Origin of the sequence: Pseudoxanthomonas sp. 3HH-4 (assembly GCF_006716465.1) — a bacterium.
Classification (GTDB): domain Bacteria; phylum Pseudomonadota; class Gammaproteobacteria; order Xanthomonadales; family Xanthomonadaceae; genus Pseudoxanthomonas_A.
This window is the reverse complement of record NZ_VFPB01000002.1, coordinates 450739-540365: the sequence shown is the minus strand read 5'-3', so window position 1 is coordinate 540365 and position 89627 is coordinate 450739. Positions and strand designations below refer to the sequence as shown.

At 66.3% G+C, this 89627-nt stretch carries 92 protein-coding genes (1 of these 92 running past the window's edge); 68 read left to right on the top strand and 24 right to left on the bottom strand.

Going from position 1 to position 89627, the window contains the following annotated elements:
* Positions 1–552: 552 nt before the first annotated feature.
* The 29 genes from rpsJ (at position 553) to FB548_RS09815 (ending at position 16828) form a co-directional block, all read left to right on the top strand.
* Complete coding sequence (rpsJ, locus tag FB548_RS09955) at positions 553–864, top strand: 30S ribosomal protein S10 (protein ID WP_027070119.1); 312 nt, start codon at positions 553–555, stop codon at positions 862–864.
* A gap of 10 nt (positions 865–874) precedes the next feature.
* On the top strand, positions 875–1528 hold the full coding sequence (gene rplC, locus FB548_RS09950) for a 50S ribosomal protein L3 (RefSeq protein WP_142124598.1): 654 nt from the start codon (positions 875–877) through the stop codon (positions 1526–1528).
* An 11-nt stretch (positions 1529–1539) separates the two neighbouring features.
* A complete protein-coding gene (gene rplD, locus FB548_RS09945; RefSeq protein WP_142124597.1) occupies positions 1540–2145 on the top strand; it encodes a 50S ribosomal protein L4 in 606 nt (201 codons plus the stop codon).
* Positions 2142–2441, top strand: a complete 300-nt coding sequence (rplW, locus tag FB548_RS09940; protein WP_055941273.1) for a 50S ribosomal protein L23 — start codon at positions 2142–2144, stop codon at positions 2439–2441. The genes rplD and rplW overlap by 4 nt, the downstream gene beginning before the upstream one ends.
* A gap of 11 nt (positions 2442–2452) precedes the next feature.
* Complete coding sequence (rplB, locus tag FB548_RS09935; protein ID WP_055941275.1) at positions 2453–3280, top strand: 50S ribosomal protein L2; 828 nt, start codon at positions 2453–2455, stop codon at positions 3278–3280.
* A 6-nt stretch (positions 3281–3286) separates the two neighbouring features.
* Positions 3287–3562 carry a 30S ribosomal protein S19 gene (gene rpsS, locus FB548_RS09930; RefSeq protein WP_055941277.1) on the top strand — a complete coding sequence of 92 codons (276 nt, stop codon included), beginning with the start codon at positions 3287–3289 and terminating at the stop codon, positions 3560–3562.
* Positions 3563–3574: 12 nt separating this feature from the next.
* Positions 3575–3910: a 50S ribosomal protein L22 gene (gene rplV / locus FB548_RS09925; RefSeq protein WP_055943295.1), complete on the top strand. Its 336-nt coding sequence runs from the start codon at positions 3575–3577 to the stop codon at positions 3908–3910.
* A 2-nt stretch (positions 3911–3912) separates the two neighbouring features.
* On the top strand, positions 3913–4632 hold the full coding sequence (gene rpsC / locus FB548_RS09920) for a 30S ribosomal protein S3 (protein ID WP_142124596.1): 720 nt from the start codon (positions 3913–3915) through the stop codon (positions 4630–4632).
* 6 nt (positions 4633–4638) lie between these two features.
* Positions 4639–5052: a 50S ribosomal protein L16 gene (gene rplP, locus FB548_RS09915; protein ID WP_055941282.1), complete on the top strand. Its 414-nt coding sequence runs from the start codon at positions 4639–4641 to the stop codon at positions 5050–5052.
* Complete coding sequence (gene rpmC / locus FB548_RS09910) at positions 5052–5237, top strand: 50S ribosomal protein L29 (RefSeq protein ID WP_142124595.1); 186 nt, start codon at positions 5052–5054, stop codon at positions 5235–5237. The genes rplP and rpmC overlap by 1 nt, the downstream gene beginning before the upstream one ends.
* A 12-nt stretch (positions 5238–5249) precedes the next feature.
* Positions 5250–5516 carry a 30S ribosomal protein S17 gene (rpsQ, locus tag FB548_RS09905; RefSeq protein WP_142124594.1) on the top strand — a complete coding sequence of 89 codons (267 nt, stop codon included), beginning with the start codon at positions 5250–5252 and terminating at the stop codon, positions 5514–5516.
* 15 nt (positions 5517–5531) lie between these two features.
* Positions 5532–5900 carry a 50S ribosomal protein L14 gene (gene rplN / locus FB548_RS09900; protein ID WP_013535986.1) on the top strand — a complete coding sequence of 123 codons (369 nt, stop codon included), beginning with the start codon at positions 5532–5534 and terminating at the stop codon, positions 5898–5900.
* A 15-nt stretch (positions 5901–5915) separates the two neighbouring features.
* Positions 5916–6233 carry a 50S ribosomal protein L24 gene (gene rplX / locus FB548_RS09895; protein WP_142124593.1) on the top strand — a complete coding sequence of 106 codons (318 nt, stop codon included), beginning with the start codon at positions 5916–5918 and terminating at the stop codon, positions 6231–6233.
* Between the two features lie 8 nt (positions 6234–6241).
* Positions 6242–6784 carry a 50S ribosomal protein L5 gene (gene rplE, locus FB548_RS09890; protein WP_055941290.1) on the top strand — a complete coding sequence of 181 codons (543 nt, stop codon included), beginning with the start codon at positions 6242–6244 and terminating at the stop codon, positions 6782–6784.
* Between the two features lie 20 nt (positions 6785–6804).
* Positions 6805–7110, top strand: a complete 306-nt coding sequence (gene rpsN / locus FB548_RS09885; protein WP_062352415.1) for a 30S ribosomal protein S14 — start codon at positions 6805–6807, stop codon at positions 7108–7110.
* A 204-nt stretch (positions 7111–7314) separates the two neighbouring features.
* Positions 7315–7713 (top strand): 30S ribosomal protein S8, encoded by a 399-nt coding sequence (gene rpsH / locus FB548_RS09880; protein ID WP_055941294.1) that lies wholly within the window; start codon positions 7315–7317, stop codon positions 7711–7713.
* Between the two features lie 16 nt (positions 7714–7729).
* Positions 7730–8257 carry a 50S ribosomal protein L6 gene (gene rplF / locus FB548_RS09875; RefSeq protein WP_142124592.1) on the top strand — a complete coding sequence of 176 codons (528 nt, stop codon included), beginning with the start codon at positions 7730–7732 and terminating at the stop codon, positions 8255–8257.
* A gap of 29 nt (positions 8258–8286) precedes the next feature.
* Positions 8287–8643, top strand: a complete 357-nt coding sequence (rplR, locus tag FB548_RS09870; protein WP_142124591.1) for a 50S ribosomal protein L18 — start codon at positions 8287–8289, stop codon at positions 8641–8643.
* A 156-nt stretch (positions 8644–8799) separates the two neighbouring features.
* A complete protein-coding gene (gene rpsE, locus FB548_RS09865) occupies positions 8800–9342 on the top strand; it encodes a 30S ribosomal protein S5 (protein WP_055941300.1) in 543 nt (180 codons plus the stop codon).
* Positions 9335–9526 carry a 50S ribosomal protein L30 gene (gene rpmD / locus FB548_RS09860; RefSeq protein WP_142124590.1) on the top strand — a complete coding sequence of 64 codons (192 nt, stop codon included), beginning with the start codon at positions 9335–9337 and terminating at the stop codon, positions 9524–9526. The genes rpsE and rpmD overlap by 8 nt, the downstream gene beginning before the upstream one ends.
* Positions 9526–9969: a 50S ribosomal protein L15 gene (gene rplO / locus FB548_RS09855; protein ID WP_185742067.1), complete on the top strand. Its 444-nt coding sequence runs from the start codon at positions 9526–9528 to the stop codon at positions 9967–9969. The genes rpmD and rplO overlap by 1 nt, the downstream gene beginning before the upstream one ends.
* A gap of 7 nt (positions 9970–9976) precedes the next feature.
* Positions 9977–11338 carry a preprotein translocase subunit SecY gene (gene secY, locus FB548_RS09850; protein WP_142124589.1) on the top strand — a complete coding sequence of 454 codons (1362 nt, stop codon included), beginning with the start codon at positions 9977–9979 and terminating at the stop codon, positions 11336–11338.
* Between the two features lie 342 nt (positions 11339–11680).
* Positions 11681–12037, top strand: coding sequence for a 30S ribosomal protein S13 (gene rpsM, locus FB548_RS09845; protein WP_062352394.1), 357 nt, complete (start codon positions 11681–11683; stop codon positions 12035–12037).
* Between the two features lie 12 nt (positions 12038–12049).
* Complete coding sequence (gene rpsK / locus FB548_RS09840) at positions 12050–12442, top strand: 30S ribosomal protein S11 (RefSeq protein ID WP_055941307.1); 393 nt, start codon at positions 12050–12052, stop codon at positions 12440–12442.
* A 14-nt stretch (positions 12443–12456) separates the two neighbouring features.
* Entirely contained in the window at positions 12457–13086 is a 630-nt protein-coding gene (gene rpsD / locus FB548_RS09835) for a 30S ribosomal protein S4 (RefSeq protein WP_055941309.1), read from the top strand.
* Between the two features lie 50 nt (positions 13087–13136).
* Positions 13137–14135 (top strand): DNA-directed RNA polymerase subunit alpha, encoded by a 999-nt coding sequence (rpoA, locus tag FB548_RS09830; RefSeq protein WP_142124588.1) that lies wholly within the window; start codon positions 13137–13139, stop codon positions 14133–14135.
* Positions 14136–14328: 193 nt separating this feature from the next.
* Positions 14329–14703, top strand: coding sequence for a 50S ribosomal protein L17 (gene rplQ / locus FB548_RS09825; protein ID WP_142124587.1), 375 nt, complete (start codon positions 14329–14331; stop codon positions 14701–14703).
* 160 nt (positions 14704–14863) lie between these two features.
* Positions 14864–15379 (top strand): disulfide bond formation protein B, encoded by a 516-nt coding sequence (locus FB548_RS09820; RefSeq protein WP_142124586.1) that lies wholly within the window; start codon positions 14864–14866, stop codon positions 15377–15379.
* Positions 15380–15430: 51 nt separating this feature from the next.
* Positions 15431–16828, top strand: coding sequence for a 3-deoxy-7-phosphoheptulonate synthase class II (locus FB548_RS09815; protein WP_142124585.1), 1398 nt, complete (start codon positions 15431–15433; stop codon positions 16826–16828).
* Positions 16829–16850: 22 nt separating this feature from the next.
* On the opposite strand, the gene FB548_RS09810 is transcribed toward FB548_RS09815, so the two are convergent.
* The 4 genes from FB548_RS09810 to typA form a co-directional block, all read right to left on the bottom strand.
* Positions 16851–20372, bottom strand: a complete 3522-nt coding sequence (locus tag FB548_RS09810) for an EAL domain-containing protein (protein ID WP_142124584.1) — start codon at positions 20370–20372, stop codon at positions 16851–16853.
* 102 nt (positions 20373–20474) lie between these two features.
* Positions 20475–22076, bottom strand: a complete 1602-nt coding sequence (locus FB548_RS09805) for an amidase (RefSeq protein ID WP_142124583.1) — start codon at positions 22074–22076, stop codon at positions 20475–20477.
* Positions 22077–22127: 51 nt separating this feature from the next.
* The gene (locus tag FB548_RS09800) at positions 22128–22598 is read right to left on the bottom strand and encodes a DUF2127 domain-containing protein (RefSeq protein ID WP_142124582.1); all 471 of its coding nucleotides are present in this window, start codon (positions 22596–22598) and stop codon (positions 22128–22130) included.
* A 15-nt stretch (positions 22599–22613) separates the two neighbouring features.
* Entirely contained in the window at positions 22614–24443 is a 1830-nt protein-coding gene (gene typA, locus FB548_RS09795; RefSeq protein WP_142124581.1) for a translational GTPase TypA, read from the bottom strand.
* Positions 24444–24787: 344 nt separating this feature from the next.
* Between typA and FB548_RS09790 the strand changes: the two genes are divergently transcribed.
* The 7 genes from FB548_RS09790 (at position 24788) to prpE (ending at position 33063) form a co-directional block, all read left to right on the top strand.
* Positions 24788–25285: a peptidylprolyl isomerase gene (locus FB548_RS09790; protein ID WP_056878840.1), complete on the top strand. Its 498-nt coding sequence runs from the start codon at positions 24788–24790 to the stop codon at positions 25283–25285.
* 53 nt (positions 25286–25338) lie between these two features.
* On the top strand, positions 25339–26121 hold the full coding sequence (locus FB548_RS09785) for a hypothetical protein (RefSeq protein ID WP_142124580.1): 783 nt from the start codon (positions 25339–25341) through the stop codon (positions 26119–26121).
* A 129-nt stretch (positions 26122–26250) separates the two neighbouring features.
* Positions 26251–27453, top strand: coding sequence for a pyridoxal phosphate-dependent aminotransferase (locus FB548_RS09780; protein ID WP_142124579.1), 1203 nt, complete (start codon positions 26251–26253; stop codon positions 27451–27453).
* 79 nt (positions 27454–27532) lie between these two features.
* Entirely contained in the window at positions 27533–28519 is a 987-nt protein-coding gene (locus FB548_RS09775; RefSeq protein ID WP_142124578.1) for a malate dehydrogenase, read from the top strand.
* Between the two features lie 91 nt (positions 28520–28610).
* Positions 28611–29591 (top strand): hypothetical protein, encoded by a 981-nt coding sequence (locus FB548_RS09770; protein WP_142124577.1) that lies wholly within the window; start codon positions 28611–28613, stop codon positions 29589–29591.
* A gap of 181 nt (positions 29592–29772) precedes the next feature.
* Positions 29773–31077: a hypothetical protein gene (locus FB548_RS09765; protein WP_142124576.1), complete on the top strand. Its 1305-nt coding sequence runs from the start codon at positions 29773–29775 to the stop codon at positions 31075–31077.
* 84 nt (positions 31078–31161) lie between these two features.
* Complete coding sequence (prpE, locus tag FB548_RS09760; protein WP_142124575.1) at positions 31162–33063, top strand: propionate--CoA ligase; 1902 nt, start codon at positions 31162–31164, stop codon at positions 33061–33063.
* A gap of 4 nt (positions 33064–33067) precedes the next feature.
* Here prpE and FB548_RS09755 read toward each other — a convergent pair whose 3' ends face one another.
* Both FB548_RS09755 and FB548_RS09750 read right to left on the bottom strand, forming a co-directional pair.
* On the bottom strand, positions 33068–34471 hold the full coding sequence (locus FB548_RS09755) for a M14 family zinc carboxypeptidase (RefSeq protein ID WP_142124574.1): 1404 nt from the start codon (positions 34469–34471) through the stop codon (positions 33068–33070).
* 87 nt (positions 34472–34558) lie between these two features.
* The gene (locus FB548_RS09750) at positions 34559–35785 is read right to left on the bottom strand and encodes a citrate synthase family protein (RefSeq protein WP_142124573.1); all 1227 of its coding nucleotides are present in this window, start codon (positions 35783–35785) and stop codon (positions 34559–34561) included.
* Positions 35786–35930: 145 nt separating this feature from the next.
* Here FB548_RS09750 and prpB point away from each other — a divergent pair, with 145 nt between their 5' ends.
* The 3 genes from prpB (at position 35931) to FB548_RS09735 (ending at position 38775) form a co-directional block, all read left to right on the top strand.
* A complete protein-coding gene (gene prpB / locus FB548_RS09745; RefSeq protein WP_142124572.1) occupies positions 35931–36815 on the top strand; it encodes a methylisocitrate lyase in 885 nt (294 codons plus the stop codon).
* A gap of 15 nt (positions 36816–36830) precedes the next feature.
* Complete coding sequence (gene prpC / locus FB548_RS09740; RefSeq protein ID WP_142124571.1) at positions 36831–37985, top strand: 2-methylcitrate synthase; 1155 nt, start codon at positions 36831–36833, stop codon at positions 37983–37985.
* Between the two features lie 292 nt (positions 37986–38277).
* Positions 38278–38775 carry a hypothetical protein gene (locus tag FB548_RS09735; protein WP_142124570.1) on the top strand — a complete coding sequence of 166 codons (498 nt, stop codon included), beginning with the start codon at positions 38278–38280 and terminating at the stop codon, positions 38773–38775.
* A gap of 19 nt (positions 38776–38794) precedes the next feature.
* On the opposite strand, the gene FB548_RS09730 is transcribed toward FB548_RS09735, so the two are convergent.
* The 3 genes from FB548_RS09730 to FB548_RS09720 form a co-directional block, all read right to left on the bottom strand.
* Positions 38795–39406, bottom strand: coding sequence for a glutathione S-transferase N-terminal domain-containing protein (locus FB548_RS09730; RefSeq protein WP_142124569.1), 612 nt, complete (start codon positions 39404–39406; stop codon positions 38795–38797).
* Positions 39407–39618: 212 nt separating this feature from the next.
* Positions 39619–40074, bottom strand: a complete 456-nt coding sequence (locus tag FB548_RS09725) for a cell wall hydrolase (protein WP_142124568.1) — start codon at positions 40072–40074, stop codon at positions 39619–39621.
* Positions 40075–40505: 431 nt separating this feature from the next.
* Positions 40506–42542: an NADPH-dependent 2,4-dienoyl-CoA reductase gene (locus FB548_RS09720; RefSeq protein ID WP_142124567.1), complete on the bottom strand. Its 2037-nt coding sequence runs from the start codon at positions 42540–42542 to the stop codon at positions 40506–40508.
* Between the two features lie 190 nt (positions 42543–42732).
* On the opposite strand from FB548_RS09720, the gene FB548_RS09715 reads away from it, so the two are divergent.
* The 3 genes from FB548_RS09715 to FB548_RS09705 are packed head-to-tail and all read left to right on the top strand — an operon-like array spanning position 42733 to position 47556.
* Positions 42733–44052 (top strand): hypothetical protein, encoded by a 1320-nt coding sequence (locus FB548_RS09715; protein WP_142124566.1) that lies wholly within the window; start codon positions 42733–42735, stop codon positions 44050–44052.
* The gene (locus tag FB548_RS09710; RefSeq protein WP_142124565.1) at positions 44049–44756 is read left to right on the top strand and encodes a hypothetical protein; all 708 of its coding nucleotides are present in this window, start codon (positions 44049–44051) and stop codon (positions 44754–44756) included. Before FB548_RS09715 ends, FB548_RS09710 begins: the two co-directional genes overlap by 4 nt.
* On the top strand, positions 44749–47556 hold the full coding sequence (locus FB548_RS09705) for an AAA family ATPase (RefSeq protein WP_142124564.1): 2808 nt from the start codon (positions 44749–44751) through the stop codon (positions 47554–47556). Before FB548_RS09710 ends, FB548_RS09705 begins: the two co-directional genes overlap by 8 nt.
* Positions 47557–47664: 108 nt before the next feature.
* Here the strand turns inward: FB548_RS09705 and FB548_RS09700 are convergent, their stop codons facing one another.
* The 3 genes from FB548_RS09700 to FB548_RS09690 are packed head-to-tail and all read right to left on the bottom strand — an operon-like array spanning position 47665 to position 50996.
* A complete protein-coding gene (locus tag FB548_RS09700) occupies positions 47665–48681 on the bottom strand; it encodes a zinc-binding alcohol dehydrogenase family protein (protein ID WP_142124563.1) in 1017 nt (338 codons plus the stop codon).
* Entirely contained in the window at positions 48678–49742 is a 1065-nt protein-coding gene (locus FB548_RS09695; RefSeq protein ID WP_142124562.1) for an aldo/keto reductase, read from the bottom strand. The genes FB548_RS09700 and FB548_RS09695 overlap by 4 nt, the downstream gene beginning before the upstream one ends.
* 30 nt (positions 49743–49772) lie before the next feature.
* Positions 49773–50996 carry an MFS transporter gene (locus FB548_RS09690; RefSeq protein ID WP_142124561.1) on the bottom strand — a complete coding sequence of 408 codons (1224 nt, stop codon included), beginning with the start codon at positions 50994–50996 and terminating at the stop codon, positions 49773–49775.
* Between the two features lie 98 nt (positions 50997–51094).
* On the opposite strand from FB548_RS09690, the gene FB548_RS09685 reads away from it, so the two are divergent.
* Positions 51095–52015 carry a LysR family transcriptional regulator gene (locus FB548_RS09685; RefSeq protein WP_142124560.1) on the top strand — a complete coding sequence of 307 codons (921 nt, stop codon included), beginning with the start codon at positions 51095–51097 and terminating at the stop codon, positions 52013–52015.
* On the opposite strand, the gene FB548_RS09680 is transcribed toward FB548_RS09685, so the two are convergent.
* Complete coding sequence (locus FB548_RS09680) at positions 52016–52819, bottom strand: class III extradiol ring-cleavage dioxygenase (RefSeq protein ID WP_142124559.1); 804 nt, start codon at positions 52817–52819, stop codon at positions 52016–52018.
* 332 nt (positions 52820–53151) lie between these two features.
* Here FB548_RS09680 and FB548_RS09675 point away from each other — a divergent pair, with 332 nt between their 5' ends.
* The 4 genes from FB548_RS09675 (at position 53152) to FB548_RS09660 (ending at position 56125) form a co-directional block, all read left to right on the top strand.
* Positions 53152–54225 (top strand): OmpA family protein, encoded by a 1074-nt coding sequence (locus FB548_RS09675; protein WP_142124558.1) that lies wholly within the window; start codon positions 53152–53154, stop codon positions 54223–54225.
* A 194-nt stretch (positions 54226–54419) separates the two neighbouring features.
* Positions 54420–54923, top strand: coding sequence for a hypothetical protein (locus FB548_RS09670; protein ID WP_142124557.1), 504 nt, complete (start codon positions 54420–54422; stop codon positions 54921–54923).
* Between the two features lie 47 nt (positions 54924–54970).
* Positions 54971–55762, top strand: coding sequence for a pseudouridine synthase (locus FB548_RS09665; RefSeq protein WP_142124556.1), 792 nt, complete (start codon positions 54971–54973; stop codon positions 55760–55762).
* 75 nt (positions 55763–55837) lie between these two features.
* Entirely contained in the window at positions 55838–56125 is a 288-nt protein-coding gene (locus tag FB548_RS09660) for a hypothetical protein (protein ID WP_142124555.1), read from the top strand.
* Positions 56126–56146: 21 nt separating this feature from the next.
* On the opposite strand, the gene kbl is transcribed toward FB548_RS09660, so the two are convergent.
* On the bottom strand, positions 56147–57346 hold the full coding sequence (gene kbl, locus FB548_RS09655; protein WP_142124554.1) for a glycine C-acetyltransferase: 1200 nt from the start codon (positions 57344–57346) through the stop codon (positions 56147–56149).
* A gap of 223 nt (positions 57347–57569) precedes the next feature.
* On the opposite strand from kbl, the gene FB548_RS09650 reads away from it, so the two are divergent.
* The 5 genes from FB548_RS09650 (at position 57570) to FB548_RS09630 (ending at position 62423) form a co-directional block, all read left to right on the top strand.
* On the top strand, positions 57570–58589 hold the full coding sequence (locus tag FB548_RS09650) for a sulfate ABC transporter substrate-binding protein (protein ID WP_142124553.1): 1020 nt from the start codon (positions 57570–57572) through the stop codon (positions 58587–58589).
* A 1-nt stretch (position 58590) separates the two neighbouring features.
* Entirely contained in the window at positions 58591–59451 is an 861-nt protein-coding gene (cysT, locus tag FB548_RS09645) for a sulfate ABC transporter permease subunit CysT (protein ID WP_142124552.1), read from the top strand.
* A 1-nt stretch (position 59452) separates the two neighbouring features.
* Entirely contained in the window at positions 59453–60412 is a 960-nt protein-coding gene (gene cysW, locus FB548_RS09640) for a sulfate ABC transporter permease subunit CysW (RefSeq protein ID WP_142124551.1), read from the top strand.
* A gap of 10 nt (positions 60413–60422) precedes the next feature.
* Complete coding sequence (locus tag FB548_RS09635; protein WP_142124641.1) at positions 60423–61472, top strand: sulfate/molybdate ABC transporter ATP-binding protein; 1050 nt, start codon at positions 60423–60425, stop codon at positions 61470–61472.
* 204 nt (positions 61473–61676) lie between these two features.
* Positions 61677–62423, top strand: a complete 747-nt coding sequence (locus FB548_RS09630; protein WP_142124550.1) for a TorF family putative porin — start codon at positions 61677–61679, stop codon at positions 62421–62423.
* Positions 62424–62483: 60 nt separating this feature from the next.
* On the opposite strand, the gene tdh is transcribed toward FB548_RS09630, so the two are convergent.
* Entirely contained in the window at positions 62484–63518 is a 1035-nt protein-coding gene (tdh, locus tag FB548_RS09625; RefSeq protein WP_185742058.1) for an L-threonine 3-dehydrogenase, read from the bottom strand.
* A 182-nt stretch (positions 63519–63700) separates the two neighbouring features.
* Here tdh and FB548_RS09620 point away from each other — a divergent pair, with 182 nt between their 5' ends.
* From FB548_RS09620 to FB548_RS09585, 8 genes are all read left to right on the top strand, one after another.
* A complete protein-coding gene (locus tag FB548_RS09620; protein WP_142124549.1) occupies positions 63701–65869 on the top strand; it encodes a S46 family peptidase in 2169 nt (722 codons plus the stop codon).
* 111 nt (positions 65870–65980) lie between these two features.
* Positions 65981–66625 (top strand): histidine phosphatase family protein, encoded by a 645-nt coding sequence (locus FB548_RS09615; protein WP_142124548.1) that lies wholly within the window; start codon positions 65981–65983, stop codon positions 66623–66625.
* A 100-nt stretch (positions 66626–66725) separates the two neighbouring features.
* Positions 66726–67523 (top strand): energy transducer TonB, encoded by a 798-nt coding sequence (locus FB548_RS09610; RefSeq protein ID WP_185742057.1) that lies wholly within the window; start codon positions 66726–66728, stop codon positions 67521–67523.
* Positions 67520–68794, top strand: a complete 1275-nt coding sequence (gene folC, locus FB548_RS09605) for a bifunctional tetrahydrofolate synthase/dihydrofolate synthase (protein ID WP_142124546.1) — start codon at positions 67520–67522, stop codon at positions 68792–68794. Before FB548_RS09610 ends, folC begins: the two co-directional genes overlap by 4 nt.
* 67 nt (positions 68795–68861) lie before the next feature.
* Complete coding sequence (locus FB548_RS09600) at positions 68862–69857, top strand: SPOR domain-containing protein (protein ID WP_142124545.1); 996 nt, start codon at positions 68862–68864, stop codon at positions 69855–69857.
* Between the two features lie 43 nt (positions 69858–69900).
* On the top strand, positions 69901–70512 hold the full coding sequence (locus FB548_RS09595) for a CvpA family protein (protein WP_142124544.1): 612 nt from the start codon (positions 69901–69903) through the stop codon (positions 70510–70512).
* A gap of 7 nt (positions 70513–70519) precedes the next feature.
* Positions 70520–71989 (top strand): amidophosphoribosyltransferase, encoded by a 1470-nt coding sequence (gene purF / locus FB548_RS09590; RefSeq protein ID WP_142124543.1) that lies wholly within the window; start codon positions 70520–70522, stop codon positions 71987–71989.
* Positions 71990–72004: 15 nt separating this feature from the next.
* Positions 72005–72802, top strand: a complete 798-nt coding sequence (locus FB548_RS09585; protein ID WP_142124542.1) for a ferritin-like domain-containing protein — start codon at positions 72005–72007, stop codon at positions 72800–72802.
* A gap of 129 nt (positions 72803–72931) precedes the next feature.
* Here the strand turns inward: FB548_RS09585 and lpxH are convergent, their stop codons facing one another.
* The gene (gene lpxH, locus FB548_RS09580; RefSeq protein ID WP_142124541.1) at positions 72932–73669 is read right to left on the bottom strand and encodes a UDP-2,3-diacylglucosamine diphosphatase; all 738 of its coding nucleotides are present in this window, start codon (positions 73667–73669) and stop codon (positions 72932–72934) included.
* 157 nt (positions 73670–73826) lie between these two features.
* On the opposite strand from lpxH, the gene gltX reads away from it, so the two are divergent.
* Positions 73827–75233: a glutamate--tRNA ligase gene (gltX, locus tag FB548_RS09575; protein WP_142124540.1), complete on the top strand. Its 1407-nt coding sequence runs from the start codon at positions 73827–73829 to the stop codon at positions 75231–75233.
* Between the two features lie 13 nt (positions 75234–75246).
* Entirely contained in the window at positions 75247–75735 is a 489-nt protein-coding gene (locus FB548_RS09570; protein WP_142124539.1) for a Fur family transcriptional regulator, read from the top strand.
* Between the two features lie 181 nt (positions 75736–75916).
* Here FB548_RS09570 and FB548_RS09565 read toward each other — a convergent pair whose 3' ends face one another.
* From FB548_RS09565 to FB548_RS09555, 3 genes are all read right to left on the bottom strand, one after another.
* A complete protein-coding gene (locus tag FB548_RS09565) occupies positions 75917–77119 on the bottom strand; it encodes an MFS transporter (RefSeq protein WP_142124639.1) in 1203 nt (400 codons plus the stop codon).
* A gap of 29 nt (positions 77120–77148) precedes the next feature.
* The gene (locus tag FB548_RS09560) at positions 77149–77604 is read right to left on the bottom strand and encodes a MarR family winged helix-turn-helix transcriptional regulator (protein ID WP_142124538.1); all 456 of its coding nucleotides are present in this window, start codon (positions 77602–77604) and stop codon (positions 77149–77151) included.
* Between the two features lie 117 nt (positions 77605–77721).
* Positions 77722–79893 (bottom strand): TonB-dependent receptor, encoded by a 2172-nt coding sequence (locus tag FB548_RS09555; RefSeq protein ID WP_142124537.1) that lies wholly within the window; start codon positions 79891–79893, stop codon positions 77722–77724.
* 91 nt (positions 79894–79984) lie between these two features.
* On the opposite strand from FB548_RS09555, the gene FB548_RS09550 reads away from it, so the two are divergent.
* On the top strand, positions 79985–80392 hold the full coding sequence (locus FB548_RS09550; RefSeq protein ID WP_142124536.1) for a MerC domain-containing protein: 408 nt from the start codon (positions 79985–79987) through the stop codon (positions 80390–80392).
* A gap of 143 nt (positions 80393–80535) precedes the next feature.
* Positions 80536–80712, top strand: coding sequence for a 30S ribosomal protein THX (locus FB548_RS09545; RefSeq protein WP_142124535.1), 177 nt, complete (start codon positions 80536–80538; stop codon positions 80710–80712).
* 66 nt (positions 80713–80778) lie between these two features.
* On the opposite strand, the gene hutI is transcribed toward FB548_RS09545, so the two are convergent.
* Both hutI and FB548_RS09535 read right to left on the bottom strand, forming a co-directional pair.
* Positions 80779–82005 carry an imidazolonepropionase gene (gene hutI / locus FB548_RS09540; protein ID WP_185742056.1) on the bottom strand — a complete coding sequence of 409 codons (1227 nt, stop codon included), beginning with the start codon at positions 82003–82005 and terminating at the stop codon, positions 80779–80781.
* Between the two features lie 4 nt (positions 82006–82009).
* Positions 82010–82240: a hypothetical protein gene (locus FB548_RS09535; protein ID WP_142124534.1), complete on the bottom strand. Its 231-nt coding sequence runs from the start codon at positions 82238–82240 to the stop codon at positions 82010–82012.
* On the opposite strand from FB548_RS09535, the gene FB548_RS09530 reads away from it, so the two are divergent.
* The 4 genes from FB548_RS09530 to FB548_RS09515 all read left to right on the top strand — a co-directional run bounded on the left by FB548_RS09530 (position 82239) and on the right by FB548_RS09515 (position 87259).
* Complete coding sequence (locus FB548_RS09530) at positions 82239–83495, top strand: formimidoylglutamate deiminase (RefSeq protein ID WP_142124533.1); 1257 nt, start codon at positions 82239–82241, stop codon at positions 83493–83495. The two genes, FB548_RS09535 and FB548_RS09530, sit on opposite strands and share 2 nt — an antisense overlap.
* A gap of 145 nt (positions 83496–83640) precedes the next feature.
* Positions 83641–85272 carry a serine hydrolase gene (locus FB548_RS09525; RefSeq protein ID WP_185742055.1) on the top strand — a complete coding sequence of 544 codons (1632 nt, stop codon included), beginning with the start codon at positions 83641–83643 and terminating at the stop codon, positions 85270–85272.
* 2 nt (positions 85273–85274) lie between these two features.
* The gene (locus FB548_RS09520) at positions 85275–86492 is read left to right on the top strand and encodes a histidine kinase (protein ID WP_142124531.1); all 1218 of its coding nucleotides are present in this window, start codon (positions 85275–85277) and stop codon (positions 86490–86492) included.
* Complete coding sequence (locus FB548_RS09515; protein WP_142124530.1) at positions 86489–87259, top strand: LytTR family DNA-binding domain-containing protein; 771 nt, start codon at positions 86489–86491, stop codon at positions 87257–87259. Before FB548_RS09520 ends, FB548_RS09515 begins: the two co-directional genes overlap by 4 nt.
* A 6-nt stretch (positions 87260–87265) precedes the next feature.
* Here the strand turns inward: FB548_RS09515 and FB548_RS09510 are convergent, their stop codons facing one another.
* The 3 genes from FB548_RS09510 to FB548_RS09500 all read right to left on the bottom strand — a co-directional run.
* A complete protein-coding gene (locus FB548_RS09510) occupies positions 87266–87763 on the bottom strand; it encodes a methylated-DNA--[protein]-cysteine S-methyltransferase (protein ID WP_142124529.1) in 498 nt (165 codons plus the stop codon).
* Between the two features lie 98 nt (positions 87764–87861).
* On the bottom strand, positions 87862–89364 hold the full coding sequence (locus FB548_RS09505) for a DNA-3-methyladenine glycosylase 2 (protein WP_142124528.1): 1503 nt from the start codon (positions 89362–89364) through the stop codon (positions 87862–87864).
* Positions 89365–89413: 49 nt separating this feature from the next.
* On the bottom strand, positions 89414–89627 hold the final stretch of the coding sequence (locus FB548_RS09500; RefSeq protein WP_142124527.1) for an ectonucleotide pyrophosphatase/phosphodiesterase. The gene runs 1040 nt beyond the window's last position; 214 of the gene's 1254 nt are visible here — the last part of the coding sequence; its start codon lies beyond the right edge, outside the window; its stop codon occupies positions 89414–89416.

Here is an 89627-nt window from a genome sequence, read left to right as displayed (position 1 = left end):
TGCCGGCGTGGTGGCCAAGATCATCAAGTAAGCCCCTGCGGTCCCGGCGAGGACTCGTCGGACAGCGACAAGGGCGGACCGGAACCTCGGTCCGCTTCTTGTTTGCAAAAATTCCATGGTTTCTTGCGATGGAATGCTGCAAAACAGCAAGACCTGCGTTATGATGCGCGCCCCCTGATAGCCGCTTGGTTTGACGGGAATCGCATGATCCGCCAGCGCCCCCTGGGAGGCCGCTGGTTCTACCGCGAAAAGAGGTGCAGGAAGCGCCTCGTGTTCGCCAGACACGGAGTGTCGCGTGCCTTCCTGCGGGCCCTCGGGTCGGGCAGGGTGCCCCGGTGGTTGACGGGGTTTGTTACGCGTCCTATACTTTCATGTCTGGGCGGGCCGGTTTACCGGCCTGCCTAGTTTTTCAGGAAGAATCCCCAGCCGATTCCGGCGCTGTCCGTCCGTGGAGTCCACGCGGCCGGTGGGGAGCTGGAACAGCTTGGACTAATCGGGGCAAGGCATCCCAGAGGCCGCGCCCGTCGCTCTTTAACGAAGGAAATTTCCGTCATGGCGGACCAAAAGATCCGAATCCGGCTCAAGGCGTACGATCATCGTCTGATCGACCGCTCGGCCAGCGAGATCGTCGAGACGGCCAAGCGGACCGGCGCGCAAGTGCGCGGCCCGATCCCGCTGCCGACCAAGATCGAGCGCTACACCATCCTGGTTTCCCCGCACGTCGACAAGGACGCGCGTGACCAGTACGAGACCCGCACGCACAAGCGCGTGCTCGACATCGTCGACCCCAACGACAAGACCGTGGACGCGCTGATGAAGCTCGAACTGGCTGCCGGCGTCGACGTCCAGATCAAGCTGACCTGAGGCACCGACCATGACCGCGAAGAAATATTCGTTGGGTCTCGTTGGCCGCAAGGCCGGCATGACCCGGGTGTTCACCGAAGATGGCAAATCCATTCCGGTGACGCTGATCGAAGCTACCCCGAACCGCATCACTCAGATCAAGACCCCGGAAGCCGACGGCTACAGCGCCGTGCAGGTTGCCGTGGGTACCCGTCGCGCCTCGCTGATCACCAAACCTGTCGCCGGTCACCTGGCCAAGGCCAAGGTCGAAGCCGGTCGTGGCCTGTGGGAGCTGCGCGTTGAAGCCGACAAGTTGGGCGACTTCGCCGTCGGCGGCGAGATCAAGGCTGACATCTTTGAAGTCGGCCAGATCGTCGACGTCCAGGGCGTCACCAAGGGCAAAGGCTTCCAGGGCACCATCAAGCGCTGGAACTTCCGCATGGGCGACGCTACCCACGGTAACTCGCTGTCGCATCGCGCGCCGGGTTCGCTGGGTCAGCGCCAGACGCCGGGCCGCGTGTTCCCGGGCAAGAAGATGTCCGGTCACATGGGCGCCGTGCAGCAGAGCACGCAGAACCTGGAAGTCGTCCGCGTGGACGCCGAGCGCGGCCTGATCGCCGTTCGCGGCGCCGTACCGGGTGCGCCGGGTGGTGACGTGATCGTGCGTCCGGCAAGCAAGGGTTGAGGAGAACGACCATGGAACTAGCCATTACAGGTAGCGCCAACAAGCTGTCGGTCTCCGACGACGTGTTCGGCCGTGAATTCAGCGAGGATCTGGTCCACCAGGTCGTCGTTGCCTACCGCAACGCCGGTCGTGCAGGCACCAAGGCGCAGAAGACGCGCGCCGAAGTCAACGGCACCACCAAGAAGTCCAAGAAGCAGAAGGGTGGCGGTGCTCGTCACGGTGCCCTGACCGCGCCGATCTTCGTCGGCGGCGGCGTGACCTTCGCAGCCAAGCCGCGCAGCTTCGCGCAGAAGGTCAACCGCAAGATGTATCGCGCGGCCATCAGCTCCATCCTGTCCGAGCTGAATCGCCAGAACCGCCTGAAGGTCGTGGAATCGTTCGATGTGGACGCCACCAAGACCAGTGCCCTGATCGAGAAGCTGAAGGGCCTGGACCTTGGTCGTCGCCCGCTGATCGTCACCGAAGAGGCTTCCGAGCATCTGTACCTGTCCGCCCGCAACCTTCCCTACGTGGAAGTGCGCGACGTGCAGGGCCTGGATCCGGCGGCGCTGGTTGGTGCCGACTCCGTGCTGATCACGGCCGACGCCGTCAAGAAGATCGAGGAGTGGCTGGCATGATCAGCAACGAAAAGATTTTTGCCGTGCTGCGTGCTCCGCGCGTCTCCGAAAAGACCGTGCGCCTGCAGGAACTCTCCAACCAATACGTCTTCGAAGTCTCGAACGATGCCACCAAGGCCGATGTCAAGGCCGCGGTCGAGCAGCTGTTCGACGTCAAGGTCGAGACGGTCAACGTGGTCAACGTGAAGGGCAAGAACAAGTCCTTCCGTAACCGCGCCGGCCGCCGCGGCGACTGGCGCAAGGCGTACGTGCGTCTGGCCGATGGCCAAGCCATCGACGTGTCGGCCAAGGCCTGAGGTAGACCCACATGCCATTGATGAAATTCAAACCCACCTCTCCCGGTCGCCGCTCGGCGGTCCGCGTGGTGACGCCTGACCTGCACAAGGGTGCCCCGCATGCTGCGCTGCTCGAGAAGCAGAGCAAGTCCGGCGGTCGCAACCACCACGGTCGCATCACCACCCGTCACATCGGCGGTGGCCACAAGCAGCATTACCGTCTCATCGACTTCAAGCGCGACAAGGAAGGCATCCCGGCGCGCGTGGAGCGGATCGAATACGATCCCAACCGCACCGCGCACATCGCGCTGCTGTGCTACGTCGATGGCGAGCGTCGCTACATCATCGCCCCCAAGGGCCTAAAGGCCGGTGACCAGGTCATCGCCGGTAGCGATGCGCCGATCAAGGCCGGCAACACGCTGCCGCTGCGCAACATCCCGGTCGGTACGACGATCCACGGCATTGAGCTGAAGCCGGGCAAGGGCGCGCAGATCGCCCGCGCCGCGGGTGCCGCCGTGCAGCTGGTCGCCCGCGAACAGGGTTTCGCCACGCTGCGCCTCCGCTCCGGCGAGATGCGCAAGGTGCAGGTCGAGTGCCGCGCTACGGTAGGCGAAGTCGGCAACGACGAGCACAGCTTGGAGAAGCTCGGCAAGGCCGGCGCCAAGCGCTGGCGCGGTATCAAGCCGACCGTCCGCGGTGCGGCCATGAACCCGGTCGACCACCCGCACGGTGGTGGTGAAGCCAAGGCCGGCCAGGGCAACCCGCATCCGGTCACCCCGTGGGGTGTGCCGACCAAGGGTTACAAGACGCGCAAGAACAAGCGCACGCAGCAATTCATCGTCCGCGATCGTAGGGGCTAATCGACCATGGCACGTTCACTCAAGAAGGGCCCGTTCGTCGATCACCACCTCGTCAAGAAGGTGGAGGCCGCGGGCGGCAGCAAGAAGCCGATCAAGACCTGGTCGCGCCGTTCGATGATCCTGCCGGAAATGGTGGGTTTCACGATCGCTATCCACAACGGCAAGAACCACGTTCCGGTGCTGGTCAACGAGAACATGGTCGGCCACAAGCTCGGCGAGTTTGCCGTCACCCGGACCTTCAAGGGTCACGGTGGCGACAAGAAAGCCGGCGGCAAGAAGTAAGGAGAGATGATCATGGAAGCGAAAGCCATCCTGCGCACCGCGCGCATCTCTCCCCAGAAGGCCCGTCTGGTCGCCGACCAGGTGCGTGGCCTGCCGGCCGAACGCGCCGTCAACCTGCTGAAGTTCTCGGACAAGAAAGCGGCCCACCTGATCAAGAAGGTCGTGGAGTCCGCCATCGCCAACGCCGAGAACAACCAGGGCGCCGACGTCGACGAGCTGAAGGTCAAGACCATCATGGTCGACGAAGGTCCGATGCTGAAGCGTTTCATGGCCCGTGCCAAAGGCCGTGGTACCCGCATTCTGAAGCGCACCAGCCACATCACCGTGGTCGTGGGCGAGGGTAAATAAACATGGGTCACAAAGTTCATCCGACCGGTATCCGCCTGGGCATCGCCAAGGACTGGAATTCCAAGTGGTTCGCCAACAAGCGTGACTACGCCGAGTACCTCGCCGCGGACCTGAAAGTGCGCGAGATGCTTCGCAAGAAGCTGGCGCAGGCAGGCATTTCCAAGATCCTGATCGAGCGTCCGGCCAAGACCGCCCGCGTGACCATCCACACTGCCCGCCCGGGCGTGGTGATCGGCAAGCGCGGTGAGGACATCGAAAAGCTGCGCAAGGAAGTGAGCGACCTGATGGGCGTCCCGGCGCACATCAACGTCACCGAGGTGCGCAAGCCCGAGCTGGACGCGCAGTTGGTGTCCGAGTCGATCGCGCAGCAGCTGGAACGCCGCATCATGTTCCGTCGCGCCATGAAGCGCGCTGTCGGCAACGCAATGCGCCTGGGTGCCCTGGGCATCAAGGTCAACGTGGCCGGCCGCTTGAACGGTGCGGAAATCGCCCGTTCCGAGTGGTACCGCGAAGGCCGCGTGCCGCTGCACACGCTGCGTGCCGACATCGATTACGGTTTTGCCGAGGCGAAGACCACCTACGGCATCATCGGCATCAAGGTGTGGGTCTACAAGGGCGAAATCTTCGATTTCAGCCAGGTGGGTCAGGAGAAGCAGGACGACGCGCGCCCCGAGCGCAGCGAACGTCCGTCGCGCCCGGCCCGTGACCGCGACGCGAGGTAATCAGTCATGTTGCAACCCAAGCGAACCAAATACCGCAAGATGCATAAGGGCCGTAACGAAGGCCTGAGCTGGAGCGGCAACCTCGTCAGTTTCGGCGAGTACGGCCTGAAGGCCACTGCGCACGGTCAGTTGACCGCGCGCCAGATCGAGGCAGCACGTCGCTCCATCAGCCGTTACGTGAAGCGTGGCGGCAAGATGTGGATCCGTGTGTTCCCCGACAAGCCCATCACCAAGAAGCCCATCGAAGTCCGCATGGGTTCCGGCAAGGGCAACGTCGAATACTGGGTCGCACAGATCCAGCCGGGTCGCATGATCTATGAAATCGAAGGCGTCAGCGAGGACATCGCGCGCGAGGCGTTCCGCCTGGCCGCGGCCAAGCTGTCCGTCACCACCACTTTCGTGACCCGGACGGTGCGCTAATGGAACTCAAGCAACTCCGCGAGAAGTCGGCTGACGAACTGAAGGCCCACCTGACCGATCTGCGCAAGGAGCAGTTCTCCCTGCGCATGCAGAAGGTCACCGGCCAGCTGCCGAAGACCCACGAAACCCGCCGTGTCCGCCGCGAGATCGCTCGCGTCAAGACGCTGCTCGGCAGCCAGAAGTAAGGAGCGCCCAAGATGAGCGATAACAAAGACAAAGCGCAACGCACCATCGAAGGCCGCGTCGTCAGCAACAAGATGGACAAGACGGTCACCATCCTGGTGGAGCGTCAGGTCAAGCACGCCCTGTACGGCAAGTACATCAAGCGTTCCACCAAGCTGCACGCGCATGACGCGGAGAACAGCTGCAAGGAAGGCGACGTGGTGCGCGTGACCGAGATCGCCCCGATGTCCAAGACCAAGAACTGGCGCGTGGTGGAAATCATCACCCGCGCGGCTGAATAAGAGGAGATCTGAATCATGATCCAGATGCAGAGCTACCTTGACGCGGCCGACAATTCCGGCGCCAAGGAACTGATGTGCATCAAGGTGCTGGGCGGCTCGAAGCGCCGTTACGCCGGCATCGGTGACATCATCAAGGTGACCGTCAAGGACGCCATTCCGCGTGGCAAGGTCAAGAAGGGCGAAGTCTACGACGCCGTGGTCGTGCGCACCCGCAAGGGCGTTCGCCGCCCCGACGGTTCGCTGATCCGCTTCGATGGCAACGCCGCCGTGCTGCTCAACAACAAGCAGGAACCGATCGGTACGCGCATCTTCGGGCCTGTGACCCGCGAGCTGCGTTCCGAGAAGTTCATGAAGATCGTTTCGCTCGCGCCTGAAGTGCTCTGAGCGGAGGACATAGAAATGGCAAACCGAATCAAGAAGGGCGACCAGGTAGTCGTCACCGCCGGCAAGGACAAGGGCAAGAAGGGCGACGTGGTGCGCGTGGATGGTGACCGTGTGGTCGTCTCCAACGTCAACGTCGTCAAGCGCCATACCAAGCCGAACCCCCAGGCCGGTGTGGCTGGTGGCGTGGTCGAGCGCGAAGCCTCGATCCACATTTCCAATGTCGCGCTGTTCAACCCGGCAACGGGCAAGGGCGAGCGTATCGGTTTCAAGGTGCTGGAGGATGGACGCAAACTGCGTGTGTTCCGCTCCAGCGGTGAGGCGCTCGACGCCTGAGGAATGACATGACCACCCGTCTCGAAAAAATCTACAAGGAAGAAGTGGCGCCGGCTCTGATGAAGAAGTTCGGCTACACCAATCCGATGGAAGTGCCGAAGATCACCAAGATCACCATCAACATGGGTGTGGGTGAAGCGGCGACCAACAAGAAGATCCTGGAAAACGCCGTGGCCGACCTGGCCAAGATCACCGGCCAGAAGCCGATCACGACCAAGTCCCGCGTGTCGGTGGCTTCGTTCAAGATCCGCGATGGCTGGCCGATCGGCTGCAAGGTCACGCTGCGTCGCGCCAAGATGTACGAGTTCCTGGATCGCCTGATCAGCATCTCGCTGCCGCGCGTCCGCGACTTCCGTGGCGTGTCCGGCCGTTCGTTCGACGGTCGCGGCAACTACAACATGGGCGTGAAGGAACAGATCATTTTCCCGGAAATCGACTTCGACGCCGTCGACGCGATCCGCGGCATGGATATCGCCATCACGACGACCGCCAAGAACGACGCCGAAGCAAAGGCGCTGCTCGAAGCGTTCAAGTTCCCGTTCCGCAACTGATTCGCTAGGAAACCGACATCATGGCAAAGACCTCGATGGTCAACCGCGACATCAAGCGGGAAAAGCTGGCCAAGCAGTACGCCGCCAAGCGCGATGCGCTGAAGAAGATCATCTCCAGCCAGAACGCTTCGTACGAAGAGAAGGCCGACGCGGTCGTCAAGCTGCAGAAGCTGCCGCGCGACTCCTCGCCGAGCCGCCAGCGCAACCGCTGCGAGCTGTCCGGTCGTTCGCGTGGCGTGTACCGCAAGTTCGGCCTGGGCCGCAACATGCTGCGCAAGGCCACCATGAACGGCGACGTGCCCGGCCTGCGCAAGGCCAGCTGGTAAGGACGCCGCGGGCGCCCGATCAGGGCGCCTTCGTGGTTTCAAGGACAAGTCCGGCACACGCCGGACTTGTTGTTGTACAATGTTCGGCTCCCGCGACCTGGTCGGGGGAGGGCTGGGGAACCGGCCGCCCGCCTGGGGGATTCCAGGGACAACACAAGATTTTCGCGAAAGCGGATATCGGTGCTACTCATAAGGCAGACTCTAATGAGCATGACTGATCCCATCGCCGACATGCTGGTGCGCATTCGCAATGCCGCCGCTGTGGGCAAGCCGACGGTGAAGATGCCGTCCTCCAAGATCAAGACCTCGATCGCCAACGTCCTCAAGGCGGAAGGCTATATCGGTGACGTCCGCGTGACGCCGACCGAGAACAACAAGGCCGAACTTGAGATCGTTCTGAAGTACTTCGAAGGCAAGCCGGTCATCGAGAAGCTGAGCCGCGTGTCCCGTTCGGGCCTGCGCCAGTACCGTGGCAAGGCTGAACTGCCCAAGGTCCTCGGTGGCCTCGGCGTCGCCATCATCTCCACTTCCAAGGGCATCATGACCGATGCGCAGGCCCGTGCGGCCGGCGTGGGTGGTGAAGTCCTGTGCTTCGTGGCCTAAGCGAAGGAGCCCAGACATGTCCCGCGTAGCCAAGAAGCCGATCAATCTCCCCAAGGGCGTCGAACTGAATGCCCAGGGTGAAACCCTCAACGTCAAGGGCCCGAAGGGCGCCCTGTCCATCGCCAAGCCGGCCGGCGTCGAACTCAATGTCGACAACGGTACGGTGAACCTGTCGCCGGCCACTCCGGCCGACGACGCCATCACCGGCACCATCCGCGCGATCCTGGCCAACATGGTCAAGGGCGTGTCGGACGGTTTCGAGCGCAAGCTCGAGCTGGTCGGCGTGGGTTACCGCGCCGCGATGCAGGGCAAGGACCTGAACCTGTCGCTGGGTTTCTCCCACCCGATCCTGTTCAAGACGCCGGAAGGCATCACCATCGCCACCCCGACACAGACCGAAATCCTGGTGCAGGGCGCAGACAAGCAGCGCGTTGGTGAAGTCGCCGCCAAGATCCGCGGTTTCCGTCCGCCGGAGCCCTACAAGGGCAAGGGCGTGAAGTACTCCGACGAAACCATCATCCGCAAGGAAGCGAAGAAGGCCTAATCCGGCTTTCGGCTTCGAGGAACCAGATCATGAGCATCAAGAACACCGCCCGCCTGCGTCGCGCCAAGTCGACCCGCGCGCACATCCGCGAGCTCGGCGTGCCGCGCCTGTCGGTGCTGCGTACCGGCCAGCACATCTACGCCCAGCTGTTCACCGCCGATGGCTCCAAGGTCATCGCGTCGGCCAACACGCTGCAGGCCGACGTGAAGGATGGCCTGAAGAACGGCAAGAACAGCGACGCCGCTGCCCGCGTGGGCAAGTTCATCGCCGAGCGCGCCAAGGCCGAGGGCATCGAGAAGGTTGCATTCGATCGTTCGGGCTACCGCTACCACGGCCGCATCAAGGCCCTGGCCGATGCGGCCCGCGAAGGCGGTCTGCAGTTCTAATCCTGAAGGGCATGGGGGCAGCCCCATGCCTTGACCTGCCGGCGCGGGTTGCGCCGGGCGCGGTCGTTCTTCTGCAGCGACCGTTGCGTCACCGCTCCACACCACAACCATAAGCGGCCAAGCCGTACATACCCTATCAACCAAGGAATTCAAGCAATGGCAGAAGAACGTCAGCCGCGGGGTCGTGATCGCGACCGCAACCGCGAAGAAAAAGTCGATGACGGCATGATCGAGAAGCTGGTCGCGGTCAACCGCGTCAGCAAGACCGTCAAGGGCGGTCGCCAGTTCACCTTCACCGCACTGACGGTGGTGGGTGACGGCAACGGCAAGATCGGTTTCGGTTACGGCAAGGCACGCGAAGTGCCGGTCGCCATCCAGAAGTCGATGGAATATGCCCGCAAGGGCATGCTGAACGTCGACCTGAACAACGGCACATTGTGGCACCCGGTCAAGGCCGGCCATGGTGCGGCGCGCGTGTTCATGCAGCCGGCCTCGGAAGGTACGGGCGTGATCGCCGGTGGCGCCATGCGCGCCGTGCTGGAAGCGGTGGGCGTGAAGAACGTGCTGGCCAAGGCCGTCGGTTCGCGCAACCCGATCAACCTGGTCCGTGCCACGCTGAAGGGCCTGAGTGACATGCAGTCGCCGACCCGCATCGCGGCCAAGCGCGGCAAGAAGGTGGAGGAACTCCTCAATGGCTAACGAGTCCAACAAGACCGTCAAGGTGCGCCTGGTGCGTGGCCTGCGTGGTTCCCGGGCCGTGCACCGCTTGTCGGTGAAGGCACTGGGCCTGAACAAGTTGAACGATGTGCGTGAACTGAAGGACAGCCCGCAGGTACGCGGCCTGATCAACAAGGTTCACTACCTCGTCAAGGTCGAGGAGTAATTCAGATGCGTCTCAATACATTGAAGCCCGCCGACGGCGCCCGCACCGAGCGCACCCGCGTGGGTCGCGGCATCGGTTCCGGCCTGGGCAAGACGGCCGGTCGCGGCCACAAGGGTTCTTTCGCTCGTTCGGGCAAGGGCAAGATCAAGGCCAAGTTCGAAGGCGGCCAGATGCCGCTGATCAAGCGTCTGCCGAAGGTCGGCTTCCGCTCCAAGCTGAAGCTGGATTGCGCCGAAGTGCTGTCGTACCAGTTGGAGAAGCTGGAAGCCGGTGAGATCGACTTCGCCGCGCTGCGTGCCGCCAAGCTGGTGCCCAGCACCGCCAAGCGCGCCAAGATCGTCAAGAAGGGCGAACTGACCAAGAAGTTCGTGCTGAAGGGCGTGGCCGCCACGGCCGGAGCCAAGGCCGCCATCGAGGCTGCCGGCGGCAGCGTGCAGGAGTAACGGACGCATGGCGCAGGGTAATGCCGCCGGTGCGCTGGCAGGCGCAGGCAAGTTCACCGAACTCCGCCAGCGCCTGCTGTTCGTGCTGGGTGCGCTGATCGTCTACCGGATCGGCTGTTTCATCCCGGTCCCGGGCGTCAATCCCGATGCCATGCTTGCGATGATGCAGGCGCAGGGTGGCGGCATCGTGGACATGTTCAACATGTTCTCGGGCGGCGCCCTGCACCGTTTCAGCATCTTCGCGCTGAACGTCATGCCCTACATCTCGGCGTCGATCGTGATGCAGCTGGGCGTGCACATCTTCCCCAGCCTCAAGGCGCTGCAGAAGGAAGGCGAATCCGGTCGCCGCAAGATCACCCAGTACTCGCGCATCGGCGCCGTGCTGCTGGCGGTCGTGCAGGGCGGCAGCATTGCCACTGCGCTGCAGAATCAGGTCGCCCCGGGTGGCATGCCGGTGGTGTACGCGCCGGGCATGGGCTTCGTGCTGACCGCCGTGGTCGCGTTGACGGCAGGCACCATCTTCCTGATGTGGCTGGGCGAGCAAGTGACCGAGCGCGGCATCGGCAACGGCGTTTCGCTGATCATCTTCGCGGGCATCGTGGCAGGCCTGCCGGGTGCGGTCATCCAGACCGTGGGCGCCTTCCGCGACGGCACGCTGAGCTTCATCTCGCTGCTGGTCATCGCGGTGGTGGTGCTGGGCTTCACGTTCCTGGTGGTGTTCGTGGAGCGTGGCCAGCGACGGATCACGGTGAATTACGCGCGCCGCCAAGGCGGTCGCAACGCGTACATGAACCAAACCTCGTTCCTGCCGCTGAAGCTCAACATGGCCGGTGTGATTCCGCCGATCTTCGCCTCCAGCATCCTGGCTTTCCCGGCCACGCTGGCGATGTGGTCCGGTCAGAACAGTGGGGCTACCACGTGGCTGCAGCGCATTTCCAACGCGCTGGCTCCGGGCGAGCCGCTGCACATGATCGTGTTCGCAGCGATGATCATCGGCTTCGCGTTCTTCTACACGGCGCTGGTGTTCAATTCGCAGGAGACGGCGGAGAATCTGAAGAAGTCGGGCGCGCTGATCCCGGGCATCCGTCCGGGCAAGGCGACGGCGGATTACGTCGACGGCGTGCTGACACGACTGACGGCGATCGGTTCGATGTACCTGGTGGCAGTCTGCCTGCTGCCGGAAGTGATGCGTACGCAGCTGGGCACCTCGTTCTACTTTGGCGGCACCTCGCTGCTGATCGTGGTGGTGGTGGTGATGGACTTCATCGCGCAGATCCAGGCGCACCTGATGTCGCACCAGTACGAGAGCCTGTTGAAGAAGGCCAATCTGAAAGGCGGCTCGCGGGGCGGTCTTGCCCCTCGCGGCTGAGGTATAATCGCGGGCTTCCCGCACCAGTCCGGTCCTCATGGCCGGCTGACTTAGATGGGCGGCCCCCGCAGCGATCCGGTGCGGGGGTGCGAACCAGCCAGTCCCTGCGCCAGAGTAGCGCGGGCGGGGCAGGGCAGGGGGAAACCCCCGTCCCGCACCAGGCAGGTTCCGGCGCCGGAGCATGGGCACACTCCCCATGCCGGTCCGTAGTCGGCTCAGCCGACACGGGCTTCCCGTAAACACCGGATCTTGTTACAATTTCCAGTTCACTCCGCCTGTCTGCGCAAATCCCGCAAGGGGTAGCCGTACACGGGCCAATACTCACAGTTGGAGAACCGCGTCATGGCGCGTATTGCAGGTGTCAACCTGCCTGCCCAGAAGCATGTCTGGGTCGGTTTGCAAAGCATTTTCGGCATTGGCCGTACCCGTTCCAAGAAGGTCTGCGAAGCCGCCGGCGTCGCCTCGACCACCAAGATCCGCGACCTGTCCGAGCCGGAAGTCGAGCGCCTGCGCGCCGAAGTCGGCAAGTACGTGGTCGAGGGCGACCTGCGCCGTGAAGTCGGCATCGCGATCAAGCGCCTGATGGACCTGGGTTGCTATCGCGGTCTGCGCCACCGTCGCGGCCTGCCGCTGCGTGGCCAGCGCACCCGCACCAATGCCCGCACCCGCAAGGGTCCGCGCAAAGCCATCAAGAAGTAAGGGGCGACCATCATGGCCAAGCCAGCTGCTGCCAAAGTCAAGAAGAAGATCAAGCGCGTCATCACCGACGGCGTCGCCCACGTCCACGCTTCTTTCAACAACACCATCGTCACCATCACCGACCGCCAGGGCAATGCGCTCTCGTGGGCGACCTCCGGTGGTGCCGGTTTCCGCGGTTCCCGCAAGTCCACGCCGTTCGCGGCGCAGGTCGCTGCCGAAAAGGCCGGCCGTGCAGCTCTGGACTACGGCGTGAAGTCGCTGGAAGTCCGCATCAAGGGCCCGGGTCCGGGTCGTGAGTCGGCCGTGCGTTCGTTGAACAACGTGGGCTACAAGATCACCAACATCATCGACGTGACGCCGATCCCGCACAACGGGTGCCGTCCGCCGAAAAAGCGTCGCGTCTAAGGGGGCGATAAGAAATGGCTCGTTATATCGGTCCTACCTGTAAGCTCGCGCGCCGTGAAGGCGCCGACCTGTCGCTCAAGAGCCCGGCCCGTGCGCTGGACTCCAAGTGCAAGCTGGAGCAGAAGCCCGGCCAGCACGGCGCGACCGCCCGCAAGGGCAAGCTGTCCGACTACGCCACCCAGCTGCGCGAGAAGCAGAAGGTCAAGCGTATCTACGGTCTGCTGGAGCGTCAGTTCCGCAACTACTACAAGAAGGCCTCGACCAAGAAGGGCAACACTGGCGAGAACCTGCTGCAGTTGCTCGAGACCCGTCTCGACAACGTCATCTACCGCATGGGCTTCGCGGTGACCCGTCCGGCCGCCCGCCAACTGGTCTCGCACCGTGGCGTGCTGGTCAACGGCAAGCCGGTCAACCTGCCTTCGTACCAGGTCAAGGCCGGTGACGCGATCGCGCTGTCGGAGAAGGCACAGAAGCAGCTCCGCGTGCAGGAGTCGCTGACGGTCGCCGAGCAGCTCGACCTGAACCCCTCGTGGGTCGAAGTCGATGCGAAGAAGTTCAGCGGCGTGTTCAAGGCAGTCCCGGCGCGTTCGGACCTGCCCGCCGACATCAACGAAGCGCTGATCGTCGAGTTGTACTCGAAGTAATTCATTCACGCACCCCCGGGCGACCGGGGGACCGCAGGAGACAAAGCAACATGACGGGTATTACTCAGCAAGTGCTGCGCCCCCGCGGCCCGCAGATCGAGCGCCTGAGCGGCAATCGTGCAAAAGTGGTCATCGAACCGCTGGAGCGTGGTTACGGTCATACGCTCGGCAATGCGTTGCGCCGCGTGCTGCTGTCGTCGATTCCCGGCTTCGCGATCACCGAAGTCGAGATTGATGGCGTGCTGCACGAATACAGCACCATCGAAGGCATGCAGGAAGACGTGCTGGAAGTGCTGTTGAACCTGAAGGATGTGGCCATCCGCATCCATAGCGGCGACTCCTCCACGCTGAGCCTGGCCAAGCAGGGCCCGGGCGTGGTGACCGCCGGCGATATCAAGACCGACCACAACGTCGAGATCCTCAATCCGGAACTGGTCATCTGCAACCTGACCAAGGACACGGCGCTGAACATGCGCCTGAAGATCGAGCGCGGTTTCGGCTACCAGCCGGCCGCCGCCCGTCGTCGTCCGGACGAGGAAACCCGTGCGATCGGTCGCCTGGTGCTGGACGCCTCGTTCTCGCCGGTCCGTCGCGTCGCGTACGCGGTGGAAGCCGCGCGCGTCGAGCAGCGCACCGACCTGGACAAGCTGGTCCTGGACATCGAGACCAACGGCACGATCGATGCCGAGGAAGCCGTGCGCACCGCCGCCGACATCCTCAGCGATCAGCTGTCGGTGTTCGGTGACTTCACGCACCGCGACCGCGGCGCGCCGAAGCAGGCTGCCAGCGGCGTGGATCCGGTGCTGCTGCGCCCGATCGACGACCTGGAGTTGACCGTGCGTTCGGCCAACTGCCTGAAGGCCGAGAGCATCTACTACATCGGCGACCTGATCCAGAAGACGGAAGTCGAACTGCTCAAGACCCCCAACCTCGGCAAGAAGTCCCTGACCGAGATCAAGGAAGTCCTGGCGCAGCGCGGCCTGTCCCTGGGCATGAAGCTGGAGAACTGGCCGCCGGCCGGCGTCGCCCAGCACGGCATGCTCGGCTGATGATGTGATACGGAACTCCCGCGTCCGCGCGGGAGTTCCCCCGCTTCAAATGCACCACCTTTGCCGACGGACCTGAAGGTCTGCGGCGCTCCGGTCAAGGATGTCCGGTTCGGACCACCCGCAGTCCACTGTTCCAACGCCTGGATGGCGACAGCGAAATCCAACGTCCCACCATTCATCAGGAATCCAACCCATGCGCCACCAGAAAGCCGGTCGCAAGTTCAACCGCACCAGCGCCCATCGCGAAGCGATGTTCCGCAACATGGCCGCCTCGCTCATCAAGCACGGCCTGATCAAGACCACCCTGCCGAAGGCCAAGGAACTGCGCCGCGTCGCGGAGCCGCTGATCACCCTCGGCAAGATCGATGGCGTCGCCAACCGCCGCCTCGCCTTCTCGCGCCTGCGCGACAAGGAAGCCGTCGGCACCCTGTTTACCACCCTCGGCCCGCGCTACCAGTCGCGTCCGGGCGGCTACCTGCGCATCCTGAAGTGCGGCTTCCGCGCCGGCGACAACGCGCCGATGGCGTATGTCGAGCTGGTCGACCGTCCGGAAGCGGCGGCTGAATAAGCATCGCGTTCTGCAGGACACCAGAAACCCCGGCCCGTGCCGGGGTTTTTGTTTAGAGGCGCTGTTTCGTGCCTGGCTCGGATGCGGCAGGACGTCGCAGGGTGACGTGCAGGGCGGCAGGCATGGATAATGCGGGCACGACCTCACGTCATGGGTGCCGATGAATCCTTTCCGCTGGAGTTTCCGCGCGCAGTGCTTCCTGGGTTTCGCGATCTGTGCGGGCCTGCTCGGCTATGCCTTGTACGTGCAGTTCGTCCATCAATTGGAACCCTGCCCGTTCTGTATCTTCCAGCGGCTCGCCTTTGCGGCGACCGGCGTACTGTTTCTGCTGGGCGCGCTGCATGGTCCTCGCCGTCCGACGGGACGTCGTGTCTACGGGCTCCTGGCTTTCCTTGGCGCTGCCACCGGCATCGGGATTGCGGGCAAGCACGTATGGGTGCAGCTCTATCCGCCGCTGATGCCGAGTTGCGGCCCCGGATGGGACTACATGATCGAGAACAACACTTGGCTGGGTGTCGTACAGAAAGTGCTCTCCGCCAAGGGCGACTGCAGCACCATCGACTGGAGCTTCCTCGGGCTGACCATGCCCATGTGGAGCTTGGTGTGGTTCGTTCTGCTTGCGATCTGGGCACTGTGGATCGGCTTCCGCGTTCGGAAAACCTCGACCTTCCGTTGAATTGACGCGGCGCACCATTCTGTCAACATGGTGGGCCGCAAGGAGCCCGCCATGAATCCCACCGACCGCAATCTTCGTGCCGTTCAGCTGCCTGCCCAGTGGGCGCCGGACAGCTGGCGCGCGCGGCCGGCCGTGCAGCTGCCGACCTATCCCGATACCGGGGCACTTGAGGCCGCGGTCGGCGAGTTGAAGCAGCTGCCGCCGCTGGTGACGTCATGGGAGATCTTCGCGCTGAAGAAGCAGCTGGCCGAAGCGCAGGAAGGCAAGCGCTTCCTGCTGCAGGGCGGCGACTGCGCGGAAAGCTTCAGTGACTGCGAATCCGGCCTGATCTCCAACCGGCTGAAGGTCCTGCTGCAGATGAGTCTGGTTCTGGTGCATGGCTTGCGCCTGCCGGTGGTGCGCGTGGGTCGCTTCGCGGGCCAGTACGCCAAGCCGCGTTCGGCAGACATGGAAACGCGCGATGGCGTCACACTGCCCAGCTACCGCGGAGATCTGGTGAACGCGCCGGAGTTCACTGCGGAAGCGCGGCTGCCGGATCCGCGCAGGATGATCAAGGCGCATGCGCGCTCTGCGATGACGATGAATTTCGTGCGCGCGCTCATCGATGGTGGCTTCGCCGACCTGCATCATCCGGAGTACTGGAATCTCAACTGGGTGGGCTATTCGCCGCTGGCCAATGAATACCAGCACATGGTCACCTCGATCGGTGATGCGGTGAGGTTCATGGAGACGCTGTCCGGCGCGGAAGTGCACAACCTCAATCGTATCGATTTCTACACCTCGCATGAGGCCTTGCTGCTGCCGTACGAAGAAGCATTGACGCGTGAGGTGCCGCGCCAGTGGGGCTGGTTCAATCTGAGTACGCACTATCCCTGGATCGGAATGCGGACGGCGGCGGTGGACGGCGCGCACGTGGAATTCCTGCGAGGTGTGCGCAATCCGATCGCGATCAAGGTCGGCCCATCGGTCACGCCCGACCAGTTGCTGCGCCTGATCGACGTACTGAACCCGGAAGATGAAGCAGGTCGTCTGACCTTCATCCATCGCATGGGTGCCGCGCAGGTCGCGGACAAGCTGCCGCCGCTGCTGGATGCCGTTCGCCGCGACGGACGCCGCGTGCTGTGGGTGTGCGATCCGATGCACGGCAATACCGAAAGCACCAGCAACGGGTTCAAGACACGTCGCTTCGACAACGTGCGTGGCGAGGTGGAACAGTCGTTCGACCTGCATGCGGCAGCCGGTACGCGCCTGGGCGGCGTGCATCTGGAACTGACCGGTGAGGATGTCACCGAATGCACCGGGGGTGCGCGGGAACTCACGGACCTGGATCTGGAGCGTGCCTATCGCTCCACCGTCGATCCACGCCTGAACTATGAGCAGTCGCTGGAGATCGCAATGTGCATCGTGCGCAAGCAGAACCAGGTGGCGGCGCCGCCGGCGGTGCGATAGGCACTGCTTCTGTTGCCCGTCGTCACGACCAGTGTGCGTGGATGGCGGGCGCGACCTGCGGGATGTGCCATGTCTTGCCGCGCGCGTACAGGCGTGCGAACTCCGCCGCGGGCACCGGCCTGCTGAAGTAGTTGCCCTGCAGTTCATCGCAACCGTTGGCTGCCAGCCATGCGGCTTGTTCCGGTGTTTCAACGCCCTCCGCAATCGTGCGGCACTGCAGCTGAGCGGCAAGGCTGATGATGGCGCGCGTGATCGCGGCCTGGTTGGGTTCCGCCACGTCGCGGACGAACGACTGATCGATCTTCAATACATTGAAGCCGTAGTTTCCCAGGTAGCTCAAACTTGAGAAGCCGGTGCCGAAGTCGTCGATGGCAATGCGCACGCCCAACGCCTTCAGCGCGCGCAACGTGCGGTCCGTCCGCTGAACATCGCGCATCAGCGTGGTTTCGGTGACCTCCAGTTCGAGGAATTCTGCAGCCAGGCCGCTATCCGTCAATGCGTCGACCACGGTATCGACGAGGTCATCGGTATCGAAATTGGCGGCCGCGATGTTGACCGACACCCGGATGGGCGGAAGACCGGACTGCTGCCAGATGCGGTTCTGCCTGCACGCGGCGCGGATGGCCCATTGGTCGATGTCGACGATCAGGTTGGTCTCTTCGGCGATCGGCAGGAATTCGCCGGGCATCATGAGGCGGTCGCCGCGTTGCCAGCGCGCCAGTCCCTCCACGCCCACGATGCGCCCGCTGATGCGGTCGATCTGTGGTTGGTAGTGCAGGGAAAGATCGCCATTGCGCAAGCTGCGGCGCAGGCTGTTTTCCAGTTCGATTCGCGCATCCACGCTGGATGCCAGCTCGCGCGTATAGAAGCGCGTGGCGTTGCGGCCGTTGCGCTTGGCCAGATACATGGCCGCATCGGCGCGCATCATCAGCGTGCCGGCGTCGTAACCATCTTCCGGGAACAGGCTGATGCCGATACTGAAGGCCTGGTGCAGTTCGTGCGAAGCCACGGTGTAGGGTGTGCCGCCAAGGGCGAGCAGGCGGTCGGCGACCTGCAGTACGTTGTCCCTGGCCGCTACATTGGGCAGCAGCACCACGAACTCGTCGCCACCGGTGCGATACACCGTGCCCAAGTTGCCGATATTGCGCTGGATGCGGCGGGCCACCTGCTGCAGCAGTTCATCGCCTGTGTGATGCCCGAGTGCGTCGTTGACATGCTTGAAGAGGTCTAGGTCGAGGAACAGCACGGCAATGCCGTTGCCGTGGTTGGTCGCATGCGTGATCGCCTGGTTCAGCCGTTCGTTGAGCTGCAGTCGGTTCGGCAGGCCGGTCAGTGCATCATGGTGGGCGAGGTAGGTCATGCGCGAACTCCACGCACGAGATTCGGTGATGTCGCGCAACACCATGACGGTGCCCACCAGCCGCTCGTCGCGGTCGCGGATGGCGGACAGCGAGCGTTCGACCAGCATGCGGCTGCCGTCCTGGCGCAGTACCTGCAGGTCACCGGGCTGTCCCGGCGGGTGCGGTCCTTCGTCGGGCGCATCCTGCGCTCCCACCAGCGCCAACGGAGCGATGCGTTCCAGTGGCTGCCCCAACGCCTGCTCCAGACCCCATGCGCAGAGGGATTCTGCCGCTGGATTCATGTAGGTCACCCGGTTCTCGACATCGACCGTGATGACGGCCTCGCTGATGGCGGTCAGCGTCACCTCGGCCAGTTCGTTTGCGTTGTGCAGCGCATGCTCGAGCCGCGCCTTCTCGGTGATGTCGATGGCCATGACGAAGAAGCCGCACACCTTGCCGGTGTCGTCGATGTCGGGCGTATAGAAGCTGTGCATGCTCCGCGTGCCGTCGACGGTGGCGAAACTGCTTTCGAACTCGCCATCGCGCCCGGCCAGCGCGGCATCGATCTGGGGCATCCGTCGCAGGTACGCATCCTCACCGAAGAGGTCCCGCATGTGCACGCCGGCCTGCGGGGGCATCCGCCAGCGGACCTGTTCGGCAAATGCAACGTTGCGGAAGACCAGGCGATGCTGCGTATCAAACTGCGCGATCAGCGCCGGCAGGCGATCGGTGACGCGCTTCAGGTGATCGCGCGCCATCGCCAACTCGCGGTGCGCCTGACGCTGCTCGCTGACGTCATTACCCATCAGGTACCAGCCGGCGATCTTCGAACCGGACTCGACGTCGGGTACTAGGTACAGGTGCACCGGACGCGGTGGTTGCCCCAGGTCGGCGTCCCATGCAATCCAGTGGTCCGGCGTGCAGCTCTGCATGGCGCGCATGAGCGAGGCGAGGAACTCGGGATCGGTCGCGTGCACGTCTTCCACGTGCCGTTCGCTCCACGCTCCCTGCGTCCCCGACCAGGCGCGGCATGCGCGATTTGCGAAGCCGTAGCGGCCGTCGCCATTGATGTAGGCGATCAGTGCAGGCAGGTGATCGGCGACCGCGTCCAGCAGCGCCCGGCTGCGGCGCTCGGTGCGCGCCAGATTGTGCAGCAGCAGGAAGAGCAGCAGGCCCAGGCCAATCCCGCACAAGGTCAGCAGCAGGATGGATGCCTGTCCGGGCAGCGCCTCGCGCAACGGCGGCGAATGCAGGACCAGGCGCCATTCGTTGCCCAGCAGATGGAGGTCGCGCTCGGCGGTGAAGGCGGGGTGCCACGCCTCACCGTAGCGTTCCCTCACTGCACGGGTCTGGAAGATCGGTTTGTCGCCATGGTCCAGAGCAAGGAGTTGCAGATCGAACTCGTCCCCGTCGGTTCGACCGATGGCGTCCTCCATGACCCGCTGCCAGCCGAAGCCGGCGGTGGCGAAGCCGCGCAGCAGGGTGCGGCGCGCCTCCACGCCGCCGCGTGCGGCGACGGAATCCGCATAGACCGGGGCATACAGCAGAAAGCCGGGCAGTCCGGTGTTGCCTTTCGAGGCGTCGCCCAGTGCAACCAGTGGGGCAGCCGCCAGTTCACCTGTGTCGCGCGCGGATTCGATGGCGCCACGGCGCACGGGTTCCGCCATCACGTCCTTGCCCAACAGGGGGCGCATGCCTGGCGTATCGGGGTACAGCAGGTCGATGACGACGTATTCGCTGCGATCGCCGGCGGGGTGGATCGCAAACGCGTCCCCATAGCGCGCCCGCTGACCTGCGACGTAGGCCTCGCGTTCTTCCATCCGCACGTGGCGTGCGAAGCCGAGTCCATGCACGCCCGATTGCCGCGTGGGCACCTGCAGCTTGTCGACGAAGGCATAGAAGCTGTCCTGCTCGATGTCCTGCCGCCCCTCCAGCACGGCAGCCGCCGCGCGCACGGTGTCTTCGTAGGCGTTCATATGGGTGGATACGGCGGTGGCGACAGCGTCTGCCCGCGCATCGAACCGGGCGTGCGCGTGGTCGCGTGCCTGTTGCCACGCTGTCGTCCCGGACCACAGCGAGAGCAGGCAGGCGATGACAAGCACGCCCCATGCCAGCGAATTCAGGTTGCGCTGCCGCCTGCGGGCCGTGGATCCCGATCCACTGAACGCCCGCAGCTCCGATACCCGGTCCGCGCCTGACTCCACGCGTGCAATCCCCGCCTGCTGGTTGATGGCTATGACGCCACGAACCCGGAGCGCCTGCAAGCACTCTCGCGCCAGGAATGACTCACATTGGCAGCATGCGCCTCAGCGACGTGCCGCGCGGGGCGGCAGCGAGGGCCAGTACTCCGGTGGCTTGCGGGCCCGCGTGCGCTGCTCGTAGTCGTATCCCAGGGCTATCAGGCGCGCTTCGCTCCATGCAGGACCCATGAACACGATTCCCAGCGGCAGGCCGTCGCTGTGGCCCATGGGAATGGTGAGGCTGGGGTAGCCCGCCACCGCGGCAGCCCCGTAGCCGGCACCCGGGAAATGATCGCCGGCCTTGTGGTCGGTCAACCATGCGGGCCCGGTGGTGGGTGCCACGAGGACATCCAGTTGCTGCGCCTTGAGCGCGGCGTCGATGCCTTCCGGTCCCGCCAGCCGCCGTGCGCGACTGCGGGCGGCAATGTAGGCAGCTTCGCCCAGCCCGCCCTTGGCGTTGGCCCGTTCGAACAGGTCCTGGCCGAAATAGGGCATCTCGGACAACCGGTATTGCTCGTTGTAGCCGATCAGCTGGGTCAGCGTGGTCAACGGTGCATTGCGTTCGGCGAGGTAGCGCTCCGCGCCATGCTTGAACTCGTAGAGCATCAGTTCCAGCTCGTCCGCGTTCCACTGCCCGTCGGTGGGAATCTCAGCATCGACCACGGTAGCACCGGCTTCGCGCATCACCTCGATGGCGCTTTCCAGCGCCGCTGCGGCATCGGGATGGATCGCGGCCTTGCTGCGCAGCACGCCGATGCGCGCCCCCTTCAGGGCGCCAGGTGTAAGGCGTGCGCTGTAATCCAGGGTGGTGTTCCAGGTGGCCTGCATCGTGGCGGCGTCTTCCGGATCCCGGCCTGCGAGCGCGGCCAACAGGAGCGCGGCGTCCGCAACGCTGCGGGCGATAGGCCCGGCGGTGTCCTGGCTGTGCGAGATCGGCAGGATGCCCTGCCGGCTGACCAGGCCGACCGTGGGTTTCAGGCCCACGACACCATTGATCGCGGCCGGGCAGAGAATGCTGCCATCGGTTTCGGTGCCCACGCTGACCGCCGCCAGGTTGGCCGATACCGCCACCGCGCTGCCAGAGCTCGAGCCACATGGATTGCGGTCCAAGGCGTAAGGGTTGCGGGTCTGGCCGCCGCGCCCGCTCCAGCCGGAGGTGGAATGCATCGAGCGGAAATTGGCCCATTCGCTCAGGTTGGCCTTGCCAAGGATCACGGCACCCGCTTCGCGCAGGCGGCGGACCAGGAAAGCATCCTTGCCCGGGCGGAAATCCTTCAATGCCAGCGAACCAGCGGAGGTGGCCATCGGCACTGCATCGATGTTGTCCTTCAGCAGCACGGGGATGCCGTGCAGCGGTCCGCGCACCGCATTCGCGCGGCGCTCCACATCGCGCAGGGTGGCTTCCTTCAACGCGTCGGAGTTGAGCTCGATCACCGCGTTCAACTGCGGTCCCGCCTTGTCGATGGCGGCGATGCGGTCCAGGTAGGCTTGGGTCAGGCGGCGGCTGTCCAGTTCGCCGGACTGCATGCGCGCCTGCAGGTCGGCGACGTCCAGTTCGGCGTAGATGAAATCGGTGGGTGCGGTCGGTGCCGCTGCATCCGGCGTCGCCGCCGGCTGGCAGGCTGCCAGGGCGAGCATCAGGCCAAGCGGCAGCAGGGATCGGCGCATGCGGACACCTTCACGGAGTTGCCGCAGGCTACGCAGGCGCTGGCCCGCGCGTCAAATCCGCTTGCGGCGCCGGATATCGCGCCACAGCACCCAGACGATCACCAGGTTGACGATCAGCAGCGCCCAGGTGTGCCAGCCGGGGTGGTGGTAGAGCGCGTAGACGTCCAGCGGGAGGTAGGCGGCCGAACCGATGCAGCCCAGCCACGAGGCCCAGGCGCGGGCGCGCCACAAGCCCCAGCCTTCCAGCAGGCGCATGCCTGCGTATACCGCGATGATCAGCACGGTGACGTGGATGGCCTCGGGATTGATGCGCTGCATCCATTCGCTCACCGCGCCGGGGCCGGCATCGGGGATGAAACGGCTGACGATCGCCTGCACGCTCTCGCGCAGGCGATCGGGGCCCAGCGCCAGCAGCCCGCCGGCGAAGGCGAGGGCCAGCACGCCCTTGGCGCCCTCGAACAGGGCGATGGCATGCAGGCCGGGGTGTGCCTTGGGGTCCGGGTTGTAGGCGGTGTCGTCCAAGGCGCGGCGCGGCGATCAGGCCGCGCGGGATGCGCGCTTGCGGTCGCTTTCGGTCAGGAACTTCTTGCGCAGGCGGATTTCCTTCGGCGTGATCTCCACCAGTTCATCGTCGTCGATGAAGTCCAACGCCTGTTCCAGCGAAAACTTGATCGCCGGGGTCAGCTGGATCGCGTCGTCCTTGCCCGAGGCGCGCATGTTGGTCAGCGGCTTGGTCTTGATCGCGTTGACGGTCAGGTCGTTGTCCTTGGAGTGGATACCGATCAGCTGGCCTTCGTACACGTTGTCGCCTTCGGCGGCGAACAGCTTGCCGCGTTCCTGCAACGGGCCGAGCGAGTAGGCCGGCGTGGCGCCCGGCGCGTTGGCGATCATCACCCCGTTGAGGCGCTTTGCGATGGCGCCCTGTTCCTTCGGGCCGTAGTGGTCGAACACGTGGAACAGCAGGCCCGAACCCTGGGTCAGCGTCTTGAATTCGTTCTGGAAGCCGATCAGGCCACGCGCCGGGATCTGGTAGTCCAGGCGCACGCGGCCCTTGCCGTCCGGCTCCATGTTCTTCAGCTGGCCCTTGCGCACGCCCAGCTTCTCCATCACGCCGCCCTGGTGGGTCTCTTCCACGTCGACGACGAGCTGCTCGATCGGCTCCATCAGCTGGCCGTCGATTTCCTTGATGATCACTTCCGGGCGCGAAACGGCCAGCTCATAGCCCTCGCGGCGCATGTTCTCGATCAGCACCGACAGGTGCAGCTCGCCACGGCCGGAGACCAGGAACTTGTCCGCGTCTTCCAGTTGCTCGACCTTCAGTGCCACGTTATGCACGGTCTCGCGCTCCAGGCGCTCCTTCAGCTGGCGGCTGGTCAGGAACTTGCCTCCCGACAGGTCCTTGTGGCCGGCGAACGGCGAGTTGTTGACCTGGAACGTCATGCTGATGGTCGGCTCGTCGACGGTCAGCGCCGGCAGCGCCTCGGGGGTGTCCAGTGCGCAGATGGTGTCGGAGATCGTCAGGTCCTGGATGCCCGAGATGGCGACGATGTCGCCGGCTTCGGCGCTGTCCTGCTCGATGCGCTCCAGGCCCAGGAAGCCCAGCACCTGCAGCACCTTGCCCTGGCGCTTCTTGCCTTCGCGGTCGATGACGGCCACGGGCATGTTCTTCTTCAGCGTGCCGCGCTGGATGCGGCCGATGCCGATGACGCCGACGAAGTTGTTGTAGTCCAGCTGGCTGATGCGCATCTGGAAGGCGCCGTCCGGATCGACTTCCGGCTTCGGCGCGTGCTTCATGATGGCTTCGTACAGCGGGGTCATGTCGCCGCCGCGGACGGTGTCTTCCAGGCCGGCGTAGCCGTTCAGCGCCGACGCGTAGACGATCGGGAAATCCATCTGCTCGGGCGTGGCGCCCAGGCGGTCGAACAGGTCCCACACCTGCTCCACGACCCACTCCGGACGCGAGCCGGGGCGGTCGACCTTGTTGATCACCACGATCGGCTTGAAGCCCATCGCGAAGGCCTTCTGGGTGACGAAGCGGGTCTGCGGCATCGGGCCGTCCATCGCGTCGACCAGGATCAGCACGGTGTCCACCATCGACAGCACGCGCTCGACCTCGCCGCCGAAGTCGGCGTGGCCCGGGGTGTCGACGATGTTGATGCGGTTGCCCTGCCAGGTGATGGCGGTGTTCTTGGCCAGGATCGTGATGCCACGTTCCTTTTCCTGGTCGTTGCTGTCCATCACGCGCTCGGCCAGCACGGTGCGCTCGGAGAGGGTGCCGGACTGCTTCAGCAGCTGGTCGACGAGGGTGGTCTTGCCGTGGTCGACGTGAGCGACGATCGCGATATTGCGGAGGTTTTGGATGGACATGCCGAAGGGGCGCGAACGTGCGCGCTCAGAGTGGGGAAAGGAAGCGGCGTATTATAGCGGGCTGCGTTGCGCTAAGCACCTGATTTATCGAAAAACGCCAGAATGAACGCCGCCGCCGGGGCCTGCCCTTGAAATCCCCGGCTGGCGCCGTGATCTGGCAACAGTGCCGGACCCGCACGATGGGGGCCGGCTTCATGCCTGGCAGCCCCGGTCGTCACTGACCGGGGCGCAGGCAAGGTGCCGCTGCGTCCTGTCCCCCGCCGCCCGATACGGAGCGCGCGCGGGGAAGGAAGACGCGGACGGTACCTTGCCGTTCCCTCATTTCACCCTTGGAGAACCGTTCCATGAGTCAGCTGACCGCCACTTTCGATACCTCGCGCGGCCCGATCACGATCGAGCTGTATCCCGACAAGGCCCCGCTGACGGTGGCCAACTTCGTCAATCTGGCCAAGCGGGGCTTCTACGACGGCCTGAATTTCCACCGCGTGATCCCCGATTTCATGATCCAGGGCGGATGCCCGGAGGGCTCCGGCCGCGGTGGTCCGGGCTACCGTTTCGAGGATGAGACCACCAACGGCGTGCGCCACGAGCGCGGCGTGCTGTCCATGGCCAATGCCGGCCCGAGCACCAACGGCAGCCAGTTCTTCATCACCCACGTGCCCACTCCGTGGCTGGACGGCAAACACACCGTGTTCGGCAAGGTTACGGAAGGCCTGGACGTGGTCGACGCGGTGAAGCAGGGTGACCTGATCACCAAGGTGACCATCGCCGGTGACGCCGATGCCGTGCTGGCCGCGAAGGCCGACCGCGTGGCGGAGTGGAACCGCGTCCTGTCGGCGTGATCGAATGAAGGGGCCGGTCCGGTACTGTCCCCTATCTCTTGCGGAGCATCACCATGAAGGACCATCGCCGGCGCCTGGCGCGCGTGGCCATGCTGCTGGCCCCCGTCCTGATGCTGGCGGCCTGCCGCCAGGACGCTGGCACTGATCCCGCCACCAGTGCGCCGGAAGCGACGCAGATCTCGGCGGAGGGCTTCCAGCAGAGCCTGGATGGCCTGTGGAGCACCGAGGAGAGCGAGGGTGACGATGCGGAAACGCTCTACCTCTTCGAATGGCAGGCGGACGATGGGTTGCGCGTGGTGCGTGACGGCGCCTGGCTCAATGGCAAGGTCGAGGATGTCGACCTGGACAACGGCACCCTGGCCCTGCACGTGACCTCGGACACCGGGCCGAGCGAAACCGTCACGGTACGCAAGGTGCCGGACGACACCACGGAAGGCGCCTTCACCCTGCGCATCACCTGGGGCGGCGGACAGACCGAAACCCTGGGGTTCGTGCGCCGCCTGACCGCGCGTGACCGCGAGGGCGTCGCCGAGGCGATCCGTGCCGTGAGCCAGCAGGATCCGGCCGGTGGGACGTGCGAGACCGATGCGCCGGCAGGTAGCGTGCGTGCCGCCCTGGTCTGCGGACAGGAGGAGTTCGGCGCGCTGGACGCCGGCATGCGCGCGCAGTTCAAGGAGCTGGCGGACCGCTACCCTGATGGCGACCGCACGGTCGAGGCGGCGACCCGGCAACTGGATGCCTGTGACTCCCCCGCGTGCCTGCGCGCGGCCTATGCGCAGTGGCGGGCCTATTTCGACGAAAACTACGACCTCGGCGACGTCGTGGACTATCAATGACCGCGTGGCCGTGAACCGCTCGGTCTAGACCATGGGCTAGTCGGTCGCAGCGGGGTGGCGTGATACCATTTTGCGCCGCAAAAAAAGACGGCGGCGACCCTCCCTGACCTTTCCACGCGAGGTTGTGCAATGCCCCTGCTTGCCCGGCGCATCGGTCGCGCCAAGCCAAGTGCGATCATGGCGGTGGCCGAAAAGGCCAAGAAGCTGAAGGCCGAAGGCCGCGACATCATCAGCTTTTCGATCGGCGTTCCCAATTTCCTGCCCGGCGACCACGTCTACCAGGCCGCGCGCGACGCGTTGGCGAAGGACTCCGGCCAGTACGGCAGCAACCGCGGCACCGACGCGCTGCTGGACGCGTTCCTGCAGCACATCGAGGCACTGGGCCTGACCGGCTACACGCGCGCCAACGTATCCACCGGCATCGGCGCCAAGCACATCCTGTACAACCTGGCCGAGTCGCTGCTGGACGAAGGCGACACCATCGTCTATCCGTCGCCGTACTGGACCACCTACGCCGACATCGCCGACATCGTCAACGCGAAGGCGGTGCCGCTGCCGTGTCCGGCCAGCCAGGACTACAAGCTGACTCCGGCGCAGCTGGACCAAGCGCTGGCGACGCACACGCCCAAGGTGTTCCTGTTCAACAACCCGTCCAACCCGACGGGCATGGTCTACACGCGCGAGGAAGTCGCCGCGCTCGCCGACGTGCTGGCGAAGTATCCGGACACCTGGATCATCACCGACGACATCTACAACCGCATGCTGTTCGACGGACTGGCGTACACCAACTTCGTGCAGGCGCGGCCGGAACTGCGCGACCGCACCGTGTTCGTCGACTCGCTGTCCAAGACCTACGGCATGCCGGGCTGGCGCGTCGGCTTCATGGCCGGTCCGGAAGTGGTCGCCAGGGCGCTGACCACGATGAACTCCAACCACATCACCAACGTGCCGGAAGTCGTCACCGCCGCGGCCATCGCCGCGCTGACCGGTCCGCAGGACGTGCCTGTGGCGAAGAACGCCGAGTTCCAGGCCAAGCGCGACCAGGTGCTCGCCGCGATGAATGCGATTCCCGGCGTGGTCTGCCCGCGTCCGCAGGGCGCCTTCTACGTGTTCCCCGACATCAGCTGCGCGTTCGGCAAGTCGCACAACGGCGTGAAGATCGAGAATGACGTCGACTTCTGCAATGCGCTGCTCGACGCCAAGGGCGTGGCCTGCGTGCCGGGTTCGGCGTTCGGCGAGCCACGCGCGCTGCGCATCAGCTACACCTGCCCGACGCCGCAACTCGCACCAGGCCTGCAGCGTTTCCAGGAATTCTTCGCCGAGTTGAAGTAACCGTTGCGTGGGCCTTGGCCCACCCTTTCCCCACGCGGCGGGCCTGGGCCCGCCCTACGTAACCCCGAGGATCCGCACCATGAAAACCCCCGTCCGTGTTGCCGTCACCGGCGCTGCTGGCCAGATCGGCTACGCGCTGCTGTTCCGCATCGCCTCCGGCGAAATGCTGGGCAAGGACCAGCCGGTCATCCTGCAATTGCTGGAACTGCCGCTGGAAAAGGCTCAGGCTGCGCTGAAGGGCGTGATCATGGAGCTGGAAGACTGCGCGTTCCCGCTGCTGGCCGGCGTCGTCGGCACCGACGATCCGGAGGTCGCGTTCAAGGACGTCGACGTGGCCCTGCTGGTCGGCGCGCGTCCGCGCGGTCCTGGCATGGAGCGCAAGGACCTGCTGCTGGAGAACGCCAAGATCTTCACCGCCCAGGGCGCCGCGCTGAACAAGGTCGCCAGCCGCAACGTCAAGGTGCTGGTGGTCGGCAACCCGGCCAACACCAATGCCTACATCGCGATGAAGTCCGCGCCGGACCTGCCGTCGAAGAACTTCACCGCCATGCTGCGCCTGGACCACAACCGCGCGCTGTCGCAGCTGGCCAACAAGGCCGGCGTCGCGGTCGGCGACATCGACAAGCTGGTCGTGTGGGGCAACCACAGCCCGACCATGTACCCCGACTACCGCTTCGCGACTGTCAACGGCCAGTCGCTGAAGGACAAGATCAACGACGCCGACTGGAACGCCAATACCTTCATCCCGCAGGTAGGCAAGCGCGGCGCCGCGATCATCGAGGCGCGTGGCCTGTCCTCGGCGGCGTCGGCCGCCAACGCGGCCATCGACCACGTGCGCGACTGGGTGCTGGGCAGCAACGGCAAGTGGGTGACGATGGGCATCCCGTCCGATGGCAGCTACGGCATCCCGGAAGGCGTGATGTTCGGCTTCGCCGTCACCACCGAGAACGGCGAGTACACCATGGTGAAGGACCTGCCGGTCGACGCCTTCAGCCAGGCCGCCATCGACAAGACGCTGGGCGAACTGGAAGAAGAGCGCAGCGGCGTTGCGCACTTGCTGGGCTGATCGTCCCGGCATGGTGTACAAGAAGCGCCGGGGACACCGGCGCTTTTTTTTTGCCCTGCGTGGGGGCGGCGACCGTAGACAGGGGGTAAGCATGATCGTTCCGCAGTACTGGGCCGAAGGGCGATTGCAGCATCGCTCGAAAGGCAGGCAGGTCACCGTGCGCCGCTTCGGCTGGTCGGACCTCAGTCAGCAGGATGCGCAGGCGCTCGCCGACGCACGAACGCGTGAAGCGTTCGAGCGGGTGTTGGCCGGCGAACCGCTGCCGCGCCGTGAAGACAAGCGTCCTTACAACGGTGCGGTGGGCGTACCGATCCGCGAGGAGATCATCGCGCGCGAAGGCGACAGCGTGATCACACGAAATTCCTATGGCGCGCTCTGCCTCAACACGCAGAATGCCCTGTTCGTGGACATCGACTTTGATGATCCACGGCCGGATGCGTCGCTGAAGCGTAAGGTCCGATCGCCGCTGCTGGCCCTGGCGATCATCGCTGGCCTGCTCGCCGGCTCCTGGTGGGTGGGCATAGTCGCCGTCGTCGTGTCGATGGTAGCCGCAGGCGCGATGATCCGCCGCCTGCACGCCGCTCGCATGCGCCGCGACGGCGGTCCGGAAGCATGGGCGAACGCGCGCGTGGAGGCATTCGCCGACGCTCATCCCGACTGGTGCCTGCGGCAGTACCGCACGCCGGCCGGGTTCCGCATGCTGGCCATGCACCGCGCCTTCGATCCCGCCGATCCCGAGGTCGAGGCCTGCTTCACCGCGCTGAAGACCGATCCCCTGTATGCGCTGATGTGCGTGCGCCAGCACTGTTTCCGTGCACGCGTGAGCCCCAAGCCATGGCGCATCGGCATTGCCAGGCATCTGCGGCCGCGCCCTGGAACTTGGCCTATCAAGCCCGAGCGCATGGCCGAACGCCGGCAATGGGTGGCGGACTATGAACTGCGTTCGGAGGGTTTCGCTGCGTGCCGCTATGTCCGCACGCTGGGAGAAGCGCGCACGGATGCGCGTGTCGAGGCCGTGCGCGCGTTGCACGACCGGCTGTGTCGCGCCGACAGCGGGTTGCCACTGGCGTGATCCGATGACCTCCCACGAGCGGCTATGAGGAAAGAACCCCTGCGGCGAAGGTAAGAGCGCTGTGCAGGATCATGCTGCGGTCCGGTTGACGCATCCCAATATCAAACCGCTTCTTGCACATGCTGGCCACCTCGCCGCTCGTCCTCGGTTCCGGTGACGACCTGCGTTAGGATCGCTGTAGATGGCAGATCAACGATCGGGTGGCATGGACATGGTGGAACCAAACGGACCGCACTACCGCTGGGCTTGGCTGACATTGGCGGGAGTGCAGGCGTTGCTGCTGGCCGGCATCGGCGTCGCGCTGGCCGCATGGTGGTGGCCCGAGCCGCACAGCGACTGGGCATATTACTGGCAGTCGGCTGGGCGACCGGAGGCCTACGTGCGTGGCGGACTGGGCTTGTGGCTGCTTGCGCTGCCCAAGGCGTTCGGTCTTTCGCCGGTGGCGGCGTCGTTGGTGATCAACATCCCCTCGGCCTTGTGGCTGCTGTTCCTCGGCTATCGACTGGATGGCGGGCAATGGAAGATCCTTGCCCAACTGGTGGCGCTGTACCTGCTGTTGATCACGCCATTCGCTGGGATCGTGCAACTCGACCTGGTGGCCGCTGCCGCGCTAGGTACGGCGTTCTGGCTATTGGCGGATGCCGGACTCAGGCTGGCGTCTGGCTGGCGCTCCGGCCTAGCTGTGGCCTGCATCATGTTCGCCGTGTCGACCAAGCCGCAGTACGCGCTCGTGCTGTGGGCGCTGCTGGTGTTGACGATTCCGGTTGCATGGCTGCTGCGCCGGTCCCTATCGCCCGGCTTCCAGCGCGTGCTACTGGTGCTTCTCGCGGGCTCCGTGCTGGGTTTCGCGATGGACATGGTTATGCGCGTATCCAGTGGCAAGACGGAGCAGATCCGTACCAGTTCCGCCGTGACGTTGTACGGCGGCCTGCTGGTATCGAGCGACCAGCGTTCCCAAGGGTGCGGTTACTGGTCGGTTGAAGCGGCACGGGCAGCGAAGGAGGATCTGCACAAGTCGTTGTCGAAGGCTGTGATGGATCGTCTGCAGGCGCAGCCCATCGAACACTGGCTGTCGGTGGTGCGCTGCAAGGCGCCAGAGATCCTGAGTCCGCCCCCGTATGCACTGTACTGGCTGATCGAGTCGCCGAATATCCGTGCACGCATCGACGACCGTCCTGATCGCGAGCAGATCAACGCGCGCTACTACCGGGCGCTGGGAGCAGAGCGCAAGGTTTACGGGTGGGCGCGTGGCCTGATCATTCTTGCCTGTCTCTGGACTGCCCTCCTGCTGCTCAGGAAGAGAGATCCACTGGGCGCCTTACCCGTGCTGTGGCTGGTGGGCTTCTGGAGCGTGCACGTGGTATTTGAGGTGCAGGGGAGGTATTTCCTCGGCCTGTTCGTACTCGCTCCGCTGCTATGCGCCGCCGTCACGCGGCTCGCAGTCGTACCTGCTGCGACAAACGGTCGCGTGGGAGCCGCTTCCTGAGCTCTGTCGTGCGACCAAGGTAGAACGGTCGCCGCCAGGACGGAGGACTATGCTCCTCCCAGTCGCGGCATCTGGGAGCATCGCATGGCATACGAAGACGTCTACCGGCGCTCGATCGAGCAGCCCGAGGCCTTCTGGGGCGAGGAGGCGAAGGCGATCCATTGGCAGGTGCCGCCGCGGCAGATCCTCGACTATTCCAATCCACCTTTCCGACGCTGGTTTGTCGGCGGGCAGACCAATCTCTGCTACAACGCAGTGGACCGGCATCTTGCCGAGCGTGGCGACCAGCTGGCGCTGGTGGCGGTGTCCACCGAAACCGATGTCACGCGGGAACTGACCTATCGCGAACTGCATCGCGAAGTGAATGCGTTCGCCGCCGTGCTCAAGAGGCTCGATGTAGGCCGCGGCGACCGCGTGGTCATCTACATGCCCAACATGGCCGAGGCTGTGTTCGCGATGCTTGCCTGCGCACGCATCGGCGCGGTGCATTCGGTGGTGTTCGGGGGGTTCGCTGCGCACAACCTGGCGCTTCGTATTGATGATGCGCAGCCCAAACTGCTGATTGCCGCGGATGCCGGCAGCCGCGGCGGCAAGGTCATCCCGTACAAGCCGCTGGTGGACGAGGCCTGCGCGAAGGCGGCCACGCCGCCAGCCAAGGTTTTGATCGTCTCGCGCGGGCTGGATGCGGCCGAACCGAAAGTGGCGGGCCGCGATGAAGACTACGCTACGCTGCGCACCGAGGTCGGCGATGTCGGCGTGCCGGTGGAATGGCTGGAATCTAACGAGCCCAGCTATCTGCTCTACACCTCCGGCACAACGGGCAAGCCCAAGGGCGTGCAGCGCGATGTCGGCGGCTATGCCGTGGCCATGGCGCTGTCGATGCGCACCGTGTTCGACGTGGGGCCGGGGCAGGTGATGTTCTCGACCTCCGATGTCGGCTGGGCCGTCGGGCATTCCTACAACGTGTACGGTCCGCTGATCGTTGGTGCGACGTCGGTGCTGTACGAAGGCCTGCCGACCGCCCCGGATGCTGGCATCTGGTGGGCGTTGTGCGAACAGTACGGCGTGCGCACCATGTTCTCGTCGCCGACAGCGGTGCGTGTGCTGAAGAAGCACGACATCGACTTCATCAGGCGCCACGATCTATCCGAACTGAAGTACCTGTTCCTCGCGGGCGAACCGCTGGACGAACCCACTGCACACTGGATCACCGACGCGATCGGCAAACCGGTGATCGACAATTACTGGCAGACCGAAACCGGCTGGCCGGCGCTGACCCTGCTGCCGGGGCTGGACATGAAACCGGTGCGGTTCGGCTCACCCGGTTTCCCCAACCTCGGTTACCGGATGAAGGTGATCGACGAGGCGACCGGGGAAGAAGTGGGTCCGGGGCAGAAGGGCGTGCTGGTCATGCAGCCACCGCTGCCGCCGGGCTGCATGACGACGATCTGGAATGACGACGCGCGCTTCCTCTCCAGCTACTTCAGCCATTTCAAGGAACTGCTGTACAGCTCGCTGGACTGGGCGATCCGCGACGAGGACGGCTACACCTTCATCCTCGGGCGCACCGATGATGTCATCAACGTGGCCGGGCACCGCCTGGGTACGCGCGAGATCGAGGAGTCCGTGTCAGGATTCCCCGCGGTCGCGGAAGCGGCCGTCATCGGCGTGGCCGATGAACTGAAAGGGCAGGTGCCGGTGGTGTTCGCCACATTGCGGCAGGCGACCGATGAACCGCACGAGCGGGTGCAGGCCGCCGACGGCATGCGACGCACGGTCGAGCAGAGCTTGGGGGCGGTCGCGCGGCCGGCGCGGGTCTACATCGTCAATGCCCTGCCGAAGACGCGCTCCGGCAAGCTGCTGCGGCGCTCGTTGCAGGCGCTGGCGCAGGGTGCTGATCCCGGCGATCTTTCCACGCTGGATGATCCGAACGCGCTGGAAGAAGTGAGACGCGCACTGCTGCGCGGGCCCGACGTGGGCGGCTGATCCGTCAGTGCGTTGGTAAAGGAGTCTTCGGATCCACGCTGCCGTCCAGCGTCCACACTACGTCGCGGCCCTGCGGATCGCGGCTCAACACGAACCGTGCGCTGGCGCCGGGCGTGAGCGGAGGGGGCGACCGGGGCTCGTCGTTGTCGCCGTCGTCGTTCGCTTCGATCACCGTGCGCTCGCCCTCGCGCCCCGGCAGCGGCACGATGAACAGTCCGCGCGCATCGATGCTGCGGCGCGCCTTCTTCGCGCCCAGGTCACCCACATCGGCGACGGCGCCGTCTGTTTCGGCCAGCGGATTGCGGAAGTTCACCAGCACGTCGGCGCGCGTCGGCGGTTGGCCCGGCACGGACAGCGTGCCGCCGCGTACCAGCAGGTCAGGCCACACGTCGCCGTTCTCCGGCAGCTCGCGGTACAGCGCGTGCGGCACGCCGGCGTGGCTGCCGGTGGCGATGCTGTCCAGCGCGGCCACCAGGCCGAGGAAATAGAGCTTGCGCAGGCGCTGCTTCTGCACATCGCCCTCGATGCCGCCGGCTTCGATCAGCACCGTGCTGGCTCCCCACTGCGTGGTGAGATCGCCGAACGCGCGCGGGTCGAAGGTTTCGTCCCAGCGCGCGATGTGGCCGGCGAGGTAGGGCTCCAGCGCGGTGCGGATCACGCCCGCCACTTCGATGGCGCGCGTACGCACGTCGTTCACGTCGGCGGCGTGGTTGTACGGCGGCGACAACAATGCGATGGCGGTGCCGCGGTCGGAGTCGCCGGCGCGGTAGCCGACGCGCTGGTCGTGCAGGTTGAAGCCGTACATCGGCTTCACCTTGTCGTACAGCGCCTTCAGCGTACGCGCTTCAGGCGTCGCCAGCATACGCGCATCGCGGTTGAGGTCGATGCCCTGCACGTTGCGGCGCTGGAATCGCGCGGCACCGTCCGGGTTGACGATGGGAAAGAAGTGCAGCGTGGTGTTCGCCCGCAGCGCTTGCACGAGCGGATCGTCCGGGTGTTCGCCGAGGAAGCGGAACAGGTCCGCCAATGCCATCGATGCGGTGCTCTCGTCGCCATGCATCTGCGACCACAGCAGGACCGACGTCCGGCCCGTGCCCCAGCGCACATGGCGCAGCGGACGGTCCTCCACGCTGCGGCCGATTTCTTCGATGCGGAACCCGCGCTTGCGCTCCAGCAATGGCGTGGCGACCGACCACCAGTGCTCCGCGCTGAACGTTCGGTCGTCCAGGCCGGCCGCACGCAGGCCAGCGTCGTACCTCGCGTCGATGTCGGACAACCACGCGGGCGGCGACGGTATCGGCGTCGATGCGGGCGCGATGGCGGGCGCGTTGGCGTTGTCGGTGTTCCGGGCGATGGTGGTGGGGGTCATCATCGTCAGCAGCAGGCACAGGGCCAGGGGAAGGCGCATTGCGGCAGCGGGAAGCGAATGGGCCCGCGCAGGGTCACCATATGCGTCGGCGATGTCAAACGCATGCCGGCGGGCGAGGGGAGCGCATCATGTTGATGTCGCCGATGGGGTAATGCCGGTGTAGCGCGCGCGCGGGCGGATCAGGCGGCCCTGCGCCTGTTGTTCCAGCGCGTGCGCGAGCCAGCCTGCCAAGCGTCCTGCGGCGAACATCACCAGCGCCGGTGTTGCTGGCAGCCGGTTGAGGTGGCAGATCGCGGCGAGCATGAAATCGATGTTCGGCCGCAGGCCGCTGATCTCCTCGGTGGCAACGATCAGCGTCTCCAGTGCGGCCATCTCGCGCGTGCCGGCATGCCTGTCGCGTGCGCGCGCCAGCAGTTCCGCGCCCCGTGGATCACCTTGCGGGTACAGCGCGTGGCCGAAGCCGGGCAGGTCGTCGCCGCGCTGCCAGCGTTGCGCGATGAAGCCGCGCGGCGACTTGGCCTGCTGCGCATCGGCGATGAGGGCATAGGCGCGTGTCGTCGCGCCGCCGTGGCGCGGCCCGGACAACGCCGCCAGGCCGCTGCAGACCGTGGCATGCAGGTGCGCGCCGGTGGAGGCCACCACGCGCGCGGCGAAGGCGGACACGTTGAGTTCGTGGTCGGCGCACACCACCAGCGCGGCGCGCACCAGTTCGGCGAATCCGTCGTCGCCCGGACGCCACGCTCCCGCGAGCACGCGGTGCACCGGCGCATCGGACGGCGGCTCCGCGACCAGCAGCGCCGCACTGTGGCGCAACAGTCCGGCCGCGATCTCGTGGCGCACGCGTGGGGCGGAGCTGAAGGAGTGGCGCACGTCCAGCGCGAGCAGCGGGATGGCGGCCATCGCCCGCTCCAGCGGCGGCAGCGAGGCGTCGGTGGCGAGCGGCGCCACCACCGGCGGCCACTGCGTCAATGACGGGATGGCGAAGGGATCGTCTTCACCACCGTCCCATAGTTGCCGTGCCACGTCTTCCAGCGTGGCGCCTTCCTGGACCATCGCGATCGCCGAGCGGCCACGGTAGTAGGGCCCATCGGCCCTGATCAGCGAAATGCGCGTTTCCAGCACCGGCAGGCCCCGATCCAGGCTTTGCGCCGCGCCACGGGCCGCGCCGCGGCCCACCTGCTTGCGCTGCGCCAGCCGCTCCACGTCCTGCAGCAGGTACAAGCGGCTGCGATGGTCCTTGCCGGGGCGCGACTCCAGCAGCCCGCGGCTGACGTATGCATACAGCGTGGCCTGGCTGATGCCGAGCAGGCGGCAGGTCTCGCGAGCGGACAGCAGGTCGGTGGAGGCGGCCATGTGGAAATATTGATTCGTTCGATCAAGATTGATCAACCTTGGGGATGGTGCCAGATTTGCGTCCCGAAGAGGGGCGTACCCTTCACGCACCTCCGGTCCCGGCCTTCCGCCGGGTCCGCTCGCTGACCGAGAGGAGTCACGTCGCATGAGCATCCCGTCCGCAGGCGCGAAATTCCGCGCCGCGCTCGCCACCGAATCGCCGCTGCAGGTGATCGGTGCGATCAACGCCAATCACGCGCTGCTGGCCAAGCGCGCCGGCTACAAGGCGATCTACCTGTCCGGCGGCGGCGTCGCCGCCGGATCGCTGGGTCTGCCGGACCTGGGCATCAACACGCTGGAAGACGTGCTGATCGACGTGCGCCGCATCACCGACGTCTGCGACCTGCCGCTGATGGTCGACATCGATACCGGCTTCGGCCCCAGCGCGTTCAACATCGAGCGCACCGTGAAGTCGTTGATCAAGGCCGGCGCCGCCGCCTGCCACATCGAGGACCAGGTCGGCGCCAAGCGCTGCGGCCATCGCCCGGGCAAGGAAATCGTGTCGGCCGGCGAAATGGTCGACCGCGTGAAGGCGGCCGCCGATGCGAAGACCGATCCGGATTTCTTCCTGATCGCGCGCACCGACGCCATCCAGGTCGAAGGCGTGGATGCCGCCATCGAGCGCGCCATCGCCTGCGTCGAGGCAGGTGCCGACGGTATCTTCGCCGAGGCCGCCTACGACCTGCCCACCTATCAGCGCTTCGTCGATGCGGTGAAGGTGCCGGTATTGGCCAACATCACCGAGTTCGGCAAGACGCCCCTGTTCACCCGCGAGGAGCTGGCCTCGGTCGGCGTGGCGATCCAGCTGTATCCACTGTCGGCGTTCCGCGCGATGAACAAGGCCGCCGAGAACGTGTACGAAGCGATCCGCCGCGACGGTCACCAGAAGAACGTGGTCGACAGCATGCAGACCCGCGAGGAACTGTACGACCGCATCGGTTACCACGCCTTCGAGCAGAAGCTCGATGCCCTGTTTTCCGCAAAGAAGTGACGTAGGGAGTCCATCATGAGCGAAACCACACCCGCACCCGGCTTCAAGCCGAAGAAATCCGTCGCCCTGTCCGGCACCGCCGCGGGCAATACCGCGCTGTGCACGGTCGGCCGCAGCGGCAACGACCTGCACTACCGCGGCTACGACATCCTCGATATCGCCACGACCAGCGAGTTCGAGGAGATCGCCCACCTGCTGGTGCACGGCAAGTTGCCCAACCGCGCCGAACTGGCGGCGTACAAGGCCAAGCTGAAGGCGCTGCGCGGCATCCCGGCGGCGGTGAAGGCCGCGCTGGAGGAACTGCCGCCGTCCGCGCACCCGATGGACGTGATGCGCACCGGCGTGTCCGTGCTGGGCTGCGTGTCGCCGGAGAAGGAGGACCACAACCATCCGGGCGCGCGCGACATCGCCGACAAGCTGATGGCCTCGCTCGGCTCGATGCTGCTGTACTGGTACCACTGGAGCCACAACGGCCGCGCCATCGACGTGGAAACCGACGACGACTCCATCGGCGGTCACTTCCTGCACCTGCTGCACGGCGAGAAGCCCAGGGACAGCTGGGTGCGCGCGATGCACACCTCGCTGATCCTGTACGCCGAGCACGAATTCAACGCCTCCACCTTTACCTGCCGCGTCATCGCCGGCACGGGTAGCGACATGCATTCGGCCATCGTGGGCGGCATCGGCGCGCTGCGCGGCCCGAAGCACGGTGGTGCGAACGAGGTGGCCTTCGAAGTGCAGAAGCGCTACGAGTCGCCCGACGAAGCGGAAGCCGACATCAAGGCGCGCGTGGAGCGCAAGGAAGTCGTGATCGGCTTCGGTCATCCGGTCTACACCGTCGGCGACCCGCGCAACGAAGTCATCAAGCAGGTGGCGAAGGACCTGTCGGCCGAGCAGTCGAACATGAAGATGTACGACATCGCCGAACGGCTGGAGTCGGTGATGTGGGACATCAAGAAGATGTTTCCCAACCTGGACTGGTTCAGCGCGGTCAGCTACCACATGATGGGCGTGCCGACGGCGATGTTTACGCCGCTGTTCGTGATCGCGCGCACCAGCGGCTGGAGCGCGCACGTCATCGAGCAGCGCATCGACGGCAAGATCATCCGCCCGAGTGCCAACTACACGGGTCCTGAGGATCTGGAATTCGTTCCACTGGACCAGCGCTGATCGAGGCCGAACCCGCGTGTCACCCACTTCCCCTCTCCCGCTTGCGGGAGAGGGGAAAGGGTGAGGGCCTTTTTTGCGCCGGCCCGGAAGACCTGGCCTTCGTGCCGATCTACCAGCGCTGAGGCAATCCGGCGCGCAAGGCGGGGCCGTTTCGACGAAGGTCGGGCGGCCCCGTGTCGTTTGTGTGACCCGTGTGGCAGCCGGGAACAGGCCTGCCGGGTTACTACTTGCGGTCGCAAGGGGTGCGTCGCAGCAAGCGGGAGGGGCCCGCCGCGCGGCGCTGGGGGACGCCATGCAGACCATGTGGTGCAAGACCGAGGCAGGACGCAACGAAATCCAGCAGCGCACGCGCAAGCTGCCGGCGGGGTTGCGTTCCATCCTGTTGCTGGTGGATGGCCAGCGCAACGACGAAGAGCTGCGCGCGATGATGAGCGGGCTGCATGCGCCCGACGACGCGCTGCAGCAGTTGGCAGCCGACGGATTGATCGAGCGGCGCTCGGGTGCAGCATCACTGCTGGCCGCCGTTGCCGCGCCGAAGGCCGGCGACGGAGTGCAGGCGACGACGATGACATCCGCCGAGCGCTACAACCTGCTCTATGCGCGGATCACCGACGACATCCGTTCGCACATCGGGCTGAAGGGCTACTTCCTGCAGCTGAAGGTCGAGCGCTGCGCCGACGCCGACGAACTGGCCGCACTGCTGCCCGACGTGGCCACGGCGCTGACGAAGGCACGCGACCACACCTTCGCCACGCGCTGGCTGGAGGATGTGCGCGCATCGATGGCCTGACGCGCGCGCCGCCTGAAAGTCACGCCAGGCCTTCGGCCTTCAAGACGGCCTGCACGCCGGCATCGGCGTCCATCCGTTGTTTGAACGCCGCGATGTTGGGCAGGTCCTTCAGGTCCACGCCGGTGCGCTCGGCCCAGCGCAGCGTGATGTAGAAGTAGGGATCGGCGAAGCTGCGGAAGCCGGCCAGCCAGTCGCGTCCTTCCAGCTGTTTCTCCGCGCTTTCGAACAAGCCCCGCAAGCGCTTGCGTGCCGCGTGCTTTACCTCGTCGAATCGTGCCTCGTCGCCGATGAAGCGCGCGGGCCCGAACAGCGGATGGAAGGCCGGGTGCAGATCGGAATTGACGAACGACAGCCAGCGCGCAGCCTGCGCACGCTGCTGCGGCGAGCCATCGCCGGCGAGGTGTGCCTGCGGATAGGTGTCGGCGATGTACCCCATGATCGCGGCGTTCTGGGTCAGCACGAAGTCGCCATCGACGATCGCCGGCACCGCGCCGGTGGGATTGATCGCCAGGTAGGCCGGTTCTTTCATCTCGGCGGCCGTCATCACCTGCACCTCGAACGGCTGGCCGGTCCATTGCAGCGCGATGTGGTCGGCGGTCGAGCACGCGCCGGGCTTGGTGTAAAGCTTCATGGTGTTTCCGTGGAAAAGAAAAGGCCCGCGATTATCGCGGGCCTCGGATGCTTGCAGCGTGGTGTGGGGTGCAACGGATCGTCGCGTTCGATGTGATGTATCGCGGAGGTCAGCCCTCTCCCGGAGGGAGAGGCGAAGTAGGTGCCATTGCGGGTACGGTTTCGGCGAGCAGAGCGACGCGTTGATGAGTGACGCTTCGAAAGCGTCTGTTTTCAGGAGCGGGGCTTGAGCTTCTGCACACGCAGGAACGTGTGATCACCGATAGTGGCCACGTGGTAGGCGTTGCGCCAGCTCGGGCTGGCGATCTGGTGCGCCATGAAGTGGCTGGCGCCCGGCACGATCTCCTTGCGCTGGCCGGGCGGCAGGGCCCAGTTGCGCTCGGCGTTCAGGGCCACGCTGACCGACCTGGCCCAGGCGTCCGGATTCTTCAGGCGGGTGTTCGGGCCCACGATGGTCGGGGCGAACTGCTTGCGGGCGGTGACCACGGAGCAGACGGAATCGCCCCACAGGCCGCTGTCGCGGCGGCGCAGGGCGACCTCGGCGACGGCCTGCTGGCCGCGGAGGGTCTGGTCGCGGGCTTCCAGGTACACGGTGGTGCTGAGGCAAAGCGAATCGGCGGCCGGCTGCGGCAACATCTGCGACAGCCATAAGATCCAGGCCAGTTTCATGGGAACTCCTTGCTCCGTCTTTCCCGCGCCCCTGCCTCTCCCGTTACGCAGGGAAGGACATCTGTGGGACAGCGGCTAGGGCGTCATGGGGAGGCAGCCTTCACACGGGCTGCCCGGGGACCGGCAAGGCCGGACCAGAGGGGTCCGAGCGCCGGGCTCAACCCGCCTGAGACTGGTCGGCGGGCCGGAAAGTGGGCGCAAGGTAGGCGGGGGAGACCCAACTCGGCCTGAACGGGTCGGCTTGACGGAAAGGGGGGCGGTCTGGCTGGAAATGTGCCTGGCGTCGCACAAAGCGGCGGTCCGGTGGCCCGTAATTTTCCCCAGAGACATCGTAGAGCGGAGCTTGCTCCGCTGCTTTTGCGCCGGACGTTTTCTGCAGCTCGGACGTCGTGGAGTCGAGAAAACTCGACTCTATGGTTAACGGGGCGCGTCTACAGACCGGCGGCCAGCCGGCTGCCCTGGTCAATCGCGCGCTTGGCATCCAGTTCGGCGGCCACGTCGGCACCACCGATCAGGTGGGGCGCCTTGCCGGCCGCGACGAGGCCGGCCTGCAAGTCCCGGCGCGGCTCCTGGCCGGCGCAGACCACCACATGGTCCACCGGCAGCAGGTGCTCCGCGCCGTCCGCCTTGATGCGCAGGCCTGCGTCGTCCACGCCCAGGTACTCCACACCGCCCAGCATCTTTACCTGCTTGGCCTTCAGCGTGGCCCGATGGACCCAGCCGCTGGTCTTGCCCAGTCGCGCGCCGGGCTTGCCGGGGCTGCGCTGCAGCAGCCAGACCTCGCGGACCGGCGGTTCCGGCTGCGGCTTCACCAAGCTGCCGCGGGCCTCGAAGGTCGGGTCCACGCCCCATTCGACCATCCAGCGGGCCGGGTCCAGCGAGGGCGAGTGGCCTTCGTGGGTCAGGTACTCGGCCACGTCGAAGCCGATGCCGCCGGCGCCAATCAGCGCGGCGCGTGCGCCTACCGTCACCCGGCCGGACAGCACGTCCACATAGCTGACCACCTTGGCGTGGTCCGAGCCTGGGAACGCCACCTTGCGTGGCGTGATGCCGGTGGCCAGCACAATCTCGTCGAAGCCGGCCAGGTCGGCCGCCATGACCGGCGTCGACAGTTTCACATCCACGCGCGTTTCCTCGAGCCGGTGACGGAAGTAGCGCAAGGTCTCGTGGAATTCCTCCTTGCCCGGAATCCGCTTGGCGTAGTTGAACTGGCCACCAATCTCGCCGGCCGCATCGAACAGGGTCACCCGGTGGCCGCGCTCGGCGGCGACCGTCGCGCAGGCCAGGCCGGCAGGACCGGCGCCGACCACGGCGACGGTCTTCGGCGCGAAGGTCTTCTGATAGGTCAGGTCCGTCTCGTGGCATGCGCGCGGGTTGACCAGGCAGCTGGCCAGCTTGTTCTCGAACACGTGGTCCAGGCAGGCCTGGTTGCAGGCGATGCAGGTGTTGATGGCCTGCGGCGTTCCGACGCGCGCCTTGGCCGCCCACTGCGGATCAGCCAGCAGCGGGCGCGCCAGCGAGACCATGTCCGCCTTGCCGGCGGCGAGGATGCCTTCGGCCACGTCCGGCATGTTGATGCGATTGGTCGCCACCAGCGGCACGCGCACATGCGGCTTGAGCTTGGCGGTCACGTCCACGAAGGCCGCGCGCGGCACCGAGGTGACGATGGTGGGCACGCGCGCCTCGTGCCAGCCGATGCCGGAATTGATGATGGTCGCGCCGGCCGCTTCGACGGCCTTCGCCTGCTGGACGATCTCGTCCCACTGGTTGCCTTCCTCCACCAGGTCCAGCAGCGACAAGCGGTAGATGATGATGAAGTCGGGACCGACGGCCTCGCGCACGCGCCGCACGATCTCCACCGCGAAGCGCATGCGCTTCTCCGGCGTCCCACCCCAGGCGTCATCGCGCTTGTTGGTGCGCAGCGCGGTGAACTCGTTGATGAAATAGCCTTCCGAACCCATGATCTCCACGCCGTCGTAGCCGGCGTCGCGCGCCAGCTTCGCCGCGTTGGCATAAGCGTTGATCTGGCGCTCGATGCCGCGCGCCGACAGAGCGCGCGGGGTGAACGGATTGATCGGCGCCTTCAGTTTCGACGGTGCGACCGTCAGCGGGTGGTAGCCGTAGCGGCCGGCATGCAGCAACTGGGCGCAGATCTTGGCGCCGTGTTCGTGCACGGCCTTGGTCACGAACTTGTGCGGCCGCGCCTCCCAGGGCCACGACAGCTTGCCGCCGAACGGCTTCAACCAGCCCACCAGGTTGGGCGAAAAGCCACCGGTGACGATCAGGCCCACGCCGCCGGCCGCCCGCTCGGCGAAGTACGCAGCCAGGCGCGGGAAATCCCTCGCCCGGTCCTCCAGTCCCGTGTGCATCGAGCCCATCAGCACGCGGTTGCGGATCGTGGTGAAGCCCAGGTCCAGCGGGGTGAACAGGTGGGGGTAGGGCGATGGGGCGTTGGCGATCGGCATCATGCGGGCGATAGATACGCTTGCGTATGGAATAGGTAACGATGCCGCGACAGGGCGCCCGGCGCAAGACGGCGCGGGCCGGGCCACGACCGGCATCCGTGGCGCGAAGCAGGGCACAGACCCGGCCGGCTTGCAAGAGTTGTCCGACGCCAGCGGCTCGGGGACCATGGGCGCCCCAGGTTCCCGGCCCTTCATGGATACCGCCTCACCCCCCCTGCACGACTACCTGCGCGCCGGCTTCGCCGCCGTGGACCTGCCGGACCTCCATCCCCTGCTCGGTGCCCGCGACCTGTTGCGGGCCTTCTCCACGCTGTTCCATGGCGGCGAGGAGAGCGTCATGGTGCGCCTGCTGGTCCTGCGCACCCTTGGCGAGCGCGGTGAGGCGCCAGACTGGTCGCCGCAGGAATTGCGCGACCAGTTCGCCTATCTGGATCCGGTCAAATTCGACACCGTGCTCGGCCGCCTGCGCGAAAACGACCTGCTGCTATGGGACGGTGCCAGCCAGCGCTATCGGATCAGCCCGATCGGTCGTCAGGCATTGGCCTCGATCGGCCTACTGTTGCAGTTCAACCGCGAAGGCGACGAGCTCGCCTACGTCACCGCGCAGCTCGCCGCAGGCCAGGCCATGGGTCGGGTGGGCGCCGACGACCTGCAACATCTGTTGTCCCGGTTGAATGAACTGCGCGAGGACTTCGACCAGGCCGTACTGAGCGGATCCGAACACCGTATCCAGCGGGCCGCCGATACGCTGCAGTCGGTCTGGCAGTGGGTGGAGAAGGGCACCGAATTGATCCGCGACATCGCCGCCGACGGCGAACTGGACATTGCCACCCACCGCGTCGCCCAGCAGATCGGCCGCGCGCAGAGCGCGTTGCTGCGACAGGCGTCGGTGTTCCAGCGTGCGCTCAACCAGCTCGACCGCCATCGCGTGCACCTCGGTGCGAGCGGGCTGTCCTCGTCCGACGTCAACCGGTACCTGCGCGCGCTGGATGCCCAGGCGCTGGCGACACTGGCCGACGACGTGCTCATGCGTGTGCCCCAGCCGGTATTCGCACTGGGCCCGATCGCGCTTGACGTAGCCGAGTACGAACTGGTCGAACGCGAACGCGCCGCGCAGGATGAAACTTCGCTGCCACCATCGCAGGCGGCGCCGGTGGACATGCAGGTGCCCGTGGCGCAGAACGAGTATCGGCATGCCGAGCAATGGTTCGACCAGTTGGCCGCCCTCGAGGCCGAGGCGCCGTTGTCGGACTGGGTGCCGCAGGATGGCTTCGCCCTCAGCGCGTATCGCCTGTCCCTGCTCGGCCTGATCGGCGACGCCGGCGCGGAGAACCGTCATGGCATCACGGCTTCGCTGGCGCAGCTGCCGATGCAGTGGCACGTAGGCACCGAAATCGAATCCGTCCAGCGTGCCGGCGTGGCTTACATGAGCCGTGGCCGGCTGCTGCCGCAGACTCCCGAGGTGCCGGCAAAGCCCGGGCCTCTCCGCAACAAGAAAGCCCGCACCGCATGAACGACCCCATCGCTTCCCTGATCGCACGGCTGCTGGCAGAGCGCTGGCTGCCGCGCGAGGACCGCGCCATCCGCCAGGTGCTGGTCGACGCCGAACTGCGCGACGACCTTGATCGCCGCCTCGCCGCCGCCGGCCTGCGCCTGCTTGAGCATCCCTATGCGGCGCATGTCGCCGTCGGCGTCGCGCGCGCGCAGGAGAGCGATGTCTACGGCCATGGTGACGCCTGGGCCGCCAGCAACCTCTCGCTGGGGCGCGACACGGTCGCGCTGCTGGTCGTGCTGTGGGCGCTGCTGGTGCTGCCCAAGCGCCAGCGCCAGATCGCGCGGCAGGAAGGCGAGCGCCAGCATGAGCAGGAGCAGATGTTCGCCGAGCTCAAGCCGGTGCCGGTGGGCGCCGAGCTGGTCGAGCCGCTCAACGAACGCACGCTGCTGGCCGATTTCGCCGACAAGCTCGGCGGCAAGGGCCGGCTGCAGATGAATCTCGGTACGCTTCAGCGGCACGGTTTCATCGTGCGCCGCCGCGAGCGAATCCATGAAGGGCCGCTGCTCGACCTGGCGTTCGATTACGAGCGCGTCGCCAGCCGCGTGATGGACGGGGCGCTCGCGCAGGTGATCGAAGAGGCGCGTGCCTCGCAGGCGAATGCGCCCGCGGCGCCGCTGGACGAGAGTGTCGACGAAGTGAACGAGGAGCAGGCCGATGTTTGAGTTCCGCAGCCTGGAAGTCGTCCACTGGGACTACTGGCAGCGCTACACGCTGCCGCTGGATGCCTCCATCATCACCGTCGTCGGCCCGAACGGCTCCGGCAAGACCACGCTGCTGGACGCACTGCGCACGCTGCTGGCGATCGACGACCGCGACATGGCGCGCGACTACAAGACCTACCTGCGCCACAACGGCAAGCCGTATGCCTGGTTGCGCGCGGTGGTGAGCAATCCGGTCGACCGGCGCGGAAAGCGCGCGTTCTTCCCGCACATGGACGAGCACGTGACCATCGCCTGCCGCATCCGCAAGCGTGGCGGCGACTGGTCGCGCGACTACCAGATCGTCGCGGGCGACGTGCCAGTGGAAACGCTTGACCAGGGCGGCGACTGGCTGGGCGTGCGCGACTATCGCGTGCGGCTGGCGGGCGCCGGCCTGAGCCGGGCTATCTGCCGCGTACTGACGCTTGAGCAGGGCGCCACCGACAAGCTCTGCCAGCTGTCGCCGCGCGAGCTGCTGCAATTGGTGTTCGATGTGTTCGAGGACAAGGCGGTCCTGGACGACTACCAGCGTGCCCGCAACGAACAGTTCGACGTGGAGAAGGAGATCGGCCAGCTGCAACAGGGTCTGGCGGAGCTGCATGTCAGGCTGGAGTCGTCGCGCGCGGATGTGCGGTCGTTCGAAGATGGGCTGTCCTTGCGTTCGCAGCGCAACCGCCTGCAGACCGAGATCGCGCCCAAGGTGGAGCTGGCCGACATGCGTGCCACCATCGAAGGCGCACGACCACGCCTGACCGGCCTGCGCCGCGCGCTGCGCGAGCGCGAACGCGCTCACGCAAACCTGCTTGGCCAGGAGGTGGCCGCACAGTTGCAACGGGATCGTGCCGCTGCCGAGCTGGTCGAGACGCGCGCGGAGCTCAGGCAGGCGGAAGCAGTCTTCACCCAGGCGCGTGATCATGCGCGCGATGCCGAGTCACTGGTGCGTCGCCACGACGAACTGGCGAAGCTGCAGGCCGAGCGCGGCGGTAACGACGTGGATGCCTTGAGTCGTGAGCTGGAAGATGGACGCCGTCGCCAAGCCGAACTGAAGCTGGAAGCCGAACGCGATCGCCAGCGCAGTGGTGAGATCGCTGCCCAGGTCGGCGCGCTCAGCGGCGGCGGCCGGTTGGTCGAACCGTTCGAGCGCGAGTTCCGCGCGGCACTGGATCGCCAGGGCATCGCACATCGCGTGCTCACCGAGCTGGTCGATGTCGTGGAAGCGGACTGGGCGGTCGCGGTGGAAGCCGTGCTTGCACCCTACCGTCACCTGGTGCTGCTGGATCACCCTAAGGACGCCCGCGAGGCCTGGCGGCTTGGCGAGCAGATGCAGTATCGCCATTTCGTGGTCGCCGATCGTGCGCCGGTGGAGAAGGCGACGAAGGGCTCGTTGCTGGAGGTCGTGCGGTTCTCCGATGACCCGCCGGCATGGTTGCCCCGGCATCTCGACCGCATCCAGCGCGTTGCCGATGTGGAGGCCGGCCATCGCCTGCCGAAGGGCCAGGACTGGATCACGGCCAAGGGCTACTTGCGCGAGCAGCGGGGCGCTCGTCATGTCGGCGGTGGTGCGCATCATTTCGGTGCCGGTGCACGGCAGGCGCAGCTCGCGTCGTTGCGTTCGGAACACGCGATGCTGCAGGACCGTGCGCAGGTGCGCGAGGACGCACTGGCGGCATTGCGCAAGCAACTCGACGCCGCGCAGTCGCGCCTGCTGGGGCTGGATGCCGGGCAGGAACTGGTGACGCGTGCGGCGGAGTTCGCCGATGCCGTCGAGCGCCTGCCCGCGCTCGCGGAGGCGGCGGCCGCGGCAGGGGCTTCGCTTGCCGAGGCGCGTGCACGCCTGGACGCCCTGGAAACACAGGACAAGGTCGAGGGCATCGCGGCGGCCAGCCGTGCCGGCGAGATCAAGGCGCTGGCGACGGAGGTGCGTGAGCGTGCTCAGCAGATCGACCAAGAGCGCATGGCGCTGGCGCAGCGGATTCTCGATTACCGTCGTCGCCGTGCCCAGATGCCAGTCGCGTGGCGCAGCGTATCGGCGCTGCGTGCAGCGCGCGAGGAGTACGAAAGCGCCGGTGCGGTCCGTCGCGAACTGGAGCGGATCGAAGAGCGCATCGCGCGCGGGGGCTACGTGGAGGATGAAGGTTGCGTTGCGTTGCGCGACAAGTTCGCCGCCGACCACGCCGGGCTGGAAGCCGCCATCGGTAAGCGCGAGGCGCACCTGCATCGCGCACGCCGCCTGACCGAGGAGGCGCGCGGCGCGTACATCAACGTGCTGCGTGCCACGGTGCGCCGCTACAAGCGCAATCTGGCGGCACTCGGCGAGCTTGCCGGCATTGGCGTTGATGCCGAACTGCCCGAACTGGTGAACGAGGACACCGCGTTGGCGCAGGCCGGCCTGACCGTGCGCTTCGACTTTGACCGCAAGGGCTGGATCGGCCTGGACGACGGCGAGGCCTCGGGCGGACAGCAGGTGATGAAGTCACTGCTTCTGCTGGTGGGTTTGCTGCGTGATGAGGAGCAACCGGGCGGCTTCGTCTTCATCGACGAGCCGTTCGCGCATCTGGACGTGGCCAACATCGAGAAGGTCGGTCGCTTCCTTCGCTCGACCGATGCGCAGTACATCCTGACCACGCCGATCACGCACAACGTCAACGTGTTCGAGCCGTCCGACCTGGTGCTGGCTACCAGCAAGCGGCGCGCCGCCAGTACCTGGGCGGAGCCGGTCGCCGTGCTCAAGCGTGACCGCACTGGAGACGCAGCGGCTGCGTAGTCACGGGTGATGCTGTGGGAGCGACGTAAGTCGCGATAGGAAAGGTTGAGGTGCATGGATCTCCTCGCGCCCGTCGCGACTTACGTCGCTCCCACCGCTATCGCGCCATCACCAGCCGGCGAGCACCAGCTTGCCGATGGTGGTGCCGGATTCCAGCCGGCGATGGGCTTCGCGCAGGTTCGCCGCATTGATCGGCGACAGGGTGCCAGTCAGCGTGCCGCGCACGTCGCCGGCGTCGATCAGGTCCGCCACGCGGTCCAGCAGTGCGCCCTGTTCGCCCATGTCGGCGGTACGGAAGCGCGGGCGGGCGAACATCATTTCCCAGTGGATGCCGATGCTCTTGGCCTTGTACGGATCGCCGATGCGCAGTTCGCCGCGCGGCTCGACGATCAGGCCGACGTGGCCCAGCGGCGCCAGCAGGTCGCCCAGTTCGGTCCAGTAGCGGTCGGTGTCGGCCAGATTCAGGACAGCATCAATGCTGTCGAAGCCCAGGGCCTTCAGCTGCGGACCCAGCGCTTCGCGATGGTTGATGACGTGGTCTGCGCCGAGCGCCTTGCACCAGTCGATCGTGTCCTGTCGCGACGCAGTGGCGATCACAGTGAAGCCGGCCCGCTTTGCCAACTGGATCGCGATCGAGCCCACGCCGCCTGCACCGGCAATCACCAGCAGCGACTTGCCCTTGCCACCGCGCTCGGGCGAGTAGGGCATGCGGTGGAACAGCAGCTCCCATGCCGTGATGGTCGTCAGCGGCAAGGCAGCGGCCTGCGCGAAGTCCAGCGACGCGGGCTTGCGGCCGACGATGCGTTCATCGACCAGCTGCAACTGCGCATTGCTGCCGGGGCGGGTGATGTCGCCCGCGTAGTAGACCGCGTCGCCGGGCTTGAAGCGCGTCACCGCCTCGCCGACGGCTTCCACCACGCCGGCGGCGTCGTAGCCGAGCACCTTCGGTTGCGCCTCGATCTGCGGCTTCGGCGCGCGCACCTTCGTGTCGACCGGGTTCACCGACACGGCTTCCACACGCACGAGGATGTCGTGACCGGTGGCGGTAGGCGTTTCGAGTTCGACATCCAGCAGCGATTGCGGATCGTCGATGGGCAGGTAGCGGGTCAGGGCGACGGCTTTCATGGGGCGGCTCCGGCGGACGGGGGAAAGGCTTGGACGGGAAGCGGGCTGCGTTCGGAAAAATGGCCGCGCCAGTAGGGATAGTAGGGATACGGTGCTTCCACCGCGCTGGCGGCGTCCAGGCGCGCGATCTGGTCGGCCGACAGCTGCCAGCCGATGGCGCCCAGGTTCTGTCGCAGCTGTTCCTCGTTGCGCGCGCCGATCAGTACGGTCGAAACGGTGGGGCGCTGCAGCAACCAGTTGATGGCGATCTGCGGTATCGACTTGCCGGTTTCCTCGGCGACGATATCCAGCGCGTCGATGATGCGGAACAGGCGCTCCTGTGCGATGGGCGGCCCCACATCGGCCGTGTCGTGCAGGCGGCTGGTGGTCGGGAGGGGTTGCCCGCGTCGCAGCTTGCCGGTCAGGCGACCCCAACCCAGCGGACTCCACACTACCGCTCCTATCCCCTGGTCGATGGCCAGCGGCATCAGTTCCCACTCGTAGTCGCGGCCGGCCAGCGAATAGTAGGTCTGGTTGGCAACGTAGCGGGTGTAGCCGTAGCGTTCGGCGATGCCGAGCGATTTCATCAGCTGCCAGCCGGCATAGTTGGACACGCCCAGGTACCGCACCTTGCCTGCGCGGACCAGGCCATCGAGCGTGGACAGGGTTTCCTCGACCGGTGTCAGCGCATCGAACGCGTGCAGCTGCAGTAGGTCGAGATAGTCGGTGCCAAGCCGCGCAAGAGAGGCATCCACCGCCTTCAGCAAGCGGAAGCGCGAGGCGCCGGCATCGTTGGGGCCTTCACCCAGGCGCAGGCCGGTCTTGCTGGACAGGATGACCTGATCGCGCCGGCCTTGCAGAGCCGCGCCCAGGATCGATTCGGACGCGCCGTCCGAATAGACATCGGCGGTGTCGAAGAAGGTGAGGCCCGCCTCCAGACTGATGTCGATCATGCGGCGCGCCTGCGCGGTATCGGTGTTGCCCCAGGCGCCGAACAGCGGCCCCTTGCCGCCGAAAGTGCCGGCGCCGAAGCCGAGTGCAGAGACCTTCAGGCCGGAACGGCCGAGAAAACGGGTTTCCATGGGAAGCTCCTCAAGCGTAAGGAAAGGAGATCAGGCGCATCCGTCGGCCTGCAGTGATGGGGTGGCACCTGCTGCGTGAATCGCCTGACGTCGCTCCAGCGCCAGCGCCCACAGTGCAATGGCGAACGCGGACGCCGGCACCAGCGCGGCGACCCATGGCAGCGCCGACAGGCCCAGGCCCTGCGAGATCACCACGCCGCCCAGCCACGCGCCGAGCGCATTGCCGAGGTTGAAGGCGCCGATGTTGAGGCTGGACGCCAGGCTCTGCGCATCGCTGGCCTTCTGAAGCACCCACAGCTGCAGCGGCGAGACGGTCGCGAAAGCGGCAGCGCCCAGCAGGCCGGTGAAGAGGATCATCGCCCAGCGGCTGTGCAGCGCGAAGCTCATCGCGCCCATCACCAGCGCCAGCAGCGCCAGCGTGCCGAGCAGGGCCGTGGCCAGTCGGCGATCGGCGAAGCGTCCGCCCAGCAGGTTGCCGACGATCATGCCTACGCCGAAGACCAGCAGGATCGGCGAGACCGCCGCATCGGCGAAGCCCGTCACCTGCGTCAGCAGTGGCTGGATGTACGTGTAGACGGTGAACATGCCACCGAAGCCGAGCACGGTCATCAGCAGGCCGAGCAGCACCTGCGGGCGGCCGACCACGCGCAGTTCGTCGCGGAACGCCAGTGGAGCCAGCGCGCTGCGGTCGGCCGGGACCAGCGTGGCGATGATCACGGTGGCGAACACTCCGATGGCGGTGACGGCCCAGAACGTTGCGCGCCAGCCGTACTCCAGTCCCAGCCAGGCGCCCGCGGGCACGCCCAGCAGCGTGGCCACGGTCAGGCCGGTGAACATGATCGAAATGGCCGAGGCTTTGCGGTCTTCGCTGACCAGGCCGGTGGCGACCACCGCGCCGACGCCGAAGAACGTGCCGTGCGCGAGCGACGTGATCACGCGCGCGACCATCAGCAGTTCGTAGTTCGGCGCCAGGGCGCAGGCGAGGTTGCCGAGCGTGAACACGATCATCAGCGCCACGAGTACCGCCTTGCGCGGCATCCGGTTGGTCGCGGCGGTCAGCAGCGGAGCGCCGACGAACACGCCCAGCGCATAGCCGGAGATCAGCAGGCCCGCGGCGGCGATGGAGACGTGGAGATCGGCGGCGACCTGCATCAGCAGGCCCATGATGACGAATTCGGTGGTGCCGATGCCGAACGCGCCGGCGGTGAGCGCGTACAGGCCCAGCGGTAACCGGAAGGAGGGAGTGGGGGACATGGGGTGGGTGGGTAGGAGAACGAGGCGCGCAGCTTGCGTCTTCCCTTCATGATGGGAAACGGCGAATATGAAGAATCACTATCAATGAATTATTGATAATGGAACGTATCGGTGACCTGACCCTGTTCCTGCGCGTGCTCGATCTCGGGTCGATTACTGCAGCGGCTCACAGCCTGGATCTCTCGGTCGCCGTGGCCAGCCAGCGCCTGAAGCGGCTGGAGACGGAACTGGGTGTGCGCCTGCTGCACCGGACGACACGTCGCCTGCATCCCACGCCGGAAGGCGCCGCGCTCGCCGAGCAGGGGCGGGTGCTGGTGGAAGAGATTGAAGCCCTGGGCAGCGGCCTGCGCGGAGCAGCGCGCGAGGTCGCCGGCACGCTGCGGGTGACGACGTCCGCATCCTTCGGGCGCCAGTACGTCTCGCCGCTGCTGCCGGCCTTCCTTGCACGCCACCCGAAGCTGCGCCTCAGCATCCACCTCAGCGACAACGTCGTGGATCTGGTCAGCGAAGGTTTCGACCTGGCGATCCGCATCGGTGCGCTCGACGACTCGCGGCTGGTCGCGCGACGGATCGCCCCCAATCGCCGCGTGCTGTGCGCATCGCCCGACTACTTGCGCCGGCGTGGTCGGCCGCACACGCCCGACGAGCTCGCCGAGCATGACTGCCTGCTGCTGTTCGGTAGTGGCGGCCGGCAGGATGTGTGGCGGTTGGGCATGCCAACGGGCGGCGAAGTTGCGGTGCGGGTGCAGGGACGCTTCGAGAGCAACTTCGGCGAAGTCCTGCGAGACGCCTCGCTGGCGGGCGAGGGCATCGTCATCCATTCGCTGTGGCATGTCGCCGACGATTTGCGTGCCGGTCGGCTGGAGGTGCTGCTGCCGGACTACCCGCTGGCCACGACCGCGATCAGTGCGGTGATGCCGCAGCGCCGCCTCGTTCCGCCGCGCGTGCGTGCCTTCACCGACTTCCTGATCGAGCAGTTCGGTGACAACCCGCCGTGGGAGCGCGGGCTGCAGGCCTGATCAGGCCGGCTCGAAAGCGAAGGCATCCAGCGCCAGGCCACCCATCTCGACGTCGCGATGTAGCAACCGGCCCGTGGCGCCATCGCCGCCGGCGCCCAGGGCGACGTACAGCGGGACCAGGTGCTCGGTAGTGGGATGGTTGCGGTGGGCGTCCGGCAAGGCGGTCCAGTCCAGCGCGCCCGCGATGTCGCCGGCCAGCAGCCGCTCGCGCAGGGCATCGGTGAACGCGGCCACCCAGTCGTACGGCGCTGCCTGCACGTGTTGCCAGTCCAGGGCACGCAGGTTGTGCGAGAACCCGCCGGATCCGACCACCAGCACGCCCTGCGCGCCCAGCGGTGCCAGGGCCCGCCCCAGCCGGTAATGCCACTCGGCTGTCTGCGCCGGGTTCACCGACAGCGCGATCACCGGGATGTCGGCGTCGGGATACATCCGCCGCAGCGGCACCCAGACACCATGGTCCAGCCCGTGGCGGCCATCGACCTGGACGGGGAAACCGGCGTCCCGCAGCAACCCGGCGATCTGATCCGCCAACGCTGGGGTGCCCATGGCGGGGTACTGGATGCGATAGAGCGCCTCCGGGAAGCCGCCGAAGTCATGGATCGTGTCGGGTGCGGGGGTGGCCGTGACGGTGGGACGCGCATGGATGAAGTGGGCCGATGCCACGACGATGGCCCTGGGTCGCGGCAATCGTTCGCCAAGGTGATCCAGGAAGCGGCCGGTAGGAGAGTCCTCGACCGCCATCATGGGAGAACCATGCGACAGGAAGAGGCTCGGGAGGTGTACGACGGGGATGGGCAGGTTCATGATGCGAACATCGGCTCCTGCGGAGGACTTGCCAAGATGCCTCCGTGCACCGGTGTGTTGCCCACCCACAGGAGTATCGTCATGCATCCCAAGGACCGGGCGCCCTGCGTCGCTGCCCCCGTGAAGATCTGCGCTAGTTCCCTTCAAGAGTGTTAACCTTGCCCGACTTGTTATGGTACCGTTAACACAGTCTTCACGTACCGACGCATAATCTGTTCAGCAAGGCGATGGATCCCTGTCGTCTCGAATAACAACTAGAAACGCCGGAACCACCGCAACAGACGTATTTCGGTTTCTCTACAACTGAACTTTTACAAGGAAAGGAGCTGCAAATGAACAAGAAGATTCTCTGCGCCGCGCTGCTGGGCGGCCTGAGCCTCGCTAACCACGCGATGGCGCAGGAGTTCGACGACCGTTGGTACCTCACCGGCTCCGCCGGCTTCAACCTGCAGGACGACGATCGCCTCACCCGCAACGCCCCGTTCCTGGGCCTGGGCCTTGGCAAGTTCATCAGCCCCAACTGGTCGTTGGACGGTGAGCTGAACTACCAGAACCCGAAGTTCGAAGACAACCGTGACGCCCTGTGGAGCCAGTACGGCATCTCGCTGGACCTGCGTCGCCACTTCATCCAGGAAGGTCGCGGCTGGAACCCGTACATCGTTGCCGGCCTCGGCATGCAGCGTTCGGAAGAAGAGTCGCTGATCAACGCGTCGAACCAGACCCGCGACAACAACCTGGCGGCCAAGCTGGGCGTAGGTCTGCAGACCACGCTGGACAAGCGCGTCGGTGTTCGCGCCGAACTGGCCTACCGTGCAGACTTCAACGATCAGAGCGCTGCTGCTCCGCAGGAAGACTGGTTCGGCGACGTCCTGGCCTCGGTCGGCGTTGTGATCCCGTTGGGTCCGAAGGCCGAAGCCGCTGCGCCGCCGGCCCCGCCGGCTGCGCCGAGCTGCGCGGACCTGGATGACGACGGTGACGGCGTCAACAACTGCGACGACAAGTGCCCCGGCTCGCAGGCTGGCCAGACCATCGGTCCGGACGGCTGCCCGGTGCAGGTTTCGATCGACCTGAAGGGCGTGAACTTCGACTTCGACAAGTCGACCCTGCGTCCGGACGCGATCGCCATCCTGAGCGAAGCTGCCGAAATCCTGAAGCGTTACCCCGACCTGCGCGTCGAAGTGGCCGGTCACACCGACCTGTGCGGTGCCGATGCCTACAACCAGTCGTTGTCGCAGCGTCGTTCGCAGACCGTGTACGACTACCTGACCAGCAACGGCGTGGATGCTTCGCGTCTGGTGGGCCCGGTGGGTTACGGCGAGAGCCGTCCGCTGGAGCCGACCGCGCAGACGCTGCCGGGCTGCAAGAGCGAGCGCAACCGTCGTACGGAACTGAACGTCCAGAACTGATCGGACGCTCATCCCGCAACACCCGAAGCCCGGCCCAGTGCCGGGCTTCGTTTTTTCCAAAGACATACGCGGGATTTGCGTGACCGCGTTTCCGTCTTGCGCAATGCAGGACGATGGAGGCTTGCAATTCCTTGCCATGCCAGGAGGGGCTGCCTAAACTCGCCGCACGAACAGGAATACTCAGGAGTTCAACGATGCGCCGTCACGTCCTCGCCAGTCTGCTGTGCATCGTCGCGATTCCTGCCGCCCATGCCGCGCCCGACTGCACGGGCAGTCTCGTGCCGGTGCCGTTGAAGAGATCCAATACGGTGATCGCGCCGGTCGCACCGGAGTTCACTGCCACCGCCACGCAGCTGGGTGCTCCTAGCGGTGTGCTGGCGTCGCATGCATTCGACGAAGCGCAGTCGGTGGACCGCGTGCTGATGCGCCTGCGTATCGAGGGATGTCGCAACGTTGCCAAGGCGCTGCCCGCGCCCGCGTCTGCAGCGGCCGCCACTGCGAGCCCGGCGGCGTACCAGCCGAAAACCGCGCACGACAACTCGCCCTGGCGATTCGACATGAGCCAGAACGGCAAGCGCATGACCGCCGATGAGTTCGATGCCTGGATGAAGTCGCGTGGCGTGCGCGTGGTCAAGGCGCCTGGTGCGCCGGCCGCTGCACCCGCGCCGGCTCCCGCCGAACCGGCCAAGAAGAACTGATCGACGAACGGCCGGCACCCCCGGCCGTTTTCCTGCCGGACACCACCATGCCTGAGCGCAGAACGCCTCGCGATACGCGGACGACCGCGCGCCAGGGCGTGCCCGGCAGTCCCGCAACACGACACGGATTGGCGCGCATCCTGTCCAAACAGGGCGTCTGTTCGCGCACGGAAGCCGCGCGCTGGATCACCGAGGGCCGGGTGTCCGTCGATGGGCGCATCGTTCGCGATCCGGAATTTCCCGTGGTCGCTGGCCGTGCTGTCGTGCGCGTGGATGGCCAGGCGGCTGCGGCGGCGGATCGCCACTACCTGATGCTCAACAAGCCTCGCGGCCTGGTCACGACGACGCGCGACGAGCGCGGGCGCGACACGGTCTACCGTTGCCTGGAAGGCGCCGGCCTGCCGTGGACCGCGCCGGTCGGGCGGCTGGACAAAGCCAGCGAGGGTCTGCTGCTTTTCACCAACGACCCGGAATGGGCCGCACGCGTCACGGATCCGGCATGCGGGCCCGACAAGACCTATCACGTGCAGGTCGATCGGGTGCCCGACGAAGCATTGCTGCGCGCGCTGCAGGCTGGGGTCCACGTCGGAGGGGAACATCTGGCTGCCCGTCAGGCGCGCCTGTTGCGTGCCGGCGAACGCAATGCCTGGGTGGAGATCGTGCTCGACGAAGGCCGCAACCGGCAGATCCGACGATTGCTTGAGGCTTTCGACATCCGCGTACTGCGGCTGGTCCGGGTCGCCATCGGACCGTTGGTCCTAGGCACGTTGGCGAAGGGGGCATGGCGCATGCTCGATGCAGCGGAACGCGAAGCGCTGGCGCCGATGACCGGCTGTTGATTGCGCGACCGCGGTCAGCGTTTGCGGCGGTGTGCTTGCCTACACTCGCTCACGCCTGACCACTGGGGAATTGTCATGCTCGACCTGAAGACGCGCCTGCCTGCGCGTTTCGCTGTTCTGTTTGTCATCGGTATGGCGGCGGGCTGTGCCTCGAAACCACCACACGCCCATACCACCGACGCGAAGGAAGAGGTCGTCAGCGTGCGCCCGGGGCCGCATGGCCACCGTTTCGACATGCAGCAGAACGGCCGCAAGATGACGGCGGAAGAGTTCGACGCCTGGATGAAGGCGCGCGGCATTCGCGTCGCCAAGGGTGCGCCAGCCAAGCCGAAGCCTTCCGCTATCGCCAAGCGCGCCCGCTGACCGCGGACGCACAGGCTTTGGTTATGCCTTCAGTACGCCCAACTCGCGACCGATGCGGGTGAAAGCATCGATGGCGCGGTCCAGATGTTCACGCGTGTGCGCAGCGCTCATCTGCGTGCGGATACGGGCCTGGCCCTTCGCGACCACCGGGAAGAAGAAACCGATCGCATAGATTCCCTCCTGCAGCAGGCGCTCGGCGAAGCGCTGCGCCAGCGGTGCGTCGTACAGCATCACCGGGCTGATCGGGTGCACACCCGGCTTGATGTCGAAACCGGCGGCCGTCATTTTCTCGCGGAAGTAGGCGGTGTTGGCGGCCAGCGTCTCGCGCAGATCACCGGCGGCATCGAGCATCTCGAAGGCCTGGATGCCGGCGGCCACGACGTGCGGCGGCAGCGAGTTGGAGAACAGGTACGGTCGCGAGCGCTGGCGCAGCAGTTCGATCACTTCCTTCCTCGCCGTGGTGAAGCCCCCCAGCGCGCCGCCCATCGCCTTGCCCAGCGTGCCGGTGATGATGTCGATGCGATCCAGAACTCCCTTCACCTCGGCCGAGCCGCGGCCGGTGGCGCCGAGGAAGCCGGTGGCATGGCATTCGTCGATGTGCACCAGGGCGTTGTATTTCTTCGCCAGCGCGGTGATCTCGTCCAGCGGCGCGATGAAGCCGTCCATCGAGAACACGCCGTCGGTGGTGATCAGCTTGGTCTTACAGCCGGCCGCATCGGCCGCTTGCAATTGCGCTTCCAGGTCGGCCATGTCGCAGTTTGCGTAACGGAAGCGCTTGGCCTTGCACAGGCGCACGCCGTCGATGATCGATGCGTGGTTCAGCGCGTCGGAGATGATCGCGTCGTCTTCGCCCAGCAGCGGTTCGAACAGGCCGCCGTTGGCGTCGAAGCAGGCAGCGTAGAGGATCGTGTCCTCGGTGCCGAAGAAGTCCGCGATCGTCTTCTCCAACTGCTTGTGCAGGTCCTGCGTGCCGCAGATGAAGCGCACCGAGGCCATGCCGAAACCGTGCGTGTCCAGCGCGTCCTTCGCCGCCTGGATGATGTCCGGGTGGTCGGCCAGCCCCAGGTAGTTGTTGGCGCAGAAGTTCAGCACCGTGCGCCCGTCGGCCAGCGTGATTTCCGCCGACTGCGGGCTGGTGATGATCCGCTCGGCCTTGAACAGGCCCTGGGCGCGGATCTCGTCGAGGGTGGTGGCGTAGTGGGCGGTCAGCGGGTTGGACATGAGGGGCGGACTGGAAGGGAAGGCCGCCATTCTACCTTTCCGTCCGGAGCAGCCTGGCGTCATGCGGGAAGGGCATAAGCGCCCGTCGTTTCGTCATTTCCCCGCGGGCAGGTACGCAAGCAGCATTGCGTTCCGGCTGGCAACAGCCTGTCCATCCTGGGTCCAGGGCGGACGCATTGGTCCGCTCCCCCGTGCACAGGCCGTCTGTGGCTCCAGAACTCCAATGAACACCGATCCGTTCCGACGCCATGCCCGCAATGTCCTGCTCGCCTTAGGCCTGACGCTGGCTGCCGCAACGGGTGCCAAGGACGTCAAGCTGCTCAACGCGTCCTATGACCCGACCCGCGAGTTCTATCGCGAGTTCAATGCCGCGTTCGCCGCTGAATGGCAGAAGACCAAGGGACAGAAGGTCAGCGTCGAGACTTCGCATGGCGGCTCAGGCAAGCAGGCGCGCTCGGTCATAGATGGCCTAGAAGCCGACGTGGTGACGCTGGCGCTGGCCTACGACATCGACTCGATTTCCCAGCATGCCAAGCTGTTCCCGGCGAACTGGCAATCGCGCCTGCCCGAGAACAGCGCGCCCTACACCTCGGCCATCGTTTTCCTGGTGCGCAAGGGCAATCCGAAGAAGATCCGTGACTGGCACGACCTGGTGAAGCCGGGTATCTCGGTCATCACACCGAATCCGAAGACATCCGGAGGCGCGCGCTGGAACTATCTGGCCGCATGGGCGTACGGCCTGACCATATTCAAGGGTGACGAAGCGAAGACGCGCAGGTTCATGCGTGCGTTGTTCCGCAACGTGCCTGTCCTCGACACCGGCGCACGCGGCTCGACCACCACGTTCGTCCAGCGCGGCATCGGTGACGTGTTGCTGGCGTGGGAGAACGAGGCCTTCCTGTCGATCGAGGAACTGGGCCCCGACAAGTTCGACATCGTGGTGCCGTCCCTGTCGATGCGGGCCGAGCCGCCGGTAGCGCTGGTGGATCGCAATGTCGACAAGCACGGCACGCGCGAAGCGGCGCAGGCTTACCTGAAGTACCTCTACTCGCCCACCGGCCAGCGCCTGGCCGCCAAGCACTACTACCGCCCGCGTTATCCGCAGCATGCGGCGCAGGAAGACATCGCGCGCTTCCCGAAGCTGGAACTGGTGACGATCGACCGCATTTTCGGGTCCTGGGCGAAGGCGCAGGCCACGCACTTCGCGGACGGTGGCGTGTTCGACCAGATCCAGGCGAAGTAAGGTGGCGGCAGTTCAACCATGGCCGGGAAAGGCGCGCGCCAGGCGCGTCATCCCCGGTTTCGGCCTCAGCCTGGGCTATACGCTGGCCTGGCTGGGGCTGATCGTCCTGATTCCGCTGGTGGGGGTGTTTGCCAAGGCCGGCGGACTGGGTCCGGCGGGCGTCTGGGCGGTCTGGACGGAGCCCCGCGTGCTGGCAGCGCTGCGCATCAGCTTCGGCACCGCCCTCGCGGCGGCGGCATTCAATGCCGTAATGGGTACCCTGGTGGCCTGGGTGTTCGTGCGCTATCGCTTCCCCGCCAAGCGCGTGTTCGACGCGATGATCGACCTGCCGTTCGCGCTGCCCACCGCCGTGGCTGGCATTGCGTTGACGGCGCTGTACGGCCCGACCGGCTGGATCGGCCAATGGCTGGAAGCCATCGGCATCAAGGTGGCGTACACGCCGTTCGGGATCACCGTGGCGCTGGTGTTTATCGGACTGCCTTTCGTCGTGCGCGTGGTGCAGCCGGTGCTTGCAGAAATCGAGACGGAGCTGGAAGAAGCCGCCGCCACCCTGGGAGCGAACCGCTGGCAGGCGGTGCGGCACGTGGTGTTGCCGACGCTGTGGCCGGCCGTGCTGGCCGGCTTCGCTCTGGCGTTCGCGCGTGGCGTGGGCGAATACGGATCGGTGATCTTCATCGCCGGCAACCTGCCCGGGGTGTCCGAGATCGCGCCGCTGCTGATCACCATCAAGCTGGAAGAGTTCGACTACGAGGGCGCCACGGCAATCGCGGCGGCCATGCTGTTGCTGTCGTTCGCGCTGCTGCTGCTGATCAACACGTTGCAGGCACGTCTGCAGCGCACCGGCAAGCGGGCAGGGGGCTGATATGGGCGACGCTGCTTCTGCCGTCACCGCCATCCTCACGGAGTCGTCCGTCATGGATGCGCATGCACGTCCCGGGCGTCGCCATGCCGCCACGACCGAACCCATCTGGGTCCAGGTGCTGCTGGTGCTGGGCGCGCTCGCCTTCCTGCTGTCGTTCCTGTTGCTGCCGCTGGCGCTTGTGTTCGTCGAAGCACTGCGGGGTGGCTGGGCGGCGTTCGCGACCGCCATCACCGAGGTCGATGCATTGGCCGCGGTGAAACTGACGCTGCTGGTGACCTTCATCGTCGTGCCGTTGAACCTGCTCTTCGGCGTCGCCGCCGCATGGGTGGTCAGCAAGCATGAGTTCCGTGGGAAACGCTGGCTGGTCACGCTGATCGACCTGCCGTTCGCGGTGTCGCCGGTGGTGGCCGGCCTGATCTACGTGCTGATCTTCGGCGCGCAGGGCTGGGCGTATTCGCTGATCGATGAAGGCTGGCGTTTCTCACTGCCATTACTCGGCGACCTGCACCTGCAGTTGCCGAAGATCATCTTCGCGCTGCCAGGCATCGTGCTGGCCACCATCTTCGTGACGTTCCCGTTCATCGCGCGCGAGCTGATGCCATTGATGGAGCAGCAGGGCACCGATGAGGAACTGGCGGCACTCAGCCTGGGCGCAAATGGTTGGCAAACCTTCTGGTGGGTGACACTGCCGAACATCCGCTGGGCGTTGTTGTACGGCGTGCTGCTGTGCAGTGCGCGCGCGCTGGGAGAGTTCGGCGCGGTGTCGGTCGTGTCCGGCCACATCCGCGGGCGCACCAACACGCTGCCGCTGCATGTGGAGATCCTCTACAACGAGTACTCGTACAGCGCGGCGTTCGCGGCGGCCTCGTTGTTGGCGCTGACCGCACTGGTGACGCTGGTGCTGAAGACCTGGCTGGAGTGGCGCCATGGCGAAGCGCTGGCCGCCAACCACCGTCATTGAGAGGACGACCATGGGCATCAAGATCGAACACCTGGGCAAGCGGTTCGGCGAATTCACGGCGCTGGACGACGTATCGCTCGACATCCGCCAGGGCGAACTGCTTGCGCTGCTGGGCCCGTCGGGGTCCGGCAAGACCACGCTGCTGCGCGTGATCGCGGGACTCGAACATGCGGACGGTGGACGCGTGCTGTTCGATGGAGAGGATGCGACGCGCCTCAGCGTGCAGGCGCGGCGCGCGGGTTTCGTGTTCCAGCACTACGCACTGTTCCGCCACCTGACGGTGGAGGAGAACATCGCCTTCGGCCTGCGCGTGCGGCGCGGCCGCGAGCGGATGCTTGATGCCACCATCCGCGCGCGCGTCGCGGAACTGCTTTCGCTCGTGCAACTGGACGGATTCGGCACGCGGTATCCGGCGCAGCTGTCTGGCGGCCAGCGGCAGCGCGTGGCGTTGGCGCGTGCGCTGGCGATCGAGCCGCGCGTGCTGTTGCTTGATGAGCCTTTCGGTGCACTCGATGCACAGGTCCGCCGGGATCTGCGTCGCTGGCTTCGGGAATTGCATGACCGCACGGGTCTGACCACCGTGTTCGTGACGCATGACCAGGAAGAAGCACTTGAATTGGCCGATCGCGTGGCGATTCTCAACCGGGGGCGCATCGAACAACTCGCCAGCCCGGCCGATACCTACGATGCGCCGGCCTCGCCCTTCGTCTACTCCTTCGTCGGTGCGGTGAATCGCCTGCCCGCGCACTGGGAAGCAGGCGCGCTGCAGGTTGCAGGGTTGCCAATGCGGTCGCGTGAGCTGGCGGGGCAAGGGCGGGCCGAGATCTTCGTGCGCCCTGAGGACCTGGAGGTAGTGAAAGAGGGTCCCGGCTGGCCGGCGACGATCATCGGCGCACAGCGGAACGGCCCGCGCCTGCGCCTGCGGGCGCGGCTCCAGGACGATGCCACCGAGGTCGACGTGGACTTGCCCGCCGATCACGAGAGCCCGGCAACGGCTCCCGGACAACCGATGCGTCTGGCACCAAAACGGTTCGGATGGTTTCCCCGAACTGGTGCGTAGGCACCAAGGTGATGCGATGTAAGCTGCTGAATTAATTGAAAAAGAAACCAATTATCCGGCATGAGGACAGGCACTTGACGTCGACGATTGTTGCGGCGCACTATCGGGGCGCAGTTAAAAAACCGTGAAGCTGCGATTGCGGTCTCACGACCGCATCACCGCCACGCCAGCCGCCACCGTCCGCCATCGACCAGGAGAATCCGGATGAAGCCCGTCAAGCTCTGCACCGCCCTTGCCACTGCCCTGTTGCTGGCGCTTCCGCTGTCCGCCTTCGCCCAGGAGGCCGAGGAAGAAGCGTCCTCCCCGTTCAGCGCGACCTTCGCGGTGACGACGGACTACGTGTTCCGCGGCGTGTCCCAGACCGACAACGAACCGGCATTCCAGGCGGGTGCCAGCTATTCCGCGCCCTTCGGCCTGTATGCGGGCGTATGGGCGTCGAACGTGGATTTCGGAGAGGGTGGCCCTGACTATGAGGTCGACTACTACGTCGGCTGGAACAAGGATCTCAACGACAGCTGGAACCTGGACCTGGGTGTGAACCGCTACACCTATGAAAGCGCTTCCGATGGATACGGGGATATCGACTACAACGAATACATCGCGAAGGTGACCTGGAGTGGCCCTGTGACCGTCGGCGGCATCCTCGCGTACGCCGACGACTACAGCAACACCGGCGCGGAAGAAATCTATGCGGGCCTGTCTGCCAGCTACGACATCGGCGATTCGGGCTTCTCGGTGGGAGCCACCACGGGCTATACCTCCATCGATGCCGGCAGCGATGGCCGCGCCGATTTCTACGATGGCTCCGTTACCCTCTCCAAGGGCTTCGGTCCTGCGACGGCGACGCTGGGCTACTACGACACCTTCGGTTCGGACGCATCCGAACTGCGTCGTGGCTCGGACATCTACAAGCCGGGCGTGGTGTTCACGATTGCCGTTGCCGTTCCCTGATAGGGCATGACGCAAAAAAGGCGCCGCAAGGCGCCTTTTTTTGTGGGGCCGGGATGCGGATCAATTCCAGCTCAACACCACCTTGCCGGCCTTGCCCTGTTCCATCAGGTCGAAGCCCTTCTGGAAATCGTCGATCGGCAGCTGGTGCGTCAGCACCTTGCCCAGCGGAAAGCCGCTCAGCACCAGTTGCGTCATCTTGTACCAGGTCTCGTACATCCTGCGGCCGTAGATGCCCTGCACCGTGAGGCCCTTGAAGATGATGCGGTCCCAGTCCACGCCGGCGCCCTTGGGCAGGATGCCGAGCAGCGCGATCTTGCCGCCGTGGTACATGCAGTCGAGCATGTCGTTGAAGGCGCGCGGATTGCCGCTCATCTCCAGGCCCACGTCGAAGCCTTCCATGTGCAGGTCGGCCATCACGTCCTTCAGCGAGGTGTTGGCCACGTTGACCACGCGGGTGGCGCCCATGTCGGCAGCCAGCTTCAGGCGGAAGTCGTTGACATCGGTGACCACCACGTTGCGCGCGCCGATGTGTTTGCAGATGCCGGCGGCGATGATGCCAATGGGGCCGGCACCGGTGATCAGCACGTCCTCGCCGACCACGTCGAATTCCAGTGCGCAGTGCGCCGCGTTGCCGTAGGGGTCGAAGAAGGCGGCCAATTCGCTGGGGATCTGATCCGGGATCGGCCACAGATTGCTGGCCGGCATCACCATGTACTCGGCGAAGGCGCCGTTGCGGTTCACGCCGATGCCCACGGTGTTCGGGCACAAGTGCTGGCGGCCGCCGCGGCAGTTGCGGCAGTGGCCGCAGACGATGTGGCCTTCGGCCGACACGCGCTGGCCGACGTCGTAGCCGGTGACGGCGGAACCGAGCTGCGCGATGCGTCCCACGAACTCGTGGCCGATGGTCAGGCCGGGCTTGATGGTGCGTTGGCTCCATTCGTCCCACAGGTAGATGTGCAGGTCGGTACCGCAGATGGCGGTCTTTTCCAGCTTGATCAGCACTTCGTTCGGGCCGGGCTGCGGGATGGGGAGTTCCTCCATCCAGATGCCCTTGCCGGCCTCGCGCTTCACCAGCGCCTTCATCGTCTGTGCCATCGGACGTAGATCCAGGTAAATGAGGGCGCGGATTATACGCTCCGGTCCCCGACGGCCCTGTTGCGACGCCTCTTGACAGGGCCGGCGCGCGACGTATCCCGGCGGCGTAGGACATAAGTCATGGTCGGCGCGGATGACGGGTTCATTACAATCGGAACTTTCCTGCCAGTCCCGGGGTTTCCATGCGTCCGAACCTGCTCGCCGCCGCCATCGCGGTTCCGCTCTCCCTGCTCGCCGCCCAGGTCGCCCAGGCGGGCGAGGGCATGTGGGTGCCGCAGCAACTGCCCGAGATCGCCGGGCCGCTGAAGAAGGCCGGCCTGAAGCTGTCGCCGCAGCAGATCTCCGACCTCACCGGCGACCCGATGGGCGCCGTGGTCGCGCTGGGTGGCTGCACTGCCAGCTTCGTGTCGCCGAACGGCCTGGTGGTCACCAACCACCACTGCGCCTACGGCGCCATCCAGCTGAACTCCACCGCTGAGAACAACCTGATCAAGAACGGCTTCAACGCGCCGACGACAGGCGATGAAGTCAGCGCGGGGCCGAACGCACGCGTGTTCGTGCTGGACGAGATCACCGACGTGACGAAGGACGCGCGGGCGGCCATCGCCTCCGCCGGCGACGATGCGCTGGCGCGCACCAAGGCGCTGGAGACGTTCGAGAAGAAGCTGATCGCCGACTGCGAAGCCGACGCTGGTTTCCGCTGCCGCCTCTACAGCTTCTCCGGCGGCAACACTTACCGCCTGTTCAAGAATCTGGAGATCAAGGACGTGCGCCTGGCGTACGCGCCCCCAGGCAGCGTGGGCAAGTACGGCGGCGACATCGACAACTGGATGTGGCCGCGCCACACCGGCGACTTCGCGTTCTACCGCGCCTACGTGGGCAAGGACGGCAAGCCGGCCGCGTTCTCCAAGGACAACGTGCCCTACCAGCCGAAGCACTGGCTGAAGTTCGCCGACCAGCCGCTGGGTGCGGGCGATTTCGTCATGGTGGCGGGCTACCCGGGTTCGACCAACCGCTACGCGCTGGCGGCCGAGTTCGACAACACCGCGCAGTGGACCTATCCGACCATCGCACGCCACTACAAGAACCAGATCGCGATGGTGCAGGAAGCCGGCAAGCAGAATGCCGACATCCAGGTGAAGTACGCCGCCACCATGGCAGGCTGGAACAACACCAGCAAGAACTACGACGGACAGCTGGAGGGCTTCAGGCGCATCGACGCCGCCGGCCAGAAGCAGCGCGAGGAAGCCGCCGTACTGGGCTGGCTGAAGGGGCAGGGTGCCAAGGGCCAGCCGGCGCTGGACGCGCACGCCAAGCTGCTCGACCTGCTGGAGCAGAGCAAGGCCACGCGCGATCGCGACTTGACCCTGGCGCTGTTCCACAACACCGCGATGCTGGGTTCCGCCACGCAGCTGTACCGCCTGTCGATCGAACGCGAAAAGCCGAATGCCGAACGCGAATCCGGCTACCAGGAGCGCGACCTGCCGGCCATCGAAGGTGGCCTGAAGCAGCTCGAGCGCCGCTACGTGGCGGCGATGGATCGCCAGCTGCAGGAATACTGGTTGAACGAGTACATCAAGCTGCCCGCCGGCCAGCGCGTCGCCGCGGTAGATGCATGGCTGGGCGGCAATGATGCCGCGGCGGTGAAGCGCGCGCTCGACCGACTGGCCGCCACGAAGCTCGGCAGCACGGAAGAGCGCCTGAAGTGGTTTGCCGCCGACCGCAAGGCGTTCGAGGCCAGCAACGACCCGGCGATCCAGTACGCGGTCGCGGTAATGCCGACGCTGCTCAAGCTCGAGCAGGAGCGCAAGACGCGCGCCGGCGAGAACCTGGCCGCGCGCCCGGTCTACCTGCAGGCGCTGGCCGACTACAAGAAGAGCCAGGGCGAGTTCGTCTATCCCGATGCCAACCTGTCGCTGCGCATCACCTTCGGCAACGTGATGGGCTACGCGCCGAAGGATGGCGTGGAGTACACCCCGTTCACTACGCTGGAAGGTGTGGTGGCAAAGGAAACCGGACAGGATCCGTTCGATTCGCCCAAGGCGCTGCTCGACGCCGTGGCCGCCAAGCGCTACGGCGGACTGGAAGACAAGCGTATCGGTTCGGTCCCGGTGAACTACCTGTCCGACCTGGACATCACCGGCGGCAACTCCGGTTCGCCGGTGCTCGACGCGCACGGCAAGCTGGTGGGCTTGGCCTTCGACGGCAACTGGGAATCGGTCAGCTCCAACTGGGTGTTCGATCCGGAGATGACCCGCATGATCGCTGTCGATGGCCGCTACCTGCGCTGGATCATGCAGGAGGTCTATCCCGCGCCGCAGCTGCTGAAGGAAATGGGCGTCGGCAAGTAACACCTGCAACTTAGCCGGCAGGCACGAGGCGGGAGCGGGTATGATCCGCTCCCGTCTTCGTATCCGATCGACGAAAACGGGGCCGCCTCCCTCGAATGGACACACCGACGCATGCGCATCCTGCTTGCCCGCCATGGCGAAACGCCTTGGAACGCTGAAGGCCGCTACCAGGGCCAGATCGACATCCCGCTCTCACCGGTCGGGGAACGCCAGGCCACCGCGCTGGGCCAGCGTTTGAAGGACGTACGCATTGATCGCGCGGTGGCGTCGCCGCTGTCGCGCGCGCAGCGCACCGCGCAACTCGCCTTGGGCGACGCGCGCGCCGACATGCTCGCCACGGACGCTGATCTGCAGGAAATCGCCCACGGTGAGTGGGAAGGCCTGCTGGCCAGCGAGATCCAGGACAAGGACCCGGCGCGCCTGCTTGCGTGGCGCGAGGAGCCGGATACCGTCCTCATGCCGGGCGGCGAATCGCTGCGCCAGGTGCTCGACCGTTCCTGGCGCGGCCTCGCGCGCGCTGCCGACGGATTGGGTGACGACGACACCCTGCTGATCGTGGCGCACGATGCGGTCAACCGCGTCCTGCTGTGCCGCGTCCTGGGCCTGCCGATCGCGAAGCTCTGGACGTTCCGCCAGGCGCCGACCACGCTCAACCTGCTGGAAGGCTCCTCGGTCGACCAGCTCGAAGTCGTGCGCCTCAACGACTGCGCGCACCACACGCCGTTTTTCGGCGAAGCGAAGCATCGGGCATTGTAGCCGGTTCCGCGCCGCCCTCGCGTGGGCGGCGTGCCTCCGTCGGTGAGCAGGACCATCGGGTACGATGCGTTCCGCGAGCCGAGCCGAACGGGGGAATCCAATGAAACGAATCTGGCTGTCCGCCCTGCTGGGCGTGATGCTGCCGTTGCAGGTGCTTGCCGACACCGCAGTGCGACGTGTCGATCCCCGTGTCATCGAGTCGCCTCCACCGCGTTACCCGCCTGAAGCTGCGCGTGGTGGCTTCGCGGGCGCCAGCGTATTGCTCCTCAGTATCTCGGCAGCGGGGCAGGTCACGGAGGTGCAGGTCGAACAGTCGGCCGGCCATCCCGCCCTGGATGCGGCGGCGGTCGAAGCCGCGCGTGCCTGGAAGTTCGCACCCGCCATCGAGAACGGGCGCGCTGTCGCTTCGCGTGTCAGGATGCCGGTTGACTTCGGGCTGGGTGACGAGAATATCTACGATTCTTTCCTCGCGCAGATGACGTCCGCTGATCGGGTGTCCGTCGGGCCTGCTGACGAGCACGGCCACCTGCCTGGCTACCTTCCGGATCCCCAGCCCATCCCCGGCGCCAATGCGGACGAAGCGATCACCCTCCTGCTGGAACGTGGCAATGCGCAACAGGTGCAGGGGATGCCGCCGGGCGTGGCGCTCTACGCGGTCGTCGATGGCAAGGAATACAGCCAATGGTGGATCCATGGGCGGGGAGCCTCCCGTTCTATCGTCAGGCGGCGGCTCGCCACGGATGGTCAGCGTGGTTTCCTGATGACGCGCGTGCTCTGCGGTGTTCCCGACGGCCATGATTGCCTGTTGCTGCAGGCCGCGGAGCAAGGTGCGCGCCCGCAGCGGGGCATCAAGCTGCCGCCTTCACAGGACCCGACGCCGGTGGGTCGTTCGCCGTGACCCGACCTCGCGATCTGCCGGCATGGCTCGCTTACATCGAGCAGCAGCACCCGAAGTCCATCGAGATGGGTTTGGAGCGCGTACATGAAGTCGCTGCACGCCTTTCGCTGGGCAGGCCCGCGGGACGTGTGATCACCGTCGGTGGCACCAACGGCAAGGGGTCGACCGTCGCCTTCATCGAGGCTATCGCGCGTGCTGCCGGCTGGAAGGTCGGTGCGTACACCTCGCCGCACCTGCTGCGTTACAACGAACGCGTCCGCATCGACGGTGTCGACATCGATGACGACTCGCTGGTCGCTGCGTTCGAGGCGGTGGAAGCGGCACGCGTCGACACGACGCTGACTTACTTCGAGTTCGGCACGCTGGCTGCGCTGTGGCTTTTCGAGCGCGCGGGGCTCGACCTGGCCGTACTGGAAATAGGACTGGGCGGACGACTCGACGCCGTGAACATCGTCGATCCAGATGTCGCCGTTATCACCACGGTCGACATCGACCACACAGACTGGCTGGGCAACGAGCGCGAAACCATCGGTGCCGAGAAGGCCGGTATCGCGCGTGCCTGGAAGCCGCTGGTGCTGGGCGAAGTGGATTCGCCGTCGAGCGTGCTGCGCCATGCGTACGCCATCGGCGCCAATGCGTTGCGGCTGGGTAGCGATTTCTTCCACGAACCCATCGACAGCCAGCGCTGGCGCTGGCGCGAAGTCGGCGCCGAACTCGTACTGCCCCTGCCGGCGTTGTCCGCGCCCTCGCAACGGGCGAACGCGGCCACCGCGATCGCCGCCGTGCGTGCGTTGCCGGGTGACGCCGTGCCCGATGACGCCTTCCATCAAGGCGTCGCCAACGCAGCGTTGCCGGGCCGGTTGCAGCAGGTCCGGTGCGATGGCGTGGACGTGGTGCTGGACGTCGGCCACAACCCGCAGGCAGCACGCGAACTGGCGTCCTGGTTGCAGGGTAATCCGATTACGGGGACCACCCGTGTCGTGTTCGCAGCCCTCGCTGACAAGGACGTAGAGGGGATAGTGGCGGCGTTGGCCGATATGCCGCTGCACTGGTTCCTGGCTGGCCTGACGATGGGTCCGCGATCGCAGACTGCCGAACAGCTCGCGGCTCGGCTGCAGGGCGCCATCGGGGCGACGGTGGGTTTGCACGCCGGCGTGGCCGATGCATTGTATGCCGCCCTTGAAGCGTCAGCACCGGGCGATCGCGTGCTGGTGTTCGGTTCTTTCCATACCGTCGCCGACGCGTTGCAGGCCCTGCATTCAGGTCGATGACGGGGAGCGCGCCGATGCGCGCCGTATAATCGCCGCGGCATTCCCGCCGCAGCTGCCGTGGACCTGGATGGATACTGCCCTGAAACAGCGCCTGATCGGCGCCGTCGTGCTGGTGGCGCTGGCCGTCATCTTCTTGCCCATGCTGGTGAAGGGCCCAGCGCCCGACAGCGGCGTGTCGGACGTGCCACTGGATGTGCCGCCCGCTGCGAATGGCGAATTCGAGACGCGCGAACTGCCTCTGGTAACGCCGGGCAATGCGCCCGCAACCGGCGCCGTGGGACTGCAGGGCCAGGTTGCCGCACCTGCCGCGGAACCCGCGCCGGCTACCGGCACGGTGCAGCCGGCCGCCACGGCAGGCGGCGACTTCGCCGTAAGTTTCGGGGCCTATGCCACGCAGGCCGATGCCGATGCCGTACTGGCGCGCGTGAAGCAGGCCAAGCTGCCGGGTTTCGTCGAGCCGGCAACCATCAATGGCAAGCCGGCATTCCGGGTGCGTGTCGGTCCCTACGCCGACCGTCCGCAGGCCGAAGCCGCGCGACTGGATGCGATCAAGATCCGCGGCGACGTCAACGCGCAGGTCGTGACGCTGGACGTCGCCGACACCGCGCCGGCCACCACGTGGCCTGCGGCCACGGCGTCGGTCGCGTCGGCCGCATCCACCACAGCGGCGGTCACCACCCAGGCGCTGCCGCCCGAACCCACCAAGCCTGCGCCGAAGCCGGCCGCGCCCGAAGCGAAGCCAGCGGCAACGAAGCCGGCGCCGACCACTACCACCCCGGTAGCGTCCACGCCCAAGCCTGCCGAGGCAACGAAGCCGGCGGCCTCCGGCACCGGCTTCGCCGTGCAATTGGGGGCGTTCTCGAATGCCGCCGACGCCAATGCCTTGCGCGACCGCGCACGCGGTGCCGGCTTCAGCGCCTTCGTCGAACAGGTCCGCACCGACAAGGGCACGCTCAGCCGCGTGCGCGTCGGGCCGGTCGCCAACCGTGCCGATGCGGACCGCCTGAAGGCGCAGGTGGCGTCCAGGATCGGTGTCGACGGCATGGTCCGTCCGCACCCTTGATGGACTTGCCCTGTCGCGCGACTGACCGCCATGGGCGCGTCGTGTGAGTGCCCTCGATCTGACCCTGCTGGCCATCGTCGGCGTGTCGACCCTGTTCGGTGTGATGCGGGGTTTCATCAGCGCATTGGCGTCGATGGTCGCGTGGTTGCTGGCCGGCTGGGTGGCCTTCCACTACGGCGGTGACGCGGCGTATTGGCTGTCCAGCGACGGTCAGCCCTCGGCGAGCGAACTGTTGGGCGGTTATGCGCTCAGCTTCATCGGCGTGATGATCTTCGTGGGATTGACGGGGTGGGCCATCCGCCACCTGGTCAAGTCGGTGGGACTGTCCGGCCTGGATCGTGTGCTGGGGCTGGCGCTCGGGTTTGCGCGCGGTGCTTTCGTCGCCTGCATCGTCCTGCTGTTGGTGGCCTTCACGAATCTGCCGCGTGAACCTGAATGGCGTCGCTCGTCCATCGTGCCGATGCTGCTGCCCGGCGCGCAATGGCTGTCGCAGTGGCTGCCGGAATGGACCGTGCAGGAATTGGACTTTGGCAACGGGCGCCCGGCGGGCGATAATGCGCGCTTGCAGAACCTGCTACCCATGTCGCTGGAAGACACCGGCGCACCGCAGGACCACGCCCCCTCGTCCGCCTCACCCGCGTCGAAACCGGAGTAGATCCACCATGTGCGGCATCGTCGGAATCGTCGGCAACCAGAACGTCGCCGGCCAGCTTTATGACGGGCTGACCGTCCTGCAACATCGCGGACAGGACGCCGCCGGCATCGCCACCGCCGACGGCACACGCCTGCGCGTGCACAAGGACAACGGACTGGTGCGGGACGTCTTCAGCGCCAAGGCGATGAGCGTGCTGGAAGGCCGCGTGGGCATCGCCCACTGCCGCTATCCCACCGCCGGGTCCGAAGGCATGGACGAAGCGCAGCCGTTCTACGTGAACTCGCCGTACGGCATCGCGCTGGCGCACAACGGCAACCTGATCAACACCGAGGCCCTGCGCCAAGACGTGTTCGCGCAGGACCGCCGCAACATCAACACCGATTCGGACAGCGAAGTGCTGTTGAACGTGTTCGCGCATGAGCTGGACCTGCAGCGTACGCTCAGCCCGGAAGCCGCCATCCGTGCGGTGGCCGGCGTGCATCGCCGCGTCAAGGGTGGATATGCGGTGGTCAGCGTGGTGCTGGGCCTGGGCCTGGTGGCGTTCCGGGATCCGCATGGCATCCGTCCGCTGGTGCTCGGCAAGCGCGAGCACAGCGAAGGCGCGGAGTACATCATCGCGTCCGAATCCGCCGCGCTCGACATCCTGGGTTTCACCCGCATGCGCGACGTGCAGCCCGGCGAAGCCATCGTGATCACCGCGCGCGGAGAGCTGTTCAGCGAAATCGTCGCCGAACCGCAACACCATGCACCGTGCATCTTCGAGTACGTGTACTTCGCGCGTCCCGATTCGATGATCGACAACGTGTCGGTGCACAAGGCGCGCATGCGCATGGGTGTGAAGCTGGGCGAGAAGATCCTGCGCCTGCGCCCCGACCACGATATCGACACGATCATCCCGATCCCCGACACCTCGCGCGATGCCGCGCTGGAAATCTCCAACGTGCTGGGCGTGAAGTACCGCGAAGGGTTCATCAAGAACCGCTATGTCGGCCGTACGTTCATCATGCCGGGTCAGGGCGAGCGCGTGAAATCCGTGCGCCGCAAGCTCAACCCGATCAACCTGGAATTCCGCAACCGCGTGGTGCTGCTGGTCGACGACTCCATCGTGCGCGGCACCACGTCCAAGCAGATCGTGCAGATGGCGCGCGATGCCGGCGCCCGCAAGGTCTACCTGGCCAGCGCGGCACCGCCGGTGCGCCACCCCAACATCTACGGCATCGACATGCCGGCGGCCGATGAGCTGGTGGCGCATGACCGCAGCATCGAGGAGATCGAGACGCTGCTCGGCTGCGACTGGCTGATCTACCAGGACCTCGAGGATCTCGAGGCTGCCGTGCGCGAAGGCAATCCGCAGCTCGCCGATTTCGATTCCTCCTGCTTCGATGGCAAATACGTCACGGGCATTGAGCCGGGATATTTCGAACGCATCGAGCAGGCACGCTCGGACGAAGCCAAGCGCAAGCGCCGCGTAGGCTGAAGCGGCGCGCACGTCATGGCCACGCTGCTCGAGGCTGCGCGTGCCTGCCTGGACGCGACGGACGTGGATGATAAAGTCGCGCTGACGCAGCGATACGCTGACGAATTCGCGCGCGGTGAGCTGGCCGTTCCCGCCGACGCGCCACCGCCCGATCCCATCTGCATGCCGGGGCGACCGGCGAAGCCGACTCTCGTGCATCCGCGCGATCTGCCGCGGCGTGGACTCGGCAGCGTGCACGGCAGGGCCGCCTTCATCCACGCCATCGCGCACATCGAACTCAACGCCATCGACCTGGCCTGGGACGCGGCGTACCGCTTCCGCGGTCTACCGGCCGCATTCTATGCCGACTGGGTGCAGGTGGCCCACGACGAGTCGCGACACTTCGTGCTGCTGCGCGACCGCCTGCGCGAACTCGGCTACGACTACGGCGATTTCGACGCCCACAATGGCTTGTGGGAGATGACCGAAAAGACCGCGCATGACGGGCTGGCGCGGATGGCGCTGGTGCCGCGCGTGCTGGAGGCGCGTGGCCTGGATGTCACACCGGGGATGATCGTCAAACTGCGCGAACTAGGCGACGGAGCCACCGTGGCGATCCTCGACCTGATCCTGCGCGAGGAGGTCGCGCATGTCGCCGCCGGTTCGCGCTGGTATCGCTGGTACTGCGCGCAGCGCGGCATCGAGCCGCGCGCACGCTTCCGCGAACTGCTCAGGGAATATGCCGGCGGCTATCTGCATGGCCCTTTCAACATCGAGGCGCGGCTGTTGGCCGGCTTCGACGAAGACGAACTGGCGGCGCTGGAAGCCCCGTAAGTGACTTGGGTCACCTGCGGACGGCATACACACTAGAGCGTGGGAGCGACGTAAGTCGCGATGAACTACCTCGCAAACGTCATCGCGACTTATGTCGCTCCCACAACCCATTTCAACTTGCCGCTGATGTCAGAGCGACTCCAGCGTCATGTCGTCCGGCTCCACACGCAGCACGGAGCCCTGCTCATACCAGTCGCCCAGCACGACGCGGCGGCACGCTCGCCCATGGACGGTCAGGTCGTGGATCGCCGGCCGGTGCGTGTGGCCATGGATCAGCATGTCGATGCCGAACTGCGCCAGGTTCGCGTCCACGGCCGACGGCGTCACGTCGGTCAGTGTTTCGAACTGCGCCTTGTCGCTCTGCTTCATGCCGCCTTGGTGCGCGGCACTGGCAGCGCGCGCTTGCGCGGCGAAGGCGAGCCGGGCCGCCAGTGGCTGCGACAGGAACTGCGCCTGCCACGCGGGATTGCGCGTCTGCGCACGGAACGCCTGGTAAGCCGTGTCCCCCGTGCACAGCAGGTCGCCATGCATCAGCATCACCGGCTTACCGTGCAGCATGACGACGGCCGGGTCCGGCAGGATGCGCATGCCGGCGCGGCGGGCGAAGCCATTGCCGAGCAGGAAATCGCGGTTGCCGCGGATGAAGAACACCGGCACGCCGGCATCGGCGACCTCGCGGATGCGGGTCGCGACGTAGGCGCCAGTTTCCGATGGATCGTCGTCGCCCACCCAAGCCTCGAACAGGTCGCCCAAGATGTACAGGGCGTCGGCCGCGACGGCCTCCCGCTGCATAAACGCGCCGAACAACTCGGTGACGGCGGGGCGTTCAGCGTCCAGGTGCAGGTCGGAGATGAAGAGCGTGGTCATGCGGCGATTCTAAGCCCTCCCCAACGGGCTTCCTCTATCGGAAAGGCCTTCCGGGCGCCTCGCCAAGCGGGCGCGCTGCGGCGCGTGCGGGCCGGCGAGCGCGGCAGAACCGTCGCGGCGCGGTAAAATCGTCGGACTCCGTACCTTGAGCTTCTCCATGGCCTGCCGTACCCGCTTCGCCCCCAGTCCCACTGGCTACCTGCATATCGGTGGCGCCCGCACGGCGCTGTACTGCTGGCTGGAGGCCCGCCATCGTGGAGGCGATTTCATCCTCCGCATCGAGGACACCGACCGCGAGCGCAGCACGCAGGCCGCCATCGACGCGATCCTCGATGCGATGGACTGGCTGGGCCTGGGCTACGACGAAGGCCCGATCTACCAGACCCACCGCATCGACCGGTACCGCGAAGTAGCCGAGCAACTGGTCGCGGCCGGCAAGGCCTACTACGCCTATGAGACGCGCGAAGAGCTCGACGCCATGCGCGAGGCAGCGATGGCGAAGCAGGAGAAGCCGCGCTACAACGGCGCCGCGCGCGAGCAGGGCCTGCCGCGCCGTGACGACCCCAACCGCGTCATCCGCTTCAAGAATCCGCTCGACGGCGTGGTCGCCTTCGACGACCTGATCAAGGGCCGCATCGAGATCGCCAACAGCGAACTCGACGACATGGTGATCTTCCGCCCGGACGGCTATCCCACGTACAACTTCGCCGTGGTCGTGGACGACTGGGACATGGGCATCACCGAGGTCATTCGCGGCGACGACCACATCAACAACACCCCGCGCCAGATCAACATCTACGAAGCGCTGGGCGCGCCGGTGCCGAAATTCGCGCACATGCCGATGATCCTGGACGAGCAGGGTGCCAAGCTGTCCAAGCGCACCGGTGCGGCCGACGTGATGCAGTACAAGGACGCCGGCTACCTGCCGCACGCGCTGATCAACTACCTGGCGCGGTTGGGCTGGTCGCACGGTGACCAGGAGCTGTTCACGCGGCAGGAACTGATTGACCTGTTCGATGTAAAGGACGTGAATTCCAAGGCCGCGCGCCTGGACATGGCCAAGCTCGGCTGGGTGAACCAGCACTACCTGAAGACGGATGCGCCGTCGGACATCGCGCCGCACCTGGTTTATCAGTTGAAGAAGCTGGAGATCGATCTCTCCCGAGGTCCCTCACCGGCCGATGTCGTGGTCGCGCTGCGCGACCGTGTGCAGACCCTGAAGGAGATGGCCGAGAAGGCGATGGTCTGGTACCAGCCGCTGACGGTGTACGACGAGCCCGCGGTGGCCAAGCATCTGGGGGCCGCCGCCCATGCGCCGCTGGCCAAGGCCCATGAGTGCCTGGCGGCGCTGGCGGAGTGGAGTGCGGAAAGTGTGTCCGCCGCGCTGCACGAGGCTGCGGCCGCGCTCGAACTCGGCATGGGCAAGGTGGCGCAGCCGTTGCGCGTGGCCATCACCGGCACCCAGGTCAGCCCCGACATTTCGCAGACCGTCTACCTGGCTGGTCGTGATGAAGCCTTGAAACGCATCGACGCAGCACTTATCAAGACAAGTACGACCGCCTGATCACGGATCGCCCATGCCGCACGCCCACGCCTGTACCGACCCGCACCACCACGTCCACGACGCGCAGGCGTTCGTGGCAGCGGTCGAGCGCGCGTGCCAGGAGCGCGGCCTGCGGCTGACGCCGATCCGTGCGCGCGTGCTGCAGCTGATCGCCGAAGCCGGCAAACCGGTGAAGGCCTACGAATTGCTCGAGTGGGTGCGCGCCACCAAGGGCGTGGGCGCCGACGCGCCGCCGACAGTGTATCGCGCGCTGGATTTCCTGATGGCCAACGGTTTCGTGCACAAGCTCGAATCCGTGAATGCGTTTGTAGCCTGCCATCACCCGAATAGCGCCCAGCATTCGGTGCCGTTCCTCATCTGCGATCGGTGCCACAGCGCGGTGGAGCTGGAAGACCGCGACGTGGTGGCGGCGTTGGATGCGCGCGCCAAGGCGCTGGGTTTCCAGCCGCAGGCGCAGACCCTTGAAGTACATGGGTTGTGCGCACGCTGCGCGGCGGCTTGAAGGTTAAGCTGTTGTAGGAGCGACGTGAGTCGCGACCACAGACCTGCAGCGCACTGAATCCTTGTCGCGCGCGGGGGATGAAGCCATCGCGCGATGGTGTGCGAAGCCCGTTCGGACATCTAGCAACGGACGCCTTGCGGTCGCGACTTACGTCGCTCCTACAGTCGCATCGACATGCCTCTTAGGCCGCGGCCGGCAATGCCTTTGGCGCCGCCTCCCGGATGGGCAGGTTCGCCGCCGCCGCGATCAACGCCAGCACCATGTCCGCGTACCACATCCACGTGTAATCGCCGAAGCGTTCCAGCGCCACGCCGCCCAGCCACGCGCCGAAGAAGCCGCCGATCTGGTGCGACAGCAGGGTCAGCCCGAACAGCGTGCCCAGGTAGCGAGGGCCGAACAGCTTTCCGACCAGGCCTGCTGTCGGCGGCACGGTTGCCAGCCATGTGAAACCGAGCGCTGCGGCGAATACGTAGAACGTCAACGGCGTTGGCGGCGCCATGAGGTAGAGCACGATCATCACGGCGCGGCTGGCGTACATCGCCGCGAGTATCCACTTCATGCGCATGCGCTGGCCCAGGGCGCCCGCGACCAGGCTGCCGGCCACGTTGAACAGGCCGATCAGGGCGATCGATACCGCCGACACGCTGGGCGCCAGTCCGCACAATGCGATCTCGCCGGGCAGATGCGTCACCAGGAAGGCGATGTGCACGCCGCATGTGAAGAAGCCCAGGTGCAGCATCCAGTAGCTGCGGTCGCGCAGGGCGACGGCGATCTGCTGTTTGAGCGAAATGCCACCGACGGCAGTGGCCGGTGTCGTGCCCGTCGAAGGCGTCGCCTTCCTGCGCAACGGGAAGGCCAGGGGGATCGCGAGCAGCGATGCGACGGCAAGCGTGTACATCGCGCTGGCCCAGCCGGCGACGGCGATCACGGCCTGTACCAGGGGCGCGAAGACGAACTGGCCCAGCGAACCTCCCGCGTTGATGAAGCCTGCGGCGAACGAGCGCTTCTCGGGTGCAAGCTGCTGTGCGGTGGCGCCGATCAGGATCGAGAAGCTGCCCGCGCCTGCGCCGGCCGCCGTCAACAAGCCCAGCGTGAACATCAGGCCCCATGGCGACGTTAGGTGCGGCGTGAGTGCCAGGCCAAGCGATAGAAGGATGCTACCGACCACCAGCACGCCGGTGGAACCGCGCTTGTCGGCGATGGCGCCGAAGATCGGCTGTACGGCTCCCCATGTGAACTGACCGATCGCCAGCGCGAAGCTGATCGCGGCGATACCGATGCCGGTGTCCTGGTGGATCGGTGAAACGAACAGCCCTGTTGTCTGGCGCGCGCCCATGGTGATCATCAGCGTCGCCGCGGCGGCCAGCAGCAGGCCCCAGTGCATGCGTGGAGCGGGCGTCGGGGTAGCGGTGCTCACGCGGCTTCTCCCAGGTGCTGGCGCAGCAGGTCGTCGAGGTGGTCCAGGTCGCGGTGCAGTCGTTTGACGCCGGCCTCGCCGAGCATCGCGTCGATGACCGCCTGCGCACGTCGCCAGAGGGGCTTCGCGGCAGCGAGTCGGTCACGGCCCGGCGGGGTCAGCGCGATCAGGCGCTGGCGCGCGTCGTGGCCGCGGACGATTTCCACCAGGCCTGCATCCACCAGTGGCGACAGGTTGCGGGTCAGGGTGGTGCGATCCATGCCGAGATCCCCGGCCAGGTCGCCCAGCACGCGCGGCTCGCGTTCGCTGCGGCGCAGGATGGAGTACTGGTTTAGGGTCAGGCCGGCCTCGGCCAGTTCGTGGTCGTACACCTGGGTGACGCGGCGGCTTGCGCGGCGCAAGCGGAAGCAGGTGCATGTGCTGGGCGATGCGCTGGCGGATGGGGCGAGCATGCGGGCTTGGTCGTGATGGGCTGCTGGATGAATTATGTGTATATGCACATAATTATTGTCAAGAAGGGCGGCTGCCATCCAGGCCAGCCGCCCCGGGGGAGGACCGTCAGCAGTGGATCAGAAGTACGCGCGGATGCCGAAGGCCACGCCGCGGCCCGGCAACGGCGCGTAGTCGCGCAGCAGCGAGGTGTGCGGGCGGGCTTCTTCGTCGGTCAGGTTGCTGCCGTCCAGGAACACTTCCCAGCTTGATGCCGTCCGATCCCAGCGATAGGCCAGGTGCGCATCCACCAGCGTGTAGCCGTCACTCGGCTCCTCGTTCTGTGCAAGGTCGTCCTGCTTGCTGTAGCGCACCGCACCCAGCGATGCGCGCCAGCCACCCAGCGACCAGCCCAGGTCGGCACCGACGCGCATCGGTGCGATACGCGGCAGGTAACCACCCTGTGCGATATCCACTTCGTAACCATGCGTGTGGTCGCCATGCGGTACCTCGAAGGCTACCGTCCGCATGCCGTTGCCATCGAGCTCCGCACGCACGTAGTCGCCGTACACGCGCAGGTCCCATGCGCCGGCGGCGGTATCGGCAAGCTGGATCTTCGCCTCGGCCTCGGCGCCGGTGAAGGTGGCGTCGTCCTGCGTCCACAGTCGCACCGGATAGCCTTCCTCTTCCACGCCAGTATCGGTGAGGTAGATGAAGTCCTTGAACTTCGTCTGGTAGACCGCCAGCTTCAGGTCCACGCGATCGGTGTGCCAATGCGCGCCGATTTCCGCACGCACGCCCTTCTCGGTGTCCAGCGAAGCGTCACCGATCTCGATGGACTGCGTGGCGACGTGGGTGCCGCCGGCGAACAGTTCCTCATTCGTGGGCGCACGCTCGGAACGGTCCAGCCCGAAGCGCAGGTCGAATCCGTCGCTCAAGCGCCAGATCGCGGCGGCAGAAAGATTGACCGCATTGAAGTCGCTTGCGGCACGGTCATCCGGCTTCAGGTCGACCTTGTCGTAGCGGCCGCCCAGTTCCAGCTTCCACGGGCCGAAGTCCTTTTCCTGCACCACGAAGAACCCCAGGGTGTCGGTGACGGTCGACGGCACGAAGGCTTCATCGCCCACGGCGCTGAAGTCGGTGCTGCCGAACTGCAGGCCGAAGGCGCCGCGCCAGCCATTCCATTCCTTCTGCACGGCTTCAAGGCGCGCGTCGTAGCCTTCATTGGTGAAACGGGTGCCGACCTCGCCACCTTCCAGCTCCACATGCTCGTAATCGTTCCAGGCCGCGCGCAGGTTGAGGCTCTGCAGGAACGACACCGGGTCGTAGATGCCGGTTTTCAGGTCCAGCCGGTTCTGCACCATGTCGATGCGTACCGCGCCTTCCTCGTGTTCTTCGTGATCGTGGTCTTCCTCACCGTCATGGTCGTGGTCGTGATCTTCTTCGCCATGCACGTGCGCGCCTGCAGGAATGCCGTAGTCGGTGCGGTAGGTGCTGGCGGCCAGACCGAAGTAGCCGCGGTCGCCGAGATAGGTCGCGCCGATGGCGCCGGCGCGCGTCTTCACCGAGCTGTTAGGCAACGTGCCGCGGGGTTGTGGTTCCTCTTCGTGTTCTTCGCCTTCCGCGTGGTCGTGCAGGATGGCCACGCCCGGGATGTCGTAGTCGTCGGTGTCGCGGACCAGGCCATCGACATGCAGCACCCAGTTCCCGTTGACGCCGTCGAGACGGAACATGCCGGTGCGTTCGTCGTTGACGGTGTTGCCACGCACTTCCGCGCGGCCGCTCAGAGGCTGGTCCGGGATCGATTCGGCCAGCCGGCCATCGACCACGTTGACGGCACCACCGATGGCGCCGCTGCCGAACAGCAGGGTGGCGGGCCCCTTCAGCACTTCGATCTGGTCGGCGAGGAACGGCTCGATGCTCACCGCGTGGTCGGCGGAGACCGTGGAGGCGTCCATCGAGCCGATGCCGCCGGACAGCACCTGCACGCGCGGGCCTTCCTGGCCGCGGATGATCGGGCGACCCACGCCCGTGCCGAAATAGGTGGTCTGCACGCCCGGCAGCTTCGCCACCGTTTCGCCCAGGGTGCCGGCCTTGGCCTTGTCCAGCGCCTCGCCGTACAGCACCTCCACGGGGGTGGCGACGGATTCGGCATTGCCCTTCAACGGTGAGGCGGTCACCACTACGGCGTCCAGATCCTTGGTCTGGGGGGCTACGGCGTCGTCCGCCAGTGCGGCGGGAGAGGCGAGCGCGAGGGCGAGGGCGGCGGCGAGCAGGTGTGGGGCGGGAAGGGCGCGACGCGGGGATGGCATGGGCGTGGATTCACTCATGGTGGGGAAGTTGAAGATGTTATAATATACCAATAGTGACAATATAACCGTCCCGGAAGTCATACTTGTCCCCATGAAGTCCTCCCTCCGCTTCTTCATCGATCGCTTCGCCGCTGCCGGATCGCTGGTGTGTGCATTGCATTGCGCGATCACGCCCCTGCTGTTGGCCGCGATCCCCTCGCTGGGCCTGTCCGTGTGGCTGGGCGACGGCTTCGAGCGCGGCTTCGTGACCTTCGTGACCGTGCTGGGCCTTTTCAGCCTGGTCTGGGGCTATCGCCGCCACCGCGCGTTCCGCGCGCTGGGCATGCTGCTGTTCGGACTGGCTGCCCTGTGGGCGGGGGTGTTGTATGCGCCCCTGCATGAAGCCGTGGTGCCGCATGCCATCGTCATGACCGTGGGTGGCACGCTGGTGGGCTTGGCCCATCTGCTGAACCTGCGCCTGAACCACTGGCACATCCACGACGCCAGCTGCGCGCACTGAGCGCCTTGCCGTAACGTCGGCAGGGGCCGAGGAGGCCCCGCTGTGGTAGGCTTTGCGGCCTCGCGCGCAGCGCCCCGGTCCGGTGGTCGCACGTGCAATCGCCCCGACCCGGGCGTACTTTTCAGTGAATCAGGAGAACAAAGATGGGCAAGGGTGATCGCAAGACGGCCAAGGGCAAGCGCTATTCGTCCAGCTACGGCAATGCGCGCAAGCACACGGTCGCCAAGGCGGGTGTGGCTGCCACCGCCACCGCCAAGAAGTCGGTCGTGAAGACCCCGGCGAAGAAGGCCGTGGCCAAGAAGGCCGTCGCCAAGGCGTAAGCCACCCGCGCCGGCAAGTCCGGCAGCGCGTGCGAAACCCCGGCCTGCGCCGGGGTTTTCGTTTTTCTAGCCAGCGGTAACGAGGCGGCCGCCCACGTGCACCGCCGACACCAGGTCGCCGCCCAGCCAGTAGGCGAGTTGCGCGGGCTGGCCGATGCGCCAGCGCACGAAGTCCGCGCGTTGCCCGGCCTGCAGGCGTCCACGATCCGACAAGCCCAACGCCTGTGCCGCATGCACGGTGGAGCCACGCAAGGCTTCCTCCGGCGTCAGCCGGAAATGCGTGCACGCCAGCGACATCGCCAGCCGCAGGGATTGCAGCGGTGACGTACCGGGATTGCAATCCGTCGCCACCGCCATCGGCACGCCCTGTGCACGGAAGGCATCCAGTGGCGGCAATCTGGTTTCGCGCAGCACGTGGAATGCGCCCGGCAACAGCACGGCAACGCTGCCTGCCTGCTTCATGGCGGCGACACCGGCCTCCGAGGTGTACTCCACGTGGTCCGCCGACAGCCCGCCAAAGCCGGCCACCAGCGCCGCACCGCCACCATCGCTCAACTGGTCCGCGTGCAATTTCACGGGGAGTCCCAACGTGCGTGCGGTTTCGAACATCCGCTGCGTCTGCGCCGCGGTGAAGCCGATGCGTTCGCAGAAGGCGTCCACCGCATCCACCAGTCCTTCCGCATGCAGCAACGGCAGCCAGTCGCACACGGCGCCGATGTAGTCGTCGGCACGTCCTGCGTACTCCGGCGGCAACGCATGCGCACCCAGGAACGTGGTGCGCACCGTAATGCCGAGCGCACCGCCGATGCGCCGGGCCACGCGCAGCATCTTGCGCTCGTTTTCGAGATCAAGGCCATAGCCGGATTTGATCTCCAGCGTGGTCACGCCATCGTCGCGCAGCGCGCGCGCGCGCGGCAGCGACTGTGCGAACAGGTCGTCCTCGCTGGCGGCACGGGTGGCTCGCACCGTGGACACGATGCCGCCTCCTGCACGCGCGATGTCTTCATAGCTGGCGCCCTGCAGGCGCTGTTCGAACTCGCCGGCGCGGTCGCCGCCGAACACGACATGCGTGTGGCAATCCACGAGGCCGGCCGTCACCCAGTCTCCGCCCGCATCGATGAAGGTGTCGGCCAGCGCATCCGGTGGAGCGGGCAGGCTGTCCATCGCGCCGGCGAACACCAGCACGCCATCGCGCCAGCCCAGGGCGCCGTTTTCCATCACGCCGTAACCGGTGTCGCCTGCCAGCGTCACCAGTCGCGCATTCACCAGCAGACCATCCCAGCGGAGCGTCATGCGATCAATCGCCTCCGCCGTCGCCGCCGCCCTCTGCGTCGCCCTCAAAGCCGTGGACGCTGCCGTTGCCGCCGTCGTCACGATCGGTCCTCGCGGCCTTCAGGAACACGAAGACCGCGAAAAGGGCCGCCGCGACGAACAGCAGGGCGATTTCAAGAGCATCCATGGGCGTGCCAGAGCAGGGAGCGACGCGGTAGCCTAACGCACCCTTGTCGCCAGCCGTGAGTATTGCCATGTCCCAGCGTGATCCCAACGAAGCGCTGGCCGTCGCCACCGACGGGGGCTGGCGCGTGCCCGGCATCGCCAACCTGCATTCGCATGCATTCCAGCGCGCGATGGCCGGCTTGGCGGAGCGACAGACGCATCCGGAGGACAGTTTCTGGACCTGGCGCGAGATCATGTATCGCTTCGCGGCCCGCATGACGCCCGACAGCATGTACGCGGTGGCGACGCAGCTGTATGCGGAAATGCTGGAAGCCGGTTACACGCACGTGTGCGAATTCCACTACGTCCACCACCAGCCGGATGGCGCGCCGTATGCCGACCCGGCGGCGATGTCGAAGGCGGTGGCGGCTGCCGCGCGCGACACCGGCATCCGCATGACGCTGTTGCCCGTGCTGTACATGACCGGGGGCTTCGACGGCCGCGCGCTGTCGCCACGGCAGCAACGGTTCGGTCACGGCGTGGACGACTTCCTTCGCTTGTTCGACGGCTTGCGCTCCCTGCAGGACGATGGGTTGCGCGTGGGCTGCGCGTTCCACAGCCTGCGTGCGGTGCCGGAAGCGGCCATGCGGCGCGTGCTGGCCGCACTGCCCATCGAGGCGCCGGTGCACATCCACATCGCCGAACAAGTGGGCGAAGTGCAGGATTGCCTGGCGCTGCGGCAGGCACGGCCGGTCGAATGGCTGCTGGGCGAATGTCCGGTCGACCGTCGATGGACGCTGGTGCATGCCACGCACCTCACCGAAGCGGAGACGCGCGGCATCGCCGCCAGCGGTGCCACGGTGGCGATCTGTCCCACGACCGAAGCCAACCTGGGCGATGGCCTGTTCCCGCTGCGCGACTATCTGCAGGCGGGCGGACGGTGGGGCATCGGTTCGGATTCGCATGTCTCGGTGTCGCCCGTGGAGGAACTGCGCTGGCTGGAGTACGGCCAGCGCCTGGTCACGCGCCATCGCAACATCGCGGTGACGCCGACATCGAGCAGCGTCGGCGAGACGCTGCTGCGCGGCGTGCTGGCGAGTGCCGCGGATGCCACCGGCTTTGCGGGCACAAGCGGGGATTGCGTCGTCCTGGATGGGCTAGCTCCCGTAATGGCGGGCGCCACGCAGGACGATGTCATCGACCGCTGGCTGTTCGCTGGCAATCGGCCACTGGTCGAGGAAGTCAGGGTGGCCGGGCGCCAGGTGGTCGCCGACGGGCGACACGTGGCAGCCGAGGCGATCGCGCGCCGCTACGGTGAGACCCTTCGGCAGCTCCTGCGCGGGTGATGGCATGACGGACGGGCTGCCGCCGTTGCCGGTGCCATCCGCCGGATCGGGGGTTCCGTCGTGGGGATGGCCGTCTCCATCCGATGCCAGCACGGCGCAGGGACGGGTGCGGCAGCATGGTGGTCATCCCATCAGGAGCCACGCTATGACGTTTGCGCATTCCCTCGCCCTGACGCTGGCCGTCGCCAGCGGTTCCGTCCATGCCATGAGCGACGATGCGCTGGGCGATCTCGTCAGGCAGCGCCTGCAGGGCGATCGCACGGGCGCGTGCATGGCGGTGGCCTTGATCGAAGGAGACAGTGTGGCCCGCACGTTCCAGTGCGCGAATGGACGGGATATCGCGCGCATCGGCGCCGATACGGCATTCGAGATCGGCTCCGTCAGCAAGACCATGACAGCGGCGCTGCTGGCCGACCTGATCCTGCAGGGCAAGGGCTCGCTGGATGACCCGCTGTCCGCGTGGTTGCCGGCGGGCACCAAGCTGCCGGACTACCAGGGCAAGCCGATCCTGATCCGCCACGTGGTGACACACAGCTCGGGATTGCCCGCACTGCCGTCGCGCATGGCCGCGCCCAGCGTGGACGATCCCTACGCCAGGCTGGACGAAGCTGCGTTGCTGGCTTCGCTGGGCGACGTCACCCTGACGGCTGCGCCCGGCACGACATTCGAATACTCGAACTTCGCCTCGATGGTGCTGTCGTACGCCGTCGCCCGCCGCGCCGGCACGGATATGGAAACCTTGCTGCAGCAGCGGCTGTTCGCGCCGCTCGGCATGCGACACGCCTACATCGACCATGTGCCGCCCGGCGTGCGTGCAGCGGTGGGGCATACGCCGAATGCGCGTCCGGCTTCCGCCTGGCATTTCCAGACCAACCTCGCAGGTGTGGGCGGTGTGCGCGCCACGCTCGACGACATGGTCCGCTACGTGCAGGGCCAGCTCGACGGCCAGGCAACGTCCATCTCGCCCGCCCTGGTGCTGTCGCAGCAGAAGCTTTCCGATGCGCCGACGATGGCGATGAACTGGATGCTGATGCCGGTCGGGGAGCGTGTCGTGCACGTGCATGAAGGCGGTACCGGTGGTTTCTCGTCCTTCGTGTCGTTCGACAAGGACAGGCAACGGGGCGTGGTGATCCTGTCCGACACCACCTGGAATTCGATCGGCAGCCTGGGGTCGCTGGGCCTGCACCTGGTCGACGCCCGCTTTCCGCTCGGCTCGCCGCGCCGTGAGAGCAAGCCGGATGCCGCACTGCTCGATGCGCTTGCTGGTGAGTACCAGCTCGCGGGCGGCATGAAGATGACCGTGCGCAGGAAGCTCGACGCGCTGGAGATCCAGGCCGCCGGGCAGGGTGCCTATACGATGGGGTACGACACTGCAGGCGATTTTTACCCGCACGAGTTCGACGCCGTACTGCGGCCGCAGCGCACGGCGGAGGGACAGTCGTTCACCTGGATGCAGATGGGCGCCGCTCTGCCGGCCATGCGCATGGATGCCGCGGCGTCGAAGCCCGCGTTGGAGCTCGATGCCGCCGTGTTGCGCGAATACGAAGGCGAGTACCCGCTCATGCCCGCGTTCGCACTCACCGTGAAGGCGCAGGGCGAGACGCTGACCATCCAGGGTACCGGCCAGCCGGCGCTGACCGTGCAGGCGGTGGAGCCGGACGTGTTCGTGATGGAGGCCGTCGGCGCCGAGATACGCTTTGAACGCGATGCGGCTGGCAAAGTGGTTGCATTGACGTTGAAGCAGGCCGGCCAGCAACTGCGCGGCGAGAGGAAGTAACCATGGATCGCGATTACTCCCTGCGCCAGAAGCTGCCGCCCGAGGTGCTGGTCGGCGGCAACGCCGTGTGGAGCCGTTATCGCCAGTACCCGGTGTTCGGCCGGCAGTGGTTGCTCGGTCGCAGTCTGCTGTTCTGCGGCGTGATCGCAGTGGTCGCCGCCTTCATCGGGGCCGGCGTCGGCGTGGCGGTGCAGGATCCCCTCATCGCGCTGAAGGTGGCGATGACGCAGTTCGTCGCCTTCAGCCTGATGGCGACGCTGGGGCCCGCATTGGCTACGGCCGTGCGCCATCGGCGCTGGCCCTTGTCGTCGGAGCGCAAGGCCGTCGTGGTCGCCGTGCTGGTGGGCATGGTGCTGAGCTACTTCGTGGACCAGTTGGCCTCGTCGTATATCGAACAGATCACCAAGCCAGGACTCGCCGCAGCCGGGCTGAACGCGCGACCGCCGGATCTGTCGCCATGGATAAGGGCCATTGGCCTGGCGATCAATATCGCGGTACTCATCGTGATCTACGGGTTGTTTGGCGGTGGGCTGGCGTTGCGTGCCTACTTCAGCGAACACCGGCGCTGGGATGCGCATCGCCATGGCCGCGAAATGAGCGCGCTGGAGGACCGAGTGCACGAGGCGGACCTGCGCCTGGGCGTGCTGCAGGCGCAGGTGGAACCGCACTTCCTGTTCAACACGCTGGCCTCAGTGCGTGCACTGGTGCGGCAGGATCCGGCCCAGGCGGAGGCCACGCTGGACGCGCTGGTCGCGTTCCTGCGCGCCACGATCCCCAAGCTGCGCGATGACCGCGGCCTGCACGCCACGCTGGGACAGCAACTGGACATCGCGGCCAGCTACCTCGCGCTGATGCAGGTGCGCATGGGCGGGCGACTGACATATTCGGTGCAGGCGGACGATGCGCTTCGCGTGCTGCCGTTCCCGCCGTCATTACTGATCACGCTGGTGGAGAACGCGATCAAGCACGGCATCGAGCCGCGCCCGGGCCCGGGGCGCATCGAGGTGGCGGCGGTCGTTGAAGGCGAGCAGTTGTGCGTCCGGGTCACCGACGACGGCGCCGGCCTGCAGCCTGGCCTGAGTACCGGCGTGGGGCTGGCGAACGTGCGTGAGCAACTCGCCGCACGTTACGGTGCGCAGGCGGACTTCGCGTTGTCGCCGCGGGCGGGCGGGCGCGGCGTTTGCGCCGGGATCCGCGTGCCGCTACGGTCGCCGGCATGAGCCGCATCACCGCCGTGATCGCCGAGGATGAAGCGCCCCAGCGGCGCGCGCTGCAGCAACAGCTGCATGCGGCGTGGCCCGAACTCGATATCGTGGCGGTGTGCGAGGACGGCGTGTCCGCGCTGGAGGCCGTGACGCGGCACCGTCCCCGGATCGCCTTTCTCGACATCCGCATGCCGGGCGTCACCGGGCTGGACGTGGCCCGCAAGGTGGTGGAGCAGGGTGGCCTGGTGGTCTTCACCACCGCCTACGAGGACTACGCGATCCGCGCCTTCGAGGCGGGCGCCGCGGACTATCTGCTCAAGCCGGTGCAGGACGTGCGGCTCGCCCAGACGGTGGAGCGCGTGAGGGAGCGGCTTGCTGACCTTGCCGACCCGCGCACGCCGGATCTCCGTGCGTTGATCGACGATCTCGAGGCGCGCCTGCGTCCGAAGGGCGATCGGCTCATCCGCTGGATCACTGCCAGCGTCGGCGACAGCGTGCGCATGATCGCCATCGATGACGTGTTGTTCTTCCAGGCGCAGGACAAGTACGTGCGCGTGGCGACCGCCGATGACGACGCGATCATCCGCATGCCCCTGAAGGAATTGCTGGCGGGACTCGATCACGATGTGTTCTGGCAGGTGCACCGCGGCGTGCTGGTGCGCGTGCAGGCCATCGACCGCGTGCGCAAGGACGAACTCGGCCGCCACCAGCTCAGCGTGAAGGGCCGCCGGGACGTGCTGCCGATCAGCGCCGCGTTCCAGCAGCGTTTCCGCGGCATGTAGGCGACTTCAGCCGAACAGGTCGTCCGCCCTCGCCAGCGCGCCTTCCAGTTCCAGAAGGAACTGCTTGGTCGGCAGGCCGCCACCGAAGCCCGTCAGCGAACCGTCAGCACCGATCACGCGATGACAGGGCAGTACGATGGGCAGCGGATTGCGTCCGTTGGCGGCGCCGACGGCGCGCATCGCGGTGGGCTTTCCGACGCGCTGCGCCAGTTGCGCGTAGCTGACCGTTTCCCCGTAGGCGATTCCGGCCAGCGCCAGCCACACGGTGCGCTGGAAGTCGGTGCCGCGCGGTGCCAGCGGAAGATCGAACGCGAGGCGCGTCGCGGCAAAATACTCATCCAACTGGCGTGCGGCCAGATCGAGCACGGGATGTTGCCCCTCCGTCCATCCAGCACGGCTCGCTGGGTGGCGGTTGCGCGGGAATTCGATCGCATGCAGGCCGTCGTCGGTCGCGGCCAGGGTGAGCGTGCCGACGGGACTGTCGAGGTAGCGGAAGAGGATCATGGCGAGGGCAGGATAAGGGAGCTCGGATGTAGGAGCGACGTAAGTCGCGATCGCATGAATGAAATGTTCGCTGTCGTTGGAAGTATCCCGGTCGCGACTTACGTCGCTCCTGCAGGAGAGCGTGGCTTCTGCGCCGCCATGCTGGCCTTCCACACATGGATCACCGCATACGCACGCCACGGCCGCCAGGCTTCCGCGCGTAAGGTCAGAGCCTTCGCTGTCATCCGCGTGCCATCCGTCGGCACTGCCTTCTGCAGGACCAGGTCGTCGGCGGGAAACGCATCCGGATGACCGAGTGCGCGCAGCGCCATGTAGTGCGCGGTCCATGGCCCGATGCCGGGCAGGGCGACCCAGCGTGCAGTGAAATCGTCCAGGGTGCGTTCCGGATTGAAGTCCACGCGACCTTCGATCACTGCGCGTGCCAGCCCCCGTATCGTCGCAGCGCGCGCGCGGGTCAGGCCGATCTCGGTCAGGTCGACATCGGCGATCGCGTCAGGCGTCGGGAACATCTGCGCCAGTGCCCCGAACGGCGTCGCCAGTGCGGTTCCATACCGTTGCGCCAGGCGCGCGGTCAGCGTGCGTGCGGCGGCCACGCTGACCTGCTGGCCGATGACGGCACGCACCGCGATCTCGAAGCCATCCCAGCCGCTGGGCAACCGCAGGCCCGGCCGCTCGCGCAGCAACGGACGCAGGCGCGCGTCGCCCTCCAGCGCGTGCGCGATGGCCTGCGGGTCCGCATCCAGGTCGAACATGCGGCGCAGGCGATGCACGATCCCCAGCAGTTCGACAGGCGCCGCACCGTGCAATTCCAGCTTCAATGCATGCGGGTCCCTTCCATCCCATTCGCTGACCCGCAACCAGCCGGGTGCAGCCCCCGTACCGATCACGCGGGAATAACCGTGTTCATCCACGGCTTCCACGCCGGGCAGGGCGCGTCCGCGCAGGAAATCCAGCATCGCGGCAAAGTCGTAGGGTGGCCGGTAGCCAAGACGGAGCGTCATCACCTCGTGCGAAGGCGGCGCATCGCGCTTGCGCAGGTCGCGCGGCGCCATGCGGTATTCCTCACGGAAGGTAGTGTTGAACCGGGTCAGGCTGCCGAAGCCCGCCGCCAGTGCCACCTGCGTGATGGGCAGCGCGGTATCGGTGAGCAGCTGCTTGGCGAACAGCAGGCGCCGCGTGCCGTGCACGCCCGCCGGCGTCGCACCCAGGCGTTCGGTGAACAGGCGGCGCAGCTGCCGTTCGCCCAAACCGACTTTCCCGGCCAGCGCGGATAACGGCGCGTCCACCAGCGCGCCCTGGTCGATCAGCTTCAGTGCGCGCGCCACCACCGCATCGCCGCGCCGCCAGGTGCCGTCGCCCGGCGCGAGTTCCGGGCGGCAGCGCAGGCATGGGCGGAAACCGGCGGCCTCTGCCGCAGCGGCGTGGCGGTAGTAGACGATGTTCGCCGGCTTCGGCGCGGGCGCCGGGCACACCGGACGGCAGTAGATGCGGGTACTGGTGACGGCGGTGAAGAACAGGCCGTCGAAGCGCGCATCGCGGCTCAGGCGCGCCTGTTCGCAGACGTGCGGGTCGGGCAGGGCGGTGGCATCGGTGGGAAGCATGCGCGCAGGCTAGCACCGGCCCCGCGCGTGGACTCCCCGTTTCCGGACATCAATGCGGTGTGTCCGCCCGCGGCGCGAGGGCCGGCGCGAACGTCTGCAGGGTGCCGTCGTTCGCTGCCGCCCGGATGCGCAGCAGGTGGGCCAGCAGCGGATACACGTCGACATTGTCGAAGGCGGGCAGTTCCACGCCGGGCACGAAATCCGGTCCTGACGCGACGAAGAATGCGCGCATCTGCGGATCCTCCGGCACGAAGCCGTGTTCA

Excerpts from the sequence above, each read along its gene's own strand:
- FB548_RS09535 (WP_142124534.1), bottom strand. The coding sequence starts at position 82,240 with ATGGCAATACTCACGGCTGGCGACAAGGGTGCGTTAGGCTACCGCGTC.
- kbl (WP_142124554.1), bottom strand. The coding sequence starts at position 57,346 with ATGTCCAACCCGCTGACCGCCCACTACGCCACCACCCTCGACGAGATC.
- rpmD (WP_142124590.1), top strand. The coding sequence starts at position 9,335 with ATGGCTAACGAGTCCAACAAGACCGTCAAGGTGCGCCTGGTGCGTGGC.
- rpsD (WP_055941309.1), top strand. The coding sequence starts at position 12,457 with ATGGCTCGTTATATCGGTCCTACCTGTAAGCTCGCGCGCCGTGAAGGC.
- FB548_RS09570 (WP_142124539.1), top strand. The coding sequence starts at position 75,247 with ATGCCGCACGCCCACGCCTGTACCGACCCGCACCACCACGTCCACGAC.
- FB548_RS09620 (WP_142124549.1), top strand. The coding sequence starts at position 63,701 with ATGCGTCCGAACCTGCTCGCCGCCGCCATCGCGGTTCCGCTCTCCCTG.
- FB548_RS09755 (WP_142124574.1), bottom strand. The coding sequence starts at position 34,471 with ATGCGCCTTCCCCTGGCCCTGTGCCTGCTGCTGACGATGATGACCCCC.
- FB548_RS09750 (WP_142124573.1), bottom strand. The coding sequence starts at position 35,785 with ATGGCCGCCTCCACCGACCTGCTGTCCGCTCGCGAGACCTGCCGCCTG.
- FB548_RS09565 (WP_142124639.1), bottom strand. The coding sequence starts at position 77,119 with ATGCACTGGGGCCTGCTGCTGGCCGCCGCGGCGACGCTGATGATCACC.
- rpmC (WP_142124595.1), top strand. The coding sequence starts at position 5,052 with ATGGAACTCAAGCAACTCCGCGAGAAGTCGGCTGACGAACTGAAGGCC.
- rpoA (WP_142124588.1), top strand. The coding sequence starts at position 13,137 with ATGACGGGTATTACTCAGCAAGTGCTGCGCCCCCGCGGCCCGCAGATC.
- FB548_RS09685 (WP_142124560.1), top strand. The coding sequence starts at position 51,095 with ATGGAACGTATCGGTGACCTGACCCTGTTCCTGCGCGTGCTCGATCTC.
- FB548_RS09770 (WP_142124577.1), top strand. The coding sequence starts at position 28,611 with ATGATCGTTCCGCAGTACTGGGCCGAAGGGCGATTGCAGCATCGCTCG.
- FB548_RS09555 (WP_142124537.1), bottom strand. The coding sequence starts at position 79,893 with ATGCCATCCCCGCGTCGCGCCCTTCCCGCCCCACACCTGCTCGCCGCC.
- FB548_RS09820 (WP_142124586.1), top strand. The coding sequence starts at position 14,864 with ATGAATCCTTTCCGCTGGAGTTTCCGCGCGCAGTGCTTCCTGGGTTTC.
- typA (WP_142124581.1), bottom strand. The coding sequence starts at position 24,443 with ATGTCCATCCAAAACCTCCGCAATATCGCGATCGTCGCTCACGTCGAC.
- rplC (WP_142124598.1), top strand. The coding sequence starts at position 875 with ATGACCGCGAAGAAATATTCGTTGGGTCTCGTTGGCCGCAAGGCCGGC.
- rpsC (WP_142124596.1), top strand. The coding sequence starts at position 3,913 with ATGGGTCACAAAGTTCATCCGACCGGTATCCGCCTGGGCATCGCCAAG.
- FB548_RS09815 (WP_142124585.1), top strand. The coding sequence starts at position 15,431 with ATGAATCCCACCGACCGCAATCTTCGTGCCGTTCAGCTGCCTGCCCAG.
- rplB (WP_055941275.1), top strand. The coding sequence starts at position 2,453 with ATGCCATTGATGAAATTCAAACCCACCTCTCCCGGTCGCCGCTCGGCG.
- hutI (WP_185742056.1), bottom strand. The coding sequence starts at position 82,005 with ATGACGCTCCGCTGGGATGGTCTGCTGGTGAATGCGCGACTGGTGACG.
- FB548_RS09525 (WP_185742055.1), top strand. The coding sequence starts at position 83,641 with ATGACGTTTGCGCATTCCCTCGCCCTGACGCTGGCCGTCGCCAGCGGT.
- FB548_RS09775 (WP_142124578.1), top strand. The coding sequence starts at position 27,533 with ATGAAAACCCCCGTCCGTGTTGCCGTCACCGGCGCTGCTGGCCAGATC.
- FB548_RS09735 (WP_142124570.1), top strand. The coding sequence starts at position 38,278 with ATGCAGACCATGTGGTGCAAGACCGAGGCAGGACGCAACGAAATCCAG.
- rplP (WP_055941282.1), top strand. The coding sequence starts at position 4,639 with ATGTTGCAACCCAAGCGAACCAAATACCGCAAGATGCATAAGGGCCGT.
- rpsQ (WP_142124594.1), top strand. The coding sequence starts at position 5,250 with ATGAGCGATAACAAAGACAAAGCGCAACGCACCATCGAAGGCCGCGTC.
- rplX (WP_142124593.1), top strand. The coding sequence starts at position 5,916 with ATGGCAAACCGAATCAAGAAGGGCGACCAGGTAGTCGTCACCGCCGGC.
- gltX (WP_142124540.1), top strand. The coding sequence starts at position 73,827 with ATGGCCTGCCGTACCCGCTTCGCCCCCAGTCCCACTGGCTACCTGCAT.
- FB548_RS09700 (WP_142124563.1), bottom strand. The coding sequence starts at position 48,681 with ATGAAAGCCGTCGCCCTGACCCGCTACCTGCCCATCGACGATCCGCAA.
- FB548_RS09680 (WP_142124559.1), bottom strand. The coding sequence starts at position 52,819 with ATGAACCTGCCCATCCCCGTCGTACACCTCCCGAGCCTCTTCCTGTCG.
- FB548_RS09730 (WP_142124569.1), bottom strand. The coding sequence starts at position 39,406 with ATGAAGCTTTACACCAAGCCCGGCGCGTGCTCGACCGCCGACCACATC.
- tdh (WP_185742058.1), bottom strand. The coding sequence starts at position 63,518 with ATGGCACAGACGATGAAGGCGCTGGTGAAGCGCGAGGCCGGCAAGGGC.
- rpsM (WP_062352394.1), top strand. The coding sequence starts at position 11,681 with ATGGCGCGTATTGCAGGTGTCAACCTGCCTGCCCAGAAGCATGTCTGG.
- FB548_RS09635 (WP_142124641.1), top strand. The coding sequence starts at position 60,423 with ATGGGCATCAAGATCGAACACCTGGGCAAGCGGTTCGGCGAATTCACG.
- FB548_RS09520 (WP_142124531.1), top strand. The coding sequence starts at position 85,275 with ATGGATCGCGATTACTCCCTGCGCCAGAAGCTGCCGCCCGAGGTGCTG.
- FB548_RS09585 (WP_142124542.1), top strand. The coding sequence starts at position 72,005 with ATGGCCACGCTGCTCGAGGCTGCGCGTGCCTGCCTGGACGCGACGGAC.
- FB548_RS09560 (WP_142124538.1), bottom strand. The coding sequence starts at position 77,604 with ATGCTCGCCCCATCCGCCAGCGCATCGCCCAGCACATGCACCTGCTTC.
- FB548_RS09670 (WP_142124557.1), top strand. The coding sequence starts at position 54,420 with ATGCGCCGTCACGTCCTCGCCAGTCTGCTGTGCATCGTCGCGATTCCT.
- FB548_RS09515 (WP_142124530.1), top strand. The coding sequence starts at position 86,489 with ATGAGCCGCATCACCGCCGTGATCGCCGAGGATGAAGCGCCCCAGCGG.
- FB548_RS09725 (WP_142124568.1), bottom strand. The coding sequence starts at position 40,074 with ATGAAACTGGCCTGGATCTTATGGCTGTCGCAGATGTTGCCGCAGCCG.
- rplW (WP_055941273.1), top strand. The coding sequence starts at position 2,142 with ATGATCAGCAACGAAAAGATTTTTGCCGTGCTGCGTGCTCCGCGCGTC.
- prpE (WP_142124575.1), top strand. The coding sequence starts at position 31,162 with ATGGCATACGAAGACGTCTACCGGCGCTCGATCGAGCAGCCCGAGGCC.
- secY (WP_142124589.1), top strand. The coding sequence starts at position 9,977 with ATGGCGCAGGGTAATGCCGCCGGTGCGCTGGCAGGCGCAGGCAAGTTC.
- FB548_RS09550 (WP_142124536.1), top strand. The coding sequence starts at position 79,985 with ATGAAGTCCTCCCTCCGCTTCTTCATCGATCGCTTCGCCGCTGCCGGA.
- FB548_RS09650 (WP_142124553.1), top strand. The coding sequence starts at position 57,570 with ATGAACACCGATCCGTTCCGACGCCATGCCCGCAATGTCCTGCTCGCC.
- rplF (WP_142124592.1), top strand. The coding sequence starts at position 7,730 with ATGTCCCGCGTAGCCAAGAAGCCGATCAATCTCCCCAAGGGCGTCGAA.
- FB548_RS09615 (WP_142124548.1), top strand. The coding sequence starts at position 65,981 with ATGCGCATCCTGCTTGCCCGCCATGGCGAAACGCCTTGGAACGCTGAA.
- FB548_RS09765 (WP_142124576.1), top strand. The coding sequence starts at position 29,773 with ATGGCAGATCAACGATCGGGTGGCATGGACATGGTGGAACCAAACGGA.
- lpxH (WP_142124541.1), bottom strand. The coding sequence starts at position 73,669 with ATGACCACGCTCTTCATCTCCGACCTGCACCTGGACGCTGAACGCCCC.
- rplN (WP_013535986.1), top strand. The coding sequence starts at position 5,532 with ATGATCCAGATGCAGAGCTACCTTGACGCGGCCGACAATTCCGGCGCC.
- FB548_RS09785 (WP_142124580.1), top strand. The coding sequence starts at position 25,339 with ATGAAGGACCATCGCCGGCGCCTGGCGCGCGTGGCCATGCTGCTGGCC.
- FB548_RS09695 (WP_142124562.1), bottom strand. The coding sequence starts at position 49,742 with ATGGAAACCCGTTTTCTCGGCCGTTCCGGCCTGAAGGTCTCTGCACTC.
- rplQ (WP_142124587.1), top strand. The coding sequence starts at position 14,329 with ATGCGCCACCAGAAAGCCGGTCGCAAGTTCAACCGCACCAGCGCCCAT.
- FB548_RS09600 (WP_142124545.1), top strand. The coding sequence starts at position 68,862 with ATGGATACTGCCCTGAAACAGCGCCTGATCGGCGCCGTCGTGCTGGTG.
- FB548_RS09720 (WP_142124567.1), bottom strand. The coding sequence starts at position 42,542 with ATGATGCCGATCGCCAACGCCCCATCGCCCTACCCCCACCTGTTCACC.
- rpsJ (WP_027070119.1), top strand. The coding sequence starts at position 553 with ATGGCGGACCAAAAGATCCGAATCCGGCTCAAGGCGTACGATCATCGT.
- FB548_RS09780 (WP_142124579.1), top strand. The coding sequence starts at position 26,251 with ATGCCCCTGCTTGCCCGGCGCATCGGTCGCGCCAAGCCAAGTGCGATC.
- FB548_RS09705 (WP_142124564.1), top strand. The coding sequence starts at position 44,749 with ATGTTTGAGTTCCGCAGCCTGGAAGTCGTCCACTGGGACTACTGGCAG.
- FB548_RS09660 (WP_142124555.1), top strand. The coding sequence starts at position 55,838 with ATGCTCGACCTGAAGACGCGCCTGCCTGCGCGTTTCGCTGTTCTGTTT.
- cysW (WP_142124551.1), top strand. The coding sequence starts at position 59,453 with ATGGGCGACGCTGCTTCTGCCGTCACCGCCATCCTCACGGAGTCGTCC.
- FB548_RS09510 (WP_142124529.1), bottom strand. The coding sequence starts at position 87,763 with ATGATCCTCTTCCGCTACCTCGACAGTCCCGTCGGCACGCTCACCCTG.
- FB548_RS09630 (WP_142124550.1), top strand. The coding sequence starts at position 61,677 with ATGAAGCCCGTCAAGCTCTGCACCGCCCTTGCCACTGCCCTGTTGCTG.
- FB548_RS09665 (WP_142124556.1), top strand. The coding sequence starts at position 54,971 with ATGCCTGAGCGCAGAACGCCTCGCGATACGCGGACGACCGCGCGCCAG.
- FB548_RS09545 (WP_142124535.1), top strand. The coding sequence starts at position 80,536 with ATGGGCAAGGGTGATCGCAAGACGGCCAAGGGCAAGCGCTATTCGTCC.
- FB548_RS09610 (WP_185742057.1), top strand. The coding sequence starts at position 66,726 with ATGAAACGAATCTGGCTGTCCGCCCTGCTGGGCGTGATGCTGCCGTTG.
- rplE (WP_055941290.1), top strand. The coding sequence starts at position 6,242 with ATGACCACCCGTCTCGAAAAAATCTACAAGGAAGAAGTGGCGCCGGCT.
- prpC (WP_142124571.1), top strand. The coding sequence starts at position 36,831 with ATGAGCGAAACCACACCCGCACCCGGCTTCAAGCCGAAGAAATCCGTC.
- rpsS (WP_055941277.1), top strand. The coding sequence starts at position 3,287 with ATGGCACGTTCACTCAAGAAGGGCCCGTTCGTCGATCACCACCTCGTC.
- rpsN (WP_062352415.1), top strand. The coding sequence starts at position 6,805 with ATGGCAAAGACCTCGATGGTCAACCGCGACATCAAGCGGGAAAAGCTG.
- FB548_RS09805 (WP_142124583.1), bottom strand. The coding sequence starts at position 22,076 with ATGCGCCGATCCCTGCTGCCGCTTGGCCTGATGCTCGCCCTGGCAGCC.
- FB548_RS09505 (WP_142124528.1), bottom strand. The coding sequence starts at position 89,364 with ATGCTTCCCACCGATGCCACCGCCCTGCCCGACCCGCACGTCTGCGAA.
- rpsE (WP_055941300.1), top strand. The coding sequence starts at position 8,800 with ATGGCAGAAGAACGTCAGCCGCGGGGTCGTGATCGCGACCGCAACCGC.
- FB548_RS09710 (WP_142124565.1), top strand. The coding sequence starts at position 44,049 with ATGAACGACCCCATCGCTTCCCTGATCGCACGGCTGCTGGCAGAGCGC.
- FB548_RS09675 (WP_142124558.1), top strand. The coding sequence starts at position 53,152 with ATGAACAAGAAGATTCTCTGCGCCGCGCTGCTGGGCGGCCTGAGCCTC.
- prpB (WP_142124572.1), top strand. The coding sequence starts at position 35,931 with ATGAGCATCCCGTCCGCAGGCGCGAAATTCCGCGCCGCGCTCGCCACC.
- FB548_RS09790 (WP_056878840.1), top strand. The coding sequence starts at position 24,788 with ATGAGTCAGCTGACCGCCACTTTCGATACCTCGCGCGGCCCGATCACG.
- FB548_RS09715 (WP_142124566.1), top strand. The coding sequence starts at position 42,733 with ATGGATACCGCCTCACCCCCCCTGCACGACTACCTGCGCGCCGGCTTC.
- rplD (WP_142124597.1), top strand. The coding sequence starts at position 1,540 with ATGGAACTAGCCATTACAGGTAGCGCCAACAAGCTGTCGGTCTCCGAC.
- rpsH (WP_055941294.1), top strand. The coding sequence starts at position 7,315 with ATGAGCATGACTGATCCCATCGCCGACATGCTGGTGCGCATTCGCAAT.
- rpsK (WP_055941307.1), top strand. The coding sequence starts at position 12,050 with ATGGCCAAGCCAGCTGCTGCCAAAGTCAAGAAGAAGATCAAGCGCGTC.
- purF (WP_142124543.1), top strand. The coding sequence starts at position 70,520 with ATGTGCGGCATCGTCGGAATCGTCGGCAACCAGAACGTCGCCGGCCAG.
- FB548_RS09530 (WP_142124533.1), top strand. The coding sequence starts at position 82,239 with ATGTCCCAGCGTGATCCCAACGAAGCGCTGGCCGTCGCCACCGACGGG.
- rplV (WP_055943295.1), top strand. The coding sequence starts at position 3,575 with ATGGAAGCGAAAGCCATCCTGCGCACCGCGCGCATCTCTCCCCAGAAG.
- rplR (WP_142124591.1), top strand. The coding sequence starts at position 8,287 with ATGAGCATCAAGAACACCGCCCGCCTGCGTCGCGCCAAGTCGACCCGC.
- FB548_RS09690 (WP_142124561.1), bottom strand. The coding sequence starts at position 50,996 with ATGTCCCCCACTCCCTCCTTCCGGTTACCGCTGGGCCTGTACGCGCTC.